The sequence below is a fragment of the Pedobacter sp. PACM 27299 genome, assembly GCF_001412655.1.
Classification (GTDB): domain Bacteria; phylum Bacteroidota; class Bacteroidia; order Sphingobacteriales; family Sphingobacteriaceae; genus Pedobacter.
Window position 1 is genome coordinate 5709478 of the sequence record NZ_CP012996.1, and the last position, 115343, is coordinate 5824820.

The window sequence follows — 115343 nt, forward strand, 5'->3', positions numbered from 1 at the left end:
TATCGGTTGCAAATTTAGGTTTATAATATTCTTTAGGCTCGATATAAGAAGTTTCCAGCTTATTCAGCGGTTTGTTGTGCGTAGTACCTAGATCTAATGCCAATTCCCATTTGCCATCTTTCGCTTTCCATACGGTCAAATACTGCCCGTAAGTTTTCTCTACTCCATCGATTGTATAAGGACCTGTAGTGAAACCCCAGTCTCCGCTCTTAGCTACTCTTGCATAAGTTGGCGTCCAGCTCACATTTTTACTCTCTTCCTGTGTGGCATAAAAAGTTTTCGCATTTACCGGATTCGGTCTGAATACTAGTGCATCATTTGCGGAAAAGCTAGTGTAAGCACTTTTGGCGCCATGTTTTGCCAGGCTTTCTGCAAATTCTTTCTCTGCTTTAACAAGAGATTTAGTGGTTCCGTCCGACTTCTGTGCATAAGCACCAACTGTCATAGAAAGGGCGACTACTGTATAAAGGAATTTATTGATCATGATTTGAAATAGTTTGAATAATATTTTTGTTTGGTACGAATATAATTGTTCTGATATTTTTGATCTGCAAAATTAATTAACAATTCAACATCCCTAGGCTTTATTCCAGGTCGTTCCTTCTTTGCTGTCTTTCAATTGGATGCCCATACTTTGCAGGCCCAATCTGATTTTATCTGAAGTTGCATAATCCTTGTTCTCTTTTGCCGTCTGACGTAAGTCGATCACCATATCTAGTACTGAATTTAATGCGATATTAGAAGTTTCCTCGTCTTTTAGTCCGAAAATATCATACACAAAATCCTGCATCAGCTGTTTAAGCTTGTCCAGTTCTACTGCAGAGATTTTTCCTTTTCCATCATACACCGTATTGATAATTCTGCTGGCTTCGAAAAGTTCTGCAATCACCACCGGGCTGTTGAAATCATCATTCATTGCTTTGACGCAATTGTCGATGATCGGATCGATTTCGAAATCACTGCTTTCAGCTGGCGTCAATTTATCGAGTAAACTCAAAGCATTCATCAGCCTTTTAAATCCTTTTTCCGAAGCATCTAAAGCTTCATTTGAGAAGTCTAGTGTACTGCGGTAATGTGCCTGTAACATGAAGAATTTAACCGTCATCGGGCTGAATCCTTTTTCCAGCAACGCATGGTCTCCACTAAACAATTGTTCCGGTAGAAATCCGTTACCTGCACTTTTCGACATCCTCGTACCGTTTACGGTCAGCATATTGGTATGCATCCAGTATTTTGCCGGTTGTTTATGACTGCAAGCTTCAGACTGGGCAATTTCATTGGTATGGTGTGTTGCTGCAAGATCCATTCCACCGCCATGAATATCGAATTCTGCACCAAGATATTTGGCACTCATTGCGGAACATTCAATATGCCATCCTGGAAAACCTTCTCCCCATGGGGAAGCCCAGCGCATGAGTGTTTCCGGTTTTGCTTTAATCCAAAGTGCGAAATCTAACCTGCCGCGTTTCTCGTTTTGTCCACCCAGTTCTCTGGTATTCGCCAGCATATCCTCCAGGTTTCTATTGGTAAGAATGGTATAGTTATAAGTCTGACTGTATTTTTCTACATCAAAATAGATGGTTCCATTGGATTCATACGCATAACCATTGTTCATGATCTCTTTGATCATTTCAATTTGCTCGATGATGTGTCCGGTAGCGGTAGGCTCGATACTTGGCGGTAGTGTATTGAACATTCTCAATACATCATGGAATCCCAAAGTGTATTTTTGCACAATTTCCATTGGCTCCAATTGCTCCAGTTTCGCTCTTTTAGCAAATTTATCATCTCCTTCATCACGATCACCTTCCAAATGGCCGGCATCGGTAATGTTGCGCACATAGCGTACTTTATAACCACTGTATTTCAAATACCTGAAGATCAAATCAAAAGAGATGAACGTACGACAATTGCCCAGGTGAACATCACTGTAAACAGTAGGTCCGCACACATACATACCTACATGAGGTGCGTTTAGCGGTTCAAAAAGTTCTTTTTTACGTGTTAGGGTATTGTAGAGCTGTAAGCCTGTATTCATCTTGCAAAGGTAAAAATTTTAGCGTGTTAATATCAAATCACTGCGAACAGGAAAATGGTCTGACAATTTAGCGGGAATCACCAGATGATTCAAAACTTTGATGTCTTTTGTAGTGGCAATATAATCAATTTGGAAGTTAGGAAACTTCCCATTATAAGTTCTACCCAAGCCGGTACCTTCTTCCTGAAAAGTATTGTGTAAAGATTTTGTCAGCTGCGTTACAGCATAAGAAGCTGGGGTATCGTTAAAATCACCAGCAATCAGGAAGGACGTCGGACAAGTGGCCATGTGGGCCTTCATGATGTCGACCTGCTCACTTCTTTTTAGAAAAGCATTTCTAAGCAATACCAGGATTCTTTTAGAAGGCTTAATTTCCGCATTCATCTTTTTCGCCACTTTATCAATGTAGCTGTAATCCTGTTTATCAAATGAGATCGATTGTAAATGAATATTGTATACTCTTAGTTTCTTTTGATTCACTTCGATGTCCACGAAAATGCTGGCATTGCCGCCAAAGTTGGGTCCGAAAGCGATCGTTCCGGTATCCTTAATCGGATAACGGGAAAAGATGGCCAGTCCTGTTGCTTCATAATCATTCTTACTGGAAGGCACGAAGAAAAAGTGTTTGGTCTTTAAGATTCTTTTAAGGCTATCGGTAATGTCAAATGAACCTTTTTTACGGGTAAAATACTCCTGAAAACAAATGACGTCTGGGTTTTCTTTTTCAATCAGTTCCAGCATCTGCTGTTTCACAGATTCTACATTTTCCAGGCCATAGGGTTTAAAGCTATGTACATTATAGGTCATCATCCGTAAGGAAGCAACATTATATTTTGGCCCTTTATCATCCTCTCCAAAAATCCCTATGGTGGCCGTTAAAGCCTGCCATCCTACCAGGATCAAGGCCACTGTACCTATTGCAAACACCCAGCGTCTGCGCAGGCACCACCAGATCACCATAAAAATATTCAGAAAGAGAATAAAAGGATAGGCAAGGCCGAAAAAAGCGATCAACTGATACTTCCTGGGGTCAAATCTCCCGGCAAGAAAGCCCAGTAAGAGTGCCAGCGCTAATGCAAGCGCCAGTACACGGACCAGTTTATCAAAAAATGTAGGTTTTGATCGCTTCATTAATGTTTGCTCGCCTTAAACAGGGTTTCCTTTTCGTCTTTACTTAATTTATCATATCCTGATTTAGAGATCTTATCTAAAATCGCATCTATTTCATGCTGATTAACGGAGCTTGCAGTTGATTTTGGGGCAGATTTTGAAGGTTCATTTCTCACCACTCTCAGCTTAGGTTTTCTTTTGAAAAGCTGACTCCAGTCTCGTCCTTTGTGCAGCACTTTAATGTAAGCAAAGCCGAATAAGGCACCTCCGATATGGGTAAAACTACCTCCAGCATTGGCTGAAGCCAGTCCAATCAGCTCCATTGCAATATAGGCCATGGCCAGATATTTTAATTTCACGTCGCCCAGCAATAACATTCTAATGCTATAATCAGGCACCAATGTAGCAGTAGCCACAATTACAGCCATTACCGCAGCCGATGAACCAATTACTGTTGCTTCTGCGACCGATCCTGCAAAAACAGGGAAAATGTTATAAGCAAGCGTGTACATTGCTGCACCAGCAATCCCTCCACCGAGGTAGACAAAATGAAACTGCCGAGGTTTTAAGAAATCCAGGAAGATTTTACCCATCCAGTATAACCAAAGCATATTGAATAGCAGATGTAAAAACCCATCATGAAAAAACTGATAGGTAATCACCGTATAAAAGCGCAATGGCAGCTTTGCGATCGATGCCGGATAGCCCAGATATTCCCTGATAAAAGCAGGGAAATTCACAGATCCTACACCGGATAAGAAGAAAGGGATGCCCAGAAATGCCACTACTAAAAATAGCAGCACATTGATGCCAATGTAAAAATATACCGGATTTCCGGATTGAAATACCCGGTATTTTAAATCTTCAATAAAAGACTTATTCATAGTATTTATAAAATCTATTGTTGTCCTTGTCTTTCCACAATTTAACCAATATAAAGCCTAATAATGCACCACCTAAGTGTGCATAATGGGCAATAGAGTCGCCGGGAACACGTGCCACTCCTAAAGATAATTCCATTAAAATGTAAACAGGAATAATATATTTCGCTTTTACCGGAATCGGGATGAACATGATGTACATTTCCGTATTCGGGTATAACATTCCAAAAGCCACTAACAAGCCGAAAATAGCACCTGAAGCACCCACCATTGGGAAACCATAAATTCCGATCAGGGTATCTCTGGCTTCTGCGGAAATACCGGGAACACCTACCTGCGCCATTCCCCGGGTTAAATCTACCATTACCGGGTTATGCAGTACAGACCCTGTAATTTGATACACTTCATAGGCCTGTACCCCCATTTGCAGGGCTACTGCCCCTAATCCGGTGATCAGGTAAAAGTTAATAAAGCGTTTCGCTCCCCACCTGCTTTCAATGACGCCACCAAACATAAATAGGGCGAACATATTGAAGAAGATGTGCATAAAATCACCATGCATAAACATGTAAGAGACCGGCTGCCAGATTCTAAAAAACTGCGAGTCGAAGTAAAAAGCACCCAACAAATAATCCAGGTCGATTCCTGCATTTTTCATCACGAACTTGGCAGCAAAAAACAGTGCATTAATAATGAGCAGGTTTTTGACTACTGGTGGGATATGGATATTATTCATCGTTGCTATTTATCAAATTTTTTATCAAGTTCAGTCAGACCGATGGTTTGGATTACTGGCTTTCCACTGATACTAAAGTTAGGTGTTTGACAGGCAAAAAGCTGTTCAATCAGTGTATTCATTTCTTGCTGTCCTAAAACTGCGCCGCTTTTGATGGCACTATTTCTTGCCATACTTCTGGCCAGCGCATCTCTTTTGCTCAGTTTAAGTTCTTGCTGAGAATTTTTAAATCCCTCAATCAGGTGTTCAAACAACTGCGTTTCATTGCCGTTATTATTGCCTAGATCTACTGGGATTCCTTCAATGATCAGCGTATTTTTACCGAACTCCCGAACCTCAAAACCGAGGCTTTTAATGTCTTCCAATAAGCTTTTTGCCAATTCAAAATCATTCGGACTTAAGGTCACCGTTTGTGGGAATAAACTTTGCTGAGAAGCACCTTTACGATCATCCAGGTGTCTGCTGAAACGTTCGTAAAGAATCCTTTCATGAGCGGCCTGCTGGTCGATTAGCATCAATCCCGATTTAATCTGCGAAATGATGTACCTGTTGTGCAGCTGCATCAGCTGTTTCTGAACGGGTACCAGAGAATCGTCCGGTAATTGTCCGGGTAATTCAATGGCCGCCTGCTGTGCGGTATCGCTATGGTTGGCTACTTCATATAAAGCGCCCCATCCCTTGGTATTTGGTACAATCGCAGCACTGGCATCTCTGCTGGCTCCGCCGCCACCACTTCCTGACCTTGGAAAGGTAGTAGGAAAGGTTGCTGCAGTAGCGGGTTCCCTAGTCGGTTTATCCGCAGCAAAAGGGTTAAAGTCCGGATTGAAGCTGATGCTTGGCGGTACAATTTCTTCCGGTGCTTTATGGGTAATCATCCCGCTAAATCCAGTTTCCTGGTCAAAATCAATCGTTGGGCTGATGTTAAACCTTCCAATAGAGCGCTTAACCGCAGAATGGAGGATCGCATAAATAGATTTCTCATCCAGGTATTTGATCTCCGTTTTTGTAGGATGTACATTCACATCAATCTTTGCAGGATCAATTTCGATGAACAGCACGTACATTGGGTAATGATCATCAGGCAATAAATCTTCATAAGATTTACTCACCGCATGGTTCAGATAGGCATCTTTAATGTACCTGTTGTTGACAAAAAAGAACTGTTCTCCCCTGGTTTTCTTTGCGAACTCAGGCTTTCCAATAAAGCCCTTGATATTGATGATGCTGGTTTCCTCTTCTACAGGAATCAGGCGCTGGTTATAATTATTTCCAAACAGGTGAACGATCCTTTGTTTCATGCCTGAGGCAGGTAAACGGTGGATTTCTACTCCGTCATGGTGTAAGCTGAAAGCTATTGCTGGATTTGCCAAAGAAATACGTTGAAATTCTTCCAGTACATGGCGCATTTCTGCGGAGGTACTTTTGAGAAAGTTTCTTCTTGCTGGCGTATTATAAAAGAGATTTTTCACTGAGATACTGGTCCCTACAGGAGTCGCTACCGGCTCCTGATTGGTGACCTCAGAACCTTCAATTTCTACCATGGTACCCAGCTCGTCTTCATGGCGGCGGGTTTTCATTTCTATCTGCGAAATTGCGGCAATAGAAGCCATGGCTTCACCTCTGAAACCCATCGTACGAATGGCGAATAAATCTTCTGCTTTTCTGACTTTCGAGGTGGCATGACGTTCAAAGCACATGCGTGCATCAGTAACGCTCATTCCACAGCCATTATCTATCACCTGAATCAATGCCTTACCGGCATCTTTTAAAATCAACTGTATCTTGTTTGCACCTGCATCTATCGCATTCTCCAAAAGCTCCTTCACGGCTGATGCCGGGCGTTGCACTACCTCTCCGGCCGCGATTTGATTGGCAACACTATCCGGTAAAAGTTGTATTATATCTGACATTTATTTCTCTCTGGTAAAGGTTGCTAATTTAGGGAAAATAAGCCTCAATACTCAGTTTTCATTTGTTAATAATTTGTCTTTTAATGCCTATTTCCATTTTATTTGTTCCTTTTTCTATCTTTATCGACAGGAAAGAAAGCTATTGGCCCGACTATTGGAAGTCTCCGATTCGTCAGCTGCAAATACATCATCAGCAGATCTGATCGCAACTCCATTTTATAGCAGCAGCAGCAGCCAGGAACCTACCTTCTTAAAAAACAGCTAAATGAATAAAAAATACAGCAAAAAAAGTAACCTTGCCGGGATCATGATCACCAGCTTTATGGCTTTATTTACTTTCAGCGCCTGTGCGCAAAGCCATCAGCAGAACCAGCAAAAAGTGGCTGTTATCAATACGATCAGCAGCAATACTGTACTCTTAAATAACCAAACAAATCTGCTCCCTATAACCGCATTGGATCAGAAAAACATCGCTTCGGTGAGCCTGGATTTCAGCTTCAAATCTTCGTTTGACAGCCTGTTAAACAAGTATGCGAAAGTCAGCAGTTTTTCTTCTGATGCTTACCTGGCCTCTACTACACTGGACGACCTGGAAGATGACCTGAAATACTTCAATCTCGTGATTGTAGCATTACCGGTTTCGGCGATAAACAACCCTAGAAATACCAGCTTCATCAACAGTGTTGCAAAAAATAAAAAGATCATTATTGCGCTGTTCGGAGAAACTGGCAGCTTATTGGCATTTGACGGAATTTCTGCGCCTATCATTTGGAGCAATCAAAACAATGAAGCAGCAGCAGTCACTGTTCCTCAGATGATTTTTGGCGGCATTCCATTTACTAAAAAATTAACGGCAAGCTATTCGCCGAAATATGTTATTGGACAAGGTGCCAGTACCACCCAAACCCGATTAAAATATACGCTTCCGGAAGATGCAGGTGTCAATTCCGATGATTTGAAAGAAATTGACAACATCGCTGAAGAAGCCATCCGTGAGAAAGCCGCTCCGGGGATTGTGGTCCTGGTGGCGAAAGATGGAAAAGTAATTTTCAATAAAGCTTATGGTAATCATACTTATGTGAATGGTTTACCAGAAAAAGTAACCGACATTTTCGATCTGGCATCGCTCACTAAAACTACCGCAACAACACCAACTGTGATGCGTTTATTTGAAGAACATAAATTAAATCTCGATACAAATATTGGCGCTTACATCCCTAAAGCAAGGTTATCACCTATGAATCCGATTAAAGTAAGGGAAGTAATGCTGCACCAGGCGGGATTTATCCCTTTCATTCCTTTCCACGATTTTGTGAAACCCGGAGACTATAGCAGAGATTCTAGTGCTGCTTTTCCGACCAAGGTGGCCGACAATTATTACATCAAAAAAGGATTTTTCAAAGAGGTGATGTGGCCAAAAATGTTGAATTCCCCGATCAGAACACGCGGGAAATACGTCTACAGTGACATCAGCATGTATGTGATGAAAGAAATCTGTGAACGCCTCAGCGGAATGCCATTGGACACCTATGTATGGGAGAATTTCTACAAACCTTTGGGCATGCAAACGGCGGGTTTCCTACCAAGAAACCGCTTTTCAAAAGATCAGATCGTACCTACTGAACAAGACAATTATTTCAGAAAAACATTGCTGGAAGGTTATGTCCATGATCAGGGTGCAGCATTAGCAGGCGGCGTATCTGGTCATGCGGGATTATTTAGCAGCGCAAATGACCTCGCCATCATTTACCAGATGTTATTGAATAAAGGCAGTTATGGCGGAAACCAATATTTCCAGCCGCAAACAGTCGACATGTTTTCCAAGAAACAATCAGATGTGAGCAGAAGAGGACTAGGTTTTGACAGATGGGATCCAGATGCAACTAAGAAATATCCTTCGCAACTGGCCTCTCCCCTTACTTATGGCCATACCGGCTATACCGGAACGGCAGTCTGGGTAGACCCCGCCAAAGGACTCGTTTACGTGTTTCTATCCAACCGCATAAACCCCAAAGTATCAGAGAAGTTAGGGAGTTTAAAAATCAGACCAAGAATTCAGGACGCCATTTATAAAGCCATAGAAAAAGGTAGTAATTAGCTTCAGTTTTTCGTAAATTAGAATTACCATATAAAACTTAATTCTAATGAAATGAAAAAGTTAACATTATCTGTTGTGGCTTTGCTGATGCTGGCCATAACCTGTCGGGTTCAAGCTCAGGATGATGCCATGATGAAAGCATGGCAAGCTTACATGACACCCGGCGATGTGCACAAAATGATTGCAAATGACGATGGAAAATGGGATGGGGAAGTTACCATGTGGATGGCGCCAGGTGCTCCGCCGACGAAAAGTAAAACCAGCAGCACAAATTCAATGATCATGGGGGGCCGTTATCAAAAATCTATTCATGAAGGAAACATGATGGGGATGCCTTTTGAAGGAATGAGCCTATTGGGCTACGACAATTCAAAAAAGACCTTTGTGTCTACCTGGATAGACAACATGGGCACAGGTATGATGAACATGGAAGGCACCTGGGATGATGCTACAAAAACCATTAATTTTAAAGGTAAGTGTGTAGATCCAATGACCGGAAAAGACATGGATGTCCGTGAGGTTTTCAAATTTGTTGACAAAGACCATCAGGTGATGGAAATGTACTGCAATACAGATGGAAAAGAAATGAAAACTATGGAAATCCAGTTCAGCAGAAGAAAATAACTCCTTTCATCTTTGAAGAATCAACGATTGTTGATCAAAAAAAAAGCGGCCGTATCACAAAATGATACGGCCGCTTTTTTTTGATCCTGTTTGAGGAAATAATTACATTTTCTTCAATCCAATTTCACGTAAACGCTCATCAAGGTATTCACCTGCAGTCATATCAGCATATACTTTAGGATGGGCTTCATCCACTGTAGATGGCAGACTTGTCAAGTCCATATTTGCGCGTGGGTGTAAAAAGAAAGGAACAGAGAAACGAGATGTTTTCATTAGCTCACGTGGTGGATTTACCACTCTATGTGTGGTAGAACGTAATTTGTTATTCGTTAAACGCTGCAGCATATCTCCAACATTCACTACGATATCTGTGTGACCAGCTTTAATTGGCAGCCATTCATTGCTGCGGGTCAATACTTCTAGACCATCAGCACTTGCACCGATCAATAAGGTGATCAGGTTGATGTCTTCATGTGCTCCTGCACGTACTGCATCTGCAGCTAATGCTTCCGGATTTTCAATTGGGAAATAATGAATCCCTCTCAAAATTGAATTACCGTTGTGCACATGTTTATCGAAATAATCGATTGGCAATTCCAGGTAAGTCGCAATGGCGCGCAGTAAATGTTTGCCATTGTTTTCTAAACGCTCATAAATTTCACGGGTTACCGCATTAAATTCAGGAAGTTCTTCCAGCACTTCATTCTCCGGGTATTCCGATTTAATCGGATCACCATCTGTTACTTCCTGACCAATTTGCCAGAATTCCTTCAGATCTGCCGTTTTAGCACCTTTAGCAGTCTCTTTACCTGGGCTGGTGTAACCACGCTGACCAGCAAGCTCTGCTCTTTCATATTTTTTCTTTTGCTCTGGTTTCAAGGCAAAAACACCTTGAATGTTGGCATATAGTTTATCAATCAATTCTTGGTCTACACCATGATTAGTGATGGTTACAAAACCAGAATCGTTAAAAGCTCTGCCCAATTCATCAGAGAATTTTTTACGCTGTGCATCATCTCCATTGATGTATGAGCCCAGGTCTAAACTAGGAATATAAGGTGTTGACATATCGATATTTTTATAGGTATTAACATCGCAAATTTAATAAAGTATTGTTAATAAATGTTAAATATCAATACAAATGAAAAGCAATTATCTGAAAATAAATATATTAAGTTATACACATTTACAAATAGGCTACTGTAAATTATCAGCTGATTGTAATAGTAGGTACAGATACGGTTTTAAGAAAACTATAAACACTACACTTACGTATTATATTTTGAATGGTTTTTAACTAGCCCCTACTATCATGAAGTATTTATCAATTATGATCCTAATTTTATTATCCGCTGGCAGTGCCGATGCACAGTCAAAAAAACTACAGAAAGCGACCTTTGGTATGGGCTGTTTCTGGTGTTCTGAAGCACTTTTCCAACGTTTGGAAGGCGTTACAGCGGTCAGATCGGGTTTTGAAGGCGGATCAGTTCCCAACCCAAGTTATGAAGATGTATGTACTGGAACAACTGGACATGCAGAGGTGATTGAGGTCACTTATGACCCAGCGAAAATTAAATATGATGAGTTGCTGGAAGTATTCTGGAAAAGTCATGACCCGACTACACTAAACCGTCAGGGTGCAGATGTAGGTACACAATACCGTTCGGTGGTTTTTTACCACAATGACGAACAAAAACAAATTGCCGAAAAGTATAAAAAGGAACTCAATGCGACCAATGCTTATGGCAAACCTGTGGTGACTACCATAGATAAAGCTGGATCGTTTTATGTAGCAGAAGCTGACCACCAGGATTATTTCAACAAGAATGGAAATCAGCCATATTGCAGGTTAGTCATCCTCCCTAAGTTAGAGAAACTGGAAAAGGTTTTCAAGGCGAAACTGAAGAAAAATTAAACTGGATGATTGATAAAAACCATCACATTGAAAAATATTCAGGCATCAAGATGATCAACAATTAACACCTGAAGCGAAGAAAAATCAAGCAACCAATGAAGATGTAGATGAATAGGAATAGCAGCCCAAAAGTTAGACAAAAACTTTTGGGCTTTTTTTTTGCAAACATATTCCTTATCAAATCGTTTAATTGGCAGTACATCCATAGGTATCAAAAAAAAAAGCTACTCATGAAAATGAAAATCTTAACACTCGCCAGCATTTCCCTGTTTTTTATGGCCTGCAACAGCGACCAAAAAACGGTCAGCAATATTGATAGTACAAAAAAATCGGCAGACACCGTCATCAACGATTCGCATAATGCAAAAAATTCACTGGATTGGGCCGGCACATACAAAGGCGTCACTCCTTGTGCGGATTGCGAAGGCATTCAAACAGAACTAACTTTAAACTCAGATATGAGTTATGCCCTAAAAACCAATTATATGGGTAAAGACACTCATTTCCCGGAAGACCATGGTACTTTTGCCTGGGACACGAGCGGATCAAAAGTAGAATTGATCGGCCTAAAAGATGGACCAAGTAAATATTTTGTGGGGGAAAATATGTTGAAACAATTGGACATGGAAGGCAAAGAAATCAGTGGTCCTCTTGCAGACAAATACGTCCTTAAAAAAGAAATAAAGTAACCTCCTGAATAGAGGGCATTCGAAAAAAAACAGGGAATATCATGATTTATGATACTCCCTGTTTCTATATATAACTAAACCCTTTGCTCAGTCTGTGATTATTAAGGGAATTTAACCCCTCTGTATCTCGTCACATCTACAATTGGAATAGAAGAGCCATATTTCGAATTAATGGATCGGATAAATTCATTGGCTACTAAGGCGTAACCCATTGGAGTGAGGTGAATTCCATCCAGAGAGAATAGATTTCCTGTAATGTAAGCCGCACTAATTGGTACGCCATTTACCACTTTACCAGCACCATATTCTCTTAACAATGCATAAGCATCCACAATTGCTAAGCCTTTGTTTGCAGCTACAGTTTTAATTGTATTATTATAAGAAGCCACATAATCTGAAACTATCCCAGCTTCATCTTCATCCAATACCCACTGACTTTCCACTGGATTGGAAGGAAATAAACCATAAGGAACGGCACCGGTACCAATAAGATTTGCTGATGCCAATGGCAATACAAAAAAGTCTTTTACGGTAGCTGCTCTGGTCGCATTCTTGCCTGTTTTGATATAAATCGTATTTATGGTTGGTGCAGTCACATGTACGGCAGCCAATAGAGAATTCAAAGTAACCGTATTAAAGAATGGTGTTTTCAAAATATCCGGTATGGTGGCTACCACGCCTTTGGCATTATTCGCCGTCATCTTATTTGCCGCATCCGCATACAGACTGGCAAATACATTTTTATCTGTAGGCTGATCTGCAGGATTTGCCCCTCCGGAAGTCGCATAACCCAGGATATCGTTGTTACCCAGCCACATGCTAAAGAAGGTAAATGGTTTTGAAGTCACAAAATTCAGGTAGGTAGTAGTCGTGTTGTTAGGGAAATCCGTTGGCAGCATCCTTTCGTAGAAATTGTTCAGGTTACCATACTGAGGAATATTGATATGCACCAGTTTAATTCCAGGAACACCGTAATTGTTGATTTCTCCAACATACTTAGTCAGCAACACCGTAGGTGTAGTAGTACGTACCGCAGTATTTGTATTCTGATCACCAATAATTGGGAGACCTGCTGGGGTAAAACCTTTCAAGATTTTATATCCAGAACCATCTGCTTGAGATTCATTAAAAAAAGGGGTATAAAAAGCACCGCCACCAACTGTTTTCATCTGAGTAGCTATCATTTCAGGAAAAGAGTTTTTCTGTCCTTCCAGGTATAGTCCATTATCGGCATAACCGGAAGTCAGGGAATTACCAACAGCGATATATCTGGAAAAATCAGCGCTTCCTTTAGATGGAGTAATCGTGCTTAGTTCGGGTTTGCAGGAGGCCATTCCAAGAATAGCGACCGCAATTATACTTCTAAAAATATATTTTGAGTTCATTGTGATTTGTCTGAAGAGGTGGATTACCATTTATAAGAGAAAGAGATACCAGGGATATAGGCCAATGTTTTAAACTCACCGCTCAACTGGGTTTCAATATTTGTTTCATTTCTTTTCTCTACGTTTTCATATAAGAAAGAAAAATCGATATTGAATCGCTCCGTTGCCTTAAATCCGATACCTGCACTCAGCAAAAGACGGTTCGCATCCGGCACTTCCGGCGTCACATAACCTTTTCCTACTGGGGTAAAAGCATAGCCGATACCAGCGCGTAAAGCCAATCTATTGGTGGTTTGATTTTGAATACCAAAACGCAATGCCGCAGCATCATGGTAATTTCTTGGAGAAGGAGGCGACACAAAATTATTATTATAATCAAAAGCCAGCTCTTTATATTTACTCCAATGTACCCAGTTCACATCCAGGGCAAGTGTTGTCTTATCCGAAGGCTGGAAACCTAATCCCAGCGTAGTAGTAGCAGGTAAAGGAAGCTCTGCACCGAATTTAGTAGGTACACGGTCTCTGATTGCATCAGGTACATCAAAAATAGCATCTCCATCTTTAACGGTTGCAGTAACCTGCGAACGGTGGGTTACCCCGATAGACACTCCAGATACCGTTTCCACATAAATACCTGCATTCCATCCAAAATCTTTAGCATCTCCTTTTAGTTTTGCAGAAGCTTGTCGGCCATCGTTCAAGGTATAAGGCAATGCCTTTCTCAGGTCTACTTTTCCTAATGAGTAAACCAGACCACCACCAATACCGATGTGATCAGTAATTTTTAAACTTAAAGTTGGCTGGATATAGATGGCTTGCAAATCCAGTGAAGTCACTGAATATCTTCCCGTCCAATCTTCCTTCCAGTGCATGGCACCACCAAAAGGCGTGTAAATTCCCAGACCAAAGCGAAGCCTGTTTTCAGGAGATCCGAATACGGCATAACCCATAATCGGAGTTGCAATCTTATCCTTATTGTATTCTGTGACATTGGAACCGTTCTCACGGAAAGCTGTTTTCAGGTACAATGGAGAGATTCCAGCCTGTACACCATTCTTTTTCAGAAAGGATACGGCACCTGGGTTGAAAAACACTGCGGCTTCATCTAGGGCTAGCCCTGTCCCCGCCCCGCCCATAGCAGTTTGTTTTTGTCCTTGCAGGTTGACCTGAAAAGACTGGGAATAGCCCAGAACGGGCAGGGCCAGCAAGCAACTAAGTAAAATCTTTTTCATATATGGTTAGAATTAAATTGATACTTATTAAACAACAAATAGTTAAATAGAGTTTTAGTAAATTAGCTATGCTTGCATAATAATTAACGAGTTTAGTTAATTAACTAAAATAATCCAAATCTTATTTTACAACTATCAGGAATAACCGTGTGCAGTCTGGGTAGAAACGAGTATCATCTAAAAGTAAAAAGCCAGAAAGATGAATACAGATTATAGTAACATACGTACATTTGCTAACAGTGTTATTTATTTGGTTGCTATATAACTAACACCCAAGAAAAAGAACATTTACGTAAAAAAGATATATTATGAGCTTAATTGAAGCATTAAACTGGCGTTATGCCACTAAGAAAATGAATGGTGAAAAGGTTTCGCAAGACAAAGTTGATCAGATTGTTGCAGCTGCGCATCTTGCACCTACTTCTTCTGGTTTACAGCCATTCAAAGTAATTGTAGTGACTAACCAGGAATTAAAAGAAAAAATCAAAGCGATCGCTTTTGGTCAGGAACAGATTACAGATTCTTCACACCTGTTGATTTTTGCAGCATGGGATAACTATACAGAAGAGAACATCAGACACATATTTACTCAAGGCAATATAGAGCGTGGTTTACCAGAAGATGCCAATGCAGATTACCTGAACAGATTGATTGGTTTGTATACCGCAAAAACACCGGAGGAGAATTTCCACCATGCTGCAAAACAAGCTTACATTGGCTTTGGTGTAGCTTTGGCTGAAGCCGCTTTATTGAAAGTTGATGCAACTCCAATGGAAGGCTTTGATCCTGCTCAATTAGATGAATTGTTAGGATTAAAAGAAAGAGGATTGCGCAGCACAACTTTGTTACCTCTAGGATATAGATCAGAAACTGGCGACTGGTTAGTGAACCTAAAAAAGGTACGTACTCCAATGTCTGATTTCCTGATTGAATTCAAATAAGGAAGGTTATTAACAGTTAAAAGCTGTTAAATCGATCTAAGAGACGCCTCTGTATGCTTTAATAGCAGACGGAGGCGTTTTTTTATGCCTAAAACGGTGACTCACCACATCAGATCTTATCCACAATCAAATGTGAACAACCTAATGTGAGTAACTTATTAATCACCACAAATACAACAACTTAAACACTTACACAACTCACATTCTCATCCACAATCTATGGTAAGAACAAAAATTAAATGTGCATATCCTTTATGCATCCACCACATTTTTGAGTTTTTCCACATCAATGACCCATAAACACCCAGGTTATCCACACAATTATGTGGACAACCTCACAACAACTTGTTAATTTAGCTTTAACCAGCATGTTAATCAAAAAAACAATCCACATTTACAAAAAAGCATCTCCCCTTCCTTTCGTCTTTTTTAAATGTAAAAATATGTTAAACATCACTCAGCATAAGGCTATTCCCTCCATAAATGAATATATTAGCCATATTAACCGTTTTTAACTATTTTGATGAAACTGATAAACTTCGTTATTGCCTTTCTTTTGCTATCCACCACTTTGCACTTTTCTGCAAATGCACAACAGGACAGTGTTGTTTTAAACAACATCATTAGCAAAACCAAAAAACTTTCCGACGAGCAGCCTATAGAGAAAGTGTACCTACATTTCGACAAGCCCTATTATAGTGTTGCGGATACAATCTGGTTTAAAGCTTATCTGACTATGGAACAAAATATTCCATCGCAGCTCAGTAAAATTGTCTACGTGGATGTGATCAATGAAAGAGATTCATTGGTAGAAACTTTAAAACTGCCAACCACAAACAGTGTGGCTGCTGGAAACATTCCATTAACCCCTGGAAATTATAAACAAGGCAACTATTTCATCAGGGCCTATACGGTATGGATGCTGAATTTTAGCGATCAGTATTTTTTCAAAAAAACCATTCCAATTGGTGAAGCGATAGAAAAACAACTGATCACCCACTTCAATTATACCAGCACCCAAACTGATAAAAGCCAAAGCATCAACGCGATTATTCAGTTTAAGAATGCGGATAAAGTAGTACAGGCTAATAAAGTAGTGAACTGGAGAGTCATTTCCAATTACGAGACGGTAAGTAAAGGAAAAGGGACGACAGATCAGAATGGGATTTTGAAAATTAAAATAGAACCCCGTAAAAATGAAATCATCACCAATGGGGAGCTGATCACGGATCTCAGCCTGACAGAAAAAGAAATCCTGACTTCCTCTTTCCCTTTAAGACCTGTTAAATCAGACAATGACCTCCAATTTTTCCCGGAAGGTGGAGAATTGGTCAATGGACTGGCCGTAAGAATGAGTTTCAAATCCCTGAATGCAAAGGGACTTGCTGCGCCATTAACCGGAAACATTACTGATAATGCAGGAAATAACCTGGCTTCATTTAGCTCTAATGCTTTAGGAATGGGCTCTTTCTACCTGAACTCAGAAGCGGGAAAAACCTACAAAGCGAATGTGACTTTTAAAGACGGCAGCACTAAATCTTTTGATCTCCCAAAGGCAAATCCAGCAGGAATCATTACCCAGATCACCAATACTGACCCGGTTAATTTTAACCTAAAGATCCTTGCGAATGATCCATATTTTGAGCAAAACAAAGGAAAAACCTTTTTTATTATAGGCACGCAAGGTGGAATTATCTATTATGCCGCAAAAACACGTCTGGCTACACAAGTGAACTCTGCAAAGATTCCTAAAGAAAAATTCCCAGCAGGAATCGTACAGGTGACTTTGATTGCTGAAAATGGAGAGCCCTTAAATGAGCGTCTGGCTTTCAATTATCCTACACAGGAAAACCTGAGCCTTAAAACAGATTTACCAACCTATAAACCAAGGCAAAAAGTAAAACTAAGTGTCATCCCTAAAAATGCAACGCAACCTTTAGAAGGCACTTACTCTGTATCCGTAACCGACGAAACGAAAGTTCCTGTAGATGAAGATTCAGAAACTACGATATTAAGCTCCCTTTTATTGACCTCAGATCTACAGGGCTATGTGGAAAAACCGAATTACTATTTCACTAAACCGGATGAGAAAAAGCTGGCAGATTTAGACCTGCTCCTGTTAACTCAGGGCTTCCGCAGATTTGCCATGAAAGACCTCCTAACAGGTAAACCTGCATCAATCACTTTATTACCAGAGCAAGATATGCGCATTACCGGTACACTGAGAGATCGTACAGGGATGCCAGTAAGAAAGGGTGCGCTGCGTTTAACTGTTCCTGGAACCAGTATTTCTGCAGAAGCGATCACCAGCCCTTCGGGTATTTTTGCTTTTGGAAACCTGGTTATTCCAGACTCGTCAGAAGTGCTGATCAATGCAAAATATAGCACCAATGGTTCTAATCTGATGATTTTACTGGATGGTTCTCCATTACCTGATGTTGGAAAAAACATCAGCCATATTGGATCGGCAGACAATATCGATAGTACCTTATCTGCTTACCTGAACAATAGCAAGAAACAATACAACTTCTTACGTACCTTAAAAGAGGTAAAAATTGAAGGTGCTAAAGTGAAAAGACCGAGTCATGCAGACCATCCAAGTCTTTCTGGGTTAAGTTCTATTAATGCAACAGTGATTGATGGAGACCGATTAAAGGACTGCAATTCTCTGGCCTTATGTTTACAGACAATGGCCATGGGTTTAACGTACTTTGAAAACAATTTCTACGTGACCCGTGATTATCAATCCGGCAGCAGGGTTCCAGTACAAATATTTATCAATGGAATGGCCCTGGATTATATGGCATTATTAGGGGTAAATCCGAAAGAAGTAGAATCCGTAGAGGTCTTCACTAAAGATGATCTGGGTACGATCAACAGGATGTACAACACAAATGGTGTACTTGTAGTAAACACAAAAAAAGTAGTGAAAAGCACGATGAGCCTTGCTGATTTAAAGAAAATCCTTCCTAAGGAAAATATGCTTAAATTTAATCCGAAAGGATTTAGCAAACAGCGCGAATTTTATATGCCTAAATATATCAATCCTGCAAATACCTATAACTTCAACGACCTGAGAACCACTATTTATTGGAACCCTAAAGTGAATTTTAATGGTTCTACCCCATTGGTATTAGACTACTGGAATGCCGATGGCAGAGGAACATATAAAGCAGTAATTGAAGGGGTAGACAAATTCGGTAATTTAAGCCGCTTTGTCTACCGCTACTCCGTAAAATAATAAGACTTATTCGTCTGAGTGATCGTCTATACGTTCACTCAGACATTCTAATCCGTTCTCGGTCATCACCCATTCCGAAAACTCTTTGCTGTCATCCGCATAACAATCCCAGTAATTGTGCCCGGTTAAGTATTCTCTCAAATTGCGATTGATCTTTAAATGAGTACCCACTGGTATGTTTAAAACCAACTGCACTTCCTGAGCACGATAATTCGCTTTCTTTAGCAGTTGTAAACCAGAACTAAAATTCAATACCGAATCGCGCTGCTGAAAATCATAGTGTATGTTCTGCGCGTTTTTCAAAGCCATCTCAAATGTTTTCCCCATAGCACTGTAGTTTTCCGAAAGTGTCATTTTTCCGTTCTCACTTTTCTCCAGTCTAAGGTTCATATTTCTTGGCTGATCCATTGGCCCACGGCCATCTTTTAAGATTCTGCGACCCTTATATTTGATCGGATCAATCTTGTAGTTTAGGCTGTCCTCCTTCGTGAAGAACCTGGTTTTATCAACAGACAAAACCAGAGTTTGATGAGGCACCAATTCCTTTACCTGTGCAAATTCCGCGCTTTCCTTAAACTCAGCACTTACTTTAGCAATGTAAAATACGGATACGGCAACACCTGCCAGCCAAATCACTAATAAGCCAAAAGAAACTGTTTTATGGATGGGTTTGCCATTAAAAGCAACCCGGATAGAAAACAGTACCAGTGCCAGGATTGGAATCAGAAAAACCACAAAAACAGCGAGGATCATTTTGCTGAAATAGGCTTCATTGATGATACTGAAAGGGAAATAAGAATAGACATCTGCATCCCATACTCCAAATACGCCCGCCAGACTGATGATCAGCATCAGCAATAAAAAGGAACCGAAGATGACGATGGCAGTAGCCACCAATTTAAGCGCAGCCTTTCCAGTGCCATTGATAAAGTTCCCAAGAAACTCAAAGAACTCGGCAAGAAAACCACGGGATTGTTTTACCAAAGGATTCTGGTGGCTGTTCATAAAACCGCGCAAATTAGCTTCTTCCCCTCTCATGGCCATTTTATCAGACTTGCTTTCTGCTTTAGGAATTACGATCCACATGATCAGGTAAATTAGAATTCCTGAGCCACCCATGAAGATGGAAAGCAATGCTGCCAAACGCACCCAGCGTGCTTCGATATTCAGGTAATGTCCCAATCCAACACATACACCAGCGATCATTGCCTGATCCGTATCACGGAACAATTTCTTAATCCCATCATGAGGAGGCATAGCCTGCTGTGGATTACCCGACATTTCGTCCTGCTCTTCCGAATTTTCAAAGTCTTTCACAGAACCCATCTGGGCGATCACCGACTGTACATCCTGAATATCGATGACTTGCTTTTGCTGTTGCGTCAATAACTCTCCAAACATCTCTGCAATCCTGTTCTCTATGTCCGTTACAATTTCGAAATCATCTGCATTTTTTGCAAAATGGTGTTTCACTTCATTCAGGTAAACGGTGAGCGTCTCATAGGCATCTTCTTCCAGGTGGATGATGGAGTTGCCAATATTTATATTTAAAGTCTTCTTCATGATTTGGTTAGGTTTATTTGGATTTCGGATTCCATAGTTGTTCCTTTTTTAGAGGTGTTGATGGCGTAAGCCAATTCCTGCCAGGTATGGTCCAGCTGACTAAGGATGGCTTTTCCTTCTTCGGTTAACACGTAGTATTTTCTGGGTGGCCCGGAAGTCGATTCGACCCAGTTGTAACTCAACAAGCCGTTGTTCTTCAAACGTGTAAGCAAAGGGTACAAAGTACCTTCCACTACCAGCAATTTTGCCAACTTTAATTCTGCGATAATATCAGAAGCATAGATCTCTCCTCTGGATATGATCAGGAGCACACAGTATTCCAGTATGCCCTTTCGCATTTGTGTTTGTGTATTTTCTGCTATCATAATTCAAAGTTATGTGTTTTATATAGTAATATGCAATACATAGTACTATATAAAAATAACAACACCATATAAACAGCTGTAAATCAGCATGATTATTTTTCACCGCAATAAAACAATGGATTTATATAAAAGTCTTAAAAAGAGTACAGCGCACATGAAAGAACCACACCAAATACCTGATAATGAGTGTAAAAACGAACTAAATAAAGGTAAAAATCAATGAAAAGTACAAATTATGAACATTCCAACATTTATCCGCTAGTTTGGCTCGCAGTTTGCATTAAATCAAGCATATCTAAGAAAAACATCTACCTATGTTAAGTAAATCGTTTTCCATATTTCATGTTTTTGCAAGGCAAAAGAAAGAAAAGTCTGAAAAGGCATTGACACAAAGAGAGTGGATTAATGCAGATCGGATCGTGCTGATCTTTTTGCTGCTGGCAACGATAATTGGAGCGATTGTTTTTTCCTAAATCGGGGAAAAACAGAGATTAATTAATTTTTAGAGCGTACTTATCGTACGCTTTTTTTATGCGGTCAAAATCAGTTAAGAAAAGATCATTAAGCCTTTTTTACTACAAAGAATTACAGCAACAAGGTATCAATCCGGTGAGCTTGCACCCTATCTTGTCTGACAGACCAGCTATAAATGGTAAAATGACCATCCTGAGAGGCCACTAATGCCGTCGCATCTCTTTGATCATGGACAAACTGAGCGGCAGAAAGATGTCTTGTTCCACCTACTTTTGTAGGATGAACCACAATAGCATCCCCACCTTTAATCGGTTCTGAGAAAGAAATTTCGTCAATATTATCCTTTCCTTTCGCCCGGCCGATCTTAGCACCAAAAGCTAAAAGCTCATAATCGTTGCTGATCACGGTAGCACCATCCACTGCGGTTAAACCTGCCAGATGCTCTACTTCACGCCTAAGGGCAGTTTGCCAAAAAATCTGACTCGCTTCTTTACGGTCTTGCTGCAGTAATTTGGAAAGCCCTGTAAAAGCCGGCTGTACATAGTACTGAATTGGTTTAATAATAGATTGCAGCCAGTGATTGGTCTCATTTGGCACGATTAGCAAGGTTCCGCCTCTTCCATGGCTCCGCATAGAAACGGCAAGCTGAATCATTACATTCACCGAATCATTCCAATAAGAAGGTGCGGTCAGGTCGAGCAAGGAAAGCAGCATCGGCGGACAATCCCTCATATCGGTATTGTTTTCCTCTACCATTTTCACCTGGTCTCCTTTGAGCACAGCGATATTAGTAAACTTGCCAAATCCGTAGATCCGGCGGTGTTTAATCACTAGCAAAGCCGGTTCAGAAACATCGAGTACAAAGCAGAAATTAGGAATGCTTACCGTAGTTCCCCAGATAAAAAGCTCATCATCTTCCATCCATACCCCCAGATGAATTCCTGCTCTTTCCACACCAGGTGCGATTTTAGTTAGAATTCCAGCGCTTAAAGGCAGTCGGTGTTTGAAAAGTAGTGGATTTCCCGCCTGCTGAGGAGGAAGATAAGCCAAAGAAATCTTTGGTGAATGTCCCTCCTCTTTGCGCAAACTAGCCCAGAAAGTAGCGTCAATGATCGCTTCAACCACATTTGCAGTAGGCAATGGCGCCAGATCATCCTCTCCACTTTCTCGGGCAGCAGAAAGATGTGCTGCGAAGATAGCTTCAACTTTTGGGGCAATCACCCTTGCTGCCTGATAGGTCGAGTAGTAGATCATGCCATAAAGTTAAACTATTCGTACTATTTTATGGTATACCTGATGCCAAAAAAACCACGGATATTTTGATTCGGCCCGTACACATAATTCGGGTCAAAGGTTAAGGCATAAGGATTACTTTCTGTGGGTTTTACTTTGCCATGGTCATCATAAACCACATTTTTATCAAACGGATCATTTGCTCCTGCGATGATAAAAGGATTTCCGCGATTTGGTGTCCAGTTCAGCAGGTTTTTTATACCGCCATAGAGTTCAAAACGCTGAAATCCACTATAGGTAAACTGGATATTCTGGATACTCCAGGTAGGAGAAAATTCATCCCTCGGATCTAGAGGACCAAGTAAGGGCAGTCGCATTGGACTGTAGACATTACCGGTATAATCAATCCCTAAATCCAGCGCTCTGATTTTATACGAAACTGCCCAATTACCGGAAAATTTTTCTGTCAGGATCTGCTGTTTTTTGATGCCATGTTCGTAGGTAGCTACATCTTGGTAAGTAGCGCCTATAACCACTTTTAAACCGTTATTTAAGGCCATATCGAAATTCGCGGTAAAGCCTTTACTCACGGCATAACCATCCAGATTATCGTAGATGATCTTATTCGGATCAGTATCAAAATCTCCAATAATCCGGTTATTGAAATGTGTATAAAATGCGGAGGTTTCAATTCCAAAATATGTCCCATCATTGGCGTACATTTTCCTTAGGAAATTGAGGTTTACATTATACGTTTTTTCAGGTTTCAGTTTTGCGGCAATGACTACATCCCTGGCACCGGTTAATGCGGCATGGTCTTCAGTAAAGATATTGACTACCCTAAAGCCGGTTCCAGCATTTAAACGAAGGATATTCTGATCGTTCAGCTTCCATTTATAGGCCGCTCTTGGCGTTAAGATATTGCCATGAAGAGAATTATAGTCGTAGCGGAAACCTGCCAGAACTGAATGTTTAGCATTCAAACGGATCTCATCCTGTATAAAAATCCCGGGCAGCCAAATATTTTTTGCGGGATTATTCAGCTCCGTTGCCGGCGTATTGTCGTCATAATAGGTATAGCGCAATGCCGTTCCGATCAATAAATCATGGTTGCTGATCTTTTTATCCCAGGTCAGCTGACCGAATCCTACTTTTTGATTGGCGATATACGATTTATCACCGTATCGGCTATCCTGGTCATGGTTATTAAACGAGAAGGCAAAAAACATTTTCTCTTTAACAGGCAATTGATAATTTCCAATCAATTCCCATCTTTTGGTATAAATACTTTCTCCATACACCTCATCGCCGCCACGGTAGGATTTATTCCAATTTGTTTCTCCACCCCAGCGATCTTCATACAAATATCTACCTGCAACAGTAAACAACCTGTTGTCTTTACGTTGAAAATTCCATTTCTGAAAAATAGAAATGCGGTCCTGCAAAGTTACATCGGTGAAATTATCGTGGTTATGGTCTACCACATTCCCGAATTTATAATAATTAATACCCGTTAATGCAGTCGCCGTACCCAGTTTAGTTTTCAACCCAAGATCTGCATTAAACTCCTGATAGGTAGTTCCAAAGATATCGGCAGTAAACAAAGGTGCATTTTGAGGTTTCTTAGTAATGATATTGATCAATCCTCCAACAGCTTCACTTCCATATAAAGAGGAGGCCGGCCCTTTTACAATCTCGATCTGTTCTACCAGAGAATTTGGAATTCCAGAAAGGCCGTACACCGTCGATAAGCTACTTACAATTGGCATCCCATCAATCAAAATCATGGTATAAGGGCCTTCTAATCCATTGATATGGATGTCTCCGGTGTTACAAATATTGCAGTTCAACTGTGGCCTTACCCCATTCACATTTTGCAGGGCATCAAAAATACTAGGTGTTGGATTTTTTCTAAAAAACGCAGGCGTGTACACTTCTACCGGCACTGGACTTTCCAACCTATTCACCTCTTTTAGCGTACCGGTAACCACGACTTCATTCAGGTCGTTTTGAAAATTACTGAGGTCGAAATCCAACCGCAGCGATTCTTCCGGTTTCAAAACAATGCTTTTAAACATCTTCTTGAAGCCTACTGCAGAGGCCTGAACTTTATAACTCCCCGCTTTTACTGAGGTTAATTCATAAAAACCAGCACTATCAGTAGTGGTCACTATAGCCGGCTGCCCAATACTAATATTGACTTGTGGAAGCGGGCTTCCTTCTGAAATCACCCTTCCCCGGATGGTACCCCTTTGTGCGGTAACCGCCAAACTGCAGAGTAAAAACAAAATAAAGACAAAGGATCGTGTAAAAATTATTTTCATATATACTTAATTTAAAAAGTTAGACTAACAAAACAATACAAAACTATAAAAGTTAGACTTACCTAACAAATGTTATTTGAGATTTATTGTTTTATATTTGTTCCATGCTATCTTACACGGAAGAAAACTATTTAAAAGCCTTACTGAAATTAAGTTTTCAGAATGAGGACAAGCCTGAAGCTGGCACCAATGAAATGGCGGCCCATTTAGGTGTAAAGCCTGCCACCGCCACGGATATGCTGAAAAAGCTGAAAGAAAAAGAATTAGTCAACTATAAGAAATACGGAAAGATCTTACTGACTGATGCTGGAAAGCAGCAAGCGATTGCCATTTTAAGAAAGCACCGCCTATGGGAAACTTTTCTTTATGAAAAGCTGGATTTCAGTTGGGATGAGGTTCATGAGGTCGCGGAACAGTTAGAGCATATCCAATCCAATAAATTGGTGGATAAGTTAGAAGAGTTTCTGGGTTTCCCTGAATTTGATCCACATGGTGATCCTATTCCAAAAGCCAATGGCGATATGCCAAAGGTGGAAAAGATCTTGCTTTCGGAAGTGAAAGAAGGGGAAGTTTGCTGGGTAGTAGCGGTAAAAGACACCTCTACTGTATTCCTGCAATACCTGGAAAAACTGGAAATTACCATTGGAACCCCTATAAAAGTATTAGAACGCATAGATTTCGACGGTTCTATGAGCATTCAGCTCTCCGATCAGGAAGCCAGAAATGTATCTATGAAATTTGCAGAAAGTTTATTTATCACCCTCCATCAACGATAAAATATGTCAACAGAAATAAAATGTCCGAATTGCGCCCATACTTTTCCAATAGAAGAAGTGATGGCGGAGGAGTATAAAAAAGACCTCAGAGAAAAGATGGTCACTTTTACAAAGCAAAAGGATGAAGAATACCAACAGAAGCTAAGCAAATTAACACAGCAGCAAAAGGACCAGGAACAGGTTTATGAGCAGCAGCAAAAACTGCAGGCCCAGGCTTTTGAGAAAAAGTTGACGGAAGAAAAGAAGGTGCTGCAAACTGCCATCGAGGAAACGCTGAGAAAAAGTATTGCCAGTGATTTTGAGAACAAACTCGCCATGATGGACAATGCCCAGAAGGAAGCGGAAGAAAAGCTAAAACTTGCACGTTCCAAAGAGCTGGATTTCCTGATGAAAGAAAAAGCGATGAAGGAGAAAGAAGAAGAGATGGAGCTGCAGCTGCATCGGAAACTTCAGGAGCAGCGTGCCGAAATGGTGGAGCAGATCAGAAAACAAGAAACAGAAAAAAACAACCTTAAAGATACCGAGCACCAGCTCCGCGTCAAAGAGCTGGAGAAACAATTGGATGATCAGAAAAAGCTGGCGGAAGAAATGAAGCGCAAGGCGGAACAAGGATCTATGCAATTACAAGGAGAAGTTCAGGAGCTGATTCTTGAAGAATTATTGCGCAATGCCTTCCCTTTTGACCTGATTACCGAAGTTGGTAAAGGCGTAAGAGGTGCAGATTGTGTTCACCACGTCAGGAATCAATTTGGGCAGGAATGCGGGAAAATCATTTATGAAAGTAAGCGCACCAAAGATTTCTCCATGGAATGGATAGAGAAATTAAAGAAAGACATGCGCAGCATGGGTGTAGATGTAGCCGTAATTGTGACCCAGTGCTATCCTAAAGGAATGAATTGCTTTGGTGAAAAAGATGGGGTATGGATCTGTTCATTTGATGAGGTAAAAGCAGTTTCTTACATCCTTCGAGACGGTATTGTGAAGTTGTTTTCTGCGGCCAAATCACAGGAAAACCGTGGTGATAAAATGCACATGTTATACGATTACCTGACCAGCAACGAGTTTTCTGAACAATGGAAAGCAATCCGGGAAGGATTCATGAGCATGAAATTATCGATTCAGAAAGAACGTGATGCCATGGAAAAAATGTGGAAAGCAAGAGAGAAACAATTGGAAAAAGTGATGTTAAATGCCGCACATATCCGTGGCTCTATTGAAGGAATTGCCGGTACAGACACCATTCAACTGAGCCTGACCGATGATGAAGATGATACTTTACTACTAGAATCTTAGGCACATGATTTACGCAAAAAAGAAAGTTCAAAATACGGCCAATCTAGCCGCACAAACGGCAAAGATTATTGCCAACGTAAAAGAACTCGAAGAGAAAAATATCATCCGTATTGAGGGAAATGAAGTTTATTTATATCCTGAAATATGGAAAGATAAGGCCACTGCCCTGAATTGGATCAAATGTCTTCACCTTCATTGCATGATGAAAAAGCGCTTCAAAGAAAGTGATACCTTATTCTTTAAACATATAGAAACGAAAGCGCCGATTGGCGCTTTCAAAAATAAAAAAGCCACAGTACTTATTTCTTTGGAGACCAGCGATCAGCCTTCCAGCGCTCCTGCTCCTCAGTAGTTAAAAATGTCCAGGCCAGAAAACGGCTGATCTTCTGTCCTTGTGCCATCTCTATCGTTCTAATTTGTACCGGATTAACTCTATCTAAAGCAGTATAAATAAAGGGAAGGTGCATGCTTTTAGAAACCAGTGTGCTAAACCAAAAACATTGCTTCCCGATGGTTTCACTCTCCTGAATCATCTTTCTGATGAAGCCAACTTCCCCACCTTCACACCACAATTCGGCTTGCTGTCCACCGAAATTCAACACAGGGGTTTTACCTCTCTGAGTACCTAAATTTCTCACTTTTCTTTGCGATCCTGCGCTTGCTTCTTCCGCTGAAGCATGAAACGGTGGATTACACATCGTGAAATCAAAGAGCTCTCCCGGTTTCAATATGCCTTTAAAAATCTGATTTTTATGTGCTTGTAATCTTGGAAATACGGAGGCCGATAAAGCTGGATTAATCGTGGCTAAGTTTTTAGCAGACTTTATTGCGTAAGAATCTACATCAGAGCCTACAAATGACCATCCATATTCCTGATGTCCAATGATGGGGTAAATACAATTTGCACCAATACCAATATCGAGGCCTTTAATTTTTCCGCCTTGGGGGACAGCACCAGCGTTTACGGAGGCCAATAAATCCGCCAGGTAATGTACATAATCTGCTCTTCCTGGAATCGGCGGACAAAGGTATCCTTCAGGAATATCCCAATGGTCTATCTGATAGAAATGTTTCAGTAACGCCTGGTTTAACAACCTCACCGCCATGGGATTTGAAAAATCTATGGACTCATCACCATAAGGATTGACCGCCACAAAAGGACGTAATTCCGGCAATTTTTTAATTAGTTCCGGAAAATCATACCTGGAACGGTGCTTGTTTCTTGGGTGTAACTCGTTTTTCTCTATTGACATTACCTTCGGCTAAATGATCGACAAAGGTAAGGTTATTTTAATTTTCGACCGGGATTAAATCATCTTCTACATTTATGCAATCGGATCCAACATCACCGAAACCTCACCATCAATTTGCGATTAAAAGCAAGATGGCGCATTTTATAATTGGAAATCCAGTAAAGCATGACGTACTTTGTAAGGTTACAAAATAGAATTTGTACCGCAGCTATGACTAAATTTATCAAGAGTTTTGGTTATGCGTTTTCTGGAATCGCTTACGCCAGCAAAAGCCAATTTAATTTCAGATTTCATGTAGTGGTGCTGATGCTGGTCGGCATTGCCGGATGGTATTATCAGCTGAATTCATCGGAGTGGCTTTGGATTATAGCAGCTTCAGGGATCGTATTGGGCTCAGAATTGTTAAATACCGCCATAGAAGTATTGGTGGACTTAGTTTCCCCGGATATCCATCCAAAAGCAAAAATCATTAAAGATGTGGCTGCAGGAGCAGTGCTGATTGCAGCCTTTGCGGCTGTTCTGATTGGATTGATCATTTTCCTGCCAAAAATCTATTATGCTACATAAAACACGTGGAATCGTATTAAAAACGACACTATATAGTGAGAGCAGTGTGGTGGTACAGATGTTTACCGAGAAATTTGGCATGCAGTCTTACCTGATCAACGGGGTAAAAAAACCGAAGGCAAAGATCAGAATGAACATGCTCCAGCCCCTGCATCTGGTAGATATGGTGGTTTACCATAAAGTAAACTCCAGCATCCAACGCATTTCTGAGCTGAGGCCATCCCCTATTTTTAGCAGCATTCCTTACGACATTCTGAAAAGTACAATGGCCATGTTCCTGAATGAGGTGCTGTATAAAAGTATCCGTCAGCAGATGACCGACGAGTATTTATTTGATTTTATCTTTAATGCGGTCTGCTGGTTTGATGAATCTCAGGGTACAAATGTGAATTTTCACCTGGCTTTTCTGTTAAAATTATCGCGTTACCTCGGTTTTGCACCAAGTTCACAGACCAAAAGTGACCAAAGTTATTTCGATTTACAGGAAGGAGAGTTTAAATCTTTACCTCCCGTACACCCACATTTTATCGAGAAGGACGACGCAGTGCTCTTTATTTCACTATTTATTTTGCCTTTCGAAAAAATAATTGAAATAAAATTAGATAATAAAACTCGTCGTAGAATCCTTGATAAAATACTGATTTACTATACCTTACACACAGCTTCTTTTGGAGAAATCCGCTCACATCAGGTTCTGGAAGATATATTATCATAAAATAGTTGAAAATATTTTTGCAAAACTGATTTAAGGGTGTATATTTGCAATCCCAAAACGAAGGTAACTTTGCAAAACGGGAAAGAGCTTACTCAGCTCGTAATTGATACAAATAGAGTACAGCAAAAGGGAAATTAGCTCAGCTGGTTCAGAGCACCTCGTTTACACCGAGGGGGTCGGGGGTTCGAACCCCTCATTTCCCACCAAAACAGACACTCAACTGTTTTAAAACAAAAAGAGTAAACCAAAAGGGAAATTAGCTCAGCTGGTTCAGAGCACCTCGTTTACACCGAGGGGGTCGGGGGTTCGAACCCCTCATTTCCCACCAAAACCTTTCAGATTTTCTGGAAGGTTTTTTTATGTCTTCTATTTTAAGAGTTCTCCAGCCAGAAATCACATTCAAAAGTAAATCCGAACTTGCTTTTCCCATACACAGTGACCATCCTTATTTCCGTGTAATCCTATTCTAAGCCATTCTTCAATCCATAAAGTCCTGGATCAATGCCAAAAGTTGTGGAGCAGTGGTTTGAATTTCGCTGTTAAGCATACAATTGTGTAAGTCTGAAAAGGAAGAATTCAATATTTTTGACGCCTCTAAACTGAGCTCTAAAAGCTTTGATTTTGGCGTTGAAAGATTCGGCAGAAGCGTTTGTAGATCTGCGATCAAAGTAGTTTAATATGGTCTGATAATGATTCTGTATCGATCTTGCAATGGTGTTGAAAGCCTTGAAGCCAGTTTGCCTGACTCTTTCGTGCCATTTAGCCAGCTTGGCCAGTGCAAAGACCTTATTCTTTGTGTTTTCAAATAGCTGACTAAGCCCCATACTCAGCCCATATGCTGTTTTAAGATCAGGAAATCTTTCAAATAGAAGCTCAGCACGATCCTTTTGGCTTTGGGTCCAATCGGCAGGCTTTTTATACAATACGTATCTTCCCCTGGCGAGTAATTGCTTGACCGTATCCCCGTTATGGAGTACTTCCGGATGAAAAGGGTGGCCTGTTTTCTTTGATTGCTCAATGGCTTCATTTTCGATATCCATCGCTTCCCATCTATGTTTAATCCGCATTTCCTGTAGCGCTTCGGTAGCCAGTTTCTGCACATGGAAACGGTCAGTGACTCTGATAGCTCCTGGAAAACAACGTTTGCAGATTAGTTCCATATTACCTGCCATATCCAGGGTAATCTCGGTCACCTTTTTTCTCAGCCGTTCAGGAATTTGTTGCAATACAGAAATCACCGTTTCGGCTTTAGTTCCCGCTACAATAGCCACGATAGCCCCTTTTTTACCTTTAGCAGCTTTATTGGTGATAATAGTATAAAGTTCACCATGGGACAGACTGGTTTCATCAATGGAGAGCTGTTCACCAAGATTCTCCGGGTATAATAGCCATTGTTTTGCATGTGCTTTTTGATCCCAGCTTTTAAAGTCGCTGAGGTAATCACGGTACTGACGAAGCAGGTTTTTGACCTTTACACCATAAAATGAACTGATCGTATCAACGCTACTCGGGGCTGTATCGATTGATTTCTTTTAAAAAAGCCGCGAAATCTCCTGTCATTCGCGTTCCTTTCTCAACTAAAGTCCAATCCCGGTAGATCACTTTGCCGCTTTCCAAATTGATCCAGCGCCGGCGTTTGATATGATAGAAGACCTTATGTCCACGAATGGGGAAATCCTGAACCACGATCTGCGGGAAAAAACCTTTTGACTGCACCTTGAGCGAGCCCCATTCTGTAGGCAGTTGATTGAGTTCTTCCAACTGAATATGAAAAGTGTCAGGGTCTTCAATGGCATTGGTAAATTCAAAATTCTCTATGATAAATTCCGGTAAAAACAGACGAAGTAAAGTGGTGCTCGCAGAAGGCATAAATAAAATGGGATATAGATAGACAAAGCTATAATTTTATCTCTTGCTCCACAACTTTTGGCATTGATCCAAAGTCTGCTGAAATCAGCCCTCTTTATCCCCATGAAAAGCCTGCACAATCCTCAACAAAAGGGCAAATATTTTCCTTCAGGTATTTCCCCCTCCAGTGTTGATTTTATAAGATCGCAAAGACTATTGAGATACACAGCTATTAAATGTTAATTAACAAAATCAATAGTTATCCACAATTTCTGATAAATCTAAAACAACTTAATAGCTGAAAAACAGCTATTTAAGCCATAAAAACAATAACAAAACCATGTGGATAAGCGGTGAAGAACCCGTGTATAAGTATGTGCATAAGGTGTTAGTAACAGCTGTTTTTACTGTTTAAAACTTCTTATTCACTTAATTCAAACTCTTTTAGCACCTTTTCCACACCGTTCACAATAATCGATAGCTGCTGTATTCCCGGATAAAATTTCCTGGTAGTAATCAATTTAAAACTCTGTTTCCTGGAAACGCCCACTTTTTCATTTGCAGCATAACTCTTTTCACTGATTTTAAATACCTTCTTCGACAAACTGTCATTTTGCCTCCTGTAATACAATCCATATTCCAACCTGATGGTCTGTGTTTCCGAAAGCTCATTGTCAAGATCAAATGAGAAATGCAGTTCTCCGCCAATTGGAGTAACCGGTGTAGCGATTTGAAAATTGCTGACCTTCACATTTTCACTATCCAGGCCATAATGCTTTAAAATCTCTATATGACCTTGTTTTAATAAGGTACGGCAGCCATGCTTAATGATCGCATCTGTCTCTTTATGTTTTCCTTTCCATCGCTTTGCAATTTCAATCACCAAATCTGGATTATCTTTAGCAATGTCATTGAGGTGGTTCGCCACACTCCTTCTCACCCATTCTGAAGGATCATTTTTTAAGTTCTCCAGCAATGGCAATACAGGTCTCGGATCCTTTTTTAATTCCGGCAATGCCATTGCCCAAGGCAATCTTGGCCTGGTTCCTTCACTAGAAAGCCTCCTCACCTTATGATTCGTGTGTAAAGACCATTCCGTCATTTGTGTCAGCATACGTGCGCCATACTTCAGCATAAAGGGCCTGACTGCAAATTCACAACTAACAAATTGAGTTAAAAACTCAATTGCAATCATCGAATTTTCAAAATCATCAATGCCGTAGGTTTCAATGTAGTCTGGTAAGAACATGTAAGCCAGACTATCCTCCCCTCGCCCTGATTTGCGAAGCTCAGCAACGACTTCCGTTAATAAGCTGACCCTATGCCCATAATCCACAGGAAGAAACTGATGCAATACCTTTGCGGTGTGTTTCATTCTTGCCTTCAATTCTTTGCTTTCAAAATCTCCATCATAAATATCATCGATGAATTTCTTTTGATCAAAAGAAGGAAGGGTTTGTATCAATACTTCAGCAAGCTGCTGATAAAATGCTGGAGAATAAATGTTTTTTAGAAGACTGCTCATAAATAATATTTACATGGTATTGAATAATTTAAAATAGGATCATCACATAAAATCCTGGATACTTTTCTTAGAACAAAAATACGCAAAAGACCTCAAGGGCATTACTACTGCTTTGACTGCAATGGATCCACTTTGTTCCGGATTTCCCGCATTCCTACCTGATAATACTTCTTCATCATTTTATTCAAATGACTGCTATCTGTAAACCCCAGCTCATTTGCAATTTCTTTAAAAGAGCTAGTAGTGAGTGCAGCACGCGCTTCAGCGATTTTCAATTTCGACCGCAGCACATAATCCCGAAAGTTTTCTTTTGCGTTTCTTTTGAAATATTCACTGAAATAGCTTTCTGAGATATGAAAACGGGAAGCCACGCCCTCAACACTTACCTTTTCCTGATCCAGCAGGTTATAGTGGATAAAATGAAGCATACTCACAAATCGTTTCTCCGGAAAAGACTGTCCATGGAACAACTGTTTTTCAATATTTCTGGAGATGATCACCAATATGGAAACCAGCAAATTCTGCACAAGAAAGACAGAACAGCTGTTTTCGCTGTAATGCTCCGCAACGATGAGGTTAAATAAGGATTTGACATGCGCTTTGTCTACCGCATTGGGGATCAAATCACCTTCTCCCTGGTCATAATTTCCGATGATGAAATTTAACCGGTTAAACCAATCGCTGTAATTCACAGAACTGGAAGGGTTCGCAGAAAAATAATTACTGGTAAAACGGATAAAGAGGAAACGGGTAGTCTTGTCAATCACATACCCATTACAGCTCGCTGAGGGCAATAGAAAAATGTCACCTGCAACATAAGGATGCGTACTCCCATTTACATACTGCTCCCCTTCTCCTTCCAGGATATATACCAGTTCAAAGAAATTACTTGATTTCCCTCTTTTCTTCCAGTTTTCATGCGATGCAATACTGACAGAGAAGTTTTCGTGATTAATTTCCATGCTGCAAGATAAGCTACAATTCCGGCAAGAGCGAAAGATCCCATATTAATACTGCTTTTTCCCATTACCATACCCAGCTAAAACCGGGAATATATTCAACTTTGCCTACATGAAAATAAGCGCGATCCCAAGAAGAATCGTAACCGGCCTTAAAAACGGTCGCTCCCTGATTGTAGAAGATAAAAAGGTAACCAATGTTTCGGAACACCTTCCTGGATTGCTGATTTCCGATATATGGGCAACCAATTCCATGCCCGTGGATTTAACACAGGAACTCCTCATTGACAATACCCTGGTTCCAGACCCACCAAAACAAGGCAGTTATTTTAGGTATGTAAGTATTCCTCCCGACAAGGATCTGGGCATTCCTGAAATGATAGCAAACAAAGCACATCCGCTGATGCACAAAACTGATACTTTAGATTACATTATCATTTTATCCGGAGAACTTTACCTCATTCTTGATGAAGAGGAAACCCTACTAAAAACCGGTGATATTGTGATCCAAAAAGGAACAAACCATGCCTGGAGCAACCGCTCGGATCAGCCTTGCGTACAACTGGCAATATTATTGGATGCCACTAAATAACAATAGCCGGAAATTTCGACAGAAATCCGGCTATTGTTATTGAGGATCAACTAACTACTTCAATTGATAAGCCATTACTGTTTTCTTATAAAAAGTTGGGATATAAACGATCTTTTTTACCGGATCATAGCCAATATCTGCAGTGTTTTTTTTCTCCAAATGCGTATCCAGTAATACTTCAGTTTTACCATCAGCGGTTACATAATAGACATAACCACCCCAGCTAGAGCAGATAAAATCGCCATTACCAATAGGCTCTAATCCGTCACCGCCAGCAGGAAGTTCCGCGATTTCAGTAATCTTTTTATTTTCGTCTGTTTTCAAAAATTTCTTACCAGCAAGAATATACAAATCTTTTTTGATGGCTTTTAATCCATTTACGCCACTCAAATTGCTCAGATATAGCGAAGGAACATTATTTTCGATTTTAAAAATCTCTTTTGTCCTGGAATCAGATACATATACTATTCCTTTATCATCCACAGTAACGTCGTTTAAGAATTTGGTATTTTCAATGGGGATTTTACGGAGCACTTTTCCTTTAGCGATGTCCATTACCACGACTTCTGTTAAATCTGCAGCATACAATAAGTTTCCAAATTTGGCAAGTCCCTTTGGAGAATTTAAGCCGGTAATCCATTCCAGATTGATCACCCGTCCATCCAGACCTAGCTTTCCGATCCCTCCAATTCCATCCTTATCATCTGGACTATTTCCCATAATAGACACATATAAGAGTTTCGCTTTAGGATCGTGTAAAACCGATTCTGGCATATTTACCACACTATCGGTTTCCCAGAGCTTAATCAACTGACGCTGTGCTTTTAGGGAAATGGACAAAAAGACCATAGAGATTAAGAAGAAATACTTTTTCATGTTTATCTGTTTTGATAATTGGAAAGCTTGCAATTAAATAATTAGAGGATTAAAATTACTATTCCAAGTTAGCTAATTAGTAAACAATATCATCAAAAACGGTCAATTATCCTCATAAATAGTTAAATAAGAGGTTACAAGCAAAGTCTACATTTTCCAAAAATCAAATAAAAGTTAACTTTAAATACGCAAAACAGATAAAGCAGGCAGAAATAACGATTAAGACAACAATAAAACAGCCACCATAAACCAACCATATCTTAAATCAGGCAAACCATGAACAACAGAAACATCATTCCCCGCATCGGCGGACTTATTTTTTCGTTATTCTTTTCTGCGACTACCCCTTTACATGCACAATCCAACCCCTCGGATTTAAAGAACTGGCCAAAGGGCAGTTCTCCACAGGAGATCGGCAACCGGGTTGCCGCAAGATTTGTCCAGACTCCTCACACCAACTTTAATAAACCGGGACCACCAAGAGTGATCACTTATCCGGAATCTGTGGCCTGGTATGGCGCCCGTACTTTTGCAAAATCCAGTGGTAATAAACCTTTGCTTAAGCAATTAGCAGATCGTTTTGAGCCATTTTTTGGAGTAGAACAGAAAATGATTCCTATACCAGACCATGTAGATTACAGTGTATTTGGTGCTGTGCCTTTAGAGCTATACAAACAGACAAAAGATAAAAAATACCTGGATATGGGACTTGCCATTGCCGACAAACAATGGGGGCCACCGGAAGGCCCGAGGGTAAAACCAGAGTCTCATGAGTTCTACAATAAAGGTTATACCTGGCAAACACGGCTATGGATTGACGATATGTATATGATCACTACTTTGCAGGCACAAGCTTTCCGCGTTACAGGTAATCAGCAATATATCGACCGTGCGGCCAAAGAAATGGTGTTTTACCTGGATAAACTTCAAAAACCAAACGGCTTATTTTACCATGCGCCAGATGTGCCTTATTACTGGGGTAGAGGTGATGGCTGGATGGCGGCAGGCATGGCCGAACTGCTTAATTCTATGCCAAAACAACATTCCTACAGACCAAGAATCCTAAAAGGATACCTGGATATGATGGCTTCGTTACTTAAATATCAAGGTAAAAATGGCATGTGGAATCAGCTGATCGACGATCCGGAAGCATGGCCGGAAACTTCAGCAACGGGTATGTTTACTTTCGCCATGATTACTGGTGTAAAAAACGGCTGGCTGGATAAAGACATTTATGGAAAAGCAGCAAGAAATGGCTGGTTGGGATTGATCAGTTATCTCAATGCAGATGCTGATATTTCGGACGTGTGCGAAGGGACAAATAAAAAGGACGACCGCCAATATTACCTGGATCGCAAACGAAATACTGGAGATTTACATGGACAAGCGCCTATTTTATGGTGTGCCACCGCATTATTGAACCGTTAATATTTACTGCAATTATCCCCCAAATTGCTTACCCATTCGCAGTAAATCTCGATTTGCAGATGAAATTGAGCGCCATTTATTATAAAACAGCGCTCAACCCCTCTTTTCAGTAGAAAAACCGTTACCAAAAGAATAAATTAGGGTTAAATAGGTTTTTTTATATGTTTATTTGTAGTGATAAACTAACCTAAACTTAAATTACTTTGTTATATCTGGAGGAAGCTGTGTTTTCAGCGCTTAACGTATAACTTAACTGATCATTCTGTGAAGCACCAAACCGCCTATATCACCATCATTCGTCCGGCCAATCTGGTCACGTCTGTTGCAGATGTGCTTGCAGGTGTGGCTATTTCAGGATACTTTTTAACTAACGCCTTCGATTTCGAGCATCTGGTTCCTATTTTACTGCTTTGTATAGCTACACTTGGGCTTTATAGCGGCGGTGTGATCTTCAATGACGTTTTTGATGTAGAGAAAGATAAAAAGGAACGTCCAGGACGTCCAATTCCAAGTGGGGCAATCAGTCAGAAAGACGCAGCGGTTTTTGGGGGAATTTGTTTTACCATCGGCATCATTGCCGCAGCCTCAGTAAACCTGACGTCACTCGTATTGGCGCTGCTCATTTTAATTGCAGCTTTAACTTATGATAAGTGGTCGAAGCACCTAACCGTGATCGGCCCCATCAATATGGGTTTATGCAGAGGATTAAACCTGCTTTTGGGGGTCAGTATTTTTTCCAGAACTCCGGAAATCTGGTGGCTCGTGATTGCCGTTATTCCTATTGTTTACATTGCTTCTCTAACCATTATCAATAGAAGAAAAGGAAATGATAAAAGTAAAACCAGCTTATACCTTGCCGCCTTCTTATATGCTTTTGTAATTGCCTGTATCTTATTTATTGCCAATAGCAAGGGCTTTTTCCTAATGACTATTCTCTTTGTAATTCCTTTTTACCTGATGATTTTCACGCCTTTATTTAAAGCAGTCGACAATCCAGTAGGCGAGAACATAGATAAATCAGTAAAGGCAGGAGTAATTGCCCTGATCCTGCTGAATGCGGCCTGGGCCAGCGCTTTTGGCATCTGGTATATCGCATTACTGATCGTGCTATTACTCCCTTTATCCTTATGGCTGAGTAAAACTTTTACCGTTAGTTAACCGGTACCAGTTTGTAAATGATCCCTGGGGATTCTACTGCAATGTAGATATAACCATCTGGTGCCATTCTCACATCCCTTAGTCTGCCGATATTTTTGAAAAGAATCTCTTCTTTAGTCACTTTATTATCTTTTAGCACACTTCTATTCAAGTACTGAAAACGTAAAGATCCTGTTAGCAAATTACCTTCCCAGCCTTTATAACGGCTTCCAGTCACGAAAGCCATACCACTTGGTCCTATCGAAGGAATCCAATAATGGATCGGCGGCGTAATCCCCTCTTTTTCGGAAACATCACTGATCACTTTTCCATTGTAATTGATGCCATAGGTCGCTACCGGCCAGCCATAGTTTTTACCCGGCTGTACAATATTAATTTCGTCACCACCTCTTGGTCCATGTTCATTTTCCCAGATAGCTCCAGTTTGCGGATGGATCGTCATCCCTTGTGGATTTCTATTTCCATAAGTATAAATCGAAGTTGCAGCTCCAGCAGTTTTCACGAAAGGATTGTCGGATGGAATACTGCCATCAGTTTTAATTCTATGAATTTTGCCCAGGTCATTTCCTTTAATTTCCTGAGGATTTTCTTTTTCATTTCCACGCTCTCCAACGGAGATATATAGATATCCATCTTTACCAAAAGCAAGTCTGGAACCATAATGGTGCTGGGTGCGAGACCATGGTTTGGCCACAAAAATATCTTTTTGCCCGGTCAACTGATTGCCTTCCAGTTTCGCTTTCAACACGGCGGTAGTGGCCAATAACACACCATCTTCCGTTTTAGGTTTAGAGTAAGAAAGGTAAATAGTTTTATTCTGTGCGAAATTCGGATCCAGTACCACATCCATCAATCCACCTTGTCCTTTATTTAATAAGGCCGGTACTCCCTGGATATTCTGTAAAGATTTGTCTTTACTAACACGGTAGAATTTACCATTACGGTCTGTCACCAATAATTCCTGATTAGGTAAAAAGGCCATTCCCCAGGGAATATCCATTCCTTTTGCTACCGTATCCAGACGAATGGTCATCGCTTCTGTTTTGAAGATATTACTCTTAGGTTTATCGGAATCCGTATAACGGTCTACATTCTTGATCCCTTTTAAGATATAATCAGCCAGGTCTTTAATCTCTACATCAGTAAATGCGGAATCAAAAGAAGGCATTCCTTCATTGGCATAACCATGTTTAATGGCTTTTACCAGGTCTTCTTTTTATTGCCATGTTTCCATTGGCGATCCACAAAGGCATCCATTTTTTCGCCATGGCAGCCACCGCAAAAATTACGATAGTTTAAGGCTGCTTTTTCTTCCAGAAAACGAGGATCAGCAATACTGTATTTTTTTAATGGGGTGGACTGAGGCTTGATTTGAGGCTTTTCATCAAAACTCAGCAAAGTTGTCAACACGCCACCAAGAACCAGGGCGCTGCCAAAATACTTTATCATATTGAATTACTTTTAGTGTGTTTGAACACGTAAAATACACATAAATCCAGAGAAATCACTGTCAGAAAGGGCATGATTTTCTATAATAATTGTTACATAAAGGTGATCGAGATTTTTTCGCTACCCTCCTCACTTTTTTTATTGTCATAGTTATTACATTTGAATACACACACCTAGAACCACCATGAATTCAAGAAGATCATTTTTAAAGAAAGCAGCCCTATTGTCCGGAGCTGCCGGACTTCCAAACGTACTCCCCATGTCTATTCAAAAGGCAATGGCCATCAGTGCAGACCCTGGAACCACATTTCGTGATGCCGAGCATGTGGTGTTCCTCATGCAGGAAAACCGCTCTTTCGATCACCTGTTTGGTAAATTAAAAGGAGTTCGGGGTTTCAACGACCCCAGAACTTTTAGTCTACCGAATAAAGACAAAGTATGGCTTCAGCAGGATGCTGCCGGAAAAACTTATGCACCCTTTCATGTAGACATCAACAAGACCAAAATCACCTGGCAAGGTGGTTTGCCGCATTCCTGGTCAGACCAGCTTGCGGCCCGTAATGAAGGAAAATATGACAAATGGGTCCCTGTAAAATCTCACCTGGCACTTGGTTACTACGATCGCAGGGATATTCCTTTCTACTATGCAATGGCTGATGCCTTCACTATTTGCGACCATAATTTCTGCTCTTCCTTAACCGGAACTACCCCAAACAGGCTATTTTTTTGGACAGGCACCATCCGTCCAGAGCAAAATGGAACCTCCATTGCTGCGGTGAATAATTCTCAGGCAGAATCCCGCGACAACGCTTTTGTAGACTGGGATACTTTCCCGGAATTGCTGGAAGACCACGATGTAAGCTGGAAAATCTACCAGAATGAAATCTGGACCGCCGATTTACCGGGTGATAATATAGACGATTGGCTGGGTAATTATGGTGATAATGCCATAGAATATGTGAAACGATACCAGGTTAAACTTGCTGCTTACTTCAGAAAGAACGGCGATAAAACAGCCAAACCGGCATTAACACCCGCAGAAGTAACTGAAAAATACAATCAACTGAGCGATCGCGAGAAAAACCTGATCGACAAAGCTTTTGCCAGCAACATCAATGCTCCCGAAAATTACCTGGAACTTGCTCCTTTTTCATTTAATGATGATGAAGGAAAATCACAGACGATAAACATTCCGAAAAACGATATTTTCTACCAGTTCCGCTCTGATGTAGACAACGGAAAATTACCTACTGTTTCCTGGCTGGTGGCTCCTCAAAGATTTTCCGACCACACCAGCTCTCCATTATATGGTACCTGGTATGTCTCTGAAGCGATAGACATCCTGACAAAAAACCCTGAAGTCTGGAAAAAAACCATTTTCATTCTTACTTATGACGAGAATGACGGTTATTTTGATCATATCCCGCCTTACGTAGTTCCGAAACCCGGAGACAGTAATTCTGGAAAAGTTTCCGAGCAGATAGACATTGCACCGGACTATGAATTGAAAAAAGACAGTCCGATTGGATTAGGTTATCGGGTACCGATGCTGGTCGCTTCGCCATGGAGCAAAGGTGGATACGTGAATTCACAGGTATTTGACCATACTTCTTGTCTGATGTTTTTAGAAAACTTCCTGGGTCAGAAAACTGGGAAAAATATCAGAAGCAAAAACATCAGCAGCTGGAGAAGGGCAATTTGCGGAGACTTAACCTCTGTATTCCGACCTGCAAAAGTAGCGCCCTCGAAACCCTTTGCTGCACTGAAAAAAGAAACAGTGATTACTGGAATTCAGAATGCAAAAAATAAACCAGCGCAGGTAAAGCCTGATCCTTTAACCGCAGCCGAAATTTCAAATATCAATGCACATACTGCTTTTGATACCGCCTCCTCATCGGCCATGCCGCAGCAGGAAAAAGGAACAAAACCGGCGTGTGCTTTACCATATCAACTTTTTGCAGATGTACATGTGAATTCTACAAAGAAAACCATTCAAATAGATTTAGAATCAGGAAAAGGTAATTTCGGACAGAAGTTAGTTCCTGTAGGTGCGCCATTCCTAATGTACAGTCGGGCAAATTACCAGCAGAAGCCTGGTAAAATATGGAATTATGCAGTACTTGCCGGGGATCGAATTAGCGATCATTTGAAATTATCTGATTTCGAAAAAGACAATTATCATTTGTGTATCAATGGTCCAAATGGATTTTTCCGTCAGTTTAAAGGCAATACACAGGATCCTGCTTTAAAAACCAGCTGCGGCTATGAAGTGACTGGTCTGCTAACTAAAAAAGGCACTGGCAACATCCAGCTGTTATTGGAAAATGAAGGCGTTACTCCACTAAAAGTTAAGATCAAAGACCTGAGTTATCAGAAGAACAAGACTCAGGAAATCTCTTTATCAGCAAAAGGAAAGGCTAAAGTGATCGTAGATCTGCAAAAAAGCAAATCATGGTATGATTTTTCAATTGAGGTAGCTGGACACAATGGCTTTATGAAACACTATGCTGGTCATGTGGAAACCGGTGAAGAAAGCACAACCGATCCATATATGGGCGGAATCCTCTAACTCAAATTAATGACTTAAAGAAAACAGTTGGCAGCAGCTGTTTTCTTTATTGCTTTATTTCCTGTTCTTCCTGTTTCTCTACATCCAACTCTACCTCACCACGCTCATCTTCTTTTGCTGTCCATAGCGGATATAGAAAAAGAATCGCTGCAACCATAAAACATAGGCCTGCCAATTCGAGCGCATAAATATTATACTGCTGTCCACTGGTCGCCATGATGATGTAGACCACCAGTGCGATTACCCCAAGGATAATGGCATATACCGCTTTCTGAAGTTTCATTACTTTGATCATAATAGGAGGTCATTAGTTTATCATTTATTGTTAACAAAAACCAAACCAATGTTCAAAAAGAAATCCTCTCAGAGGAGGCCAGGAAGGAGATAAATCTATTTTTTTTCCTAATTTACGAGCTTAATAATAACAACCTTCGGTTTATGAGTGGTCCTTGGCGGAGTGCCAAGGATAAGAATGCATTTTTTAATTCTAAAAAATGTAACTTTGCAACCTTAATTTTTTGGAGATACTTGATTGATGTATAGGGAATTTAAACAGCTGGAACTAGCTAAAATAGGAAAAGAAATACTTGAATTTTGGAAAGCGGAAAATATCTTTGAGAAGAGCATTTCTACGCGTTCAAAAGCGAACCCATTCACGTTTTATGAAGGCCCGCCTTCTGCAAATGGAATGCCTGGGATCCACCATGTGATGGCACGTGCGATTAAAGATATTTTTTGCCGTTATAAAACATTAAAAGGCTTTCAGGTAAAGCGTAAAGGCGGATGGGATACCCATGGATTGCCTATTGAGCTTGCTGTAGAAAAGAAATTAGGCATTACTAAAGAAGACATCGGTAAGAAAATTTCCGTGGAAGAATACAATACTGCCTGTAAAGAGGAGGTGATGAAATACACTGATGTATGGAATGACCTGACCGAAAAAATGGGCTATTGGGTAGACCTGGAAAACCCCTATATCACTTACGAAAGTGAATATATTGAATCCTTATGGTCGATCTTAAAATCGTTCTACGACAAAGGACTTTTATACAAAGGATATACTGTACAACCATATTCCCCTGCTGCAGGAACAGGATTGAGTTCGCATGAGCTGAACCAGCCGGGTACGTATAAGATGCTGAAAGACACGTCAATTACCGCCCAGTTTTTTCTTAAAAAGGGTCAGCAGCATCCATTGATGGCAGATCTTTTTGAAAATGAGCAGGAAGAAACCGCGATTATCGCCTGGACCACTACCCCATGGACTTTGCCTTCTAACTGTGCATTGGCCGTTGGCGAGAAAATCACCTATGTGAAAGTGAAAACATTCAACCCCTATACTTTCCTTCCGGTAAGTGTAATTCTTGCCAAAGATCTGGTAGGAAAACACTTTAAAGCAGATGCTGCAGCAATTGCTTTGGAAGATTATAAAGGTGGCGACAAACTGGTTCCATGGACTATCGTTAAAGAATTTACAGGTAAAGACCTGATTGGTTTGCATTACCATCAATTGATGCCTTATGTGACTAATGAAGACCTGGAAGCAAATGCTTTCCGTGTAATTCCCGGTGATTTTGTAACTACAGAAGATGGTACAGGTATCGTTCACACTGCTTCTATCTTCGGTGCAGACGATTTTCGTATCGCCAAAGAAGCAGGTGTTCCTTCCGTATTGGTGAAAGATGAAAATGGCAATGATGCGCCTTTAGTAGACAAACAGGGTAAGTTTGTAAAAGAGGTGACGGATTTCGCCGGTCGTTATGTAAAAGAAGAATACTATTCGGACGAAGAACGTGCTGCTGCTGATTTTAAACCAACAGATGTACTGATTGCCATCAAATTAAAAGAAGACAACAAAGCATTCGACGTTAAGAAATATGAACACAGTTACCCTCATTGCTGGAGAACTGACAAACCAATCCTATATTATCCTTTAGACAGCTGGTTCATCAGAACGACAGCGGTAAAAGAGAAAATGGTGGCTTTAAATAAAACCATCAACTGGAAACCTGAGGCTACCGGAACAGGCCGTTTTGGCAACTGGCTGGAAAACCTGGTAGACTGGAATCTTTCGCGTTCGCGCTATTGGGGTACTCCTTTACCAATCTGGCGTACAGAAGATGGTAAGCAGGAAAAATGTATCGGTTCTATCGAGGAATTGAATGCAGAAATCCAGAAATCTGTTGCTGCAGGGTATATGGAAGCTGGTTTTGAGCTGAAAGATATGCACCGTCCGTATGTGGATGATGTGATCCTGACGGCTGATAACGGCGAAAAAATGGTTCGTGAATTAGACCTGATCGATGTTTGGTTTGATAGCGGTGCCATGCCTTATGCACAATGGCATTTCCCTTTTGAAAACAAAGAAGAATTTGCGAATTCATATCCTGCTGATTTTATCGCTGAAGGTGTAGATCAGACCCGTGGCTGGTTCTTTACTTTACATGCCATTGCGGTGATGTTAAGCGAGTCGAGCGAAGAAATTAAAGCGATCAACGAAAAGGTAGGCAATCCGGGTGTAGCGTTTAAAAACGTGGTATCCAATGGATTGGTGCTGGATAAAAACGGCAACAAAATGTCTAAGCGATTAGGCAATGGCGTAGATCCTTTTGCTACGATCGATACTTATAGTGCTGATGCAACGCGTTGGTACATGATCAGCAATGCTTCCCCTTGGGACAACCTTAAATTTAATACCGATGGTATTGATGAGGTTCGCCGTAAGTTTTTCGGAACGCTTTACAACACCTATTCTTTCTTCGCTTTATATGCGAACATTGATAAGTTTGTGATCGATGAGGAAAACCAAACACCAATTGCAGAACGCAGTGAATTAGACCGCTGGATATTATCCTTATTACAGACGCTGATTGCGGAAGTAGACGAGAGTTACCAAAGCTACGAGCCAACAAAGGCTTCAAGAGCTATCCAGACATTTGTGGATGAGCATTTGAGTAACTGGTACATCCGCTTGTCGCGTCGCCGTTTCTGGAAAGGTGAAATGACTGCAGATAAAAAAGCAGCTTATGAAACTTTATATACTTGTTTAACGAGCATCGCACAGATCATGTCGCCGGTAGCACCATTCTTTGCAGATTGGCTGTATCAGAACTTATCAGTAACTGTTCAAAACAATGCTACTGAATCTGTACACTTAACCTTATGGAATGAAGCAGATCGTGCTCTGATTGATACAGCATTAAACGAGCGCATGGAACTGGCACAAAACATCTCTTCGATGGTGCTTTCCCTACGTAAAAAGAGCAGCATTAATGTGCGTCAGCCATTGGCGAAGATCTTAATTCCGGTATTGGACAAGAAATTTGCGGAGCAGGTGGAATTGGTGAAAGAGCTGATCTTGTCGGAAACGAACATCAAAACGATTGAGTATATCACTGATGCTGCAGGTTTCATCAAGAAAAAAATCAAACCTAACTTTAAAGCTTTAGGGCCTAAGGTAGGTAAGGAAATGAAAATGGTGGCTGAGCTGATCACTAACATGAGTCCTGAGGAATTAACTGCTTTTGAGGCTACTGGTGAATACCAGGTTCCAAACACAGCGTATGTTGTTCAATTGACTGATGTGGAGATCATTGCGGAAGATATTCCGGGATGGCAGGTAACCAATCTGGGCAGCCTGACCGTTGCTTTAGATGTAACCATCACTGAAAAATTGAAGCAGGAAGGTTTGTCTCGTGAGCTGATTAATAGAATTCAAAATCTACGAAAAGAATTAAACTTTGAGGTTACGGATCGCATTACAGTCTCTTTACAAAACCATAATCTAATTGCAAATGCAGTAGCTCAAAATAAAACCTACATTTGTTCAGAAATTTTAGCGGATAAAATTAATTTAATAGATAAATTAGAAGGTGGAAACAAAATCGTCATTGATGATGTTGAACTAGATATTTCGATCGCAAAACAATAATATTATGGAAAAAGCTACAAAAACACGGTATTCAGATAGTGAACTTCAAGAGTTTAAAGAACTTATTCAAGGAAAACTACGTATGGCGAGAGAAGAATTTCTTTCACTGACCAGCTCATTAAGTAGCCCAAACTCTAACGGAACTGAAGATACTTCAGGAACCTATAAAACATTAGAAGATGGCTCTGCAACTTTAGAAAAAGAACAATTGAACCAGCTGGCAGCACGTCAGAAGAAATTCATTGAAAACTTAGAAGCAGCATTGGTACGTATTGAGAACAAAACTTATGGCATTTGCCGTGAGACTGGTAAACTGATTCAGAAAGAACGTTTACGTGCAGTGCCTCATGCTACGCTAAGTATGGAAGCTAAATTGAAGCAGAGCTAATGAAGGGATATACTAAACCTTTACTGATTATCTTTTTAATCTTACTCGCTGATCAGCTGATCAAAACATGGGTTAAAACCAATATGTACCTGGGACAAGAGTTCAAGATTATTGGAGATTGGTGTATCATCCACTTCACTGAAAACAATGGAATGGCCTTTGGCCTTGAATTTGGCGGTGAATTTGGAAAACTATCCCTTTCTTTATTCAGAATTGCAGCGGTAGCAGGTATTGGGTATGGTTTACATTACCTGATCCAGAAAAAATACCACAGAGGATTAATTATGAATGTAGCCCTGATCTTTTCAGGTGCATTGGGCAATATCATTGACTCGGTGTTTTATGGAAAAATCTACGGTTATGCAGGTTGGTTTCATGGTAGAGTAGTAGATATGTTCTACTTCCCACTGGTAGAAGGTGTGTTTCCTAAATGGGTACCCATATGGGGTGGTGAAGATTATATCTTCTTCCGACCGGTGTTTAACCTTGCGGATGCAGCGATTTCTATCGGGGTAATCCTGATCCTGATTTATCAGAAAACTTATTTTAAGGAAGAGATAAATGAAGAAATTGGCCTGAACAATGAAATTGCAGAAGATTAAAACTTTATAAAATCTAATCAGCCCGTAAAGCAAATGTTTTACGGGCTTTTTTATTCGCCGGAAATTTTTCAGCAAAAAATTTTAACAAAAAAAAATAACTCATAATGAATGAGTTAAGTGCAATTTTGTAAATTGTGCGATTGGTTGATATGGAATTGACCCGATATTTACATCTTCTTATCAAATACACAAAAAGAAAAACAACTATTATGAAAAAGTTATTTGCCCTTGCCTTCGTTGCCTTATTCAGTTTAAGTGCCATGGCTCAACAAGTAGACCTGAGAAAAAAAATTAGCGTGAGCGGATCTGCAGAAACAGAGGTGACTCCAGATATCATTTACATCAGTATCTCTCTAAAAGAATATTTAAAAGACAACAACAGTAAAAAGAAAGTAGAGATTACCACCTTAGAAACTCAATTGTACAATGCAATTCAGGCTGCTGGTATTTCAAAAGAGAATTTAACGATCAACAATTTATCAGGTTATACCATTGCAGAGAAAAAGAAAAATCCTGATTTTCTGGTGAGCAAACAATACCGTTTGAAAGTGAGTGACCTGAATAAATTCAATGAAATCATTGGTGATGTAGATCCAAAAGGAATTGCTTACACCAATATCGACAGCTATGACTATTCGAAAATTGAAGCGCTAAAAAAGAATTGAAAATTAAAGCGTTACAGGCTGCAAAAGCAAAAGCGACCTACCTGGTAGAAGCAATTGGTGATAAATTAGCTGGCGTAATCGATATTCAGGAATTAAACAATGAATCTTACCCTCAGCCAATGTACCGCAATGTAATGATGATGAAATCAGAAAGTGCAGATATGGCTGGAGCACCAGCTCCGGAGATTGACTTCAAGAAAATAAAACTGACTTACACAATGAATACCGTGTTTGAGATCAGATAAGCTGACCACAGGAACACACACTTTTAGTCTTTTCCTGCTAATCAGAGGCCGTATAACAAATTAAAATATATGTTGCTATATGCCTCAGACACACTAAAAACAACGTTTTTTAAAGCTGGAAATCCTTGATAAAAAACCTACCAATATTTTTTGGTAGGTTTTTTGTTTGTCATACAATAGTAAGACACATTAACCTTATAGCACATGAAAAAATTCATTTACTCGTTAGCCTTGATCTTTATGCTAGGCGTTAGCGCAAACACTGTTGTTGCAGCGGAAAAATCTGAGAACAAGAAAACTGAAATGACCGTTGAGCAACAAGTTCAATTGAAGAGAATTACAGAACGTGTAGAGGAAATCAAATCAATGGATAAATCTAATTTGTCCAAAACAGAGAAAAAAGAACTTCGCAAAGAACTTAAAGAGCTAAAGAAACAATCTAAAGCTTTAGGTGGCGGTGTTTATCTTTCTGTTGGAGCGATCATCATTATCATTCTGTTGTTAATCTTAATATTATAATCGTATCATCTACCGATGAATAAAAAAACCTTCTCCATAATGGAGAAGGTTTTTTTATGTTCAAGTCATTTGTTAATGCTGAACTGAACTGATATTACTTTTGTATTCATTTAAGCTGATTCTCAGCTATCAGAACTAATCAATATAGTCAAATCCTGTGTATTTCACCAATACCTCAGGAATCTTAACCCCTTTATCGGTTTGGTTATTTTCCAGAATACAAGCCACAATACGTGGTAATGCCAAGGCACTTCCGTTTAAAGTATGGGCCAATTGTGTTTTACCGGCAGCACCTTTAAATCTTAATTTCAGACGGGTACTCTGATAAGTTTCAAAGTTTGAAACAGAAGAAACCTCTAACCAGCGTTGCTGTGCAGCACTCCATACTTCCATATCGTAAGTCATGGCAGCAGCAAAGCCCATATCACCACCACATAAACGTAAAACGCGGAAGTGAAGGCCCAGGTCTTTTAGCAAATCCTGTACATAAGCACTCATTTGATCTAATGTTTCATAAGAATGATCCGGGTGCACTACCTGTACCAATTCCACTTTATCAAATTGGTGTAAACGGTTTAAACCTCTTACATGTGCGCCATAAGATCCTGCCTCGCGACGGAAACACGGTGTATATGCGGTATTTTTAATTGGAAGCTCTTCCTCTTTCAAAATGACATCACGGTATAAATTCGTTACCGGTACTTCAGCAGTAGGGATCAGGTAAAGGTTATCTATACCTGAATGGTACATCTGCCCCTCTTTATCCGGCAATTGTCCCGTTCCAAAACCTGATGCTTCATTCACCAATAACGGCACCTGCATTTCTCTGTAACCAGCATCTACTGCTTTATCCAGGAAATAATTGATCAGGGCTCTTTGTAAGCGTGCACCTTTTCCTTTGTACACAGGGAATCCTGCACCGGTAATTTTTGTACCCAGTTCAAAATCAATAATGTCATATTTGGTGGTCAGTTCCCAATGCGGTACTGCATTTTCGCCCAATACTGCAGGCTCACCATGTATGAATATCTCTTCATTTTCTTCCGCAGTATTACCTGTATCCACAGATTCATGTGGTAGGTTAGGCAATTGTACGATCAATTGAAACAATTGCTCTTCTGCAGCAGTCAAAACCTCAGAAAGGTTTTTGATTTGTTCTTTATTTGCTGTAGTCTCCGACTTTAATACTTCCGCTTCCTCTTTTTTTCCATTACGCATCAGCTCACCAATTTGTTTAGCACTGGAATTAGCAATTGCGGAAAGTGAATCTAAGGAGGTTTGAGCTTGTCTACGCTCTTCATCAATTTTAATAATTTCATCAACCAATTCTGGTTGCTTGAATTTACGAACACTCAGTCGTTCTAAAACTTTGTCTCTATTTTCGCGGATATAGTTAACTTGCAGCATTATTTTATATTTTAAACAAAGATAATAACTTAAACGTCATTGCGAACCCTGATAAGGCATCTGTAGGAATAATATCCTTCAACATGGCCCCTATTTTGGCTGAGCTGATGAAAAAAATACTATGGAAGGCAAATTATTTCTTGTTCCCACGCCGATTGGCAACCTTGAAGATATGACCTTCAGGGCGATAAGGATACTAAAAGAGGCAGATGTAATTCTGGCCGAAGATACACGTACGAGTGCGCCAATGCTGAAACATTTTGGGATCGACAAAAAGGCGTATTCCCACCACCAGCACAATGAACATCAAGCCACTTCTGAAATCATCAAATTTCTGAAAGAAGGGAAAAATGTGGCATTGATCTCTGATGCAGGGACTCCAGCCATCTCTGACCCGGGTTTTTTCCTGGTGAGAGAGGCCATAAAAAATGACCTTGCTGTAGAATGTTTGCCAGGCGCCACTGCTTTTGTACCCGCATTGGTAAACTCCGGACTTCCTTCTGACACCTTTATTTTTGAAGGCTTTTTGCCAGTAAAAAAAGGCCGACAAACACGTTTCAAGAAATTGGCAGAAGAAGATCGTACGATTATTTTATATGAGAGTCCACATAGATTACTTAAAACACTGGAAGAATTTGCAGAATACTGTGGTGAAGACCGTCAGGCTTCCGTAAGCAGAGAGCTGACAAAAATGTATGAAGAAACAGTCAGAGGTACTTTATCGGAGATCAAAGAACATTTTGAGAACAATATCCTAAAAGGCGAATTTGTGATCTGTATCGCAGGAAAAGCAGAAGTGAAGAAGTCAAAATATGATAAAAACGACGATTCGGAAGAGTAAGCAGTAAAACAGGAATCTGAGAATTGGGCAGATTGTTCTTGAAAACATGGACCAGTTGCGCTTCAAAAAGACAATTCCGGAGCAGGAAAATAATCGGATTAAAAGAAAAACAATTCCAGGTTAAATAACAGCAAGCCAGGAAAACAAGTAGATTTCAGGTTCAATTTTTGATAGCATTATAAAAAGAATTAATATGATTTTAATTGATAGATTTTTAAGTGATGAACAAGATCCTAAAGCTGTTGAAAAGGTTTTAGGAAAATTAAATGATATGCTCAGTGCAAATGAAGAACTGATTTATATGGCGGTACAAAAAAGACCGGCAGTGAACATCCTTCCTACCTGCATTGTAGTGAGTAATAAACGTATTTTCTATTGTGAACCTGGTAATTTTGGGATCACCATGAATTTTAAAGACATCTCCTGGAAAACCATTAAAGAAGTTTCTTTCAAAGAGGAGATCTTTGGTTCTAAATTCATCTGTGTACCTACTTATGGCGAAAACATCATTACAGAGTACATTCCTAAAGTTCAGGCCCGTAAATTATATCAGGCTGCACATGAGCAATTGGAAGAATTTAAAGAACAGCAAAGACAGGTAGAACTGGAGGAAAGACGCTCTTCTACTTCTCCGGTAACTGTAAACACAGCGCCAACACCCGCCATAGAGGAAGAGCCAATCGCTTTTATACCACATACCCCGGCACCATCCCCCTATGTAGCACCGACTCCTTATGTAGCGCCTGCTCCAGTTGAAGAACCTGAAGATGAAACTACGCTAAAACTAAGGAAATTGAAAACATTGTATGATAAACAATTGATTACTCTGGAAGAATATGAAGCGAAAAAAGCAAGCATCCTGGACAGCTTTTAATTGGACCGCTAAAAAAATAAAGCTGTCGGCACCCGCCGACAGCTTCCTTACAATACCTCCATTAATTACCCGATGAATTCAAAAAACACGACGCTCCTTGCATTGCTCAGCGCTTTTTTAATGTGGCTGGCCTGGCCGCCTATTCCATTCACTGCCCCGCTTTTGTTAATTGGCATGGTACCTTTACTAATCGCCATTACACAAATCAGCAATAGCAGTAAAGAGAAAAAAGGAAAACAAGTTTTCTTAACCGCCGGATTGACCTTTCTAATTTGGAACACGGCCTGTATTTACTGGGTTTACAATGCGGTTAGTGCCTATAACAATCCATTTGTGGCCTTCCTGATTTCACTGATCCCCTACGGCCTGGGTGCATTACTGATGACTTTCGCTTTCTGGCTATACTATCGTTTAAGCAGATATACCAGCAAATGGGTCGGTTATATCGGATTAATCAGCTTCTGGATCGCCATGGAATACCTTCATCAAACCTGGGACCTGGCCTTTCCATGGATGACACTTGGCAACGGTTTTGCCGCTAGCCATCAATTGGTACAATGGTATGAATATACTGGCGTTTATGGCGGTTCTCTATGGATCTTATTTAGTAATATCCTTGCTTTTGAGGCATATCAAGCCTGGAAAACACAAAAAGCTTACTTAAAATTCAGACCGGTTATGGTATTGGCAGCGGTGATTTTGATCCCTATAGCTGCATCATTGATCAGGTATTCAAGCTATAAAGAGAAAATGGTACCGGTTAATGTGGTGACTGTTCAGCCAAATATTGATCCTTATCAAAAACTGGGTGGTATTTCTGCACAGGAGCAAATACAGATCCTGACCAAGCTATCTGATTCTGTAGGACAAGTGAATACTGAATATTTCATCTGGCCGGAAACGGCGATTCCTAATTATAGTGATGAAGACCGGATCAGAAGTAATCCTGATTTCATCCAGCTTCAGGATTTCATTTCCAAGTTTAAAAACGGCACATTGATCACCGGAATTGAAAGTATTAAGGTATATAATGACAAACAAACGATCAGCTCCAAACTGGATCCAAATAGTGGGATGTACTTCGACAATTTCAATGCGGCGATGCAAGTAGAGAACTCGGCAAATGTACAATTCTACCATAAATCGAAACTGGTACCAGGTGTCGAAAAAATGCCTTTCCCAAAAACACTGGCCTTTTTAACTCCTGTTTTTGCACAATTAGGTGGTACTGTTGGTGGCTGGGGATGGCAAGACCATCCGGGTGTATTCTATGCACAAAGCGGTATTGGCGTAGCTCCTGTGATTTGTTACGAATCTTTATGGGGAGACTGGGTTGGGGAATCTGTAAAAGAAGGTGCTCAGTTTATCACTATCATCACCAATGATGGCTGGTGGGGCAACACCTCAGGAAAAGATCAGCACCTGTTATACGCGAAATTAAGGGCAATAGAGACCAGACGCTGGGTAGTCCGTTCTGCAAATACCGGAATCTCTGGATTTATTGATCAGAAAGGAAACATTATAAAACAAAGTAAATGGTGGACACGTACTGCCTTAAAAGCAGACATCAACCTGAACAGCGACCTGACTTTCTATGTACAAAATGGCGATTTGATTGCAAAACTTTTTTCTTTTATCGCTGTCGTTCTCGCTTTGATCATTCCTTATCGGAAATGGTTTAAAAAAGCAATTTAAGAAAATCAGTTCCAACCACAGATTTCAAATAGTAAGTTCAAATCAGCAAACTAAAATAGATTGAACAAAAAACCTTAGCTGTTAAACAGCTAAGGTTTTTTTATGCTTCAGCAAATAAAGCAGCACCTGAACGTTCAGACCCTGCTTTATCCAGGCACTTCTACTGAGTCCGTTATTTATAAGTAATGCTCATTTTCCAGGGAAACAGCGACCTTAAGAAAGGTACTTTCCTACAATCGGCATTCTTCTGCCCATTCCAAATGCCTTAGGCGACACCCTTAAAATAGGAGGTGTTTGGTAACGCTTAAATTCCGCATTATTCACCATCTTCAGAATCCTTCTGACTAGAGCTTCATCATAACCTTGTGCGATAATCGCAGCAGAGCTTTGTTTCAACTCAATATATTGGAATAGAATTTTATCAAGAACATCATAATCTGGCAGGGAATCCGAATCTTTTTGTCCAGGTCTCAGTTCTGCAGACGGTGGTTTAACAATCGAATTTTCTGGAATCACCATGCCATCTTTATTGATATAGTGTGCCAGTTCATACACCTGGATTTTATAAACATCTCCAATTACCCCAATTGCACCGCACATATCTCCGTATAAAGTGCCATAACCTACAGCACATTCACTTTTATTGGAAGTATTTAACAAAATATAGCCGAATTTATTTGACATCGCCATCACAATAATCCCCCTGCATCTGGCCTGAATATTCTCCTCAGTCAGGTTGAAAGGCAATCCTTGAAAAGCAGGTGCCATCATTTGATCAAAAGCATCCGCTGCTGCAGCAATCGGTATGATCTCATGTTTACAGCCAATATTCTTCACTAAAGCCAAAGCATCATCAATAGAATGATCGGAAGAGTATTTCGAGGGCATCAGTACTGCCATCACATTTTCCGGCCCTAATGCCCTGCAAGCTAAAGCGCAAACGATAGCAGAGTCAATTCCACCAGAAAGCCCTAATACCGCTTTACTAAAACCTGATTTTTCAAAATAATCTTTAATACCTAATACCAGGGCATCATGGATCTGCTCAATATCTGGTGCAGCGACATGCTCAATTGGGGAATGACCTTTGAAATGACCATTTTCCAATTCATAGAACCTAAGTTCCTCTTTGAAGTAAGGCATTTCATCTACAAGCTGTCCTTTTTTATCAAACACCATAGAACCCCCATCGAAAATAATCTCTGTCTGCGCCCCTACCTGGTTCACATACAGCAATGGCAGCTTATATTTCTTGGCATTATCAGACAGTACCACTACCCTTTCATCATCATGACAATAAGAAAATGGAGAAGCGGCAATGTTGATCATCAGGTCTGGTTTCTGACGAATCAGCTCATCCATTGGCGAAGAAGCATATAAAGGGTTGTTGTTGATGTTCCATAAGTCTTCACAAATGGTCAGCGCAATCTTTTGCCCTTTAAAACGAATACATTCGAAATGGTTGGCGGGTTCAAAGTATCGGTATTCATCAAAAACATCATAAGTAGGCAATAACGCCTTTTTCACAATATTCTTAATATGGCCATCTTCAATAAAATAAGCCGCATTGTAAAGGTCTTTACCAGCTAGAATATCATTTTTTACGGGCAGGCCGATGATACAGGCGATGCCATGGCATTTACTGGCAATTTCTAAAGCTGCAGTTTCACACAATTGAATAAACTCATCGAACTCCAAAAAATCTCTTGCGGGATAGCCGCAAACGGCCAGTTCTGCAAAAACAACCAGATCAGCACCTTTTGCTTTTGCCTGCTCGATATTGTCGATGATCTTTTTCGTGTTGTGTTCAAAATTTCCAATATGGTAATTGAGTTGTGCCAGTGCGATGTTCATGTGTCTGTTCTTAAAATCTGATTTGTAATTTCTTTAATGATTTGTAACTCCTTAAAAGAAAACGCCTACGTTGAGGCCAATAAAATGGTTTTTCGCTCTGCGAGCGCCATCTTTTACAATGTTAGTTAAGCCATTATTGAAGGTTAGGCCGATGGCCAGACTGGTGCGATCATCCAGATCATATTCTCCACCTGCGGCAACCACCATCCCAGCACGGTAAAATTTACTATAGTCAGAAATGTTTCTATCATTCTCTACTTTCTTACCTGGCATTTGGGCATTCTGCTTAGCTCCAATATTAAAGTCATTGGAAATACCGAATTGTCCATACCACCTTAACTCGCCAATTTTATTGGTTTTCAGTTTGATCGTCAATGGGATTTCGATATACTGCATTCTGTACCTTAAATCATAAGCCATATTACCACCATCTGTAGCGTCATGGAAAGGACGGACATTTACTTCTGTACTTTTACCATTAATCGTGGTAATGGTCAATCCAGTGGCAAATGAATAGTTTTCTGCGAAATTAAAATCACCCAATAAACCATAAGAAAAACCTAAAGCCAGTCCTTCTGATTTACCGACTTCAGGCTTCACCCATCCCAAAGTTGGATGTGCCGTTAAACCTAGTCTGAACCCATAATATGGTGATCCACCTTGTTGTGCGAAAAGTTGTCCCGTTAAAAGAAGTAAGAATAAAGTAAGGTATGTATTTTTCATTATTATATTATTTGTTTTCAATCGTTAGGAAGCGCTCATCCCCCAATTTATTGCTGTTTTAAACTGTATGATGAGAATGGATTCATTTTCAGTCAATTTGTTTTGCAATTTTCCTATGGGATGTATATATATTTGTTATTAATGACATATAACGTAAAACCCAGCCAAATCTATCTATTTTTTCTCTCTATGCTTGCTTTTTTTTCATGTAAGCAGACCAGTAAGCCAGATGTGAATGACATAAAACTGGATCTGAAAATAGAACGTTTCGATAGAGACCTCTATCAGGGTAAGTCTGCAGACCTGCAAAAAACGGATGAGTTGCTGCAGAAAAAATACGGTGCTTTTTACCAGGATTACGTCCACCGCATGGTGGGTGATGCCAGTTATACCAGTACAGAAATTTTAACTACCCTGTATAAAGATCAGGCCTATACCGACCTCAACAAAGAAGCCGATAGTGTTTTCAAAAATATGGACCACATTGAAAAAGACCTGACACAGACTTTTAAATATATAAAGCATTACTATCCGAACACAAAAATTCCAAGAATAATTTCTTTTGTTTCCGGATTTGCAGTGCAAACACCTATCGGGGACGATTATATCGGGATCGGATTGGATATGTTTCTTGGAAAAAACAGCAAGTTTTATGGAGCAATCGTTCAAAGCGTTCCCGCGTATCTCTCCCGACGTTTCAGTCCGGAGTATGTGGTGCCGAGAATAACGGAAACCTATGCCCGAGAAGATTTATTCCCAGCAAAAGACGAAGACCGTACCCTATTGTCCAAAATGATTCAAAACGGGAAAATCTTATATTTTATGGATCAGGTTTTGGCGGATGCGGTACCCGATTCCGTTAAAATCGGCTACACAAAAGCACAAATAGATTGGTGTAAAACTTATGAAGTAGACATTTGGGCCTATTTATTGCAAAACAATTTGTTATTCGAGACCGACTATCAAAAGATTCAGGTCTTTTTAGGGGAAGGCCCTTTCACGCCAGGATTAGGCGACAAACAAGAATCTGCCCCAAAATTAGGGGTATGGATGGGTTGGCAAATGGTTAGAAAATATATGGAGGAAAATAAGGAGGTCACGCTTCAACAGCTGATGGCAGAAAAAGATCCTCAAAAAATATTGAACTTATCAAAATATAAGCCTAAATAGCAATACGAAAGAATTAGCAGTCGGAAGCGATGCAGGATTAGTGCTCAGCATCAAAATCAGCATAAATACCGGACAAAACAGCAGTTCTAAACAGCAAAGAAACGAGTAATATGGTAAAGGTAGGAATAGTATTATCAGGTGGAGGGATTAGAGGCATCGCCCATCTGGGTGTTTTAAAAGCTTTAAAAAATGCAGGAATTGTGTTCAGTCACATCAGTGGAACCAGTGCAGGTTCTATTGCAGGTGCATTTTTTGCTTCCGGAATTGATCCAGAGGCCGGCTTAGATATCTTCATTAAAGCAAAACTATTCCGTTTCATCCGACCAGCCTTGGGTTCACTCGGGCTCATCAATATTGAGCATGTGGAAGAATTGTTAAAAGAACACCTTTCTGTAGACCGGATGGAAAACCTAAAAATTCCACTCACCATTGCCGCAACGAATTTCAGTGAAGGAAAACTGGTGTATTTCACCAATGGACCGCTCATCAGGGTAGTACTTGCTTCCAGCTGTATTCCGGGTATTTTCAGACCCATCATGATAGAAAACCAGATGTATGTAGATGGAGGGATTTTAAACAACTTCCCTGTAGAGCCCTTAATGAGCAACTGCGATTATATCATCGGTTCTTCCTGTAATCACCTGACTAAAGTTGATAAGATTACCAACATCTCTACCCTCATGAAAAGAGCAGGTGTGATGTCTATAAATAAAGATACAGAGCAGAAAGCTGCATTTTGTAATGCAATGGTAGAGCCAACAGGTATGGGAGATATCAGTACTTTCGATATGAAGAAAGCAGAAACCATTTATTGGCTAGCTTACGAACAGACTTTAAAAACCATACAAACCAATGAAAGTCTGCAGGAACTGATTCTAAACTTTAAGCAGGGATTTCCTGAATAATATTTCAGCTTAGGAATTACGCTTCCAGTGCAACCAGCGCATCACCAACTAAAACTGGAATAGCGGTACAGATATTAAGCTGCAGACAGAATTTCACATCTTCTTCAATATTCAGTTCAGCCAATCTATGGCTATGTGATGATTTATGGAGATAGTTTCTTAAATCGTCTTTTGCCAGGTCATAAAGATCTTCTGCGGCAACGCAGGAATCATCAAAATGTGTGAAATCTTTACGCAATTCCTTAACCACAGCACCGGCAAACAGCGTATCTTCCAGATTAAATTTATCCTTCCAACCTGCACAAAGCAACAGTACGCCTTTATCCTGTATACGAAGCCAGTTACAAAGTGCTTCCAGGTTTAAAAACGAACCAATCACCACCTGATGTGCTCTTTTTTGAGCCAGGTGTAATGCTTTCGTACCATTTGTAGTTGTCAGTACAATTGTTTTCCCATTTACTTTTTCCCGGGAATAAGAAAATGGAGAATTGCCGAAGTCATAGCCTTCAACCACTTCTCCATTTCGCTCTGCAGCCAATAGAAAACCCTTATCCACATAGTTCAGACAATCATCTACCTGTGCAACAGGAATGATCGCGCTGGCACCATTGTCGATTCCATACACCATTGAAGAGGTAGCCCTCAGCACATCTATGACCACCACTACACGGTCTTCTATTGAATAAAGATCTAATAATGCTGGTGTTAAACAAACTTCTATACTTTTCTGCATGGGTAATGGAATCTCACTAATTGTTTTCTATTGCTGAATTGATATTTCTTATTTTGTGAAAGGGAATTTTACCACTTTCGCTTTAATTTTATTGTTACGGATATTGATGAAAATCTCTGTACCTTCTTTAGCCAGCGCTTTATCAATATAACCCATACCGATTGCTTTCTGTAAAGATGGGGCTTGCGTACCTGAAGTTACTCTTCCGGTTACGTTTCCTTCTGCATCAACAATCTCGTAGTCATGACGAGGAATACCTCTATCGATCATTTCAAAACCGATCAATTTACGGGCAACACCAGCTTCTTTCTGCGCTTGTAACGCCTCAGAATTCGTGAATTTTTTGCTGAATTTAGTAATCCAGCCTAAACCTGCTTCAATTGGAGAAGTCGTATCATCGATGTCATTTCCGTATAAGCAGAAACCCATTTCCAAACGCAGTGTATCACGGGCACCTAAACCAATTGGCTTGATACCGAATGGTGCACCAGCTTCGAAAATTGCATCCCAGATCGCTACTGCATTTGCATTGTCGAAATAGATCTCAAAACCACCAGCACCAGTATAACCAGTAGCAGAAATGATCACATTTTCAATACCTGCAAAAGTTCCCTTTACGAAGTTGTAATATTCCATAGAAGCAAGATCTACGTCTGTTAAGCTCTGTAATGCTTCAGCCGCTTTAGGACCTTGAATTGCTAAAAGAGAAGTTTGATCCGAAATGTTATGCATTTCTACGCCTTTATCATTGAATTTCTGAATCCAGTTCCAGTCTTTCTCAATGTTAGAAGCATTTACAACCAACATATAAGTTGCTTCATCTATTCTGTAAACCAATAAATCGTCTACAATACCACCATCTTCATTTGGCAGACAAGAATATTGTACTTTACCGTCATATAATTTTGAAGCATCATTGCTGGTTACTCTTTGAATAAGATCCAGTGCGTTTTCACCTTTTACGATGAATTCGCCCATGTGACTTACGTCAAAAACGCCCACAGATCCTCTTACTGTTGCATGTTCGGCATTGATACCTTCATACTGAACTGGCATATTGTAACCTGCGAAAGGCACCATTTTGGCACCTAATGAAATGTGTTTTTCTGTTAATGCGGTATTTTTCATTAGAATATTTGTTTTTTAACGTTTATGAACGATCAGTTCTGACCTGCATAATGCGGGTAGATTTCATCGTTTATTATTGTTTTCTAAGTTGTTCAGGTTTTTGGTTGCTTTATCCACATTTATCCCCTTTAACCGGCCAAAAACGTGGGCAAAAGTACGTAAAAATTAAACAGTAAGTAATTTTTGGTAGATATTCAGCATTCTTTCGGCGATGATTTTTATATCATGGTCTCTTTCCACGGTTTTCCTTGCGTTTTCCCCAATTTCTTTCCATTTCTTCGGATTGGTGATGCATTGCAGGATAGCCCGGTAAAACTCATCTGCGGTATCAGCAATGAGGATATCTTTCCCATGTTCACAACGAATCCCTTCAGCGGCCATGCTGGTAGCAATCACACATTTCCGCATCGCCATCCCTTCAATAATTTTCACACGCATCCCACTTCCCGACAATAAGGGTACAATCATAATGGCCTTTGAATTGATAAATTCTATCGCATCAAATACCTCTCCTTCTACCACCAGGTTATCAGAATCGTATTCGAAAAATTGCTGCTGCATATTTTTTCCAGCAATATAAAAGCGGAGTTCAGAATTCAATTTCTCAATATCCGGCCAGATCTCATCCAGAAACCATTCCAATCCCTCTTTATTGGGACGCCAATCCATCGCACCTAAATGAAATAATGTAGGGAAACTTGTTTTCGAAGGATCTGTCACATATTTTTCAAAATCCAGTGCCACCGGAAAAACTTCCAATGCAGTTGCGGAGCCAAACCTTAAAATGCTTTGCCTGTCTGGTTCAGAAATGGCAAAAACCTGATGGAAACGATTGATCTGTTCTGTTTCATAACTTTTCAAACGGCGCGCAAGAAATTGAAGGTAACTTCTTCTTGGCGTAAATTTCTCCGTCAAAGCAATGCGTTCCCATACATCGAACTCAATATTATGAGCTCGATAGATCACCTTTGCCTTGCTGTTTTCTTTCACCACATCCAGGTAAGGCACCACAAAAAGTCCCTCAAACTGAATGATGTCGAAATCATTTTCCCTCAATATCTCCGCAAGTAAACGGGCAGCATCCTCATCATAATAACGGGAAACATTATAAGATTGATTGGAAAAGATATTGAGCAATGCCCCATATACATTGACCCCAGTATCCAGATCAACAGCATGAAAATTGATCTTTTCAAATAAAGGATCATAGATATCTTCAATATCTACCTGATACTTCTTGGGGTTGATACTAAACAAAGTGATTTCCACCCCCAGATTCAACAAGCCTTTTATGGTGTTATACACCACAATCGGATAGCCACTATTGGGCGGAAAGGGTATTCTGTTGGTGAGTAGTAATGCTTTCAAATTATGTGAAAATACTAATTATCCTTCGCTTTCGGAAAACAGTGCCAGTTGGGGTCTGGAAATACTAAAAGTTTTACGATGGTATGGGGATAAACCATGTGCCAAAGCTGCATTGCGATGTACAATAGTTGGATATCCTTTATTTTGTTTCCACTGATACACTGGATATTCCTCAGCGATCTGTTCCATATAAGCATCGCGATGTGTTTTTGCCAGGATTGAAGCGGCAGCAATGTTCAGGTATTTACCGTCCCCTTTTACAATACAGGCATGCGGGATTTCTGGATAGGTTTTAAAGCGGTTGCCATCAATGACCAGGTATTCCGGTTTCATCGTTAACTTTTCAATCGCCCTGTGCATGGCTAAGAAAGAAGCGTTTAAGATATTGATCTTATCGATCTCCAGATGGTCTACTTCGGCTACAGCCCAGGCAATCGCTTCCTTTTCAATAATGATCCTTAATGCTTCACGCTGTTTATGGTTCAATTTTTTAGAGTCGTTTAGTTCACCGGCCTTAAAATCTTTCGGTAAGATAACGGCGGCGGCAAAAACAGGCCCTGCAAGGCATCCTCTGCCCGCTTCATCACAGCCGGCCTCTACTAATTCATTCTGGTAACAGTTTAACAGCATCGCACAAAGTTAATAAAAAGCAAGAGCATAAATTAAACAGAAATATTCTGCGATTTCACATCAAAAGCATCTCTCAGACCGATGGCCAGCAGATTAAAAGCGTACACGGTCACCATGATGGCCAAACCAGGCAGGATGGCAAGATAGGCGGCATCCATAATGATATATCCATAATGTTCTTTGATCATACTTCCCCAGCTGGGCATGGGTGCTTGTGCACCAAATCCAAGAAAGCTCAGTCCACTTTCGAGTAAGATGGCAGCAGCGAAATTTGCGGAGGCCAGCACCAGAATTGGTCCGGCAATATTGGGTAAAATATGTTTGATGATGATCCTTGGTGTAGAAAATCCCAGTGCCCTAGCTGCTTCCACAAATTCAACATTTTTCAGGGCCATCACCTGCCCTCTAACCAATCGGGCAACATCCACCCAGGTCGACAAGCCAACGGCGATAAAGATCTGCCAGAAGCCTTTTCCAAGCGCAAAAGATATTGCAATCACCAATAGTAAGGAAGGAAGCGACCAGATCACATTCATGAACCAGCTGATTGCGGCATCGATTTTTCCTGCAAAATAACCAGCCAGCGCCCCTAAGCTGATCCCAATAAACAGAGAAATGAGCACCGCCATCAGTCCAACGGATAAAGACACGCGAATCCCAATCATTAACCTGCTCAGTAAATCCCGACCATAAACATCTGTTCCCAGCCAAAAAGTCTGACTATACTTGTTTTTACCTTCCAGTAAAGGATAAACTGCTTCTTCGGCCTGCTCATCATCGCCAATATATTCTCTGGCATATACCTTATTTCCAGCTTCCCGATAGGAAGTAATTGGAATACTTTTATAGTCTGATTCCTGTCCGGATAACATCTTTTCGAGGAAACTTACCTTTTTGATCGCAGGGTTTCTGCTGATGATCAGGAAATCAAAACTCCGTCCTGGTTTTTTATTGCTGAGCTGCAAATGCATCGTATTCGCATACGGCGTCTGATCCGGTGTAATCAGGTAACCTAAAATACCCAGAACCATCATCAATAGAATAAACAATAATCCGGAAAAAGCCAATCTATTCTGCTTAAACCGCTTCCATACCTGTTTCGACGGACTATTGTGCTGTTCCATTATTTGACCATTCTGCCTTTCCAGTTGTATTTACCTGAATTTCCGGCTACTCCAATGTAAACCAGATAAACGATGTGCATGATATTGAGAATTGGTAATAATACCAATAATTCTCTTCTTTTAGCGAAACCAGTGACCTGATATAGGAATATAAATTCCAGGAAAATCTTGATCAGCAGCTGTGTTACTGCCAGACCAAAATAGAAGCCATCGAATAGACCAATGCCTATATTCAGTAAGATACTCACATTAAACAGCCAGATTGCCACACCAAGCACGATAATAGCCTTGTTTTTATAACGCGTACTTTTCGAAGCCCAGCGCTTCCTTTGCTGAATAAATTCGCCAAGCGTAGGCTTAGCATGGGTATAAACCACAGCATCCTCGTTTTTTAAGAAGCCGATATGATTGTCGTAGCGTGCCGCCATTTTATGCAGCAACAATTCATCATCTCCAGAAGCCAGATCATCAATTCCTTTGAAACCGCCAACCTCATAAAAAGCTGCTTTTTCATAAGCCAGATTAGCCCCATTACAGGTAGAAGGTTTTTTATTGCCGATAGTAGAGGCGCCCAAACCGATCAGGTATAAAAATTCCAATGCCTGTGCACGTTCAAAGAAAGTTTTTTCTTCGAAATAAGCCACTGGTGAGGAAATCATTTTATAGTCTTTCTCTTCATAGTAGCTGATGATGGTTTTCAACCAATCTTTGCCCATTCTGCAATCGGCATCAGTAGTAATGATGAGGTCACCGGTAGATTGGCCAATGGCTGTTTGAATGGCTTTCTTCTTATAAGAATTGAGTGCCCGATCTTCGTTCAGGCGAATCAGCTTTACCCCTTTCGAAGCATAAGAGGCAATGATTTCAGCTGTATCATCGGTAGAATGGTCATCTATAAAAATGATTTCTGTAAGTGCTTTATCATAAGACTGCGCGCATAAATCATCCAGGGTTTTCCTGATGATCTCCGCTTCATTTCTGGCTGCCACCAAAATGGACACCTTAGTTTTAAGCGCGGTTTTCTGCGGTTGATAATAGCTCAGTTTATTCCAGCCCCTGATAAAGGTAAATACAACAAATACATAGATGACCGTTAAAATGGAAGCAATAAAACTAGCTGCGCTGTGAATTTCCAAAAAAGTTAAGTTTAAATACGAAATAAGTGCCTAATATAGCAGGAATAATAATATTTATCAGCCATATACTGGCGGTACAAGCAATTACTGCCACTTCCTGATCTGTAATCGAGCTAAAGAAATAAGAAGCGGTAGCAGTTCTTACCCCAATATCAAACAGGTCTAAAGAAGGCAAGGTAGACTGTACAAAGAACAAGATGCTCACCATCATCAGAATTTCCATATAATGAAGATTAGGAATTAGCCAGAAAAACAGGATAAAATACTGTGTACTAAAAACCAGGTACCTTAAAAAACAAAGCGTCAGAATTTTCAGTAGTTCTTTCTTTTGGTATCTCGCCAGGATGCTATAAAACTTTTTATATTTTCTAGTGAACTTCATGGATAGCAATAATCCGTTCAGCCATTTGATGTTAAAATAAAAGACCAGGAAGAATAAGCAAAAGACCAATGCGAAAAATGCCAGGGCATAAAATACCAGCGGGTCTATTTTCACAAAACGATAGACGAAAACGCAGAAGGCGATGGCACCAAAAACATTGGTGAGCACCATTTGTCCGATGTTCCCAACGGCCATCGCGACAACCCCAATCACCCGCCTTTTCGGCGATAAGAAGAATACGCGTCCGCCATATTCCCCAATCCGGTTCGGCGTAAATACTGCCCAGGTTAAGCCACAAAACACGGAAGCTATTGCCTTCCAGAGCGATATTTTCTCCACACTGGAGATCAATCTTTTCCATTTTACGGCTTCCAGACCCCAGTTAACCAGCATCAGCAGCAGGACTACACCCATGACGGTGATAATTTCCCATTGCGGTAATTTACTAAGCAGATTTTTGAAATCCTGGAGATTCCTGTTCGCTGTCAGCTTGCTGTACACAAACCAAAATGCGAAAAGAACAATTCCGGCTTTAAGAATATAAGAAACTATTTTTTTGTACTGTGATGTCAACTTTTTTGCTTTTACTCTCTGCAAATATGCTTAATATTGTTCTATGTTGGTGGAAAAAAAGGAAAGGGTGATCATCGGTATAGATCCGGGCACTTCGATTATGGGCTATGGGGTGATATTGGAAAAGGGAAGTAAGATCGAATTGATCAGCATGGGGATCGTCCGGATGGATCATTTAGACGACCATTTCCTGAAACTGCAGCGCATCTTTGAAAAGACCATCGTGCTGATTGACGAATATAAACCAGATGCAATGGCGCTGGAGGCTCCCTTCTATGGAAAAAACATCCAGGTGATGCTCAAATTGGGCCGTGCGCAAGGTGTGGCCATGGCAGCAGCCCTATCCAGGAACATCCCGATTACTGAATATGCACCACGTAAAATCAAACAATCCATAACCGGCAGTGGAAGCGCGGGAAAGGAACAGGTTGCAGCCATGCTGCAAACCCTACTTAAATTTAAAGAAACTCCCCAATTTCTAGATGCAACCGATGGTTTAGCCGTCGCTGTATGTCATTCCTTTCAAAGAGTGAGCACTTCAGGGAGCGGAAAATCCTATTCGGGCTGGGAAGCTTTTGCGAAAGACAATAAAAAGCGACTTAAATAGCCGCTTTTCTATTTCTTTTACGATATTGCTTAAACGCGATAAAGGCGACAGCAGCTACCAGAATCAACATCCATAAGTTGGCCAGGATCAGTAAGAATTCCATAAAAATCACCCATCCATTTTGGATATTCAGTCCCAGTCTTCTAAAAAACGAAGGGCGGTAATCTGATAAATTATCATTGCCAACTACCAATTTCTTTACGGTATTGTCCTGATAAAAAGCAAGCGTGATGTCACTGTATTTCACACGGTCATTGATCCGCATATTCTCCAATTTCTGATCTACATAGGAATCCTTTAATGTTAATGCGGTTTCCACATTATTGCTTTTCTTGTTGGCGTGTTTATTCAATTGGCCAACGGCCGCTATCCGATTCTGATTTTTCAATTGATTGGATAGATAAGAAAGACTCAGGTCATCAAACTTCATCGATTGCTGGTCTACAAACACGGCCATTCCCGCTACCTTATTTGTAAATTCGTCTAATTTATCTGCGGGAACTTTGGCGACAATCGAGCCTTCTGTACGGTAAGAAGTCAGCTCCAACAAAGAATCTGTAGAATAACGCACTTTCTCCGACTGGTATACATCACTATGGATGGAGAATTCTGCAAGTGTTCCGCCTTCGGCCTTAATCAGGTTTCCGAGTTTTTCTTTTGTTTGCTGTACATCTTTCACGCGGAAGCGCATATCGGCAGTTTTGATAATTTTTGCTGCGGAAGAACTATCTGAGATCATCAGTTCATTGGAAGTGGCATCAGCACTGGGTTCATGAAACTTTTTCTCTTGGCTACAGGCTGCAAATAAGAGCGCTGCAAGGCCATAAACTAAATATCTTTTCATAGGAGTTTAATTAAGTTACTGCTGTTAATACAGCGCAGCAGATAAGGTAACCTATGAAAGGCAGCCCGTCATCAAAATGTGACCCATAAAAAAATCCTCAGCAACCGGAGTTACTGAGGATTTTCAGAAATGCACCTTAAATAATTAAGCTGCTAATATTTTGAATACGCCTTTACAAGCGATGAATGCACCGATAAACAAGATCGCCCAAGATACCAATGATAAGGCCATTGAATCGCCAGCAAAACGCAAATAAACGCCTACAATGCTAATTACAATTCCTACAGCCATTAATTTATAGATGGATGTCTCATTAGCTCTTTTCATGCTAGGAGTATTGTGTATTGGTCTTTGTTCCATAGTGTTTCTATTTATGCCACAAAAATAATATTTATTATACAAAAAGTGGTATAACATCCGGATAAATTTCAATCTCTCCTAAAACGTAACCAATCTAAACAAAAAAAGCCCTTATCCGTGTGGATAAGGGCTTTAATAGATTTAAATGGAGGACTACCCGTTTAATGCTGCTGCACCACTTACAATCTCTGTAAGCTCTGTAGTAATCGCTGCCTGACGTGCCTGATTGTAAGAAAGTTTTAACGCTTTAATTAAATCACCAGCATTTTCAGTTGCTTTATCCATTGAAGTCATACGGGCACCATGCTCAGAAGCATGAGAGTCCAATACTGCTTTGTATACTTGAGTTTTGATCGATTTAGGGATCAGCTGCGATACAATTTCCTCCTGAGAAGGCTCCATGATATAGTCTACTGCATGAGCAGCGGCTGCACCTTCGGCAATTTCAGTTTTAGGAAGTGGCAATAACTGCTCAGTAGTTAAGATCTGAACGGCCGCATTTTTAAACCTGTTGTATACTAGCTCTACTTTATCAAAATCGCCTTTTTCAAAGCCTGCCATGATCGCATTGGTGATCTTGGTTACATTTTCAAAAGTAAGCGCAGCATATACTTCATTATTATTTCCAATAACATTGTATCCACGTTTCTCATAGAAATCATGTGCTTTCTTACCGATAGCGACGATACTTACATTACCTTTTTTGTATTGTTCGCTATATTTTTCCGAGATTAAATTGTTGGTTTCTTTAATCACATTCATGTTAAAGGCACCAGCTAAACCACGGTTAGAAGAAACCACTACAATCAATACCTTATTTGGTTCACGTTCCTGAATAAACGGAGACGATGATCCTTCTAAGCTCGCTGAAAGATTTCCTAGGATTTCTTTCAACTTTGTAGCATACGGACGTAGCTGAACAATCGCATTGGTCGCACGCTTCAACTTCGCAGCCGAAACCATTTTCATGGCCTTGGTGATCTGCTGTGTAGATTGCACCGATGATATACGAATTCTTACTTCTTTTAAATTAGCCATTCTTTTTTATTCTTCAGTCAAGAGTAATTTAGTATTTGCTGGAAAGCTCTTTTGCTACAGTTTCCAATACTCCGGTAATTGCATCATCAAATTTACCAGCTTTTAAAGCTTTCAAAGTATCTGGATGACGTAATTCCAATTGTTGTAAGTACTCAGCTTCAAATTCCTTTACTTTATTGATAGGAACTGAACGCATTAAGTTTTTAGTACCAATGTAAATGATCGCTACTTGTTTCTCTACTGTTACTGGAGAGAACTGACCTTGTTTAAGGATTTCCACGTTACGTGAACCTTTATCAAGTACAGATTTAGTAGCTGCATCTAAGTCAGAACCGAATTTAGAGAAAGCCTCTAACTCACGGTATTGAGCCTGGTCTAATTTCAAAGTACCAGCAACTTTTTTCATTGATTTGATCTGTGCATTACCACCTACACGTGATACCGAGATACCTACGTTAATAGCTGGACGAATACCTGCGTTGAACAAGTTAGTTTCTAAGAAGATCTGTCCATCAGTAATCGAAATTACGTTTGTAGGAATATAAGCAGAAACGTCACCAGCTTGAGTTTCGATAATTGGAAGTGCAGTTAATGAACCACCACCTTTAACGATACCTTTCAATGATTCAGGAAGGTCATTCATTGCTTGTGCGATCTCATCATTTGAGTTGATCTTAGCAGCACGCTCTAACAAACGACTGTGAAGGTAGAACACGTCACCAGGATAAGCCTCACGGCCCGGTGGACGACGAAGTAATAAAGATACCTCACGGTAAGCTACTGCTTGTTTAGACAAATCATCATAAACGATCAATGCTGGTCTACCTGTATCACGGAAAAATTCACCGATCGCAGCACCAGAGAAAGGTGCGTAAAACTGCAATGGAGCAGGTTCAGCAGCCGAAGCAGCAACAACAACTGTGTAAGCCATTGCACCGTTTTCTTCTAAGGTACGTACTACGTTTGCTACAGTACTTGCTTTTTGACCACAAGCTACATATATACAGTAAACAGGGTTACCTGCTTCATAAAATTCTTTTTGGTTGATGATAGTATCGATACAAACCGCAGTTTTACCAATCTGACGGTCACCAATAACCAACTCACGTTGACCACGACCGATTGGAATCATACCATCAATCGCTTTGATACCTGTTTGTAAAGGTTCTGTAACTGGCTGACGGTAGATTACACCTGGAGCTTTACGCTCGATAGGCATTTCATACGTCTGTCCAACGATTGGTCCTTTACCATCGATTGGCTCACCCATCGTGTTAACTACACGACCTAACATACCTTCACCAACTTTAATAGAGGCAATTTTCTTAGTACGTTTAATCGTATCACCTTCTTTGATCGTGTCAGATGGGCCTAATAAAACCACACCAACATTATCTTCTTCAAGGTTCAAAACAATACCTTGTAAGCCGTTTTCAAATTCAACTAACTCACCGGATTGAACTTTAGTTAAACCATAAACACGGGCAATACCATCACCCACCTGCAATACGGTACCAACTTCTTCAAGTTCTGCTTCTGATTTAAAGCCCGCCAATTGTTGCCTGATAATTGCCGATACTTCGTCTGGTCTTACCTCTACCATAATTTTATATTATTTCTTAGTATATGTTATCTTCTTATTTTAAATACTCAAGTTAAACAATCCCTTGAGCAAATTCTTTTTTAAGTTTATTCAAACCGTTGGCGATACTCGCATCAAATTGCTTGTCTCCAACTTTCAAAATAAATCCGCCAATCAGTTTGTCATTAACTTTTTCTTTAATCACCACTTCATTAGCGCCTACTTCTTTTTTCACTAAAGCTACGATCTCTGTCCTGTTTGCATCAGTCAGCTCGATTGCCGAAGTTACTTCAGCAGTCACAATTCCTTTAATGGCATTGTATTGCTGAATAAAAGATTTTGCCATTCCGAATAAAATCGCTGAACGTCCTTTGCTCACTACCAGTTTAAAGAAAGCTTTGGTTACCACATTTACTTTGGCGCCAAAAATATCTTCTAAAATCCCGGCTTTCTTGTCCAAAGGAACGATAGGGTTATTAAGGATAGCTTCCAATTCTGGATTCTGATCAATCACCTGATCTAAAAGCACCATATCATTCTTGATTTCTTCCAAAGAGTTTTGCTCCTGTGCAAGGTCAATCATTGATTTGGCGTATCTCGATGCTGCTTTATTTTCTAACATTTTTATCTAATTTGGCTAAATAAACTACTGATTAGTTTAATTCAACATCTTTTAAAAGATTAGCAACTAAATCCTGTTGAGTAGCTTTGTCTTGCAATTGATTGCGCAATACACGCTCTGCGATATCTAATGATAAAGAAGAAACCTGGTGCTTCAATTCTGCCAATGCAGCTTTCTTTGAGTTCTCAATTTCAATCTTAGCTTTCTCAATTAATTTAGCACCTTCAGTCTGTGCAGCAGTTTTTGCTTCATTAATGATGCTATCCTTAAGCGTTTTTGCTTCTTTCAAGATCAAATCACGTTCCGCACGCGCAGATTTCATTAACTCTTCATTTTGAGAAGTCAAACGAGCCATCTCTTGTTTTGCTAATTCAGCTTTGCTCAATGCTTCGTCAATCGATTTTTCGCGTTCTTTAATTGCGGCTAGAATAGGTTTCCAGGCAAACTTTGCCAATAGGAACATTAGCAATAAGAAAGCAATGGATTGAAAGATAACTAGGCCGAATTCAGGTAATAATAATTCCATCTGTATATGTATAAAATATTTTGTTCTTTTTTAACAATAAATGGTACCAGATATCGCTATCTGGCACCGTTTAATTTCTAGCCATTACCCATTAGGGCAACTACTACTGCGAAAAGCGCAACAGCTTCAACGAAGGCAGCAGCGATTAACATTGCAGTTTGAATTTTAGAGGCAGCTTCTGGTTGACGAGCAATACCGTCCATAGCTGAACCACCAATACGTCCGATACCTAGACCAGCGCCAATCGCAGCTAATCCTGCACCAATTGCAGCAATACTTCCTGTAATCATGATTTTATATATTAATTGTTGTTAAAAATTATTCTAATTAGTGGTGATCATCAATTGCCATTCCGATAAACAGGGCAGACAGGATCGTAAAAATAAAGGCCTGAATAAATGCAACCAGTAACTCGATTCCGCCGATAAATACAGCGAAGGCGATAGAGATTGGTGCAATGTATAAGCTGTTAAACACAAACACAAGGCAGATCAATGACAACACCAAGATGTGTCCTGCAGTAATGTTAGCAAACAAACGAATCATCAGGGCGATAGGCTTGGTGAAAATACCGAACAACTCTACCGGAACCATTACGATGTACATCCACCATGGTACATCTGGCATAAAGATGTGTTTCCAGTAATATTTATTACCGTTAAACACCGTTAGGCAGAACGTAGCCAGTGCAAGGATCATCGTTACAGCGATGTTACCAGTTAAATTGGCACCACCAGGTAAGAATGGAACTAAGCCCAACATGTTGTTAAACCAGATAAAGAAAAACACGGTTAATAAGTACGGCATAAAGCGCTCGTATTTATGACCTAAGTTTGGAATAGCGATATCATCACGTACAAACAAGATGATTGGCTCCATCCAGGACTGGATTCCTTTTGGTGATTTACCCTTGTTTGTTCTATATCCTTTAGCTACGTTCAGGAACACAACCAATAGGATGATAATAGAAATAAACAAGGTCACTACATTTTTGGTAATTGACAAGTCCAGCGGGCGGGCATTTGTGGCATGATGCTTCTCATCTAAATTTACAAACTGACCGTGCTCATTCGCAACGTCAGATGCATAATAGATTTTCTCGTGCATCTTCACAAAGCGTTGTCCATTTCGTTCTACAACTACTTTAGCTTCATCATCGCGAACAACTTTTCCGTCCTCCAGCGTGGTGAAATCAGCAGAACTGAAGTTTACAACACCAGCTTTGGTGTACAAAATTACCGGAAGGTCGATATAGGTATGTCCGATTACATGCCAGCTATGCGAATCCGCAATGTGGTGTAGTGCAAACTTACCAATGTCAAACTTTTTCTCAGCTGCCGGCTGGGCATGAGAACCTTCTGTTACTTGTGCTGTGTCAACCTGTGCGAAAGCCGCAGGCGTAACAGAAAAAAACGCTAAAAACAGCGTAAAAACAACAATTAACCTCTTCACTTTAAACTCAAAAACGTGGCTACAATCCATTTACTCGCAGATTTTTACTTTTTATTTTGGTGGCGCAAGTTACGTAACAAACAGTATATTTCAAAGAGGCTGAACAATAAATATAAAGAAAAAAAGTTCAGCACGAAAACAAACCCGTTTTCCTTGCTTTTAAGGCTGTAAATCAGTACAAAAGCCATGGCGAAAATCATCTTCAATGCAATTGACCCCATTATGGCCATGACACCAACGTCGGGATTGCGTTTTAAGCCCAAATCTGCCACCCCATAAGCGATGTAAGTAATGCCGGCTAAAAAGCAAAACACCAGCCAGAATTTAGGTACTAAGATCAACTGACCTGGAAATAGAGAAGGAAGGGCATATGCGATGCCGCCGAGAACGGCGCAAAACGCTAAATAATAAAAGGTAAACCGGGTTAAACTCAAATCAGTATCTATTTTTTTACAAAAATAGGAATTTACAACGGTTTTAAATAATCAGTTTGAGTTTTTATTCAGTTGTTTTACAACCTGATACAAGGACACTACTACTCCTAAAAGTCCTAAAATCGCTGCATATATCGGCTGCTTACTGTGTTGATATTCATCAATTTTATAGCCTGCAAACGCAAAAAGACCGATTGTGGCCAGCATTTGAAAACTAATAGCAGAATACTTCGCGAAATTATTCATGTTCTTTTTCTCTTCGTTTGGCTCCATAAGATTAAAAATCTCCTGCAAATAAAAACTAAATTGTTAAGAACTTATGGCTGAATAAAATACTTTTGTATATATTTTGTTGTTTATAAGCTTTAACTCAACCTATCTTTTTTGGAAAATTACGCAATCAACTCTCTAAAGGTAACGCTAGTTATCTTCTCTTCCTGCCTTCTTTACGCATGCAGTACCAATAAGGATACTGCCGCGAGCAGGGCGATGCAAAACCTGACTTCCCGATATAACTATATATACAATGCCAATGTGATCCTCAGCCAGCATCAGGAGGAACTCGCAGAAAGTTATGCAGACAACTATGATGAGGTACTGCCCGTCTATATCAACCCGGAAGCCTATGATATTTATAATGACCAGGCTGGCAGCAGCATGCCAGACATGGAGGAAATCATCAAGAAGGCCCGTGTCCTCCTCCTGGAGAAAACCTATGGCAACTATCAGGACGATGCCTACCTCCTGCTCGGAAAAGCCAACTTCTATAAAGGCAACTACTTTAATGCCGAAGAGTACTTTGATTATACCGCCAAAACCTATCCTAATCTTACAAAAAGCCGTGTCCAGGCCTTAGATTGGAAAGCAAGAAGTTTAATGCAGCTGGGTAAATACAGTGAGGCGGCAAAAGTACTGGACACCTTATCCAACACAATTTCGGGCTTAAAAAGTCATAAAGCAGAACCATTAGCCACTATTGCCCAAATTTATATCCACCAGCGCATGGCCGCAGATGCGATTGAAGTATTGCAGCAGGCGATCCAGGCCGGTCCATCCAAGCCACAGCGCATCAGATGGAACTATATCCTGGCACAGCTGTATGAAAAGCAGGAAAATTATAATGAAGCTTTGCGTTATTACCGGAAAGTGGAAAAAAGTAATGCCCCTTTTGAAATGTACTTTAACGCCAACTTAAACCGTATTAAACTCACTGCCTTCCTGAGTGGCGTAACCATCAATAAACAGCAGCAGCTGATGGCGATGCTTAAAGACGATAAAAACGAGGATTACCACGATCAAATTTATTACCAGGTGGCAGAAAGTTATGCCAGAGATCAGCATTATACAGAAGCCGATAAATACTACAAACTATCGGTTCGCAACAGCACAAAAAATATGTATCAGAAAGGGCTCTCCTACCTAAAGATTGCCGATCTGAATTTCAAGCATTTTCATGATTACCTCAATGCCAAGTTATATTACGACAGTACGGCAAACACTTTACCTAAAACATATCCGGATTATGAGCAGATCGTTAAGAAAAATCAAAACCTGCAATACCTGACCGACCGTTATGAGCTGATTTCCCTGCAGGATACCTTGCAATCGCTGGCCAAGTTACCGGAAACGGAACGTTTGGCAAAACTGCGCTTAGTATTGAACCCAGTGGTTCAGCCAGAAAAAACCGCAAACATTGTGAATAACATTCCGGTAAACAATTTCCCAACCGGAAATAATGTCCGACAGAAAACACCGGTATCCAGTAATTTTTACTTCGCCAACCCCACTGCCATCAGCACCGGTTTTAACGATTTTAAAAAGAAATGGGGCAACCGTAAACTGGAACTCAACTGGCGTCAGAGCATCAAATCTTCGGCCCAGGAAACCAATCAGGACATCACTAAAAACTACGCCACTAATAATGCGGTAGTCAACCCAGACCATATCGGTCAGGCTTTACCAGATTCCGCCTCCAGAATGAAAGCATTGCTGGCCGACATTCCCAGCAGCCCGGAACTATTGGCAAAATCTAATCAGAAAATAATAGAAGCTTATTATGAGATCGCCAATTTCTACCTTCAAGAACTCAACAGCCCTAAAGAAGCTGCAGAAGTGTATGAAATTTTACTCAAACGCTTCCCTAAAAATGACCGTCTGGCCTCTATCAATTACGGCCTTTTCTTAGCCAATAAAGCCATAGATCCAACTAAAGCGGAGGTCTATAAGCAAATTGTATTGAGAGACTTTGCCAGTTCATCCTATGCAAAAACCATCCTTGATCCTTCTTTCTCGCTGAAACAATCGGAAATGGAAGTACAGGTGAACAAACAGTACAATGACCTGTTTGACACCTATGAGAAAAAGGACTTTGCGAGCGTGATCCTAAAAGTAGATGAAGTGCTGCAAAACAATCCTGATAACTATTTAGCACCGCAATTTGCCTACTTAAAGGCCATCGCCATTGGCAGAACTGCTCATGTAGACCAATTGATCACTGCTTTTGAAAAGATTAAGGCCAGCTATCCCAATGATCAGCTGATCGTGCCATTGGTAAAAGAACACCTGGGTTATATCAGTCAGCATTTAGAAGAATTCAGGAAAAGAGCCATTGCTTTAGCTGATTTTGATGCCAATGAACCAAAATTCTTTGCGCAGCAATTCCCATCTAAAGAACCAGCCAAAGTTAACGCCCAAAACACGGTTGCCCCGCAAAATCCAGTAGCCGCTCATCCTGTAAAAGAAGTGCCAGCAATAAAGGCCCCAACTGAAGAAAAACCTGCAACATCAGCCCCTGCAACGAAAGCTGAAGGAATTTTTAACACTGCTGAATCTAAATTATATTATTACGTTGTACATGTGGCTGAGGGCTCTTTAACGCTTAGTTCTTCCCGTTTTGGCATCGGTCAATTCAACCGTGGAAACTACGCAGAAAACAATCTCCGTCATCAATTGAAGGAATTTGACAATGATCAGCTTATATTTGTAGGAAACTTTGGTACTTTCGACGACGCAAAAACGTATGCCGAGGGTATAAATCCACAGTTAAAACAGATCATGAAGGTCCCTGCAAACCTGTACAAAAGCTTTATCATCAGCAAAGAAAACTTTGATAAAATCAGTAGCAAGGACCTGTTGAACAAATACCTTGAATTTTATAAAAACAACTATTAACAATGAACAAACCACTTTCGCAAGAAGACATCAGAAGGTATAATTTCAACATCTGGAAGCTCTTAATTGCAGGAATCGTTTTATTCGCTCTTTTTATCATTTCCGTTGGTTTTGGTTTGTTTGGTGAACTTCCTTCTTTCAGAGACATCGAACATCCAAAAAGCAATCAGGCCTCAGAAGTCATCACAGAAGATGGCAAAATTCTGGGCACTTATTTTGTACAAAACAGATCTAATGTCACCTACGACAAGATTTCTCCGAATGTCATCAATGCCTTAATTGCAACAGAAGACATTCGATTTAAAGAACACTCGGGAATCGACTTTAAACGTACATTCACCATTTTTCTTTATGCTATTATTGGCAAGAAACAAGGGGGAAGTACCATTACTCAGCAGCTGGCTCTGAACCTTTTTTCTGAGGAAGGAAGGCAAAAGAACTTTGCCAAGCGTATTCTGCAGAAATTCCAGGAATGGGTGATTGCAGTAAAATTAGAACGCAACTATACGAAAGAAGAAATCATCGTGATGTATTTAAACACCGTAGATTTCGGAAACCAGGCCTATGGAATTAAATCTGCGGCAAGGGTATATTTTGACACAACACCGGATAAATTAACCGTTAGTCAGGCGGCAACATTAGTAGGCATACTAAAGGGAATCACCAGATATTCTCCTACCCGTAATCCAGAACGCGCACTGGCCCGTAGAAATACCATTATGGGATTGATGGTAAAAGCGGATTTCCTAACCGAGCAGGATTATGAAAAACAAGTAGAAAAACCATTAGGACTGCGCTTCAGTGCAGCAACCGTAAATGATGGTATTGCGCCTTATTTCAGAGCAGTGGTGAAAAGTGACATCAAGAAACTCTTTCTGGAACGCTCGATCCTAAAATCAGATGGCACGCCATACGACCTGGATAGGGATGGGCTAAAAATCACCACCACCATCAACTATGAGATGCAGGTCTATGCAGAAGAGGCACAAAAAGAATACATGAAGATCCTGCAAGCCTCTTTCTACGACAGCTGGAAAGGCAAAAATCCTTTCAAAGGAAAAGAAATGCAGATTGAGCAGGGTGTTAAAAGATCCGACAGGTACAAATCTTTACAGCTGGAAGGAAAAAGCGAAGAAGAAATTAAAGCGGATTTCAATACCCCTACCCGACTGAGCATCTTCACCTGGAAAGGAAATATCGATACGCTGATGAAGCCAATCGACTCTGTAAAATACTATAAGTTGCTATTGAGAAATGCCATGATGGCGATGGACCCGCAATCGGGATATGTGAAAGCATGGGTTGGCGGCATCAATTATGAGCATTTTAAATATGATCAGGTAAAGATGGGAACCAGACAAGTGGGTTCTACAGCTAAACCTTTCACGTATGCAGTAGCGATTGAAAACGGATATTCTCCATGTTTCAGCGTATTGAATGAACCGGTAACCATTGAAACTCCGGGCAGTCCACCATGGACACCAAGATCTTCAGGAACCGTTCCGGGATACCTGACTTTACAAAAAGCACTGGCATTATCGCAGAATTATATTGCGGCTTACCTGATGAAACAAGTAGGTCCGGTGGCCGTAGCTACTTTGGCTAAGAAAATGGGAATTACTTCTGAAGTACCTGCCTCTCCTTCTATTGCTTTAGGCTCTTTTGATGCCTCAGTATATGATATGACGGGTGCTTACAGTGTATTTGCCAATAAAGGCATTTGGAAAAAACCAACTTACATCTTAAAAATACAAGATAAAAATGGCGTTGTGCTTTACAATGACACTCCGATTCCAGTGCCTGCACTGAATGAAGAAGTAGCCTATGTGATGACCAGAATGCTGCGTGGTGTAATTACCAACGGAACAGGATGGAGCTTAACCGGTAAATATGGCGTAAATGGACCTATCGGTGGAAAAACCGGTACGACGAATGCCAACTCCGATGGTTGGTTTATGGCCATTACACCACAGCTGACCGCAGGTGTATGGACAGGTTGTGAAGACCGTGCCTTCCACTTTATCAGTACCAGACAGGGTTCTGGTGCAGTGACTGCATTGCCGATTTACGCTGGTTTTATGAAACGTGTATACGCCAGTAAGACCCTGAATATAAGCAAAGCTGATTTTGAACCGCCGAAAAATGGAACCACCATTACCTTCGACTGTAACCAATACCAGCAGCAGGAACAACCGACAGAACTTGACGAAAAGCTAGGTTTCTAGCTTTTCATTAAAAAGCGATTTTCATGAGTACTTTTGAGTATAAAAAAGTATTGGCCGACATTCCCCATAAACCTGGTGTATACCAGTATTGGGATGCGGAGGATACTTTAATATATATCGGCAAAGCCAAAGACCTGAGAAACCGGGTGGGTTCCTATTTTATTCAGGACAAGCAGCTGAATGGGAAAACCCGCGTGCTGGTCTCTAAAATCAGGACAATCACCTTCACCATTGTAGATACCGAGATTGATGCCTGGCTGCTGGAAAACAGCCTGATCAAAAAGCACCAGCCGAGGTACAATATCATGCTGAAGGATGATAAAACCTATCCCTGGATCATCATCAAGAAAGAACCTTTTCCGAGGGTATTCTGGACGCGAAATATGGTGAAAGATGGTTCCACCTATTTTGGACCTTATGCCTCTGTAGGCATGATGCATACCATTCTGGACGTCATCAAGGAAACCTACAGCCTGCGAACCTGTAATTTACCCTTAACCGAGAAGAACATCCATGAGGGCAAGTTCAAAGTCTGCCTGGAATACCAGATCGGCAACTGTAAAGGACCTTGTCAGGCTTACCAGGAAGCTGCAGATTACGATAGGAATATTGAAGAAATTAAAGACATTCTGAACGGAAAAATCGGTAGCGTGATCAAAGAGGTGAAGCAGATTGTCAAAGAGGCAGCTGCAGACCTGAACTTTGAGTTGGCCCATCAATATCAGAAGAAACTGGTGGTGCTCGAGAAATACCAAAGCAAATCTACTGTAGTGAGCAGCTCTATCACCAATATTGATGTGGTGAGCATTGCTTCCGATGAACGTTATGCCTTTGTGAATTACCTGAAAGTCATGAATGGCAGTATCATTCAGACGCAGACTATAGAGATTAAAAAGAAACTGGATGAAACTGATGAGGAGCTATTGACGCTCGCCATTACGGAATTCCGCACCAAGTTCAACAGTACCTCCAAAGAGATCGTGATTCCTTTTGAAATCGCATTAGAGGATAAAAATATCAAGTTTACGGTTCCTAAACTAGGGGAAAAGAAAAGTCTGCTGGAGCTCTCTCAGAAAAACGTACTGTTTTTCAAAAAAGAGAAGCTGAACCAGTATGAAAAGCTGAACCCGGATTTGAGAACAGACCGAATTTTAACACAGCTGCAAAAGGATCTTGGATTGAGCGAACTGCCTAAACATATTGAATGTTTTGACAACTCCAACTTCCAGGGAGCCTATCCGGTATCGGCAATTGTGGTATTTAAAGATGCAAAACCTTCGAAAAAAGACTACCGCCATTTCAATGTGAAAACCGTGGAAGGTCCCAACGACTTTGCAACCATGGAAGAAGCGGTTTACAGGCGATATAAGCGCATGTTAGAAGAAGAAGGTACATTGCCTCAATTGATCATCATTGACGGTGGTAAAGGCCAGCTATCCTCTGCGGTAAGTAGCTTGAAAAAGCTGGGTATAGAACATAAGGTAGCAATAGTCGGTATTGCCAAGAGATTAGAAGAATTGTTCTTCCCTAACGATCCTTACCCTTTGTACCTGGACAAGAAATCGGAAAGCCTGAAACTGATCCAGCAGCTCCGCGATGAGGCGCATAGGTTTGGCATTACCTTCCACCGCAAGAAACGCGATCAGGGCACGTTAAAAACTGAATTGGAGGCAATAGAAGGCATTGGAAAGACAACTGCCGACAAGCTCCTTCGTCACTTTAAATCGGTTAAAAAGATCAGGGAGGCAGACCTGATGGAATTGCAGAAAGTCCTGAATAAAGCACAGGTACTGGCTTTAACCAATTATTTCAAGAAACCTCCCGCCGCTTAAACTAATTTGAATTCGCTCCGATCAACGGGAAAGCCTAAAAATATTGCTGTAAAAAGGCATAAAAAAATCCGGTCTTTTGATAAAGACCGGATTTTCTGTTTTAAACGGGGTGGATTAATATTCCCAAAGACTCTGTTCAAAGTCTGCAATGGATTTCTTAATCTTCTCCGATTCGTATAATTTTCTTGGATCTTTGATGTCGGTTAAGCCCAGCATGTCCACAATCGTTTTATTTCCAGGATTTGTTTCTTTCACTACATAACTCGAGAATAAACGTCTCACAAAGAAATCATCGAAAGTCAATACCGAAGCATCATTCCCAGGATTCATAAGTTTCTTCTTCGTCAGCAGTTCTCTTACGTCATCATAATAGATCCAGAAAACCGGCTGCCAGTTTCCTTCTACCATTTTCATAGGGGCAATCCCTACAATTCTAGGTTCAAAAACTGAACGCTTCGTATCTAAAATCCAATCTTCTTTAATCCTGTATTTCAGGAATTCATCAGGTCTGAATCTTTTCAAAGTTGGTGCTGCGATCTTGCCGCTTGTTGCATCAGGTGTCCCTTCTGTAACACCACGCATATTTTGCAGGGCCTCCTGTGTGGTCAATGCAATTTTGAAAGAATCATTGTCTTCCAGCAATTTCCCGGCAGTCGTATCTTTCGGAGAATAAGCTGTCAATTCTTCATTGGTGATCGCTTCTAACAGCACATCGATCAATCTTGCATTTTCTGCTTTCAATACCGAGTTAATGGTATCTCTTAAATCGATCTCGCGCCAAATTCTTTTAGAATAAAACACATCCTCTTCTCTTACATCGGCGAAAGGAACCATCACAGCACTATCAACGTCTTTTCTTGCGGAAAAGCCATCTTTAGGAGGTGTTTTTATCTTCGCTTTCTTTACTGTCGCCTTCGCAGTATCAGGGCTTTTTACCACCTGTGCTGATACTGTTAATCCGAATAACAATAATGCCGAAATACTTACAATGTTTTTCATAATCAATCCTATTTTGCACTAAATGTGATGCCATCTAACACGCGCTGACGGCCATCCGGGCCTTCACACACAATGTCTTTGAACACTACTGTGGCTCCTGGTTTTATGGAATTTAAAGCTCCTTTTACCTGACCACTAAATCCTGCACCACTATTTTGTATTGTTACCGCATCAGATCTAGGGTTGATAAATGTAGCCGCAAATCTGATTACTTTATATTTTACATCGAAAACGAAATCATCCAGCTGTGTATCCAATAGGCCGGCATTTTCCAGCCACTCCAGGTCTACACTGCCACCAGATTTTCCTTTTACTAAAGCTTTAGGCGTTGGTAATGCTTTCACGCGGAATTTCTGAGATCCCAGGTTTAAAGTTTTACCGCCTGAGCTTGCTGAAACGTTGATGTTCAATTCTTTCCCTACCTGAGCACCGCTTACATTCACTGTAAATTTGCCACTGCCGCCAGAGATCGTACCACCGTCCATGCTCGCCTTCACACTTTCCAATGGAAAGCCTGCTGCAGAAACAGAGAATGGATTCGGGATGCCGGCATAAATTACGTTCATTTTATCAGGAGATACCGTTGCGGAAGGCTTAGCTACCTGATAAGATTGCTCAGGAGTTCTATATTCTACGACTTTACCGTCTGTTTGTTTGACGCGGATTGTACCCGACCATTTGAACACACCTACGCTACCAGTGCTGCCGGTATAAGTTCCTTTACCATCTTTTACAGAGAGTGGGCTGGAGTTTACGGAGATTTCAGGCATAGACCTGGAATCGCTCGCCGTTAAAAACACCTGTGCGGTATAGGGCTGTCCCTGGATCACGTAAGAACTTGGCGCTACTGCAACCGCGTCGAACTGATCTAAATTGACCAATGCCTTGTCCATATCTCCGAACAATTTCTTCACCACTTCTGCTTCGGCATTTTTCACATCCGACTGTATTTTAGTCAGGATGGTGTTGGCCGCGGTTAATGGTGTACCCTCACCGAAGTTAATATCGGCCCAGTTTTTCTTTCCATTGATAGCTTTCTCTGCATTTTTAGCTTCCAATGAGAAGGTTACATGTGCACGGTCTTTCTCTGGCAATAAAGAGATTAACTTTTCACGGGTTTCATTGATTTTCTTTTGCAGTTCATCCCCTTTTTTCTGGTTGATCATAATGCCCTGAGCGATATCCAGATTGGAGCGCTCCGTTAAATCGCCAGTTTCCGGGTCAATTCCTTTGCCTTCTACTACAAACTGATCTTTCAATTTCTGAACGTAATCGTTTAGTTCGTTGGCATAAGCTTTTGCTTTATTGGCATTCTCCCAGATGGGCTGTGCCCTTGCAGGTTCCTCTTTAAGTTTTGTATTTTGAAATGCTGCGAACAATTGGTCGATGCTGCTGCTGACATTATTTTTTGACGTCTGCAAACTGTCATTGATGTTCTTAAAAGCATTCAATATCGTATCTGATACGTTCAAGGCAAGCATAGCTAACAATACCAAATACATGATATTGATCATCTTCTGCCTCGTTGTTTGTTTTCCTCCGGCCATTCTTAATTCAGTCTGATGATGAAATGATCACTAATTAAATACGGATTAAACACGTGGCTGATTCATTGCCGATAACATGTTACCATAGATTGCATTTAAAGAACCTAAGTTCTTAGCCAGTTTCCCAACTTCGTCCTTAAATTGTTTAGAATCTTCCATAGAACCACTAAAGTTATCCATCGTCAAAGCGATGTTTTGATAGAATTTGTTCATTGATTTCAGGTGGGCACTGGAATCCTGCAATTCCAATTCATAAACTGCGTTCAGGGAAGCCAGGTTCTTAGCCAGGGCATTCACTTGTTCGTGGTATGATTTAGAAGCACCGGCACTTTCGCCGATTTCCACCAATTGAGTTGTTGCTTTAGAGAAAGCGCCATTCAAGGAGTCAAAGCTTGCTGAAGCCGTTTTAATTTTTCCTGCAAATTCTGTGGTTGCAGCAGAAGCATCAGCTACATTAGAGATCGCGGCTACTTTATCACCGAAAGTACGCAGGCCATTGCCCAGGCTTTCGATCAGTTCAGGACCTACTTTTGCATCTGACAGCATTTTATCCAATGCTGCAGTAGAAGAGAATGCCGCTGGCTGTGCCGTTACTCTTGAAGAGGCTTTTGGCAATTCACCATCATAATCATCTCTTAATTCAGGATATACTCTTTCCCATGCTGGTTCTGGCTCTGGCTGGATGAATCCGGTTAAAGCAAATAAGATGGCTTCTACCCCTAATCCAATTCCGATCATGTAATTACCCCATACGCCTCCAAGGTGAAGAATTTTAAAAAGCGCGCCAAGAATAACTACGCTGGCGCCTAGCGATATAGCCAGGTGCATTTTATCGAATTTACGTTTTGCTACCATTTTTTTAGGATGAATTGGTATATGATTAAGATTGTTAATTTTTATTTCTGATATCTGATCCCGGATAGGCGGAAATACACCTGAATCCGATATAAGATCTCGCCTGATCCTGATATTCATAGGTACCTACGGAATTCTGAAGGAAAAATCCGATGTCTTTCCAGGAGCCTCCTCTAACCACTTTGCGTTTCAGGTATTTGCTGTCTGTAGCTTTTGCAACGTAAGTAAAGTTCGGGTTAAAATCGAGCAGTAAAGGAGCTGCCGACTGATTATAGGCGGTAACGGTCCATTCCGCAACGTTTCCAGCCATATTGTAAAGGCCATAATCGTTCGGGAAATAAGATTTCACGTTTACGGTATATAAACCGCCGTCATCTGAATAATTTCCACGTCCAACTTTAAAATTAGCCTGCATACATCCTTTGGTATTGCGGATATAAGGACCGCCCCAAGGGTATTTTGTTTTCACATTACCACCTCTTGCTGCATATTCAAATTGTGCATCACTAGGCAATTGGTATTCTGGTCTTGAATTCAGCGGTTGTTTTCTTGCAACAGCCACAGATTCATAGAAACGGGTACGCCATACACAAAATGCAGTGGCCTGTTCCCAGCTCACCCCTACTACCGGATAATCATCATAAGAAGGGTGGTTAAAATAAGTTTTCACCATTGGATCATTCTGAGAATAAGAATAATCTACTTTCCAAACCAGGGTATCCGGATATACATTTACGGAAGGAAACTGGTTTGATTTATCAGGATCAGGAAGATCGGTATAAGTAACAATGAAATCCTGTCTTTTTTTCGTTGGATCTTTACGGCCTTCGGCTTCTAGATCGGTACTTTTATAGCTATAAGCATATCTCAGCTTTCTCACATCAATTTCAGTTCTGCCGGGTAAAGCATCTGCACCGCTATAATACATATCAGTTAATTTGGCGCCAAATCCACCATTTTTGCGGCTCCACAACAGAGAACCATTGCCCACTTTTTTCCAGTCGATGTAACGATCAGAGGCAGAAGTAGGGCCGGCATTTGCAGGAACAGGTTTATAAAAGTTAGCGGCAACAGTTGGCCCCAGTGTCGTCACCGCCACAGAATCCCTTACCCAGTTCACGAACTGTCGGTATTCTGCATTGGAAATCTCGGTTTGGTCCATAAAGAACGCGCTAAAAGAAGTCATACGACTCGGAGAGGTCTGAGAGTTGTTGATGTCTTCGTCAGACATCCCAATCAAGGTCCTTCCTGGTGGTACGTACACCATACCCAAAGGCACCCGGTTGTTTTTAAACTTCTTATTGTATACCCCTACTAACTCCCCCTGACCGCCTTTTCCGCAGCTGGCTAGAAGTATTGTGGCTATAAATCCCAAAAAGTAGATGTTTCTCCTCATATATTCCCGCAATTTTATAGCAATTTTATATATTAAGATTCACATTAACAACTATTAAGCCATAAAAATACGAGGAAAGATAATAATGAACAGAGAATTCCGTTCATTCGGACACAGCAATTAGCTGTCAGAAAGTACTTTCTACTTGAAATTAAATAGTAGTAACCCTCAAAAAAAAGTTAGCCTAAATTGCGCTGGAGCGTACAATTTAGGCTGTATGACTATTTATTAGACTTTTTGATGTAATTTTCGATGGCCATAATCATAGATGGAGCTTCTGGTGAAGGAGCTGCAATATCAACGATTAAACCGGCATCACTGATGGCTTTATGGGTGTTTAAACCGAATGCTGCAAAGCGGGTATTGTTCTGTTTATAATCCGGAAAATTGGTAAATAAAGACTGAATACTGGACGGACTAAAGAATCCGATTACATCATAGAATACTTCAGCAAGATCGGAAAGATCAGATACCACTGTTCTGAACAATACCGCCGGGGTAAAGTCATAACCATTCTTCTGTAAGAAGTTCATGGTGTCTTCAGTAGCCATATCAGAACATGGGTACAGGAATTTATCATTCGAGTGTTTCTTCAATACTTCCGCTAAATCTGCTGCAGTTTGCTTACCGAAGAAGATTTTACGTTTTCTGTACTGAATATATTTTTGGAGGTACAAAGCGGTAGATTCTGAAATACAGAAATATTTCAAGTCAGCAGGCACGTCGTATCTCATTTCTTCACAAATTCTGAAAAAATGGTCAACAGCATTTCTGCTGGTAAACACTACTGCAGTAAAATCACTCAGGGTGATTTTGTCTTTTCTGAAATCTCTGGCTGGAATTCCTTCAACATGAATGAATGATCTAAAATCAATTTTCAGGTTGTACTTCTTTGCCAAATCAAAATAAGGAGACTTCTCTGTTTCCGGTTTTGGTAAGGTGATCAGTATACTTTTCACTTTACGTAACCTATCTTCTGTCTTTTCTTGCATTTTACCTAATTACCGCTTTAAAATCCTATTGCCTTGATTAATATTAATATAGGGCAAATTTCGAGGGCACAAAAATACAAAAACAAATACACTTTAGAAAATCTATAGTGAGATAAAATATTTATCCCTGCCCTAATAAACTGAAAAATAAAGATAATTGCGAGAAGTACAAAAGAAGCTACCACGTAGTAAGCTCCATACCTTAAAGGAGATAAGGCAAACGCAATTACTAGGGGAATGAAAACTAAAGAAAGATTAAAGTAACTCAAATATAATATGGAAACATATTCATTTACGGCTTTTTGCACCTCAAAAAGATAGCCTAAAAGACGTAAAATGAGAATTTTCACAACGTATAAAACGATAATCAGGATAGAAATACTAGCATAAAACTGAAAACCACTGCTGACAAAAGCGAGGTGATAATACTGTGAAACCAGGTAAAAAAACATGCCTAATGTAAATCCGAACTGTACGAACAGGAGAAGAAAAGGCCATGAAGTAAACAAATTATCTTCCCTATTCAGGTTATTGAGTACCCTATTACTAAAGAAAGACTGGACAATACTTTGCAATTGTTTGGAGAAAGAAATTTTTAAAGCGGCGAATATGGCAAGTAAAAAGACAATAACAGCGAGTACCCAGCGCTCCCCTTTAGGCAGTGCTTTGCCGGTACGGAAGGCGGAAACCTGCTTCGCATCTCCAATTTCCTGGTAACGGTGGAGCAGGTCGGTATGGCCGGTCGTATGCGCTTTCACAATGCTGTCGATAATGATGTTTTTATCGATCAGGGAATCGGGCAGCAGCCAAGTATGGGTCATGATCGAATCGGTCACGAATTTCTGTCTGGTTAGGTAAGCCGCATCCTTTACAATTCTCCTTGGATAAGCCGTTCTGACCTGCAGCGTATCCACAGCAATATCAGCTGTCTGGGCATAACCATTGGAAAAGCCAGTCATACAAAAAAAGAACAGCAGCAGAAGGATGCGATTTAAATTCATTGCCGCAAATTTAGCTTAAATATGCATTAGTTTTCCAACGGTTTTCAGATCCTGTTAGAGGGGCAAAGATTTCAGCTTTCATCAGGGAGTAAATGGCCTTAAAAATAACCGCAACATTTAAAATTTTATTGTGGTGATAGTGGTCGGGTAGTGTTCGGGAAGAGATCGGCCTTATAATAGGGTTCAAAGGGGGTTCAGTTAGGGTTCGGTTGGGGTTGCCTTAGTCTCCGCTATCCAAACCCTAACTGAACCCCCTCCTGAGGCTATAGAAATGCAGGTCTCTTTTCGACCACTTTATACCCTCTTTAAGCGTCCTTTTTAGCTAAGAAATCGTATTGAAAATAACTGCCGTATTTCTTCAGCATCCGGACCAGCCCCAATTTCATCTAAGTGGAAAAAGGATATCTTATTTTTATACCTACTTTTGTCGGATGTCTGGTATTTACATCCATATTCCATTTTGCAAAAAGGCCTGTACTTATTGCGATTTCCATTTCAGCACCTCCTTAAAATACGTTGATGAGATGACTGATGCGATTTGCACAGAAATCATCAAGAAAAAGGACCGGGTTGCTGAGCATCAGATTGGCAGTATTTACTTTGGCGGAGGCACACCTTCGGTACTCCCTGCCGCAGCATTTGAAAAGATTTTCAATACGCTGACCAAGCATTTTTCCATCGCTTCCGATGCGGAAATTACTATTGAAGCCAATCCCGATGATCTGGACGCTAAAAAAATCAAAGAACTGAGGCAATTGCCAGTCAACCGTTTCAGTATTGGCATCCAGTCTTTCTTTGAAGAAGACCTGATCTGGATGAACCGTGCGCACAATGCACAGGAAGCGGAAGATTGTATCAAAAGAAGTCAGGATGCCGGATTTGAGAATTTAAGTATTGATTTGATTTACGGGTATCCGCTATTGACTGATCAAAAATGGCTGAGTAACATCAACAAAGCGATCGAGTTTCAAACGCCTCATATTTCTGCTTATTCTTTAACTGTAGAGCCAAGGACAGCATTAGCCAGCGCTATTAAAAGAGGCAAACAAACTCCGGTAAATGAAGAACAGAGCGCAGAGCAGTTCATTACACTGATAGATAAGCTAAAAGAAGGTGGTTTTGAGCACTATGAAATTTCAAATTTCAGCAAGCCTGGTCAGTATGCTGTTCACAATACCAATTACTGGCGCGGCATTCCATATATGGGCATCGGCCCTTCTGCACATGGCTTTGATGGCCATACGCGTTACCTGAATGTGGCCAATAATGCGGCTTATTTAAGTGATATCCGAGAAGGCCGTTTGCCGGAAACAATCGAGACGCTAGATTTGTACGACCGTTTTAATGAGTACATCATGACGTCCTTACGCACCATGTGGGGTACTAGTCTGGATAAAATAAATTCCGATTTCGGCAAGGCATTCCAGACGGATACCCTTAAAAGCATCAAACCATTTATCGAACGACAATGGCTGATCCATGAAAACAACCATTTAACTTTAACCTTAGATGGAAAGCTATTTGCAGATCATATTGCTTCGGAATTGTTTTTAATTCCGGAAGATCACCGTTAACATTAGAGAATAAACGTCATAACAGAAATGAAAGATAAAGTGATATGGATCACCGGAGCCTCATCCGGCATAGGAGAAGCATTGGTTTATGCGTATAGCCAGCTGGGCGCTAAACTGATCATTTCTTCCCGCAACCGCGATGAATTGTTCCGCGTGAAAAGTGGCTGTCAAAATAAAATCAATGTTCATGTATTGTCGCTCGACCTGGAAAACACTGCTGGTCTGGCTGATAAAGCCACAGAAGCCATCCGCATTTTCGGCAAGATTGATCTGTTGATCAATAGTGGCGGGATTAGTCAGCGGGGATTGGCTTTAGCAACCGACCTGGCTGTAGAACAGCGCCTGATGAAAGTGAACTTCTGGGGTACAGTAGCGCTGAGCAAGGCGGTATTGCCGGTGATGCTTGCAAATGGCGGGGGTCATATTGTTTGTATCAGCAGTTTAGTGGGCAAGTTTGGCACGCCGCTTCGCTCTGCGTATTCGGCTTCAAAACATGCTTTACATGGCTATTTTGACTCTTTAAGAGCTGAATTATGCGATCAGGGAATTCACATTACCCTGGTATGCCCAGGTTTCATCAAGACCAATGTGACGCTAAACGCGTTAACCGCTTCGGGCAGTCCTCAGGGCACAATGGACGAAGCACAGGCTGCAGGTATGCTGCCGGAAACCTGTGCTCAGCTAATTGTAAACGCCGTTAAATTAAAAAAGGAAGAAGTCTATATCGGAGGAAAAGAGGTCAAAGGAGTTTGGCTGAAGCGATTCTTCCCCCTAAAATTCTCTAAATATATCAGAACGGCTAAAGTGACCTAATCAATTTTTGGATTGATTTTTGACCCATTGAGCATTCAAATCTAAAGCTATGAATTTCATCATCACTCTCTTAGTCAATGCCGGTATTTTACTGGGGATGACCTACGTTCTGCCTAGCGTAAGAATAAAAAATTATGGAACGGCAATCGTTGTTGCCTTAGTGATCGGCTTACTAAATGCAACGTTAGGCTGGTTATTAAGGGTCCCACTGAATGTGGTTACTTTAGGATTCTTATCCTTCTTTGTTCATTTAATCGTAACAGCTGTGATGATCAAATTAGCAGACAAGTTATTTGATGATTTCGAAATCGCTGGCTTTTTACCTGCAGTAATCATCGCTTTAGTGATGGCTGTTGTTGGCATGATGCTTTAAAATCAGCTTTAGAAAAAGGCAGCCCTCGACCTCAGGCGCAAACGTTTGCGCAAATATTTTTTAATAGACTAGAAAACATCCGGTTATAAAACAAAACCGCATAAAAAAGCGACCTTTCGAATACCCATACGAAAGGCCGCTTTTTAATTATTGCCAGCGGTGCTTATTTAATTGGTTTGATCCAATACGAGTATTCATGTGCTGCAAAAGGAACTCTGTATTCCTTTAACGGCATAGATCCCCAGCTGTCAATTCCTTGTAAACCACTCTGAATCAAGTCTAGGTGCATATAAATGCGATCTCTCTTTACCAATTCTCCTGAATGGTATTGTTTCTTATTCACTTCAGGATCTAAATCATCCAGGCTATAAGGCAGTGCCGAGAAATTCAACAGGCGATCTGCCATACCGAAGCTCAATCCATTTCCTTTTTTATCTGTAAAATTCACCCAGCGTACTTCCGTTTTATTTCCGCTTTCCTGAGGACGTGCGTAAGGGAAGTACTGCTCATCTAATGTTTGATGGTATAGGCCAACAAAAGAAGCGGTTTTACGATCTGAATAGTTTTCACCTGGGCCACGGCCATAATAACTGATCTTGTTTAATCCGCCATTTAATTGCAGATCATTACCGATACGCTGCATTAAAGCATACTTACCTTTATTCGCAGTAAAGCGATTGTTTACCTTTAAAATACCGTCAGCTCTGATGGTAATGGTTTGTTCAACGGTTGCATCACCATTCACGACCTCTTTCTTAAATACCACAGTTACTTCTCCTGAAGGGGCAGTCGTTACGTCTGCAGTACTCACTTTTCCTTCTGCATAAGCAGATCTCCATTTTCTGAGGCTACTATTGAAACCAGCACCGATATCATTGTCGGTTGGTGCACGCCAGAAACCTGGCTGAGGGCCTTCCGCTAACAATTGTACACCCTTTACCGTGTAACCAGTCATTAATCCTTTGTCAAGGTCTAGCGTTACGGTAAAGTCTTTTCCTTTAACCAGAGTTTTTCCCGCTGCCTTTTCTACAGTTAGTTTACCCGCAGCTGCTGCAGTTGGCTGCGACCATGCTGGTGTACCATTCCATGCAAACTGTTCGGTTGCAATGGTATAATTTAATGGAAGGAAAGGTTCCGCTGTTTTTAAATCATAATATACATTCAGGAAGTATTCTGATCCTGCTTTAGCTTTAGTCTTAATTGGCAGGCTCAGTTCTTTTTCTGTTCTTGGATCGATGCTAAGGACGTTCTGACTTCCTTTTTCAACGATCTTGCCATTCTCTAACAGCTCCCAGTTTAACTTCACATTCTCCAATCCTTTGAAGAAATAAGAGTTGTTTACGGTGATGCTGTTGTGGCCATTGTATTTGGTTTTAATGTATTGGTATACCTTTTTCACCTCTACTGCCATTGGAGTCATGCCACGATGATTCGTCACCACACCTTTAACACTAAAGTTATTGTCACTAAAATTTTCATTTACCGGGCCGCTTAAAGGGAAATCACCACCATAAGCATTGATGCGTTTACCATTTTTAACGGTATCAATAGCCTGATCGATCCATTCCCAGATGTATCCACCTTGTAAATTCGGCTGACTTTCAATCACATCCCAGTATTCTTTAAAGTTACCAAGGCTGTTTCCCATGATGTGTGCAAATTCGCTCATGATCAAAGCACGGTCAGGCTTGCTGTTCGCATAGCTTTTCAACCAGTTTGGATCTGGATACTGAGGCACAATCATGTCTGTATTGAAATCTTCTTCTGCGCGTTCGTATTGTACCGGACGCCCGTCATTTGCTTTCAGCCAGTCGTAACCTTCATAGAAGTTTCTTCCATTACCGGCTTCATTTCCTAATGACCAGGTGATCACCGATGAATGGTTTTTATCGCGCTCATACATTCTTTTGATACGCTCCAAATGCGGCATTCTCCATTCTTTATCATTTCCAAGCGTATAAGCAAGGTCATAATAACGACCATGGGATTCAATGTTTGCCTCATCAATTACATACAGTCCGTATTCATCGCAAAGCTCCATCCAATAAGGATCTGGTGGATAATGAGAGTGTCTTACGGAGTTCACATTCAATTTTTTCATCATTTCCATATCCTTCAGCATGTCTGCTTTAGTTAAGGTATGACCTTGTGTGGCATTGTGCTCATGACGATTTACTCCTTTAAAGAACACTCTTTTTCCATTCACCAGGAAGTTGTTATTGACTAGCTCTACTGTACGGAAACCGATTCTTTGCGGAATCACTTCCAGCACCTCTCCTTTTTTATTTTTCAGGGTGATGAATAAGGTATATAGGTTTGGTGTTTCAGCAGTCCACGCGGCAACATTTGGAATTTCCGTTTGCAGCTTCACATTGGCTTTATAGTTACCAATTACCTTGTTTACACCTTTTGTTTCATCCGTATATACGGTTTTACCTTTTGGATCTACCAGTTCTAAAGCTACTGAAAAGGTATCAGGAGTGCTGTGCAGCGTTCCTCTTTCGATTTTGTAGTTGTTGATTTCGGCATCAAAAGAAAGTAATCCGTTTTTGAAGGTTTTATCTAAAGTAGCGATGGTTTTAAAATCTCTGACATCTACTTTTGGCGTAGAATAGAGGTACACATCACGCTCGATTCCAGATATTCTCCACATGTCCTGGCATTCCAGGTAACTGCCATCACTCCAGCGGTATACTTGTAAAGCCACCAAATTTTCTCCTTTTTTCAGGTATTTAGTGATGTCAAATTCCGCAGCAAGCTTACTGTCTTCGCTATACCCTACTTTCTTACCATTCACCCAGATGTAAAATGCTGATTTTACCGCCCCAAGGTGGATAAAAGTCTGACGGCCATCCCAGTTCTCTGGAAGTGTAAACTTCTTTCTGTAGGAACCTACCGGATTATTATCCTCAGGAATGTCGAATGGCGGGTTTAAACGCTCTCCCATTACTTTGCGGCCAGTAAATTCGTAAGGATGATTTACATAAATCGGCAAGCCATAACCATTGGTTTCCCAGTTTGCAGGGACTTTAAAATTATCCCATTTAGTATCGTCGAAAGTAGTTTTAAAAAATTCTTGTGGACGCTGACGCGGGTCTTGAACCCAGTTAAATTTCCATTGTCCATTTAGTGTTAAGAAGTAATTAGACTTCTCCTTTTCACGCTTTGCCGCCAATGCTTTGCTTTCATAAGCAAATGCCGAAGCACGCATAGGCATCCTGTTTACAGCAACCACTTCTGGAGTTTGCAGCTCCGTTGGTAATTGCTGGCTCATTACTGCCGAAGAGGCCAATAACAAGGATAGTGTGGTAAAAATTGTTCTCATTTATGTGTTTAGATTGTATTGCTAAGACTAACGTAATTATATTTTAGCGAATAAGGCCTCAAATGGGCAACGCAAACGTTTGACTGGTTTTTGATCCTTCTTTTAATTCCGCTTTGCCTAATTTCATATTTCGAACCACAAACAAATCAACAAACACACCAATGAACATGAAGAAATTTACCTTTTTCCTTCTTGCTTTTCAGCTGCTGATTCTTCCGGCGACTTTTGCCGGAAGCAGGGCTGAAATCGAGCCTGAAAGCATCATCATCCCCCTTGGAGGCAATGGGTATGTAGAAAAAGGCGGTACTGCAAGAATCAAAAATGAAGGTTTGAGCAACTGGAGCAATGCTGCAGATGTGATTGCCATTTACTTTAGGACAGAAGCTGCAGGATCGGCAGATTTATCGCTTAAACTCCGTATTCCTGACGGGAACAGTAAAATCAGCGTTACCGTGGCTGGAAAGACATTTCAAAAAGAACTGAACAATACCGGCACTCAAATCGTACCCTTAGGTCAGGTATTGATTAAAGCCCCCGGTTATGTTAAAGTAGAATTGAAAGGGATCAGTAAAACCGGCGCTGTATTTGCCGAGGTCTCAGACTTGCTAGTCGGCGGTTCTGCCCTTGCAAAAGGCGCTGTCTATGTGAAAAACAATGAAGGTAGTTATTTTCATTGGGGCAGAAGAGGTCCTTCTGTACATTTAAACTACGAAATCCCTGCGGAAGCAAAAGGAAAAGTAGAATGGTTCTATAATGAAATTATGGTTCCTAATGGAGAAGACAAGCAAGGTACTTATTACATGGCCAATGGATTTGGCGGTGGTTATTTCGGGATGCAGGTGAACTCCCCTACCGAACGCAGGGTACTTTTTTCTGTCTGGAGCCCATTTACTACGGATGATCCAAAATCTATTCCTGACAGTATGAAGATTGTGTTGTTGAAAAAAGGGAATACTACTAAAACCGGCGAGTTTGGGAATGAAGGTTCCGGCGGACAAAGTTATATGCTTTACCCATGGAAAGCAGGTAAAAGCTATGCATTTTTAACTCATGCAAAGCCTAATCCAGCGAAAAACACGACTGTATATACTGCTTACTTCAAGGATCTTGACAAAGGCGACTGGCAATTGGTGGCCAGTTTTGAGCGCCCGCAATCCGCAGTTTACTTGAGCGGCATCTATTCTTTCCTGGAAAATTTCTCTCCGACAACAGGCGATCAGTCCCGCAGAGGTGACTATAAAAACCAATGGGCGATTGATGCATCAGGAAAATGGCACGAGGTGACCAACGCGAAATTCACGGCAGACGCAACAGCAAGAATCAACTATAGAAAAGACTATACTGGTGGAACAGATCAAACTTCTTTCTACTTAAAAAATTGCGGCTTTTTTAATGACTTTACCCCCATTAATACGCCATTTCATAGGAAATCAACAGGAAAAACACACCCTGAAATAGATTTCAATAAGCTGCCTTAGGTAGGCAGCATTGATCAGGACTGGCTCAAGAATATCATTTGGCCACACACCGGAAACCGGTATTCTCCAGTCCTGTATCCATCGAAGACTTCATTTTGGAAGTTACTCTATATCCTTTGCAATAGGAGGAATGACACATAAATGAACCTCCTCTGATAATTTTCTTAGGAATGCCTGGTTCTGCGGCATCATAGCTGTCTTTTGGCCCCTGTGGGTTTACAGTTACTCCTTTTTGCTGCTGGTAATAATCTTCACGATACCAGTCTGCTGTCCACTCCCATACATTTCCCGCCATATCATATAAGCCATAGCCATTGGCAGCAAATGATTTTACTGGTGCTACATTTCCGTAACCATCTGTCTTTTTATCGGAATATGGGAATTCTCCCTGCCAGGTATTGGCCTTTACTTTTCCTGTGGCCAGGTCTTCATCTCCCCAGGGGTATTTTTTATCTTTCAGACCACCTCTTCCAGCGTATTCCCATTCTGCTTCTGTAGGCAATCTTTTTCCCGCCCATTTGGCATAGGCATTGGCATCAAACCAGGAAACCTGCGTTACCGGATAATTCTCTTTGCCTTTGATACTGCTTTTTGGTCCTTGCGGGTGCTTCCAACTGGCACCAGGTGTCCAGCTCCACCATTGTGAAACGTCATTGATGTCTACGCGACCTTTTGGTGGGGAAAAGGTTAAAGATGCGGGCTGCAGCTGGTCTTCTGATGGTTTAGGTGTGCCCGGAGGCAGTTGTTTTCTGATCTCTTCCCAATCCGGCTTTTGTTCCGCCTGGGTGATATATCCTGTTGCTTTCACGAATGCAGCAAACTGGGCATTGGTAACTTCCGTTTCATCAATCCAGAAGCCGTCCATTTTCACTTCATGTGCCGGGTATTCATCTCTGCGGCCTTCTTTATCTGAAGCACCCATCCGAAATGATCCGGCAGGAATATATTTCATGCCTTCATGCGAATTCAGCCCGTTTTTTTTATCCTTAGCAAGTGTTTCTATACCAGTCACAGCGCCATATCGCTTAGGAAGGTTGGAATTACAACACACAGAATCGCTCAGATTGGAACCGGACATCCCGGCATTTAACGTCGTATCTGCGGAATTACCGGCAGCACTTTTATCTTCACTTTTCTGGTTGCAGGCGACCATAGCCGACGCTAAAAACAAATACAAAAACTCTTTCTTCATAAAAAAATTGGGGTCATGCTCAGGTTGCGGGTAAAAGCCCGAAGATAACGGCATAGGCGATCCTGAACTCCGCTTAATGAAGGCAAAATAATGATAAAATATTAAATTCTCAGCTCATTTTGGCGATTATTAACGCATCACGCCAATTTTACTTCCTTCCCAATCCGGAAACAGCAATTTATCGTTATGAAGGTTCAGATGTTTGTCTGCCACCTCAGAAAACACGCTTCTAAAATCAGTGGTTACGGCCAAATCTCTGCCATCTTCCAGATTTTCTATTGCCATTGGCTGAACATTTCCATGTACCAGGCCACCATTTACGTCATTGCCCAAAATAAAATTGCAGGAAGCGCGTCCATGATCTGTTCCGCCGGTTCCATTTTGCTTCACAGTACGACCAAATTCGGTCATGGTCATTACCGTTACATCATCTTGTAATGTTCCCATATCTGTCCAGAAAGCCATGATGCTATTGCTGAGGTCGTTCACATTTCTCGCGAAAATCCCCGTATCGGTGCCTTGATTAAAGTGGGTATCCCATCCTCCGGATTCCGCAAAAGCAACTTCCATTCCTACATTCATCTTGATCAGCTGTGCGATTTGTTTCAAGGAATTGCCGAGTGCTGTGTTGGGATAGACTGCGTTATTGGCTGGTTTATAGTTTTTCGCATCCGTTTTCTGCAGCATTTTTATCGCTTCAAAACTCTCCTTTCCGGTATCTTTAAGCAGGTTTGAAGAGGTTTGATCGTATAAATCCTCAAAACTTTTGGCGGCCAGATTGGCCCCGTTCATATTCCCTCTCATCTGGATATTAAAATCCTGGAGGTTACTAATCGCCAAAGCCGGGTTTTCGCCATAAAAAGACCTGGGTAAGGAGGAAGTCAAGCTCACACCCTGAAAAGGTGTGGCGCCATCATGCCCAAGTAGCCCCACAGCCCGGTTCAACCAACCGCTATCCGTTCCTTTTTTAAATGGCGTACCTGATTCCATGTAATCCTGTGCATCAAAATGGGACCTGGTATTGTTAGGTGATCCGATGCCATGCACAATACCCATCCGCTTATCGCGAAAAACGGATTCAAAAGCTGCCATGGAAGGATGCAGACCAAAACGCCCATCCAAGTCTATTAGAGGTGTATTTTTTGCTGCTTTTGCAGCGCTCATGAATAGGTTTGGTCTTGCTTGCTGCAGGTATTGATCTGTAAATGGCGTAACGGCCATTAAACCATCCATCGCCCCGCGCTGGAAAATACAAACCATTATTTTCTTTCTATTGAATAAACCCGGCTCTTTAGTATGGGCTACTGCCTCCGCCAAAAACCCTGGAATCCCACCCAATCCGATGCCAAATAATGCCAGTCCACCACCTTTTATAAATCCTCTTCTTGAAGTCATGATTTCTTAATTTTATAGCTGTATTTTCAGGAATTTTATGTTTCTATCTCAGGAATTTCATGCGCTGTAGTTCCTAAGTTTCATTGCTGTATTTCAACCGAATTATTTTCTTTGAAACTCAGGTGAGCCAATAATTACTCCAACTACCTGTGCTAACATTGCATTGTTATTTTTTTTATCTTCTTTTCTCTTGTCCGCAGTACTGGCTATCTTATCCTCAGTATTAGATGTTTTATCCCCATCATTCATTGTTTTATCTCCGAACGCTGCTGCTTTATCCGCAGCATTCGCGACTTTCATCGTCAGGGCAGGATCGTTGAGCATGGGTTGAAGCCTTTTGAATGTAGTTGTTAAATCACGTTCAGGCATCATGATCTTTCCATAAGTTAGCAATGCAGCTTGGGCACTTTCCGGCTCATGAAAATCATTTAATCTGGCCAGGTTAATACTGACCCCAGGAATACGCTGTGCGGCAATCGCGAGTCCGAAGTTCATTCTATTGAGCAAAGAACCCGTATTAATCCAATATTGTCCTTTATCTGGAAAGCCGGTAGGCGCCTGATAGTAATACATTTTTTGCCCCATTCTATTGACCCAGTTAAAGAGCTGGTATGGCTGTATAATGTTGGCATCTAAAGCACGTACCGAACTAATTGTGAGTTCAAAGGGAGATTTTGTTTTTTCGCGAATGGCAGTGCTGCTCCAGAATTCGGGAGCGGAAACCATGGTCATCATCACTTGCCGGATATCTCCTTTAGACTTGCTAAAAGTTTTTGCCATCTTATCAATCAAGCTTTGGGGAGGACTGTCATTTACAAATCTGGTGGCTAGTTTGGTGCTGATAAATTTAGCCGTTGCAGGATGATTCGCCAGTACATCAAATAGTTCAATTCCTTCTTCGTATCCGCCCCCTGCTGCGAAATGATGTCCTAATACTGTTTTCTCTTCATTATCGTGTCGGTTTGGAACAAACAGAAAGTCGCCGTCTTTTACAAAACCTCTCTTTTTCAGATTCTCTTCTCCTACCTGCTCAATGATCTTTTTCATTGCTGCACCATAACCTTCCTCGCCCATTGGCGCGATCGTCCAACCGGTAAGTACTCTTGCAGCCTGGGTTACGTCCGACTGTGTATAGCCTCCATCCACCCCCAAAGTATGGAGTTCCATGACTTCCCTTGCGTAGTTTTCATTGAGACCGCCAGATTTTCTTTTTACCGGAACAAGCTTCTTGTTATTTACATTGCTGATATTCCTATTGCTGTTGTCTCTATTATTATTTCTATTGTTGTTATTTCTGAACTGCCGGCCTTGGTTATTACTCATTCCCTGGCCTAGATCATCTTTTACCGGTGTTCCGGTACTGCTAAAATTATCCAGATAGATGAGCATAGCCGGAGATTTTGCGGTAGCCAGCAGTAAGTCTTCAAATTTCCCGGTTACATTAGGACGGATGATATCCCTTTCGTAGGCTGGAACGAATGCTGCACATTGATTTTTTGTAAGGGAAACATTGAAATGATTGAACCAGAAATCGGTGAGCAGTTCTCTTAGCTGGTTATTCGTATAAGCTGCTCTTAGTACCTTTTGATTGATGAACTGCCTTAATAATTCTTGTTCCGGTTTGTATCCTTTTTGTTCCATATAAGCACGGATCTGCGCCCGATACTCTGGTTTATCTGCTTTATTTACGGAATCTTTATTTATAAAACCATCCTGAATGGCTAGTCGTAATACGCGGTTTGCTCTTGGATATTTATTTTCGACCTCAGTATTACTCAGGCGGATATCGTCATACTTACTCAACAACAAATTCAATGAATCATCTGGTAAATCTCCATCAAGCTGTTGCTGAAACCAGCGTTCCAGCCCCATCTTCATGACGGCATCCACTTCTCCATCTTTTGCACCATAGGTAAATCTGCTCAATAAATGTGCTGCTGCCTGACGTTCGGTTAAGCCTGCCTGTCGATAAGGAAAAGCTGTTTTATACCGTTCTGACTGTCCATTTCTAAAGGAACTAAAAATTATAGTGAAGAATAGCAGCCCTATAAATGAGTAAATAACCTTTACCGGAGTTTTCATATTGTTGGTTTTTTGAGGTATACTACTTATGACCAGCAGAATAGAAAAAAGATTAATGCTTTTTTAAATATAACAAAAACCGACCCGAACATTTCCTCGTATCTGCCCATACAAAACTACTATCATGAAAAAAACATTCTTTACCGTAATTGCCCTAGTAGCTATGGCATTCACAACACAAGCTCAGAAAAATCCAATGGTTGGTGGCGCAGCGATGTATGCCAATAAAGACATTGTTGATAATGCTGTAAATTCCAAAGACCATACTACTCTTGTTGCAGCAGTAAAAGCTGCAGGGCTGGTAGAAACATTAAAATCAGCAGGGCCATTCACTGTATTTGCACCTACCAATGAAGCATTTGAAAAACTTCCAGCCGGAACGGTGGAAACACTTTTAAAACCAGAAAACAAAGCCATGTTAACTAAAATCCTGACTTACCATGTAGTTGCGGGAAAAATGACAGCTGCAGACATTGCAAAAGCCATTAAAGCTGGAAAAGGTAAAGCAGAGCTGACTACCGTTAGCGGTGGAAAATTATGGGCATGGATGGAAGGAAACAAATTGGTATTGAAAGATGAAAAAGGCGGTATGTCTACGGTAACCATCGCCAATGTGATGCAAAAAAATGGTGTGATCCATGTTATTGACACCGTTTTAATGCCTGAATAAAAACATTAAAAGAAAAGCCCAAAGGAAAAGGAAAGATATAGAAAAGGTAGAGTAAGGCTTTAACAGGCAGTTCAAATTGAGCTGCCTGTTTTTTTATACCCTTATTCCTATTCTTCGCTCCATCTCTATACAACTGCCCCGGTTCCCAAATTTCGAACCTTCATTATTCATCAGAAAAATTGATCCTGTTCGAAGACCTGCAAATGTTTTCCTCTTCGGAAAAGATTTGAGTCTGAGCACAGGATCAATTTTTCCCTTTTGTCAGAAGATTTTAATTTGTCACCTCTCCACATTAACAAACTTTTACCTTTCTATTATGTTTACCTACGAAATACACGAAGCATGACCAGGGCATGTTCCCATGCACCATCTGCTTTATAAAAACCTCACAGATGAAGTTCGAACTTACCCCAATTGACGTTGTCCAGAACATCGAAAAAGAAGATTTTGAGAAAAACTATCTAAGCGCCCGTCGCCCGCTCATCATAAAAAACATGTCCAAAAACTGGCCTGCTTATGAAAAGTGGACTCTCGACTATATGAAAACCGTAGTTGGCGATAAAACTGTCCCACTCTACGACAGTTCCAAAGCGGATCCTTCCAAGCCAATCAATGCTTCGGCAGCAGAGATGAAGTTTGCAGATTATGTAGACCTGATTAAAAATACCCCTACCGACCTTCGCATTTTCCTTTTCGACCCTATCAAACAGGCTCCAAAACTATTAGAAGACTACCGGGCACCGAAAGAACTAATGGGTGGCTTTTTAGACAGTTATCCGAATATGTTTTTCGGTGGAAAGGGTTCTGTTACCTTTTTACATTACGACATTGACCTTGCACACATCTTCCACACTCATTTTGGCGGAAGAAAGCATGTGATACTATTTGAAAACAAATGGAAAGAGCGCCTGTATCAAATCCCTTATGCGACTTATGCATTAGAAGATTACGATGTAGAAAAACCGGATTTCGATCAATTTCCAGCTCTAAAAGGAGTAAAAGGAATTGAAGCTTACCTGGAGCATGGCGACACCTTATTTATGCCTACCGGTTACTGGCACTGGATGAAATACCTGAATGGTTCTTTTTCCATCAGTTTGCGGGCATGGGATAAATCTCTCGCCGTAAAAGCCAAAAGCTTGTATAACCTGACGATCCAACGCAAATTCGATGATTTTATGAAGGCCAATTTTAGAGAAAAGTACATGGCATGGAAGGAAAGACTCGCTATTAGAAGAGCGAATAAGGCGCTTGCGGATCAGAAGCCAAGATAATTTTACGGTCAGCACTTTGCTCATTCACAGTCCGAGTCTTGATGATTAAGTACTACAACCTTAATCATTAACTGTCACAACCTTGATCGCCGGCAAAAATAATTATTCTTAGATGGATAAATTTAGATTTTAATTTACACTTTTGTCCTTTAACCTTGATAATTATGAGCTTTATATTGAAGCCGGTAGATACCGTTGAGAACATTAGTCCTGAGGATTTCAAAAAGAATTATTTAGATCCGAGGCGTCCTTTAATTATAAAGGGATTGACTAAATCATGGCCAGCCAGAGAAAAATGGACGACTGAATATTTAAAGGAAATTGCCGGCGACCTGAATGTCAGCTTGATGGACAATTCTAAAGCTGATCCCTCAAAGCCGATCAATGCCTCCGTAGCAGAAATGCGTTTTGGCGATTACCTGGACCTGATCAAAAGAGAACCTACTGAACTTCGCATATTTTTCTTTAACCTATTCAAGCATGTACCTAGCTTGATTAAAGACATTGTATTGCCAAAAGATCTGATGGGTGGCTTCATCGAAAGCATGCCTGCTATGTTTTTTGGTGGCTCAAATTCGGTTACTTTCTTACACTACGACATTGATTTACCTCACCTTTTCCATACCCATTTTGGTGGAAGAAAACACATCATTTTGTTTGACAACAAATGGAAGAAAAGGTTATACTGTATTCCTAATGCCACTTATGCTTTAGAGGATTATGATGTTGCCAACCCTGATTTCGAAAAATTCCCGGCTTTAAAAGGTGTGGAAGGTTATGAAGTGTTCCTGGAACATGGCGACACTTTATTTATGCCTACCGGAATGTGGCACTGGATGAAATACCTGGACGGTTCTTTCTCTTTAAGTTTAAGAGCATGGGATGCTTCCATCACCAGAAAAGCACAAAGTGTATTTAATTTAGCCATAAAAGGCGGATTAGATAGCGTGTTGAAAATGGCTTTTAAAGCTCCTTATGCAAAATATAGAGAAAAAGTTGCAGTAAAAAGAGCAGAACGTGCACTTGCAAATGGCTCTCCAAAATAGTTGTTTTTTTTTAAATCAGGGTATGCCTCGTTTTTCATACCCTGATTTAAATCAGCGATACTCAGGCGCCTAAATAAAGCTTCCAGCTATTTTTAGCTGCCAATCCGACCCATTTTTCTGTCCGGGTATTTTTACAACTGGATAACATTACTCCCTTTTCAAACTTTTACCTTCGATATTCCGTTTATAACGAATATATGAGAGGTTTCCATTTTTCTAATTTCCAGCCAGATGACTTACCGAAAGGTGGTTTCGATGAATTGCTGAAGCTCTTCACTCAGCTGCTCAATTATACTGCCGGTGATGCGGGAGAAACATTGGCCTGGATGAATGAGCTGGACAAGAAATACAAGTTCACCAACAACGATTATGGGATGGGTAACTTCATTGACGACCTTAAAGAAAAAGGTTACATCAAGGAGAATCCTGCAAACGGTGAGATGAACATTACCGCAAAGACGGAGCAAACAATTCGTCAATCGGCATTAGAGGAAATCTTCGGCAAGCTTAAAAAAGCAGGCCGTGGAAACCATAACACCAATATTTCTGGAATTGGCGAAGAGAAAAATGCCGATAGAAGGGAATACAGTTTTGGCGACCCTCTGGATCAGATTGACATGACTGCCTCCATTCACAATGCACAGATTAACCATGGTATCGGCAATTTCACCCTGACCGAGCGCGATCTGGAAGTAGAAGAAAAGGACTATAAAACCCTAACCTCTACCGTGCTGATGATCGACATTTCTCATTCCATGATTCTTTATGGGGAGGACAGGATTACGCCAGCTAAAAAGGTGGCCATGGCCCTGGCAGAGCTGATTAGAACCAGATATCCAAAAGATACACTGGATATTGTGGTTTTTGGAAATGATGCCTGGCCGATTACCATTAAAGACCTGCCCTACTTACAGGTAGGCCCCTATCACACCAATACTTTTGCCGGGTTGGAACTCGCGGCAGATCTTTTAAGACGCCGCAAAACCCATAATAAGCAGATTTTCATGATCACCGATGGTAAGCCTACCTGTCTGAAAGAAAATGGCGCTTATTATAAAAACAGCATGGGTTTAGACAGAAAAGTGGTCAATAAAACATTAAATATGGCTGCACAGTGTAAACGATTAAATATTCCGATCACCACCTTTATGATTGCACAGGATCCTTATCTACAGCAATTTGTCAGGGAGTTTACCCAAATTAACGGAGGCAGGGCCTTCTATAGCTCGCTGAACGGATTGGGAGAATACATCTTTGAAGATTACATTAAAAACAGAAGAAAAACGGTTCGATAATCCCTAATACAATACTACACACGAAAAACATCATACCAAAGACATCATAATGGATCACATCACTATAAAAACCCTTGGCCAATTAAAGGCCTCCAATTATAAGTCGCTTGCCGTAAAAGACGAGCTCCGTAAAAATCTGATCACACAGCTTCAAAGCAATGAGGCCGGTTTTGAAGGAATTTTAGGCTATGACGAAACCGTAATGCCGGAACTTCAAACTGCCATTTTATCCAGACATAATATTTTGCTATTGGGTTTAAGAGGCCAGGCAAAAACCAGAATTGCCAGATTGATGGTCAATTTATTGGATGAATATATTCCGTATGTTGCCGGAAGCGAGATTTTTGACGATCCACTCCAACCTATTTCATGGTATGCAAAACATGAGATCAGTATTCATGGAGATGATACGCCGATCAGCTGGCAGCACCGAAGCGAACGTTACACGGAAAAACTAGCGACGCCAGATGTGACCGTTGCCGATTTAATCGGGGATGTGGATCCGATCAAAGCCGCGACTTTGAAACTGACTTACAATGACGAAAGGGTAATTCACTTCGGATTGATTCCAAGGGCACACCGCAGTATTTTTGTCATCAATGAACTCCCGGATTTACAAGCCAGGATTCAGGTGGCTTTGTTTAATATGCTGCAGGAAAAAGATATTCAGATCAGGGGCTTTAAATTGAGATTACCACTGGATGTGCAGTTCGTATTTACCGCCAATCCGGAAGATTATACCAATAGAGGGTCTATTGTGACACCTTTAAAAGATCGTATTGAAAGTCAGATTTTAACCCATTACCCAAAAACAATTGCCATTTCCAGGGAGATTACCGCTCAGGAAGCGAAAATCACCACTGCACAAAAAGAAAGTGTAGAAGCTGATGGTTTGGTTAAAGACCTGGTAGAACAAGTGGCTTTTGAGGCTAGACAAAGTGAATTTATCGATCAGAAATCCGGTGTTTCTGCCAGGTTAACCATCTCTGCTTATGAAAACCTGATCAGCACTGCTGAAAGAAGGATGCTCATCAATAAGGAAAAAAACACTTTTGTAAGGTTGTCAGATTTAACAGGAATTACCCCTGCCATTACTGGAAAAATTGAGTTGGTTTATGAGGGAGAGCTGGAAGGCCCGGCAAAAGTAGCCCATACATTGATCGGAAAGGCCATCAAATCTCTGTTTAACCGCTACTTCCCGGATCCTGAGAAAGCGAAGAAAAGCAAGTCTGCGAACCCATATTTCCGCATTACTGAGTGGTTTACAGAAGGGAATACTTTAGATATTTCCGATCAGTTAACTTTTGCTAAATACAAAAAGGAATTGATGCAGGTGGATGGATTAACTGAGCTGGTAAAACAGTTCCACCCGAAATTGAGCGCGAATCAAACTTTGCTGATGATGGAATTTGTGCTGCATGGTTTGGCAGAATATTCGCAGCTAAACAAGAAATACCTGCAAAGTGGGTTTGGATTCTCTGACATGTTCGACAGCCTGTTCAATACCAGTCCGGATGAGGAGGATGAAGATGACATGGACTTCAGATAAGCTTTTTTAAATTTCATTTTTTTATAATTACGCCAAATGGGCCGATTACCCGTCTTTATATTTTTATCAGTCCTGCTGCTAGCATTCGACTACTACTGCTTTCGCGCGATTCTTAGTGTTTTCAAGAAATGGAAACCAGGAACACGAAAGTTGTTTACCATCCTTTGGTGGGGTTATACTTTTGTACTGCTGGTTGGAGTTTTCAGCACCTTCTATGCGAACCTGTTTCTGAGCCTTAAATCAGTGATTCTGGTGGCTTATTTCTTAACTGTAGCCTGTAAGCTGGTTTTGCTTCCTTTCCTGGTTATAGACGATTTCAGGAGGTTTATCATTAAGCTATCCCGGTCTTCGAAACCGAACACCGGGCCGGTTGCAGATCCTGTACTTCCAGAAACCATGACACAGGTGACGCCTGGAGAGCCGATCAGCCGTTCTTCTTTTCTCGTCAAAGCCGGACTGGTTACTGCTGCCATTCCACTTACTTCTTTAAGCTGGGGAATTGCCAGAGGTGCTTATGATTATAAAGTAATCCGTAAGACCTTAGTCCTCCCTAACCTTCCTTCTTCCTTTGAGGGTATGAAATTAGGTCAGATTTCGGACATCCATTCCGGAAGTTTTTATAACCCCAGAGCTGTTTTAGGTGGCGTGGAAATGCTGCTGACAGAAAAACCGGATGTTATATTTTTTACCGGGGATCTGGTCAACGATTTGGCGACCGAAATGCGCGATTACCAGGATATTTTCAAGAAGGTGAAAGCACCATTGGGCGTGTATTCTGTATTAGGAAACCATGATTATGGGGAGTACCGCTTTGGAAAGGAACCTTCTGCGATCAAAACGAAGAACTTACAGGAGGTGATCAAAACGCATGGGCGGATGGGCTGGGACTTGCTCATGAACCAGCATAGACGCCTGAAAGTGAACGGGGAAGAGATTGGAATTTTAGGTATCGAAAACTGGGGAACCGGAAGATTCCCTAAATACGGCAGAATGGATCTGGCAACGAAAGACACGGATGACCTTCCTGTTAAATTACTATTGTCGCACGATCCGTCGCATTGGAGGGCAGAAGTATTACCCAAATACCCACAGATTGACGCGATGTTTAGCGGCCATACCCATGGCATGCAATTCGGTGTAAGAACGGAAGATTTCCAATGGAGTCCCGTACAATATATCTATAATGAATGGGCAGGCTTATACCAGGAAAAGCAGCAGCAATTGTATGTAAATGTGGGATATGGCTTCCTGGGCTATCCTGGAAGGGTTGGAATTTTACCAGAAATCACGATATTTGAGTTGAAACGTGCTTAGCTAATTTGCATCTTCGGACATGGTAAAAAAAATACTGTTTTCCAGCCTTGACTTTTTGCTATTTAGCAATTTGTTTATCGCCATTTGTGCGGTTGCTCAAGGTCTGGTTACTTATTATTTATTACAGGTTCCTCCTGATAAATATATTTTGGCCATCATCTTCTTCGGAACGTTGGGGCTCTATAATTTCAGCATGCTGCTGTCTGCACCAAAAGATCCTGCAAATTCTCCATTGATGAGGGTTCGCTGGATCTTTTCACACCATCGGTTAATTATTTCCATGGCATTGATCTCAGGACTTTGCCTGATTCCCTTAGGATTGCTGTATTTAAGTATTGAGGCGCAGCTGCTGATGCTATTTACCGGCGTATTGGCCGTTAGTTACAATATCCCTTTTTTAACGCTGGATGGCCAGAAAATAGGTTTGAAGAATATTCCTTTAATTAAGCTTTTTTTGGTGGCACTGATCTGGTCGATTAGCTGCGTGCTCCTCCCAATTGTAGAAACTGAGCATAACCAATTACTGAATATCTCTACTGGTGAAACCCTGCTATTGGTCGCCATGCGCTTACTGTTTATTGCAGCCATCACGATTCCTTTTGATGTGCGGGACCTATTTCAGCATAAAATTCTTGCCTTAAAAACAATTCCTGCCTTATTAGGAGATAAAAAAGCATTTCTATTTTCTCTGTTTTTATTGGGCGGGTATTTAGTTTTGCTGATTTTGCTCCAGCAAACTGTCAACCTTGAGGTAATTTTGCTGACGCTTACCATCGGGTTAACAGGTTGGTTGATCTATAAATCAAATCCAGAAAGAAACGAATACTATTATTTCCTGTACTTAGATGGAATGATGTTATTGCAGTACCTGTTACTGGTACTGCTGCACTTATATTTTTAAGCAGGATTAAAACGATAACCTACTCCTCTTACGGTTTGTAACAACTGAGGGTTATCAGGATTAAGCTCTATCTTTTTACGCAGACGCACAATGTGCATATCCAGGGTTCTGGTATTTACATCTGAATTGTATCCCCAAACTACCAGCATCAGTTCATCACGATTGATCACTTTATTTGGGTTTCTCAGGAAATAAAGCAGGATTCTATTTTCTAAAATGGTCAGCTCTATTTTCTTTTCATTTCTGAATAAGGTGTGGATGTTAGGATGATGCTCCATATTTCCAAAACGATGGATCTCTGAGCGGTCGTTATTCAATAAGAATTTCACTTTATTATCCAGCATAGCCACCAATACATCCATGTTGAAAGGCTTCGTTACGTAGTCGGAAACACCGAAGTTATACGCATCGATCTTATCTACATCCTGTGCTTTTGCGGTCATCATGATGATCAGGTTTTCAAACCCTTGTTTACGAACTTCTTCGCAAACCTCAGAACCTTGTTTACCAGGTAACATCCAATCCAGTAAAACAATATCCGGCTTTTCAGTCAAGATCGTTTTCTCTGCAATTTCACCATCACCAGCCTCCAGAACATCATATCCTTCTGCTTTTAAACGGTGGACCACTAAAAACCTTAGGTTCTCATCATCTTCAACTATTAATATTTTAATTCCCTTAGACATATTTCTAATCGTTATATGGTAGTACAATTTTAAATTCTGTTCCTTTATTCACCCTGCTTTTTACAGTAATCTCGCCCTTCATAAAGTTAACTACTTCTTTACAGAAAGCCAATCCGAGGCCAACACTTCCATTTTGATTGTACTGGTTTTGAATGCGGAAAAACTTCTTAAAGATATTATTAATTTCGGAGGAAGGAATGCCAATTCCATGATCCGTAAACCTGATCACCACACGGCCTTTAATTAACCGGGCACTGATGTGCAGTTTTTTCCGCTCTGGCGGAGAGTATTTATACGCATTCTCTGCAAGGTTATCAAAAAGGCTGCCTAAAAGCACCGGATCGGTCACAAAAGTGGTAAATCCGCTCACCTCATAGGTAAAATCGAAATCAGGATGTTTCAATCTATGAGATTCTACAGTACTTTCTATAAAATCTTCCATATAAATTTCATCCTGATTGAGTTGAATTGCCTTATTTTCAATTTGCGTGAAAGCCAATAATTTATTCATTAGTCCATTCAGCTTATCTGCTTCTTCATCTAATATTTTGCCGTAAAGTTTCAGTTCCCTATCGCTGAGTGAGCTGGCACTTTTAATGTTATTACCAGCTATTTTTATGACACTGACGGGTGTTTTAAACTCATGGGTGAGGTTATTTACAAAGTCATATTGTAATTTGAACATACGCTGATTGATATTCAGGTTTCTGTAAATTAAAAACGCAACCAGTACTACGATCCCGTAAAAGACGAGAATAGCAGCGGCAATGGGCAGGAAATAACTGAGGATCTCACGGTCCACAAATGACTTAGAGGAAAGGAAATACAGCTTATAGTCCGAAAAAGCACCTGGGAGTGTAATCTCCGTACTTAAATAAGTTTCGGAGGTATCCAGGGGATCGTATGTGGAAGGCTGAATCTTAATGTACTGGTATAAAAGTGGCCTGGAATTGATGATTTTAAGTTTATAGGGATCCAGATGGAAGGACAGCATATCTTGCTGATATACCGGCTGTGGCTCTAATTTAGCCCTCAGCATCCGTTTATACATCTTCAAATCTTCTGTTCTTGGAATGTTCAGGTAGGTGATTTTATTGGAACGTACATTACTGAAATTGCTAAACAGTTCGTCCTGACTCGGCACCTTATTGGTATCCAGACTTTCGATATAAGAGGCAAGTTTCAATGCCAGGGCATTAAAATCATCACCAACAATAAAATTTCGGGTATTTGCCCTGGAGAAAAGCCGGATAGAATCGGCCGGGATGAGGGGTCCGAATTGATAAATATCTTTAGGTCCAAAGGAAAACTTACCGGTATTCAGTCCGTCATTAACGGGTGTGTTTTTTACTTCAGAATCATAGAAGACCACTCTGGATACGAAAGGATATTCCTGTAATACCGTGTCTACAAAACTAGATGCGGTAGCAGAATCCAGGTAGCCATTATAATAGGAAACTTCCGGAAGTTTTTTCTGAAAGAAATCGTTATAAGGTTTAATGGTTTGCTCCAGCACATTCACTTTTTCAGACACAAATTCACTTTCAATGTATTTCTTACTAAAGTTGTAAGCGAGATACAATGACAGGGAAAACAATACAGACATCAGTACGATGAAAGTAAGGATTAAAGAAAAGTTCTTACGATAGCCTGTTTTTTTCTCTGCGATCATTGATCCGAATTTACCTGTTTTTAAGGTTGATTTCTAAAAATTGTTCGAGAGCAGTATAAAACTGATGCCTGCTTTCCAAATTTTTGGTCGGAAATACAATACCTTCATTCTCCAGATAAGTCACGTTCACATTTCTTTTCTTGAGGTTTTTCACAAATTGTAAAGTCTCTGCAGCGTTCGCATTTGGATCTTTTACGTTCTGAGAGATAAATACAGCGGTATTGATCTTATCCGTCTGAAATAAAGGCGAGGCTTTGCGCATTTGATCTGCATCGGTTAATGGGTCTCCCACGATATCATAATACATTTGCAAGCTGTTCTTTAAGAACGGCGGAATAGATTTTAAATACGTAAACAGGTTGATTACACCGGAATTTGAAGCGGCACAGGCGTACATTCCGGGATTCAAATAGGCGCTGTTTAGTGCAATATTCCCCCCAAATCCAGCACCATAGATCCCTATTCTTTTAGGATCTGCTATGTTTTTTTTGATCAGCCATTTTACACCGTCATTAATATCATCCTGGATCTTTCCTCCCCACTGCTTAAATCCAGCGGTCATGAATGCTTTTCCATAACCGGAAGAACCGCGGTAATTCACCTGGAATACAGCATAGCCCCTATTTACCAGAAATTGCACTTCTGCATTGTATCCCCATAGGTTTCGGTCTACCGGCCCATCATGTGGCAGTACTACTACTGGCAGATTTTCCGGTTTTACATGAAGCGGCAAAGTCAGGTAGCCGTTAATCGTCAGGCTATCTCTCGATTGAAAACTAACAGGTTTCATCTCGCTCATTTCCTCCTGCTTGATTGCGGGATTAAAATCACTCAGTTTTTTCAATTTGCGTGTATCTGCAAAATACAGGTAATAAGATCCGGGATTCCGATCGGTAAAGGTGCGCAGTACGAATACATTTTCGGCCTGATCACGGTCTAAAATTCGGGTCTCTGTTTTTGGTAAAAGCTGATCAAGATCCTTATACAATGCTTTTATCGCATCGTCCATGTAATGTTTTTCCTTTTTCCAGGTTTCATAGATCACAAAAGACAGCTGCTGCTTTTTTCTGGAATATTGCGCGTCAGTAATGTTCAGGGAATCGTTTCCAAAAAGAACTTTAAGTTCTTTCCCGGTATTGCAATCCACTTCTACCAAAGCACTTTTATCTCTGTTTACGCTGGAAATTGCATAAATAATATTCGGCCGATCGTGCTTAAAAGCAACTGGCATAAATGTAGTCGTGAAATTATTGGTCATGATGGGCTTAAAAGGCTGACCTTCCTGTGCACGGTACAGCATTGTGGTATTGGCACCATCGGTACTCACTGCCAGCCTTAATTTACCTTCAGAATCCGTACGCCAATCGGTAATGTTTCCGGGATTTTTTGCCACCATCTCCATTCCGCCATTTCGCACATTTAACCGGTAAACGTCAAAGACTGTAGAATCTCTTTTGTTGGAAGAAATCAACAGGTATTTATCATCAATCAGCTGATCTTCAATCACCCGCATCCTACTCTTTTCATTGCTGCTCAGCTGACGCTCATTTGCCCCCTCTTTATTGATAATGAAGATATCTGAACGCCGTTTTGCAGCATCCACTTCTTTATAATAGATCAGTTCATTGTTGCTGAGCCAGAAGTAGAAAATAATGTTTTTATCCTCCAGACGGGTGATTTTTCTGACTTTTCCAGAGGCGATATCTTCTATATAAAGGTTTAAACTCTTCCCTTCCATTTTCAAATAGGAAAGGTTTAGTCCATCCGGGGATACCCGATAGGTCATCCTGTCCTGTGACTTAAAAAAGTCATCCAGGGGAATGGTCCGTTCGCCTCCCTCCTTTGGCTGGCAAGCAAAAGCTAGAGATATTAAAAACAGGAAAAAGTATCTTTTATATCTCATCATATTATTAATCGCTAACAAAGCTACGGAACGCAACCAGTCTATAGCAGATATACACCAATATTGTTACTATTGCATTTCCAGAGCTGATGAATATAAATACTTTTTTGGGCTATGAAAATATAAATCCGTAACATTTAAAATACCCCGAGGTATTAATCTTGTCACAAGACACGCTACATTCGTCTTTAAATCGTTATTTTAGGTTCATGTTTTGTTAAGCCAAATGAAGAAACTCTTTTTAGTCTTTACCTTTTTACTGTTCCAGATCTTTTGTATGGCACAGGACCACATGGACGATGCCATGGCTTATCAATACTACCAGCAAGGGCAATTTCAGGAGGCTGCTGTGCTCTTCGAAAAGCTGTACCACAAAAACAACAATGAAACCTATTTTGAGCTCTATTTTAGCAGCCTGTTGAAGATCAAAAAATTTGATGAGGCGGAGAAATTAGTCAAAAAAGCACTGAAGCAAAACCCAAAAAATCTGGCATACAGCATTGCAATGGGGCGATTGCTTCAAGAGAAAGGACAAAGCCAGGAAGCGAATAAGCAATATATGGAAGCGCTCAGCAACCTCCCGCCCGATGAATTCAAGATCCGGGAAATTGCCACCCAGTTTTATAATTTCCAGGCTTATGACCTTGCCATCACTGCTTTCCTGCAAGGAAGGAAACTGTTAAAAAGCAATAAACCCTTCACTTTTGAACTGCTGAGCATATATCGCTATAAAAAAGACAAACAAATGCTCATTCAGGAATACCTTGATGCCCTGCCGGAAATGCCTCAGCTCCTACCCCAGGCAGAAAGTGTGTTCTCCACTATATTCGAGGATAACAATGACTATCAACTTTTACAAACTGCATTGTTAAGGAAAATACAGAAAGAACCGCAGACAGAAATCTACACTAAATTATTAATCTGGCAATACCTGCAGCAGCAGGAATACGACATGGCCTTAAGGCAGCTGATTGCCCAGGATAAGCGCATCAAAGATGACGGCGGAATCCTGTACCAGGCTGCAAACACTTTCCTTAGCAATCAGGCCTATTCAGTAGCCATTAAAGCTTATGAATACCTGGTATCGAAAGGAAAAGAAAATGAATATTACCTCCCTGCAAAAGTGGAACTGATCAATACCAGATATGAGCTCCTGATGGCAGGAAAATATGAGAAGAACTCCATTACAGAACTGGCAGCAGCTTATCAGGCTATTATTGATGAATACGGTAAAACGCCGCAAACTATTTTCGCCCTGAAAAAATGGGTAAACCTTCAGGCTTATTATCTGAATCAGCTGGATACTGCGGAAAAAGCTTTAGAAGAAGCCATTAAAATTGCAGGTTTATCGCCCTCAGACCTCGGACAGTTAAAACTAGATCTTGGAGACCTTTACATTCTAACCAAACAACCTTGGGAAGCTATTCTAATCTATGAACAGGTAGCCAAACAATTCGAAAACCAGGCTATTGGCAATGAAGCAAGGTACCGCTCCGCCAGATTATCCTTCTACCAGGGTAATTTCGCCTATGCGAAATCACAAGCAGACATTCTTAAAGCATCCACCTCACAGCTGATTGCAAATGACGCCCTCAACCTCAGTCTGCTGATTTCCGATAATTTGCAATCACCAACAGACAGCAGTGCTTTAAAGATGTATGCCGATGCAGAGATGCTACAGTTTAGCAATCTTTCCGCACAAGCGATTGTAAAATTAGACAGCATTGATATTGCCTTTCCAAACAATAGCTTAGCAGACGATATCCTGATGGCTAAATCAAAAATATGGATCAAGAACAACGACATCAGCAATGCGATCGCCACGCTAAAAACACTCAGCGAGAAACATAGCACCAGTATTTGGGCTGATGACGCCCTGTTTATGCTTGGCAATCTTTATGAAAACAACTTGAAAGATCAGGAGCAAGCTAAAGCCGTATACCAGAAGCTGATCAACGATTACCCAGGCAGTATGTACACGACCGAGGCACGCAAGCGTTTTAGGAAACTTCGCGGAGATATTATTGGTACATAGTTCCTATCTTTGCAAGATGTTAGTATACAATGTTACCTCAATAATTGAAGATGCAGCCGCAGATCGCTGGTTGCAATGGATGCAGGAATCACACATTCCAAGTGTAATGGCCACTGGAAAATTTGCTTCCTATCGTTTGCTTAAAGTAGTAGACTCTCCAAATGAAGGCGTTACTTATTGCGCGCAATATGCGATAGAAGACATGAGTGCCTACCAGGATTATCAGGAAAACTTTGCCCCTGCGCTGCAGGCAGAAGTGACCGCAAACTTCGAAAACCAACTTGTTGCTTTTCAAACCGTAATGGAAATCATCGATTAATCATCATATGAATATTTTAGAAACCCCTATTGCTGATCTGCTGATCATAGAGCCTAAAGTCTGGAAAGATAACCGTGGCTATTTCTATGAAAGTTTCAATGCAAAAACCCTTTCAGAAGCTGGTATTAACGTCAACTTTGTTCAGGACAATCAATCTTTCTCTCAGAAAGGTACTTTACGTGGATTACATGCTCAAAAAGCTCCTTTCGCACAAGGAAAGCTGGTTAGAGTGATCCAAGGGAAGGTATTGGACGTCGCAGTAGACATCAGAAAAGATTCTGCTACTTATGGTCAGCACTTTACCATAGAGCTAAGTGGAGAGAACCATAGACAACTTTGGGTACCACCGGGCTTTTTACATGGCTTCTTGACGCTGGAAGATCAAACAATTTTCACTTATAAAGTAAGTAATTACTACGATAAGGAATCTGAAATAGGGGTCATCTGGAATGATGCCGACTTAAACATCAACTGGAGCAAAGACATTCCACTGGAAGATCTTTTACTTTCAGATAAGGATTTGGTGTTGCCTGGATTCAAAGATTTCAGCAGCCCGTTTTAAAACTAGCTTTCAATAGCAGGATATTTAAACAGAAAGGCCGTTATGATGATCATCATAACGGCCTTTCTGTTTAATAAAATTTATATTATTGTTTAATCAGGTTGTACAATTCATCCAATTTTGGAGAAAGTACAATTTCTATCCTTCTGTTTTTACTTCTTCCATCTGGAGTGCTGTTGACCGTCAATGGCTGAAATTCTCCTTTTCCAGTAGCCGTCATTCTTACCCCTTCCACTTTAGCGACCTCAGTCAGGTATCGTACTACGGAAGTAGATCTGAGTACACTCAAATCCCAGTTGTCTTTAATCTGGCCAAGATTGCTGATCTTCTGCGTATCCGTATGACCTTCTACCGCAATGTTAATCTCCGGCTGCTCTTTCAATACGGCTGCTAACTGCGTTAGGGCTTGCTTTCCCTTCTCATCAATGATGATACTGCCGGAAGGAAACAATAACTTATCCATTAGAGACACATACACTTTTCCGTTCTTAATCTCTACTGTCAGGCCACTTTTTGTAAAGCCCAATAAGGCTTCCTGCAACTTTTCTTTCAGTTGATTTGTGGCCTCATCACGTTTACGCAGAATCTCTTCTACTTCTTTTAAACGCTGCTCCCGTTTTTTAAGGTCCTGCGACAGCTTATTGATCTCCGTAGAGCTATTATCCTTTAACTTGGCGTAACTATTGTCAATTTCGGAATACTTTCCTCTCAGGTCATTTAATGACGCGCTAAGCCCGGTCGTATCTTTTTTTAACCTGGCGATCAAATCTTCCAGGTATTCATTTTTCAATTGAGATTGGTCTAAACCAGTACTCAAAGAATCTTGTTTTGCCAATAAGGCCTTATACTTCTTCGGCGATAAAACTACACAGGCACTGAATGCAGAAGCAAACAGTCCAACAAATACAAACAAAGCAATTCTTTTCATCATAATTATTGCACTACGGCATTTCTCAAAAATAATATAAACGGATATACGCCTTCAAAAGCTGTTTTCAATTGATCCACAATCCCAGATTTTAGAAAGGCCTCATCCGGTAAGGGATAAACCGCTACAAAGCTTTTCAGCTTTAAGAACGCTATCTGCGGGTGATCTAGCTCATATCCTTTGGGTGCATTTTTCAAAGTATCCTCTGTACTCAGCTTAAACGTACTTTTAAACCTTTTAGCATGAACAATGTCCAAAAACTCCGAGGCATTATAATCAATTTCTTCTCTTATCTTTTTCAGTACCGGTGCTTCCGGCATCCAAAAACCTGCACCTAAAAAACATTCCCCAGGCTGAAGGTGCAGATAATATCCAGGACCATGAATACCGGTTCCCTTGATATTAAAAGAAATACCAAAGTTATTTTTATAAGGATCTTTATTCTTACTGAACCGAACATCCCTGTAAATACGCAGCAAACATTTCTTCGCGGGGTATCTATGGAAAAATGGGGATCTATTCCTGCCAGTACAGGGATCAGCTGATCTACAAAGGCCAATACATCTTCCTTTGCGTTTTCATATCTTGCTTTGTGTTCAGCAAACCATTCCCGATTGTTATTCCGGGCTACATCGGTGATAAAAGCGAATGTTTCAGGTTTAATCATGGTGTATCGTATGCGGGTTTGTATTTTATTTTAGGGGATAAGAAATGTAATAACATTACTCGGGAATAACGATAATTAAAAGGCGCTAAAATTAGACATCCCGTAAAAATTACCGTAATGTACATCCAGAAAGATTCATATTCCAGC

General features: G+C 40.7%; 103 protein-coding genes, 2 tRNA genes and 1 pseudogene (2 of these 106 only partly in view). 47 read left to right on the plus strand and 59 right to left on the minus strand.

Annotated features, from left to right (window positions below):
• From AQ505_RS24030 to mutL, 6 genes are all read right to left on the minus strand, one after another.
• On the minus strand, window positions 1-484 hold the 5' portion of the coding sequence (locus tag AQ505_RS24030) for a nuclear transport factor 2 family protein (RefSeq protein ID WP_062550504.1). It extends 374 nt beyond the left edge of the window; the window shows 484 of its 858 coding nt (coding positions 1-484); the start codon lies at window positions 482-484; its stop codon lies off the left edge, out of view.
• 93 nt (window positions 485-577) lie between these two features.
• Window positions 578-2038: a cysteine--tRNA ligase gene (gene cysS / locus AQ505_RS24035; RefSeq protein ID WP_062550505.1), complete on the minus strand. Its 1461-nt coding sequence runs from the start codon at window positions 2036-2038 to the stop codon at window positions 578-580.
• 18 nt (window positions 2039-2056) lie between these two features.
• Window positions 2057-3169 (minus strand): endonuclease/exonuclease/phosphatase family protein, encoded by a 1113-nt coding sequence (locus AQ505_RS24040; RefSeq protein WP_062550506.1) that lies wholly within the window; start codon window positions 3167-3169, stop codon window positions 2057-2059.
• A complete protein-coding gene (locus AQ505_RS24045; protein WP_062550507.1) occupies window positions 3169-4032 on the minus strand; it encodes a rhomboid family intramembrane serine protease in 864 nt (287 codons plus the stop codon). Before AQ505_RS24045 ends, AQ505_RS24040 begins: the two co-directional genes overlap by 1 nt.
• Window positions 4025-4765: a rhomboid family intramembrane serine protease gene (locus AQ505_RS24050; protein WP_062550508.1), complete on the minus strand. Its 741-nt coding sequence runs from the start codon at window positions 4763-4765 to the stop codon at window positions 4025-4027. Before AQ505_RS24050 ends, AQ505_RS24045 begins: the two co-directional genes overlap by 8 nt.
• 5 nt (window positions 4766-4770) lie before the next feature.
• Complete coding sequence (gene mutL / locus AQ505_RS24055; protein ID WP_062550509.1) at window positions 4771-6675, minus strand: DNA mismatch repair endonuclease MutL; 1905 nt, start codon at window positions 6673-6675, stop codon at window positions 4771-4773.
• Between the two features lie 265 nt (window positions 6676-6940).
• On the opposite strand from mutL, the gene AQ505_RS24060 reads away from it, so the two are divergent.
• On the plus strand, window positions 6941-8773 hold the full coding sequence (locus AQ505_RS24060) for a serine hydrolase domain-containing protein (protein WP_082461696.1): 1833 nt from the start codon (window positions 6941-6943) through the stop codon (window positions 8771-8773).
• Between the two features lie 51 nt (window positions 8774-8824).
• A complete protein-coding gene (locus AQ505_RS24065) occupies window positions 8825-9397 on the plus strand; it encodes a DUF1579 domain-containing protein (RefSeq protein ID WP_062550510.1) in 573 nt (190 codons plus the stop codon).
• A gap of 102 nt (window positions 9398-9499) precedes the next feature.
• On the opposite strand, the gene AQ505_RS24070 is transcribed toward AQ505_RS24065, so the two are convergent.
• Window positions 9500-10465 carry an isopenicillin N synthase family dioxygenase gene (locus tag AQ505_RS24070; protein WP_062550511.1) on the minus strand — a complete coding sequence of 322 codons (966 nt, stop codon included), beginning with the start codon at window positions 10463-10465 and terminating at the stop codon, window positions 9500-9502.
• 244 nt (window positions 10466-10709) lie between these two features.
• Between AQ505_RS24070 and msrA the strand changes: the two genes are divergently transcribed.
• Window positions 10710-11312, plus strand: a complete 603-nt coding sequence (msrA, locus tag AQ505_RS24075) for a peptide-methionine (S)-S-oxide reductase MsrA (protein WP_082461698.1) — start codon at window positions 10710-10712, stop codon at window positions 11310-11312.
• Between the two features lie 230 nt (window positions 11313-11542).
• Window positions 11543-12001 (plus strand): copper resistance protein NlpE, encoded by a 459-nt coding sequence (locus AQ505_RS24080; RefSeq protein WP_062550513.1) that lies wholly within the window; start codon window positions 11543-11545, stop codon window positions 11999-12001.
• A gap of 101 nt (window positions 12002-12102) precedes the next feature.
• On the opposite strand, the gene AQ505_RS24085 is transcribed toward AQ505_RS24080, so the two are convergent.
• Together AQ505_RS24085 and AQ505_RS24090 are read right to left on the minus strand one after the other, a co-directional pair.
• A complete protein-coding gene (locus tag AQ505_RS24085) occupies window positions 12103-13386 on the minus strand; it encodes an SGNH/GDSL hydrolase family protein (protein WP_062551192.1) in 1284 nt (427 codons plus the stop codon).
• A 23-nt stretch (window positions 13387-13409) separates the two neighbouring features.
• Window positions 13410-14618, minus strand: a complete 1209-nt coding sequence (locus AQ505_RS24090; RefSeq protein ID WP_062550514.1) for an OmpP1/FadL family transporter — start codon at window positions 14616-14618, stop codon at window positions 13410-13412.
• A 308-nt stretch (window positions 14619-14926) separates the two neighbouring features.
• Between AQ505_RS24090 and AQ505_RS24095 the strand changes: the two genes are divergently transcribed.
• Complete coding sequence (locus AQ505_RS24095; protein ID WP_062550515.1) at window positions 14927-15559, plus strand: NAD(P)H-dependent oxidoreductase; 633 nt, start codon at window positions 14927-14929, stop codon at window positions 15557-15559.
• Between the two features lie 523 nt (window positions 15560-16082).
• Window positions 16083-18800: a carboxypeptidase-like regulatory domain-containing protein gene (locus tag AQ505_RS24100; RefSeq protein WP_062550516.1), complete on the plus strand. Its 2718-nt coding sequence runs from the start codon at window positions 16083-16085 to the stop codon at window positions 18798-18800.
• Window positions 18801-18806: 6 nt separating this feature from the next.
• Here AQ505_RS24100 and AQ505_RS24105 read toward each other — a convergent pair whose 3' ends face one another.
• Window positions 18807-20363, minus strand: a complete 1557-nt coding sequence (locus tag AQ505_RS24105) for a PspC domain-containing protein (protein ID WP_062550517.1) — start codon at window positions 20361-20363, stop codon at window positions 18807-18809.
• Complete coding sequence (locus AQ505_RS24110) at window positions 20360-20728, minus strand: PadR family transcriptional regulator (RefSeq protein WP_062550518.1); 369 nt, start codon at window positions 20726-20728, stop codon at window positions 20360-20362. The genes AQ505_RS24105 and AQ505_RS24110 overlap by 4 nt, the downstream gene beginning before the upstream one ends.
• Window positions 20729-21042: 314 nt before the next feature.
• Between AQ505_RS24110 and AQ505_RS26740 the strand changes: the two genes are divergently transcribed.
• The gene (locus tag AQ505_RS26740) at window positions 21043-21201 is read left to right on the plus strand and encodes a hypothetical protein (RefSeq protein ID WP_197286263.1); all 159 of its coding nucleotides are present in this window, start codon (window positions 21043-21045) and stop codon (window positions 21199-21201) included.
• Between the two features lie 112 nt (window positions 21202-21313).
• On the opposite strand, the gene AQ505_RS24115 is transcribed toward AQ505_RS26740, so the two are convergent.
• Together AQ505_RS24115 and AQ505_RS24120 are read right to left on the minus strand one after the other, a co-directional pair.
• Window positions 21314-22456, minus strand: coding sequence for a putative sensor domain DACNV-containing protein (locus tag AQ505_RS24115; protein WP_062550519.1), 1143 nt, complete (start codon window positions 22454-22456; stop codon window positions 21314-21316).
• Between the two features lie 23 nt (window positions 22457-22479).
• Window positions 22480-24759 (minus strand): TonB-dependent receptor, encoded by a 2280-nt coding sequence (locus tag AQ505_RS24120; protein WP_062550520.1) that lies wholly within the window; start codon window positions 24757-24759, stop codon window positions 22480-22482.
• A gap of 104 nt (window positions 24760-24863) precedes the next feature.
• Here AQ505_RS24120 and AQ505_RS24125 point away from each other — a divergent pair, with 104 nt between their 5' ends.
• The 3 genes from AQ505_RS24125 to AQ505_RS24135 are packed head-to-tail and all read left to right on the plus strand — an operon-like array spanning window position 24864 to window position 27180.
• A complete protein-coding gene (locus AQ505_RS24125; RefSeq protein ID WP_062550521.1) occupies window positions 24864-25535 on the plus strand; it encodes a metal-dependent transcriptional regulator in 672 nt (223 codons plus the stop codon).
• 3 nt (window positions 25536-25538) lie between these two features.
• Window positions 25539-26828 carry a DUF2130 domain-containing protein gene (locus AQ505_RS24130; protein ID WP_062550522.1) on the plus strand — a complete coding sequence of 430 codons (1290 nt, stop codon included), beginning with the start codon at window positions 25539-25541 and terminating at the stop codon, window positions 26826-26828.
• A 4-nt stretch (window positions 26829-26832) separates the two neighbouring features.
• Window positions 26833-27180 carry a hypothetical protein gene (locus AQ505_RS24135; protein WP_062550523.1) on the plus strand — a complete coding sequence of 116 codons (348 nt, stop codon included), beginning with the start codon at window positions 26833-26835 and terminating at the stop codon, window positions 27178-27180.
• Here AQ505_RS24135 and rlmF read toward each other — a convergent pair.
• Entirely contained in the window at window positions 27128-28081 is a 954-nt protein-coding gene (gene rlmF / locus AQ505_RS24140) for a 23S rRNA (adenine(1618)-N(6))-methyltransferase RlmF (RefSeq protein ID WP_062550524.1), read from the minus strand. The genes AQ505_RS24135 and rlmF overlap by 53 nt on opposite strands.
• 210 nt (window positions 28082-28291) lie before the next feature.
• Here rlmF and AQ505_RS24145 point away from each other — a divergent pair, with 210 nt between their 5' ends.
• The 4 genes from AQ505_RS24145 (at window position 28292) to AQ505_RS24160 (ending at window position 29691) form a co-directional block, all read left to right on the plus strand.
• A complete protein-coding gene (locus tag AQ505_RS24145; protein ID WP_062550525.1) occupies window positions 28292-28648 on the plus strand; it encodes a diacylglycerol kinase family protein in 357 nt (118 codons plus the stop codon).
• On the plus strand, window positions 28638-29363 hold the full coding sequence (recO, locus tag AQ505_RS24150; protein ID WP_062550526.1) for a DNA repair protein RecO: 726 nt from the start codon (window positions 28638-28640) through the stop codon (window positions 29361-29363). The genes AQ505_RS24145 and recO overlap by 11 nt, the downstream gene beginning before the upstream one ends.
• A gap of 128 nt (window positions 29364-29491) precedes the next feature.
• Window positions 29492-29569: transfer RNA gene (locus AQ505_RS24155), tRNA-Val, on the plus strand.
• A 44-nt stretch (window positions 29570-29613) separates the two neighbouring features.
• A tRNA-Val gene (locus tag AQ505_RS24160) sits at window positions 29614-29691 on the plus strand.
• Window positions 29692-29902: 211 nt separating this feature from the next.
• Here AQ505_RS24160 and AQ505_RS24165 read toward each other — a convergent pair.
• The 4 genes from AQ505_RS24165 to AQ505_RS24180 form a co-directional block, all read right to left on the minus strand.
• Complete coding sequence (locus AQ505_RS24165) at window positions 29903-30886, minus strand: ISAon1 family transposase (RefSeq protein ID WP_062546817.1); 984 nt, start codon at window positions 30884-30886, stop codon at window positions 29903-29905.
• Window positions 30867-31232: an ISAon1 family transposase N-terminal region protein gene (locus tag AQ505_RS24170; protein WP_062546818.1), complete on the minus strand. Its 366-nt coding sequence runs from the start codon at window positions 31230-31232 to the stop codon at window positions 30867-30869. Before AQ505_RS24170 ends, AQ505_RS24165 begins: the two co-directional genes overlap by 20 nt.
• A gap of 400 nt (window positions 31233-31632) precedes the next feature.
• Window positions 31633-32736 carry a hypothetical protein gene (locus AQ505_RS24175; protein WP_062550527.1) on the minus strand — a complete coding sequence of 368 codons (1104 nt, stop codon included), beginning with the start codon at window positions 32734-32736 and terminating at the stop codon, window positions 31633-31635.
• A 104-nt stretch (window positions 32737-32840) separates the two neighbouring features.
• Window positions 32841-33698 (minus strand): AraC family transcriptional regulator, encoded by an 858-nt coding sequence (locus tag AQ505_RS24180; RefSeq protein WP_062550528.1) that lies wholly within the window; start codon window positions 33696-33698, stop codon window positions 32841-32843.
• A gap of 109 nt (window positions 33699-33807) precedes the next feature.
• Here AQ505_RS24180 and AQ505_RS24185 point away from each other — a divergent pair, with 109 nt between their 5' ends.
• Window positions 33808-34287: a cupin domain-containing protein gene (locus AQ505_RS24185; protein ID WP_062550529.1), complete on the plus strand. Its 480-nt coding sequence runs from the start codon at window positions 33808-33810 to the stop codon at window positions 34285-34287.
• Window positions 34288-34341: 54 nt separating this feature from the next.
• On the opposite strand, the gene AQ505_RS24190 is transcribed toward AQ505_RS24185, so the two are convergent.
• Window positions 34342-35163 (minus strand): hypothetical protein, encoded by an 822-nt coding sequence (locus AQ505_RS24190; RefSeq protein WP_062550530.1) that lies wholly within the window; start codon window positions 35161-35163, stop codon window positions 34342-34344.
• A gap of 276 nt (window positions 35164-35439) precedes the next feature.
• Here AQ505_RS24190 and AQ505_RS24195 point away from each other — a divergent pair, with 276 nt between their 5' ends.
• Together AQ505_RS24195 and eboC are read left to right on the plus strand one after the other, a co-directional pair.
• Window positions 35440-36591 carry a glycoside hydrolase family 88/105 protein gene (locus AQ505_RS24195; RefSeq protein WP_082461701.1) on the plus strand — a complete coding sequence of 384 codons (1152 nt, stop codon included), beginning with the start codon at window positions 35440-35442 and terminating at the stop codon, window positions 36589-36591.
• Between the two features lie 264 nt (window positions 36592-36855).
• The gene (gene eboC / locus AQ505_RS24200; RefSeq protein ID WP_231634975.1) at window positions 36856-37749 is read left to right on the plus strand and encodes a UbiA-like protein EboC; all 894 of its coding nucleotides are present in this window, start codon (window positions 36856-36858) and stop codon (window positions 37747-37749) included.
• Here the strand turns inward: eboC and AQ505_RS24205 are convergent.
• Together AQ505_RS24205 and AQ505_RS27025 are read right to left on the minus strand one after the other, a co-directional pair.
• Entirely contained in the window at window positions 37742-38917 is a 1176-nt protein-coding gene (locus tag AQ505_RS24205) for a PQQ-dependent sugar dehydrogenase (protein WP_231634976.1), read from the minus strand. The genes eboC and AQ505_RS24205 overlap by 8 nt on opposite strands.
• A gap of 32 nt (window positions 38918-38949) precedes the next feature.
• Window positions 38950-39198, minus strand: coding sequence for a hypothetical protein (locus AQ505_RS27025; protein ID WP_062550531.1), 249 nt, complete (start codon window positions 39196-39198; stop codon window positions 38950-38952).
• A 184-nt stretch (window positions 39199-39382) separates the two neighbouring features.
• Here AQ505_RS27025 and AQ505_RS24215 point away from each other — a divergent pair, with 184 nt between their 5' ends.
• Complete coding sequence (locus tag AQ505_RS24215) at window positions 39383-41767, plus strand: phosphocholine-specific phospholipase C (protein ID WP_062550532.1); 2385 nt, start codon at window positions 39383-39385, stop codon at window positions 41765-41767.
• A 46-nt stretch (window positions 41768-41813) separates the two neighbouring features.
• Here the strand turns inward: AQ505_RS24215 and AQ505_RS24220 are convergent, their stop codons facing one another.
• On the minus strand, window positions 41814-42062 hold the full coding sequence (locus AQ505_RS24220; RefSeq protein ID WP_062550533.1) for a hypothetical protein: 249 nt from the start codon (window positions 42060-42062) through the stop codon (window positions 41814-41816).
• 240 nt (window positions 42063-42302) lie between these two features.
• On the opposite strand from AQ505_RS24220, the gene ileS reads away from it, so the two are divergent.
• From ileS to AQ505_RS24245, 6 genes are all read left to right on the plus strand, one after another.
• Window positions 42303-45698 carry an isoleucine--tRNA ligase gene (gene ileS / locus AQ505_RS24225; protein WP_062550534.1) on the plus strand — a complete coding sequence of 1132 codons (3396 nt, stop codon included), beginning with the start codon at window positions 42303-42305 and terminating at the stop codon, window positions 45696-45698.
• A 4-nt stretch (window positions 45699-45702) separates the two neighbouring features.
• Window positions 45703-46086, plus strand: coding sequence for a TraR/DksA family transcriptional regulator (locus AQ505_RS24230; RefSeq protein ID WP_062550535.1), 384 nt, complete (start codon window positions 45703-45705; stop codon window positions 46084-46086).
• Window positions 46086-46688 carry a lipoprotein signal peptidase gene (locus tag AQ505_RS24235; RefSeq protein WP_062550536.1) on the plus strand — a complete coding sequence of 201 codons (603 nt, stop codon included), beginning with the start codon at window positions 46086-46088 and terminating at the stop codon, window positions 46686-46688. The genes AQ505_RS24230 and AQ505_RS24235 overlap by 1 nt, the downstream gene beginning before the upstream one ends.
• Before the next feature lie 209 nt (window positions 46689-46897).
• Window positions 46898-47353, plus strand: coding sequence for an SIMPL domain-containing protein (locus AQ505_RS24240; RefSeq protein WP_335337977.1), 456 nt, complete (start codon window positions 46898-46900; stop codon window positions 47351-47353).
• Complete coding sequence (locus AQ505_RS27285; protein WP_335337978.1) at window positions 47350-47598, plus strand: SIMPL domain-containing protein; 249 nt, start codon at window positions 47350-47352, stop codon at window positions 47596-47598. Before AQ505_RS24240 ends, AQ505_RS27285 begins: the two co-directional genes overlap by 4 nt.
• Before the next feature lie 204 nt (window positions 47599-47802).
• Window positions 47803-48117: a hypothetical protein gene (locus AQ505_RS24245; RefSeq protein WP_062550537.1), complete on the plus strand. Its 315-nt coding sequence runs from the start codon at window positions 47803-47805 to the stop codon at window positions 48115-48117.
• A gap of 135 nt (window positions 48118-48252) precedes the next feature.
• On the opposite strand, the gene serS is transcribed toward AQ505_RS24245, so the two are convergent.
• A complete protein-coding gene (serS, locus tag AQ505_RS24250; RefSeq protein WP_062550538.1) occupies window positions 48253-49524 on the minus strand; it encodes a serine--tRNA ligase in 1272 nt (423 codons plus the stop codon).
• A gap of 121 nt (window positions 49525-49645) precedes the next feature.
• On the opposite strand from serS, the gene rsmI reads away from it, so the two are divergent.
• The 3 genes from rsmI (at window position 49646) to lnt (ending at window position 52934) form a co-directional block, all read left to right on the plus strand.
• Window positions 49646-50365: a 16S rRNA (cytidine(1402)-2'-O)-methyltransferase gene (gene rsmI, locus AQ505_RS24255; RefSeq protein WP_062550539.1), complete on the plus strand. Its 720-nt coding sequence runs from the start codon at window positions 49646-49648 to the stop codon at window positions 50363-50365.
• Window positions 50366-50558: 193 nt separating this feature from the next.
• Complete coding sequence (locus tag AQ505_RS24260; protein WP_062550540.1) at window positions 50559-51239, plus strand: PH domain-containing protein; 681 nt, start codon at window positions 50559-50561, stop codon at window positions 51237-51239.
• A 72-nt stretch (window positions 51240-51311) separates the two neighbouring features.
• Entirely contained in the window at window positions 51312-52934 is a 1623-nt protein-coding gene (lnt, locus tag AQ505_RS24265) for an apolipoprotein N-acyltransferase (RefSeq protein ID WP_062550541.1), read from the plus strand.
• A gap of 213 nt (window positions 52935-53147) precedes the next feature.
• On the opposite strand, the gene AQ505_RS24270 is transcribed toward lnt, so the two are convergent.
• Both AQ505_RS24270 and AQ505_RS24275 read right to left on the minus strand, forming a co-directional pair.
• Entirely contained in the window at window positions 53148-54788 is a 1641-nt protein-coding gene (locus tag AQ505_RS24270) for an NAD+ synthase (RefSeq protein ID WP_062550542.1), read from the minus strand.
• Between the two features lie 51 nt (window positions 54789-54839).
• Window positions 54840-55511 carry a porin family protein gene (locus tag AQ505_RS24275; protein WP_062550543.1) on the minus strand — a complete coding sequence of 224 codons (672 nt, stop codon included), beginning with the start codon at window positions 55509-55511 and terminating at the stop codon, window positions 54840-54842.
• A gap of 141 nt (window positions 55512-55652) precedes the next feature.
• Between AQ505_RS24275 and gldB the strand changes: the two genes are divergently transcribed.
• Window positions 55653-56681 carry a gliding motility lipoprotein GldB gene (gene gldB, locus AQ505_RS24280; protein WP_062550544.1) on the plus strand — a complete coding sequence of 343 codons (1029 nt, stop codon included), beginning with the start codon at window positions 55653-55655 and terminating at the stop codon, window positions 56679-56681.
• Between the two features lie 110 nt (window positions 56682-56791).
• Window positions 56792-57586 carry a patatin-like phospholipase family protein gene (locus tag AQ505_RS24285; RefSeq protein WP_062550545.1) on the plus strand — a complete coding sequence of 265 codons (795 nt, stop codon included), beginning with the start codon at window positions 56792-56794 and terminating at the stop codon, window positions 57584-57586.
• 16 nt (window positions 57587-57602) lie between these two features.
• On the opposite strand, the gene AQ505_RS24290 is transcribed toward AQ505_RS24285, so the two are convergent.
• From AQ505_RS24290 to AQ505_RS24320, 7 genes are all read right to left on the minus strand, one after another.
• Window positions 57603-58319, minus strand: a complete 717-nt coding sequence (locus AQ505_RS24290) for a 2-phosphosulfolactate phosphatase (protein ID WP_062550546.1) — start codon at window positions 58317-58319, stop codon at window positions 57603-57605.
• Window positions 58320-58367: 48 nt separating this feature from the next.
• Window positions 58368-59447 (minus strand): glycine cleavage system aminomethyltransferase GcvT, encoded by a 1080-nt coding sequence (gene gcvT, locus AQ505_RS24295; protein ID WP_062550547.1) that lies wholly within the window; start codon window positions 59445-59447, stop codon window positions 58368-58370.
• Between the two features lie 165 nt (window positions 59448-59612).
• A complete protein-coding gene (locus AQ505_RS24300) occupies window positions 59613-60815 on the minus strand; it encodes a glycosyltransferase (RefSeq protein ID WP_062550548.1) in 1203 nt (400 codons plus the stop codon).
• 18 nt (window positions 60816-60833) lie between these two features.
• Window positions 60834-61445 carry a ribonuclease HII gene (locus AQ505_RS24305; RefSeq protein WP_062550549.1) on the minus strand — a complete coding sequence of 204 codons (612 nt, stop codon included), beginning with the start codon at window positions 61443-61445 and terminating at the stop codon, window positions 60834-60836.
• A gap of 32 nt (window positions 61446-61477) precedes the next feature.
• Entirely contained in the window at window positions 61478-62569 is a 1092-nt protein-coding gene (locus tag AQ505_RS24310; protein ID WP_062550550.1) for an ABC transporter permease, read from the minus strand.
• Entirely contained in the window at window positions 62569-63705 is a 1137-nt protein-coding gene (locus AQ505_RS24315) for a glycosyltransferase family 2 protein (protein WP_062550551.1), read from the minus strand. The genes AQ505_RS24310 and AQ505_RS24315 overlap by 1 nt, the downstream gene beginning before the upstream one ends.
• Window positions 63683-64660 (minus strand): lysylphosphatidylglycerol synthase domain-containing protein, encoded by a 978-nt coding sequence (locus tag AQ505_RS24320; RefSeq protein WP_062551196.1) that lies wholly within the window; start codon window positions 64658-64660, stop codon window positions 63683-63685. Before AQ505_RS24320 ends, AQ505_RS24315 begins: the two co-directional genes overlap by 23 nt.
• Window positions 64661-64703: 43 nt before the next feature.
• Between AQ505_RS24320 and ruvC the strand changes: the two genes are divergently transcribed.
• Window positions 64704-65267, plus strand: a complete 564-nt coding sequence (gene ruvC, locus AQ505_RS24325) for a crossover junction endodeoxyribonuclease RuvC (RefSeq protein WP_062550552.1) — start codon at window positions 64704-64706, stop codon at window positions 65265-65267.
• Here the strand turns inward: ruvC and AQ505_RS24330 are convergent.
• From AQ505_RS24330 to AQ505_RS24375, 10 genes are all read right to left on the minus strand, one after another.
• Window positions 65260-66111 carry a DUF4349 domain-containing protein gene (locus AQ505_RS24330; protein ID WP_062550553.1) on the minus strand — a complete coding sequence of 284 codons (852 nt, stop codon included), beginning with the start codon at window positions 66109-66111 and terminating at the stop codon, window positions 65260-65262. The genes ruvC and AQ505_RS24330 overlap by 8 nt on opposite strands.
• A gap of 144 nt (window positions 66112-66255) precedes the next feature.
• Complete coding sequence (locus AQ505_RS24335; RefSeq protein WP_231634978.1) at window positions 66256-66438, minus strand: hypothetical protein; 183 nt, start codon at window positions 66436-66438, stop codon at window positions 66256-66258.
• A 186-nt stretch (window positions 66439-66624) separates the two neighbouring features.
• Window positions 66625-67509, minus strand: a complete 885-nt coding sequence (atpG, locus tag AQ505_RS24340) for an ATP synthase F1 subunit gamma (protein ID WP_062550555.1) — start codon at window positions 67507-67509, stop codon at window positions 66625-66627.
• Between the two features lie 28 nt (window positions 67510-67537).
• Window positions 67538-69112 (minus strand): F0F1 ATP synthase subunit alpha, encoded by a 1575-nt coding sequence (gene atpA, locus AQ505_RS24345; RefSeq protein ID WP_062550556.1) that lies wholly within the window; start codon window positions 69110-69112, stop codon window positions 67538-67540.
• A 52-nt stretch (window positions 69113-69164) separates the two neighbouring features.
• Window positions 69165-69713 carry an ATP synthase F1 subunit delta gene (gene atpH / locus AQ505_RS24350; RefSeq protein WP_062550557.1) on the minus strand — a complete coding sequence of 183 codons (549 nt, stop codon included), beginning with the start codon at window positions 69711-69713 and terminating at the stop codon, window positions 69165-69167.
• 31 nt (window positions 69714-69744) lie between these two features.
• Window positions 69745-70239 carry a F0F1 ATP synthase subunit B gene (gene atpF / locus AQ505_RS24355; RefSeq protein WP_062550558.1) on the minus strand — a complete coding sequence of 165 codons (495 nt, stop codon included), beginning with the start codon at window positions 70237-70239 and terminating at the stop codon, window positions 69745-69747.
• 77 nt (window positions 70240-70316) lie between these two features.
• Window positions 70317-70526 carry an ATP synthase F0 subunit C gene (atpE, locus tag AQ505_RS24360; protein WP_062551197.1) on the minus strand — a complete coding sequence of 70 codons (210 nt, stop codon included), beginning with the start codon at window positions 70524-70526 and terminating at the stop codon, window positions 70317-70319.
• Window positions 70527-70566: 40 nt separating this feature from the next.
• Complete coding sequence (atpB, locus tag AQ505_RS24365) at window positions 70567-71721, minus strand: F0F1 ATP synthase subunit A (protein ID WP_062550559.1); 1155 nt, start codon at window positions 71719-71721, stop codon at window positions 70567-70569.
• A gap of 14 nt (window positions 71722-71735) precedes the next feature.
• Window positions 71736-72125, minus strand: coding sequence for a hypothetical protein (locus AQ505_RS24370; RefSeq protein WP_062550560.1), 390 nt, complete (start codon window positions 72123-72125; stop codon window positions 71736-71738).
• 51 nt (window positions 72126-72176) lie between these two features.
• Entirely contained in the window at window positions 72177-72398 is a 222-nt protein-coding gene (locus AQ505_RS24375; RefSeq protein ID WP_062550561.1) for an AtpZ/AtpI family protein, read from the minus strand.
• A 111-nt stretch (window positions 72399-72509) separates the two neighbouring features.
• On the opposite strand from AQ505_RS24375, the gene porW reads away from it, so the two are divergent.
• The 3 genes from porW to uvrC are packed head-to-tail and all read left to right on the plus strand — an operon-like array spanning window position 72510 to window position 79353.
• Entirely contained in the window at window positions 72510-75296 is a 2787-nt protein-coding gene (porW, locus tag AQ505_RS24380) for a type IX secretion system periplasmic lipoprotein PorW/SprE (RefSeq protein WP_062550562.1), read from the plus strand.
• Window positions 75297-75298: 2 nt separating this feature from the next.
• The gene (locus AQ505_RS24385) at window positions 75299-77521 is read left to right on the plus strand and encodes a transglycosylase domain-containing protein (protein ID WP_062550563.1); all 2223 of its coding nucleotides are present in this window, start codon (window positions 75299-75301) and stop codon (window positions 77519-77521) included.
• Between the two features lie 23 nt (window positions 77522-77544).
• Entirely contained in the window at window positions 77545-79353 is a 1809-nt protein-coding gene (uvrC, locus tag AQ505_RS24390) for an excinuclease ABC subunit UvrC (protein WP_062550564.1), read from the plus strand.
• Between the two features lie 114 nt (window positions 79354-79467).
• On the opposite strand, the gene gldN is transcribed toward uvrC, so the two are convergent.
• From gldN to AQ505_RS24420, 6 genes are all read right to left on the minus strand, one after another.
• Window positions 79468-80352, minus strand: a complete 885-nt coding sequence (gene gldN, locus AQ505_RS24395) for a type IX secretion system ring protein PorN/GldN (protein WP_062550565.1) — start codon at window positions 80350-80352, stop codon at window positions 79468-79470.
• Window positions 80353-80360: 8 nt separating this feature from the next.
• Window positions 80361-81866, minus strand: coding sequence for a type IX secretion system motor protein PorM/GldM (gldM, locus tag AQ505_RS24400; protein ID WP_335337979.1), 1506 nt, complete (start codon window positions 81864-81866; stop codon window positions 80361-80363).
• A gap of 78 nt (window positions 81867-81944) precedes the next feature.
• A complete protein-coding gene (gene gldL / locus AQ505_RS24405) occupies window positions 81945-82754 on the minus strand; it encodes a type IX secretion system motor protein PorL/GldL (RefSeq protein WP_062550567.1) in 810 nt (269 codons plus the stop codon).
• A gap of 34 nt (window positions 82755-82788) precedes the next feature.
• A complete protein-coding gene (locus tag AQ505_RS24410) occupies window positions 82789-84150 on the minus strand; it encodes a type IX secretion system lipoprotein PorK/GldK (RefSeq protein WP_062550568.1) in 1362 nt (453 codons plus the stop codon).
• A 221-nt stretch (window positions 84151-84371) separates the two neighbouring features.
• Entirely contained in the window at window positions 84372-85142 is a 771-nt protein-coding gene (locus tag AQ505_RS24415; protein WP_062550569.1) for a uroporphyrinogen-III synthase, read from the minus strand.
• A gap of 17 nt (window positions 85143-85159) precedes the next feature.
• Window positions 85160-86143 carry a DUF4271 domain-containing protein gene (locus AQ505_RS24420; RefSeq protein ID WP_062550570.1) on the minus strand — a complete coding sequence of 328 codons (984 nt, stop codon included), beginning with the start codon at window positions 86141-86143 and terminating at the stop codon, window positions 85160-85162.
• Between the two features lie 431 nt (window positions 86144-86574).
• On the opposite strand from AQ505_RS24420, the gene hemW reads away from it, so the two are divergent.
• Genes hemW through AQ505_RS24435 form a run of 3 tightly spaced genes read left to right on the plus strand, consistent with a single transcriptional unit; the run spans window position 86575 to window position 88903 of the window.
• The gene (gene hemW / locus AQ505_RS24425) at window positions 86575-87717 is read left to right on the plus strand and encodes a radical SAM family heme chaperone HemW (protein WP_082461703.1); all 1143 of its coding nucleotides are present in this window, start codon (window positions 86575-86577) and stop codon (window positions 87715-87717) included.
• Window positions 87718-87744: 27 nt separating this feature from the next.
• Window positions 87745-88530, plus strand: coding sequence for an SDR family oxidoreductase (locus AQ505_RS24430; protein ID WP_062550571.1), 786 nt, complete (start codon window positions 87745-87747; stop codon window positions 88528-88530).
• 49 nt (window positions 88531-88579) lie between these two features.
• Window positions 88580-88903 (plus strand): phage holin family protein, encoded by a 324-nt coding sequence (locus tag AQ505_RS24435; protein ID WP_062550572.1) that lies wholly within the window; start codon window positions 88580-88582, stop codon window positions 88901-88903.
• Between the two features lie 163 nt (window positions 88904-89066).
• Here the strand turns inward: AQ505_RS24435 and AQ505_RS24440 are convergent, their stop codons facing one another.
• A complete protein-coding gene (locus AQ505_RS24440) occupies window positions 89067-92228 on the minus strand; it encodes a glycoside hydrolase family 2 TIM barrel-domain containing protein (RefSeq protein ID WP_082461706.1) in 3162 nt (1053 codons plus the stop codon).
• A 161-nt stretch (window positions 92229-92389) separates the two neighbouring features.
• On the opposite strand from AQ505_RS24440, the gene AQ505_RS24445 reads away from it, so the two are divergent.
• Window positions 92390-93706, plus strand: a complete 1317-nt coding sequence (locus tag AQ505_RS24445) for a DUF3472 domain-containing protein (protein ID WP_062550573.1) — start codon at window positions 92390-92392, stop codon at window positions 93704-93706.
• Between the two features lie 34 nt (window positions 93707-93740).
• On the opposite strand, the gene AQ505_RS24450 is transcribed toward AQ505_RS24445, so the two are convergent.
• The 3 genes from AQ505_RS24450 to AQ505_RS24460 all read right to left on the minus strand — a co-directional run bounded on the left by AQ505_RS24450 (window position 93741) and on the right by AQ505_RS24460 (window position 98375).
• Window positions 93741-94898, minus strand: coding sequence for a formylglycine-generating enzyme family protein (locus AQ505_RS24450; protein WP_062551200.1), 1158 nt, complete (start codon window positions 94896-94898; stop codon window positions 93741-93743).
• 129 nt (window positions 94899-95027) lie between these two features.
• Complete coding sequence (locus tag AQ505_RS24455) at window positions 95028-96293, minus strand: DUF1501 domain-containing protein (protein WP_062550574.1); 1266 nt, start codon at window positions 96291-96293, stop codon at window positions 95028-95030.
• Window positions 96294-96395: 102 nt separating this feature from the next.
• On the minus strand, window positions 96396-98375 hold the full coding sequence (locus AQ505_RS24460) for a DUF1800 domain-containing protein (RefSeq protein ID WP_062550575.1): 1980 nt from the start codon (window positions 98373-98375) through the stop codon (window positions 96396-96398).
• 124 nt (window positions 98376-98499) lie between these two features.
• Here AQ505_RS24460 and AQ505_RS24465 point away from each other — a divergent pair, with 124 nt between their 5' ends.
• The 7 genes from AQ505_RS24465 (at window position 98500) to AQ505_RS24495 (ending at window position 106424) form a co-directional block, all read left to right on the plus strand.
• Window positions 98500-99045, plus strand: coding sequence for a fasciclin domain-containing protein (locus tag AQ505_RS24465; protein ID WP_062550576.1), 546 nt, complete (start codon window positions 98500-98502; stop codon window positions 99043-99045).
• A 392-nt stretch (window positions 99046-99437) separates the two neighbouring features.
• On the plus strand, window positions 99438-100319 hold the full coding sequence (locus AQ505_RS24470; protein ID WP_062550577.1) for a cupin-like domain-containing protein: 882 nt from the start codon (window positions 99438-99440) through the stop codon (window positions 100317-100319).
• Window positions 100320-100483: 164 nt separating this feature from the next.
• The gene (locus AQ505_RS24475; RefSeq protein ID WP_062550578.1) at window positions 100484-101365 is read left to right on the plus strand and encodes a cupin-like domain-containing protein; all 882 of its coding nucleotides are present in this window, start codon (window positions 100484-100486) and stop codon (window positions 101363-101365) included.
• Between the two features lie 197 nt (window positions 101366-101562).
• Complete coding sequence (locus tag AQ505_RS24480; RefSeq protein WP_062550579.1) at window positions 101563-102660, plus strand: vWA domain-containing protein; 1098 nt, start codon at window positions 101563-101565, stop codon at window positions 102658-102660.
• Window positions 102661-102709: 49 nt separating this feature from the next.
• On the plus strand, window positions 102710-104209 hold the full coding sequence (locus AQ505_RS24485; RefSeq protein WP_062550580.1) for a sigma 54-interacting transcriptional regulator: 1500 nt from the start codon (window positions 102710-102712) through the stop codon (window positions 104207-104209).
• Window positions 104210-104245: 36 nt separating this feature from the next.
• Window positions 104246-105523, plus strand: coding sequence for a metallophosphoesterase (locus AQ505_RS24490; RefSeq protein ID WP_062550581.1), 1278 nt, complete (start codon window positions 104246-104248; stop codon window positions 105521-105523).
• 19 nt (window positions 105524-105542) lie between these two features.
• Window positions 105543-106424 carry a hypothetical protein gene (locus AQ505_RS24495; protein WP_062550582.1) on the plus strand — a complete coding sequence of 294 codons (882 nt, stop codon included), beginning with the start codon at window positions 105543-105545 and terminating at the stop codon, window positions 106422-106424.
• On the opposite strand, the gene AQ505_RS24500 is transcribed toward AQ505_RS24495, so the two are convergent.
• Genes AQ505_RS24500 through AQ505_RS24510 form a run of 3 tightly spaced genes read right to left on the minus strand, consistent with a single transcriptional unit; the run spans window position 106421 to window position 110688 of the window.
• Complete coding sequence (locus tag AQ505_RS24500) at window positions 106421-107110, minus strand: response regulator transcription factor (RefSeq protein ID WP_062550583.1); 690 nt, start codon at window positions 107108-107110, stop codon at window positions 106421-106423. The two genes, AQ505_RS24495 and AQ505_RS24500, sit on opposite strands and share 4 nt — an antisense overlap.
• 4 nt (window positions 107111-107114) lie before the next feature.
• The gene (locus AQ505_RS24505; RefSeq protein WP_062550584.1) at window positions 107115-108782 is read right to left on the minus strand and encodes a sensor histidine kinase; all 1668 of its coding nucleotides are present in this window, start codon (window positions 108780-108782) and stop codon (window positions 107115-107117) included.
• A gap of 10 nt (window positions 108783-108792) precedes the next feature.
• The gene (locus tag AQ505_RS24510; RefSeq protein WP_062550585.1) at window positions 108793-110688 is read right to left on the minus strand and encodes a S9 family peptidase; all 1896 of its coding nucleotides are present in this window, start codon (window positions 110686-110688) and stop codon (window positions 108793-108795) included.
• 223 nt (window positions 110689-110911) lie between these two features.
• On the opposite strand from AQ505_RS24510, the gene AQ505_RS24515 reads away from it, so the two are divergent.
• From AQ505_RS24515 to rfbC, 3 genes are read left to right on the plus strand one after another with little or no spacing between them, the layout of a single operon-like run.
• Window positions 110912-112720, plus strand: a complete 1809-nt coding sequence (locus tag AQ505_RS24515) for a tetratricopeptide repeat protein (protein ID WP_231634979.1) — start codon at window positions 110912-110914, stop codon at window positions 112718-112720.
• Window positions 112721-112736: 16 nt separating this feature from the next.
• Complete coding sequence (locus AQ505_RS24520) at window positions 112737-113039, plus strand: DUF4286 family protein (RefSeq protein WP_062550586.1); 303 nt, start codon at window positions 112737-112739, stop codon at window positions 113037-113039.
• Window positions 113040-113046: 7 nt separating this feature from the next.
• On the plus strand, window positions 113047-113601 hold the full coding sequence (gene rfbC, locus AQ505_RS24525) for a dTDP-4-dehydrorhamnose 3,5-epimerase (RefSeq protein WP_062550587.1): 555 nt from the start codon (window positions 113047-113049) through the stop codon (window positions 113599-113601).
• An 85-nt stretch (window positions 113602-113686) separates the two neighbouring features.
• On the opposite strand, the gene AQ505_RS24530 is transcribed toward rfbC, so the two are convergent.
• The 4 genes and pseudogenes from AQ505_RS24530 to AQ505_RS24540 all read right to left on the minus strand — a co-directional run.
• Entirely contained in the window at window positions 113687-114529 is an 843-nt protein-coding gene (locus AQ505_RS24530) for an OmpA/MotB family protein (RefSeq protein ID WP_062551202.1), read from the minus strand.
• Window positions 114530-114534: 5 nt separating this feature from the next.
• Window positions 114535-115008: a DUF2461 domain-containing protein gene (locus tag AQ505_RS24535; protein WP_231634980.1), complete on the minus strand. Its 474-nt coding sequence runs from the start codon at window positions 115006-115008 to the stop codon at window positions 114535-114537.
• 65 nt (window positions 115009-115073) lie between these two features.
• A pseudogene (locus tag AQ505_RS27030) lies at window positions 115074-115196 on the minus strand (DUF2461 family protein); the annotation flags it as partial.
• Window positions 115193-115343, minus strand: the end of a protein-coding gene (locus AQ505_RS24540; RefSeq protein ID WP_062550588.1) for a hypothetical protein. 248 nt of this gene lie beyond the right edge of the window; the window shows 151 of its 399 coding nt (coding positions 249-399); its start codon lies off the right edge, out of view; the stop codon is at window positions 115193-115195. The pseudogene AQ505_RS27030 and the gene AQ505_RS24540, both read right to left, overlap by 4 nt.

Excerpts from the sequence above, each read along its gene's own strand:
- AQ505_RS24475 (WP_062550578.1), top strand. The coding sequence starts at position 100,484 with ATGAGCTTTATATTGAAGCCGGTAGATACCGTTGAGAACATTAGTCCT.
- AQ505_RS24105 (WP_062550517.1), bottom strand. The coding sequence starts at position 20,363 with ATGAAGAAGACTTTAAATATAAATATTGGCAACTCCATCATCCACCTG.
- AQ505_RS24185 (WP_062550529.1), top strand. The coding sequence starts at position 33,808 with ATGAAAATAAGCGCGATCCCAAGAAGAATCGTAACCGGCCTTAAAAAC.
- AQ505_RS24435 (WP_062550572.1), top strand. The coding sequence starts at position 88,580 with ATGAATTTCATCATCACTCTCTTAGTCAATGCCGGTATTTTACTGGGG.
- AQ505_RS24510 (WP_062550585.1), bottom strand. The coding sequence starts at position 110,688 with ATGATGAGATATAAAAGATACTTTTTCCTGTTTTTAATATCTCTAGCT.
- atpF (WP_062550558.1), bottom strand. The coding sequence starts at position 70,239 with ATGGAATTATTATTACCTGAATTCGGCCTAGTTATCTTTCAATCCATT.
- AQ505_RS24330 (WP_062550553.1), bottom strand. The coding sequence starts at position 66,111 with ATGAAAAGATATTTAGTTTATGGCCTTGCAGCGCTCTTATTTGCAGCC.
- AQ505_RS24095 (WP_062550515.1), top strand. The coding sequence starts at position 14,927 with ATGAGCTTAATTGAAGCATTAAACTGGCGTTATGCCACTAAGAAAATG.
- rlmF (WP_062550524.1), bottom strand. The coding sequence starts at position 28,081 with ATGTCAATAGAGAAAAACGAGTTACACCCAAGAAACAAGCACCGTTCC.
- ruvC (WP_062550552.1), top strand. The coding sequence starts at position 64,704 with ATGTTGGTGGAAAAAAAGGAAAGGGTGATCATCGGTATAGATCCGGGC.
- AQ505_RS24125 (WP_062550521.1), top strand. The coding sequence starts at position 24,864 with ATGCTATCTTACACGGAAGAAAACTATTTAAAAGCCTTACTGAAATTA.
- rfbC (WP_062550587.1), top strand. The coding sequence starts at position 113,047 with ATGAATATTTTAGAAACCCCTATTGCTGATCTGCTGATCATAGAGCCT.
- uvrC (WP_062550564.1), top strand. The coding sequence starts at position 77,545 with ATGAGTACTTTTGAGTATAAAAAAGTATTGGCCGACATTCCCCATAAA.
- ileS (WP_062550534.1), top strand. The coding sequence starts at position 42,303 with ATGTATAGGGAATTTAAACAGCTGGAACTAGCTAAAATAGGAAAAGAA.
- AQ505_RS24495 (WP_062550582.1), top strand. The coding sequence starts at position 105,543 with ATGGTAAAAAAAATACTGTTTTCCAGCCTTGACTTTTTGCTATTTAGC.
- AQ505_RS24050 (WP_062550508.1), bottom strand. The coding sequence starts at position 4,765 with ATGAATAATATCCATATCCCACCAGTAGTCAAAAACCTGCTCATTATT.
- AQ505_RS24500 (WP_062550583.1), bottom strand. The coding sequence starts at position 107,110 with ATGTCTAAGGGAATTAAAATATTAATAGTTGAAGATGATGAGAACCTA.
- AQ505_RS24375 (WP_062550561.1), bottom strand. The coding sequence starts at position 72,398 with ATGGAGCCAAACGAAGAGAAAAAGAACATGAATAATTTCGCGAAGTAT.
- AQ505_RS24290 (WP_062550546.1), bottom strand. The coding sequence starts at position 58,319 with ATGCAGAAAAGTATAGAAGTTTGTTTAACACCAGCATTATTAGATCTT.
- AQ505_RS24220 (WP_062550533.1), bottom strand. The coding sequence starts at position 42,062 with ATGATCAAAGTAATGAAACTTCAGAAAGCGGTATATGCCATTATCCTT.
- AQ505_RS24440 (WP_082461706.1), bottom strand. The coding sequence starts at position 92,228 with ATGAGAACAATTTTTACCACACTATCCTTGTTATTGGCCTCTTCGGCA.
- AQ505_RS24465 (WP_062550576.1), top strand. The coding sequence starts at position 98,500 with ATGAAAAAAACATTCTTTACCGTAATTGCCCTAGTAGCTATGGCATTC.
- mutL (WP_062550509.1), bottom strand. The coding sequence starts at position 6,675 with ATGTCAGATATAATACAACTTTTACCGGATAGTGTTGCCAATCAAATC.
- AQ505_RS24205 (WP_231634976.1), bottom strand. The coding sequence starts at position 38,917 with ATGCCTTCTTTTGATTCCGCATTTACTGATGTAGAGATTAAAGACCTG.
- AQ505_RS24335 (WP_231634978.1), bottom strand. The coding sequence starts at position 66,438 with ATGAAAAGAGCTAATGAGACATCCATCTATAAATTAATGGCTGTAGGA.
- AQ505_RS24180 (WP_062550528.1), bottom strand. The coding sequence starts at position 33,698 with ATGGAAATTAATCACGAAAACTTCTCTGTCAGTATTGCATCGCATGAA.
- AQ505_RS24270 (WP_062550542.1), bottom strand. The coding sequence starts at position 54,788 with ATGAACATCGCACTGGCACAACTCAATTACCATATTGGAAATTTTGAA.
- atpH (WP_062550557.1), bottom strand. The coding sequence starts at position 69,713 with ATGTTAGAAAATAAAGCAGCATCGAGATACGCCAAATCAATGATTGAC.
- AQ505_RS24145 (WP_062550525.1), top strand. The coding sequence starts at position 28,292 with ATGACTAAATTTATCAAGAGTTTTGGTTATGCGTTTTCTGGAATCGCT.
- AQ505_RS24175 (WP_062550527.1), bottom strand. The coding sequence starts at position 32,736 with ATGAGCAGTCTTCTAAAAAACATTTATTCTCCAGCATTTTATCAGCAG.
- AQ505_RS24195 (WP_082461701.1), top strand. The coding sequence starts at position 35,440 with ATGAACAACAGAAACATCATTCCCCGCATCGGCGGACTTATTTTTTCG.
- AQ505_RS24135 (WP_062550523.1), top strand. The coding sequence starts at position 26,833 with ATGATTTACGCAAAAAAGAAAGTTCAAAATACGGCCAATCTAGCCGCA.
- gldM (WP_335337979.1), bottom strand. The coding sequence starts at position 81,866 with ATGATCAATATCATGTATTTGGTATTGTTAGCTATGCTTGCCTTGAAC.
- cysS (WP_062550505.1), bottom strand. The coding sequence starts at position 2,038 with ATGAATACAGGCTTACAGCTCTACAATACCCTAACACGTAAAAAAGAA.
- AQ505_RS24120 (WP_062550520.1), bottom strand. The coding sequence starts at position 24,759 with ATGAAAATAATTTTTACACGATCCTTTGTCTTTATTTTGTTTTTACTC.
- AQ505_RS24040 (WP_062550506.1), bottom strand. The coding sequence starts at position 3,169 with ATGAAGCGATCAAAACCTACATTTTTTGATAAACTGGTCCGTGTACTG.
- atpB (WP_062550559.1), bottom strand. The coding sequence starts at position 71,721 with ATGGATTGTAGCCACGTTTTTGAGTTTAAAGTGAAGAGGTTAATTGTT.
- gldL (WP_062550567.1), bottom strand. The coding sequence starts at position 82,754 with ATGGTAGCAAAACGTAAATTCGATAAAATGCACCTGGCTATATCGCTA.
- AQ505_RS24275 (WP_062550543.1), bottom strand. The coding sequence starts at position 55,511 with ATGAAAAATACATACCTTACTTTATTCTTACTTCTTTTAACGGGACAA.
- AQ505_RS24470 (WP_062550577.1), top strand. The coding sequence starts at position 99,438 with ATGAAGTTCGAACTTACCCCAATTGACGTTGTCCAGAACATCGAAAAA.
- recO (WP_062550526.1), top strand. The coding sequence starts at position 28,638 with ATGCTACATAAAACACGTGGAATCGTATTAAAAACGACACTATATAGT.
- AQ505_RS24065 (WP_062550510.1), top strand. The coding sequence starts at position 8,825 with ATGAAAAAGTTAACATTATCTGTTGTGGCTTTGCTGATGCTGGCCATA.
- AQ505_RS24515 (WP_231634979.1), top strand. The coding sequence starts at position 110,912 with ATGAAGAAACTCTTTTTAGTCTTTACCTTTTTACTGTTCCAGATCTTT.
- AQ505_RS24090 (WP_062550514.1), bottom strand. The coding sequence starts at position 14,618 with ATGAAAAAGATTTTACTTAGTTGCTTGCTGGCCCTGCCCGTTCTGGGC.
- AQ505_RS24385 (WP_062550563.1), top strand. The coding sequence starts at position 75,299 with ATGAACAAACCACTTTCGCAAGAAGACATCAGAAGGTATAATTTCAAC.
- AQ505_RS24415 (WP_062550569.1), bottom strand. The coding sequence starts at position 85,142 with ATGCAAGAAAAGACAGAAGATAGGTTACGTAAAGTGAAAAGTATACTG.
- AQ505_RS24530 (WP_062551202.1), bottom strand. The coding sequence starts at position 114,529 with ATGAAAAGAATTGCTTTGTTTGTATTTGTTGGACTGTTTGCTTCTGCA.
- AQ505_RS24460 (WP_062550575.1), bottom strand. The coding sequence starts at position 98,375 with ATGAAAACTCCGGTAAAGGTTATTTACTCATTTATAGGGCTGCTATTC.
- AQ505_RS24130 (WP_062550522.1), top strand. The coding sequence starts at position 25,539 with ATGTCAACAGAAATAAAATGTCCGAATTGCGCCCATACTTTTCCAATA.
- AQ505_RS24310 (WP_062550550.1), bottom strand. The coding sequence starts at position 62,569 with ATGGAACAGCACAATAGTCCGTCGAAACAGGTATGGAAGCGGTTTAAG.
- AQ505_RS24215 (WP_062550532.1), top strand. The coding sequence starts at position 39,383 with ATGAATTCAAGAAGATCATTTTTAAAGAAAGCAGCCCTATTGTCCGGA.
- AQ505_RS24260 (WP_062550540.1), top strand. The coding sequence starts at position 50,559 with ATGATTTTAATTGATAGATTTTTAAGTGATGAACAAGATCCTAAAGCT.
- msrA (WP_082461698.1), top strand. The coding sequence starts at position 10,710 with ATGAAGTATTTATCAATTATGATCCTAATTTTATTATCCGCTGGCAGT.
- atpA (WP_062550556.1), bottom strand. The coding sequence starts at position 69,112 with ATGGTAGAGGTAAGACCAGACGAAGTATCGGCAATTATCAGGCAACAA.
- AQ505_RS24420 (WP_062550570.1), bottom strand. The coding sequence starts at position 86,143 with ATGAATTTAAATCGCATCCTTCTGCTGCTGTTCTTTTTTTGTATGACT.
- AQ505_RS24060 (WP_082461696.1), top strand. The coding sequence starts at position 6,941 with ATGAATAAAAAATACAGCAAAAAAAGTAACCTTGCCGGGATCATGATC.
- AQ505_RS24235 (WP_062550536.1), top strand. The coding sequence starts at position 46,086 with ATGAAGGGATATACTAAACCTTTACTGATTATCTTTTTAATCTTACTC.
- AQ505_RS24190 (WP_062550530.1), bottom strand. The coding sequence starts at position 35,163 with ATGAAAAAGTATTTCTTCTTAATCTCTATGGTCTTTTTGTCCATTTCC.
- AQ505_RS24445 (WP_062550573.1), top strand. The coding sequence starts at position 92,390 with ATGAACATGAAGAAATTTACCTTTTTCCTTCTTGCTTTTCAGCTGCTG.
- AQ505_RS26740 (WP_197286263.1), top strand. The coding sequence starts at position 21,043 with ATGTTAAGTAAATCGTTTTCCATATTTCATGTTTTTGCAAGGCAAAAG.
- AQ505_RS24110 (WP_062550518.1), bottom strand. The coding sequence starts at position 20,728 with ATGATAGCAGAAAATACACAAACACAAATGCGAAAGGGCATACTGGAA.
- gldN (WP_062550565.1), bottom strand. The coding sequence starts at position 80,352 with ATGAAAAACATTGTAAGTATTTCGGCATTATTGTTATTCGGATTAACA.
- AQ505_RS27025 (WP_062550531.1), bottom strand. The coding sequence starts at position 39,198 with ATGATAAAGTATTTTGGCAGCGCCCTGGTTCTTGGTGGCGTGTTGACA.
- AQ505_RS24045 (WP_062550507.1), bottom strand. The coding sequence starts at position 4,032 with ATGAATAAGTCTTTTATTGAAGATTTAAAATACCGGGTATTTCAATCC.
- AQ505_RS24450 (WP_062551200.1), bottom strand. The coding sequence starts at position 94,898 with ATGAAGAAAGAGTTTTTGTATTTGTTTTTAGCGTCGGCTATGGTCGCC.
- AQ505_RS24480 (WP_062550579.1), top strand. The coding sequence starts at position 101,563 with ATGAGAGGTTTCCATTTTTCTAATTTCCAGCCAGATGACTTACCGAAA.
- AQ505_RS24285 (WP_062550545.1), top strand. The coding sequence starts at position 56,792 with ATGGTAAAGGTAGGAATAGTATTATCAGGTGGAGGGATTAGAGGCATC.
- rsmI (WP_062550539.1), top strand. The coding sequence starts at position 49,646 with ATGGAAGGCAAATTATTTCTTGTTCCCACGCCGATTGGCAACCTTGAA.
- AQ505_RS24490 (WP_062550581.1), top strand. The coding sequence starts at position 104,246 with ATGGGCCGATTACCCGTCTTTATATTTTTATCAGTCCTGCTGCTAGCA.
- gldB (WP_062550544.1), top strand. The coding sequence starts at position 55,653 with ATGACATATAACGTAAAACCCAGCCAAATCTATCTATTTTTTCTCTCT.
- AQ505_RS24240 (WP_335337977.1), top strand. The coding sequence starts at position 46,898 with ATGAAAAAGTTATTTGCCCTTGCCTTCGTTGCCTTATTCAGTTTAAGT.
- AQ505_RS24520 (WP_062550586.1), top strand. The coding sequence starts at position 112,737 with ATGTTAGTATACAATGTTACCTCAATAATTGAAGATGCAGCCGCAGAT.
- atpG (WP_062550555.1), bottom strand. The coding sequence starts at position 67,509 with ATGGCTAATTTAAAAGAAGTAAGAATTCGTATATCATCGGTGCAATCT.
- AQ505_RS24410 (WP_062550568.1), bottom strand. The coding sequence starts at position 84,150 with ATGAGGAGAAACATCTACTTTTTGGGATTTATAGCCACAATACTTCTA.
- serS (WP_062550538.1), bottom strand. The coding sequence starts at position 49,524 with ATGCTGCAAGTTAACTATATCCGCGAAAATAGAGACAAAGTTTTAGAA.
- AQ505_RS24100 (WP_062550516.1), top strand. The coding sequence starts at position 16,083 with ATGAAACTGATAAACTTCGTTATTGCCTTTCTTTTGCTATCCACCACT.
- AQ505_RS24430 (WP_062550571.1), top strand. The coding sequence starts at position 87,745 with ATGAAAGATAAAGTGATATGGATCACCGGAGCCTCATCCGGCATAGGA.
- lnt (WP_062550541.1), top strand. The coding sequence starts at position 51,312 with ATGAATTCAAAAAACACGACGCTCCTTGCATTGCTCAGCGCTTTTTTA.
- AQ505_RS24170 (WP_062546818.1), bottom strand. The coding sequence starts at position 31,232 with ATGCCTTCTGCGAGCACCACTTTACTTCGTCTGTTTTTACCGGAATTT.
- AQ505_RS24245 (WP_062550537.1), top strand. The coding sequence starts at position 47,803 with ATGAAAAAATTCATTTACTCGTTAGCCTTGATCTTTATGCTAGGCGTT.
- AQ505_RS24455 (WP_062550574.1), bottom strand. The coding sequence starts at position 96,293 with ATGACTTCAAGAAGAGGATTTATAAAAGGTGGTGGACTGGCATTATTT.
- AQ505_RS24080 (WP_062550513.1), top strand. The coding sequence starts at position 11,543 with ATGAAAATGAAAATCTTAACACTCGCCAGCATTTCCCTGTTTTTTATG.
- AQ505_RS24085 (WP_062551192.1), bottom strand. The coding sequence starts at position 13,386 with ATGAACTCAAAATATATTTTTAGAAGTATAATTGCGGTCGCTATTCTT.
- AQ505_RS24505 (WP_062550584.1), bottom strand. The coding sequence starts at position 108,782 with ATGATCGCAGAGAAAAAAACAGGCTATCGTAAGAACTTTTCTTTAATC.
- AQ505_RS24115 (WP_062550519.1), bottom strand. The coding sequence starts at position 22,456 with ATGATCTACTACTCGACCTATCAGGCAGCAAGGGTGATTGCCCCAAAA.
- AQ505_RS24305 (WP_062550549.1), bottom strand. The coding sequence starts at position 61,445 with ATGCTGTTAAACTGTTACCAGAATGAATTAGTAGAGGCCGGCTGTGAT.
- AQ505_RS24230 (WP_062550535.1), top strand. The coding sequence starts at position 45,703 with ATGGAAAAAGCTACAAAAACACGGTATTCAGATAGTGAACTTCAAGAG.
- AQ505_RS24070 (WP_062550511.1), bottom strand. The coding sequence starts at position 10,465 with ATGTCAACACCTTATATTCCTAGTTTAGACCTGGGCTCATACATCAAT.
- hemW (WP_082461703.1), top strand. The coding sequence starts at position 86,575 with ATGTCTGGTATTTACATCCATATTCCATTTTGCAAAAAGGCCTGTACT.
- AQ505_RS24485 (WP_062550580.1), top strand. The coding sequence starts at position 102,710 with ATGGATCACATCACTATAAAAACCCTTGGCCAATTAAAGGCCTCCAAT.
- gcvT (WP_062550547.1), bottom strand. The coding sequence starts at position 59,447 with ATGAAAAATACCGCATTAACAGAAAAACACATTTCATTAGGTGCCAAA.